This window comes from Streptomyces sp. NPDC058525 (assembly GCF_042719495.1).
Taxonomy (GTDB): Bacteria; Actinomycetota; Actinomycetes; order Streptomycetales; family Streptomycetaceae; genus Streptomyces.
The window spans coordinates 1-90,551 of the sequence record NZ_JBHXNP010000025.1; the positions used below are offsets into that span (position 1 = coordinate 1).

Genomic DNA, 90,551 nt, shown 5'->3' on the forward strand with positions numbered 1-90,551 from the left:
GGCGGCCCCGGGGCCCCCACCCCCCTCCCCCGTCCCGCCCGCCCCCGCCCCCCCGGGGGGGCCGGGGGGCGCCGCCGCCCGTGCCCGGCGCACGCCACGGGCGTTCACGCGCCGGGCGTCGGCTCGGCGGGGACCGCCTCGGTCAGCAGCCGGGCCATGGCCTCGGGGTTCTCCATCGGTGCCGAGTGCGCGCCCTCGATGGTGCGGGTCGCGAACGTGCCCCTGGTCAGGGCGGACCAGCCCTTCATCGTGCCCTCGGGCAGCACCGGGTCGGCCGTGGCCGACACCGCCGTGACCGGGATGTCCAGCGGGCCCCTGCGGTCGGTGTCCAGCATGCGCTGGTACCGGGTCCACATCGCGGAGTCGTTGCGCAGGTTCTCCAGGTAGCCGGCGAAGACCTCCTCGTGGGCGAGGATCTCGTCGGGCAGCACCCCCCGGAAGGCTTCGGCCAGGTTTCCCGGCTCCGCCGTGTCCCACAGCGCCGACACCTCTTGGAACCGCTGGAGCTCCTGCGGTGCCTCGGTGAAGGGGGGCAGCGCGCAGGCGGCGACGAGGGACAGTGCCGGTCCGCCCGCCCTGCTGCCCAGCCGGTGGGCGATCTCCCAGACTCCGCTCGCGCCCTGGCTGTGCCCGTACAGGACGACCGGCACGTCGAGACGGTCGGACATCTCCGCCACGACGCGGTCGACGAGGAGGTTCACATCGCCCACCGGGGCCTCCCCGCCGACGCCTTCACGGCCGGGAACGCGGATGCCGAGCAGTTCCACGTCCTCGGGGAGGTACGGGACGAGCGGGATGTGGGCTGTGGTCGTGCCGCCCATTCCCGCCATGCACAGGATCCGCGCCCTGGGGTTCCGCGCCGGCTTGAGCACCCGCACCAGCAGGTCGGCCGAGGCCGGGGCCGTCGGCGAGGCCGTGGTCGGGGCGCCGGTGCCGGGCGGGCGCCCGGTGAGTTCGTCGACGAGGTGTTCCGCGATGCCCGCACAGCTGCCGTGCCGGAACAGTACGTCGGTGCCGAGCGGCAGGCCGGTCCGCCGGGCGAGCCTGGCGCGCAGGCCGACCGCCATCAGCGAGTCCATCCCGAGCTGCTGGAGAGGCTGTTCGGCGGGGATGTCCGCCACCCCGAGGGCAGCGGCGGCCTCGACGCGGACCAGTTCGAGCACGGTGCGCAGCCCTGCGTCGCGTCCCAGGCCCGCCAGCCGCTCGCCGAGTCCGCTCTCCCGGCGCGTGCCGGTCATCTCGGCGCGCGCCTCCGGGATGCCCAGCAGCAGCGGACGCCGCCGGGCGACGCAGAAGGTGGGGGTGAAGCGGGACCAGTCGATGTCGGCGACGCCCAGCGCCACCCGGTCCGTTCCGAGTACCAGGTCCAGTGCGCCCAGTGCCCGGTCCGGGGCCATCATCCGCAGTCCCCGTTCCCAGAGCTGCTCCTCGGCCTCCGCCGTCACCATGCCTCCGTCGGCCCAGCCGCCCCAGTGGACGACGGTGGCCGTGAGTCCGCCCGCCACCCGGTGCCGGGCGAGGGCGTCCAGCGCGGCGTTGCCGGCCGCGTAGGTGGTGCCGCCGCCGGCGCCCCACAGGCTGGCGCCGCTGCCGTACAGCAGGAACGCGTCCAGGGGGCGGTCGCCTAGCAGTTCGTGCAGGTGCCAGGCGCCGGACACCTTCGCGGAGAGTTCCTCTACGGCCTGATCGCCGTCGAGTTCGGACAGCAGTGCCATCCCGGCGATGCCCGCGAGGTGGGCGACGACCGTCAGCGGCGGGCCGTCGGCGTCGATGCGACCGATCAGTTCGGCGACCTGCCTCCTGTCACCGACGTCGCAGGCCGCCGTCACGATCTCCGCGCCGGCCGCCTCGAGTTCCTCGCGGAACGGTGCGGGGACCTCGCCGGAGCGGGAGGCGAGTACGACGCGTCGCGTGCCGCGTTCCGCGAGCCAGCGGGCGAGGCGCCGGCCGAGGGCGCCGGTGCCGCCGGTGATCAGGGCGGTGCCGCTGGTCGTCCAGGGCGAGCGGGGTGCGGGCGTGGTGCGGCGCAGCCTGCGTACGTACAGGCCGTCGGCGCGGAGCGCGATCTGGTCCTCGTCGTCACCGGCGAGGACGGCGCGGACGAGCTGCCCGGCCCAGTGCGGGTGCGGCTGTTCGGGCAGGTCCGCGATGCCGCCCCAGCCTTCGGGGCGTTCCAGTGCCGCGACCCGGCCCAGTCCGTGGAGCAGGGCCTGCTCGGGACGGGTGACCGGATCGGCCGGGTCCACGCCGACGGCGCCCCTGGTGACCAGCCACACCGGGGCTGCGGGGTGGCTCGTTCCGAGTTCCTGGAGCAGTCGTACGGTCCGGAGGAAGGCGTGCCGGGTGCCGTCCTCGTCCGGCGGCGTCAGGACGATCACGCCCTGGAGCTCCGCCGGCAGGGAGGCGAGGCCGTCCGGGTCCGTGCCGGCCCGGTGCGTGCCGGCTCCTGCTTCGCGGAGTGCCGTGACCAGCTCGGCGGCGGGTGACGCGGGGTCCCCAAGGACGGCCCAGACCCCGTCTGCCGGCGCGGGGGCCGGGGCGGGTGCGGCGGGCTGCCAGGTCTCCTCGTACAGCCAGTCGGCGATCCCGGCGTGGTCGTCGAGGCTCTCGTGCCAGCGTCGGAGCAGCGGCAGCAGGTCCATGACGCTGTCCCGGTGCCGGCCGGACGCGCCGAGCAGCTCGGCGAGTGCGTCCGCCCCGCCCGCACCGACGGCGTCCCAGAACCGCTGGTCGGTCGTCTTGCGGCGGGCGGGTTCCTTCCAGTGGCGCTGCCGCTGGAAGGCGTAGCCGGGCAGGCCGACCATGCGGCCGTCGGGGACGGCCGCCGGCCAGTCGACGGCGACACCGTGCGCGTGCAGGGCGCCGAGGGTGCGCTGGAGCCGGTCCAGGCCGCCCTGGTCGCGTTCCATGGCCGCCAGGACCACGGCGTCCCGGTCCGCGCCGCCGTCGGCCAGTGGCATGGCCAGCACGGGGTGCGGGCTGACCTCGACGAACACCGTGTATCCGTCGGCGAGCAGCTGCTGCTGGGCGAGGTCGAGCCGTACGGGTTCGCGCAGGTTCCGGCACCAGTAGGCGGCGTCGAGCTCTTCGCCGGAGGCCTGCCGGCCCAGGACGGTGGAGTAGAGCGGGATGTCGGTCGGGCGGGGGCGCAGCGGGGCGAGGCGGTCCCGCAGGCCCGGCAGCAGTGCGTCCATGTGCGAACTGTGGGACGCGCAGGAGGTGTTCAGCTTGCCGCACCACACGTCCTGGTCGTCCCACGCGTAGAGCAGCTCTTCGACGACCGTCCGGTCTCCGGAGATGACCGTGGATCCCGGTGTGTTGACCACGGCGACCGAGACGGCGTCCCCGTAGGGGGCCAGCGCCGTCTCGACTTCGGACACGGGGAGTTCCACGGTCGCCATCTCGCCGTCCGAGTGCAGCGCGGCGAGGGCCGTGCTGCGTGCGGCGACGATCCTGGCGCCTTCGTCCAGGGTCAGGGCGCCGGAGACGACGGCCGCGGGGATCTCGCCCTGGCTGTGTCCGACGACGGCCTGGGCTTCCAGGCCCAGTTCCCGCATGGCCGCGGCCAGGCCGAGGTACATGGTGAACAGCACGGGCTGGGCGATGTCCAGGCGGTCCCAGGCGATGCGGTCCTCGTCCTGGAGCAGTTCGCGGACCGACCAGCCGGTCCAGGGGCGCAGTGCCTCGTCGCAGCGGTCGACCGTGTCGGCGAAGGCCGGGCTTTCGGTGAGCAGGCGCCGGGCCATGCCCGGCCACTGCGAACCCTGGCCGGGGAAGACGAGGACGACCTTGCCGGGCCGTGCGGTGGCGAGGGTGACCGAGGTGTCCGGCCGGTCCTGGGCGATGGCGGTCAGTCCTTCGATGACCGCGGGCAGGTCGGGTCCGGCAACCGATGCGCGTTCGGCGAAGTGTTCGCGGTGCCGGGTGGTGGTCCAGGCCAGGTCGGTGAGGGTGGTGTCGGGGTGTTCGGTGAGCCACCGGGCCCATCGGCGGGCCTGGTCCCGCAGTGCCTGCGGGGTCCGTCCGGAGACGACGACGGGCGCCGCGGCGGGTGCCGGGGCTGGCTGTGCGATGGGGCGGGGCTGTGGCGGCTGTTCGAGTACCAGGTGGGCGTTGGTGCCGCCGATGCCGAAGGAGGACACTCCGGCCCGACGGGTGCCCGCCCAGGCCCGGGTGTCGTCGCTGATCCGCAGGACGGCCGGGTCCAGGCCCAGTTCGGGGTTGACGCGCTGGAAGTTGACCGTGGGCACAAGCTCCCCGTGGTAGACGCACAGCGCGGCCTTGACCAGCCCGGCGAGGCCCGCGGCCACGTCGGTGTGGCCGATGTTGGACTTCACCGATCCGACGGCGCAGGGCTCGTCGCGGTCGGGGGTGAAGACCTCCTGAAGGGCCTGGATCTCGATGGGATCGCCCATGGCGGTGGCCGTGCCGTGTGCTTCGACGTAGCCGATGTCGGCGGACGAGAGTCCGGCGTCGGCGAGGGCGTCGGTGATGACGGTGGCCTGCCCGTTCACGCTGGGAGCGGTGAACCCGACCTTGTCGGAGCCGTCGTTGTTGATGGCGCTGCCGCGGACGACCGCGTAGATCCGGTCCCCCGCCTCGACCGCGTCCGCCAGCCGGCGCAGCACCACCGCCACCACACCGTTGGCGAGGACCGTGCCCGCGCCGTCGGCGTCGAAGGGCCGGCAGTGGCCGTCCGGCGAGGCCACGAAGCCTTCCTGGTACTGGTAGCCCTGTTCCAGGGGGAAGGTGAGTGCGGAGGCGCCGACGAGTGCCACGTCGGACTCTCCGCGCAGCAGGCTCTGCCGGGCCAGGTGGGTGGCGACCAGACCCGTGGAGCAGGCCGTCTGCACCGTCAGCGCGGGACCGCGCAGGTTCAGCTTGTGCGCCAGGCGGGTGGCGAGGAAGTCGTTCTTGTTGCCGATCGCCGAGCGGAAGACCTCCGAGGCGTCCTCGGAGTCGCCCTGGTCGTAGCCGCCGAAGCCGACTCCGCCGAAGACCCCGATGCGGCCGGGGTCGGCGCCGGGCAGGATGCCGGCGTCCTCCAGGCCCTGCCAGGCCGTCTCCAGGAAGAGCCGGTGCTGCGGATCCATGTTCTCCGCTTCGGCCGGGGAGCATCGGAAGAACTCGGCGTCGAAGAGGTCGGCGTCCTCCACGTAGCCCTTGGCCGGGACGAACCCGGGGTCCTCCAGCACGCTCCTGGCTATCCCGGCGTCGAGCAGCTCCTGCTCGGTGAAGCGGCGGATCGACTCGACCCCGCCGCGCAGGTTCGCCCAGAACTCCTCCGCGTCGCGCGCGCCCGGCAGCCGCAGGGCCACGCCGACGATCGCCACCGCGTCCTCGTCCGAACGCTCCCGGCGCGTCGCGGCCGCGGTCACCGTGCGCGTGGTGTCGCCGCGCAGGTACGCGGTGAGCTGCCGGACGGTGGAGTAGCGGAACAGCGTCGCGAGCGGGAACTCGCGGTCCAGGGCGGCGCAGAGCCGCTCGTGGACCCGCAGCGCCGCCATCGACGTTCCGCCCAGTTCGAAGAAGCCCCGGTCCGGGTCCACCTCGGCCAGGTCCAGTACCTGCGACCAGGCCGAGACCACCGCGTCCCACACCCGGTCGCCCTCGGCGGCCGGCTGCGCGGGCTCCTGCCGCGGCGCGGGCAGTGCGGCCAGTGCCAGCCGGTCGATCTTGCGGTTCGGTGTCAGCGGCAGGCTGTCCTGCCGGACCCAGCGCGCGGGCAGCATCGACACGGGCAGCCGCGCCGCGGCGTGCCCGGCCAGCTCCTGCGGGTCGGCGTCCCCGGAGTAGTACACCCACAGGGCCGCCGGGCCGGCGTCCTCGCGTACGACCGCTGCGGCTTCCCGCACACCGGCGCAGCCGGCGGCCACGGACTCGATCTCGCCGAGCTCGATGCGGTGTCCGGCCAGCTTCACCTGGCTGTCCACGCGGCCGCAGTACTCCAGTGAGCCGTCCTCGCGGTAGCGGACGACGTCCCCGGTGCGGTACATCCGCCCCGCGCCCTCGTACGGGTCCGCCACGAACCGCTCGTCGGTCAGCGCGGCCCGGTTCCAGTAGCCCCGCGCGACACCGCGCCCGCCGATCCACAGCTCACCGCGGCAGCCGCGCGGTACGGGCTGCCGGTGCCGGTCGAGCACGGCCAGCCGGGTGTCGAGGACGGGCGATCCCAGCGAGACCGGGCCGGGCCCGACCCGCCAGGTCGTCGACCAGACGGTGGTCTCCGTGGGCCCGTACATGTTGAGCACGTCGCCGCCGCAGGTCCGCAGCAACCGGTCGGCCAGGCCGCGGTCGAGCGCTTCGCCGCCGACCAGCAGCAGCCGCAGCCCGCCGAGCAGCTCGCGGCCTTCCGCGTCCGCCAGCAGCATCCTGGCCAGGGACGGCGTGCACTGCAGGTGCGTCGGCCCGTACTGCCGGTATCCGGCCCACGCGCCGAGTTCTCCGCCGGCGATGACCACGCGGTGGCCCCTGGTCAGGGTCCACAGCAGTTCGAGGCCGGAGATGTCGAAGGACACGCTGGTCACGGCGAGCCAGGTGGCGTCGGCGCCGGCGCCGACGCGGTCGTCCATGGCCAGGCAGAAGGCGGCGAACTGGGCGTGTTCGACCACCACGCCCTTCGGGGTGCCCGTCGAGCCCGAGGTGTAGATGACGTAGGCGGGATCGGACGGTTCCGGTCGGAGCGGCGGAGCCGCGTCCGGCTGTCCGTGGTGCCCGTCTTCGGCGAACTCCTCGGCGATCTCCTCGACGGACAGCACCCGCGGACCGTCCGGCAGGACGTCGGCGAGGGAGCCGGTCGAGATCACCACCCCGAGGCCGCTGTCGGACACCACATGGTCCAGCCGCGCCTTCGGGTACGCCGGGTCCAGCGGAACGTAGGCGGCCCCGGCCATCCAGGTGCCGAGCATCGCCACCGGCAGATCGGCCGTGCGGGGAAGGCAGAGGCCGACCAGGTCGCCACGGGTCACGCCCAGTGCGGCGAGCCGCCGGGCGATCGCGCGGGCCCGCACGGACACCTCCCGGTAGGTCAGCTCCCGTCCGTCCGAGACCACGGCCACCGCGTCGGGCGTCCGCGCCGCCTGTTCCAGGATCCGCTGGTACGCGGTCTCGCCGGCGGGCCGGGCCGCGACGTCGCCGCCGTGCTCGGCGAGCCACCGGCGCTCCGTGCCGCAGAGCAGTTCGCTCTCCCGGACCGGACGCCCGGGCCGCTCGGCCAGCGAGGCCAGCAGGGTCTCGAAGTTGGCGGCCATGCGGTCGGCCGCGTCCCGGTCCAGGACGTGCGACTGGAACTCCAGCTCCCCGCGCAGCACATCGCCGTCGGCGGTCAGGGTCAGGCCCAGCTCGAACTTCGACGCGCCCCGCACGTTGCCGGACACGCTGCCCGTGCTCGGAAGCCGCCAGGCCTCCTCGCCCGTGCCGATCGTGGGGAAGGCCGCGCCGCCGTAGTTGAACACCGCCCGGAACAGCGGGTTCTCCTCGCCGGTCCGGTCACCGCCGGCGACCCGCACGACCTCGGTCAGCGGGACGCTCTGGTGCTCGAACACCCCCCGCACACGCGTGTGCGTGCGGGCGAGGACGTCCTCGAAGGACACCGCCCCGGTGAGGTCGCAGCGCAGCGGCAGGGTGTTCGCCAGGAATCCGAAGGTCTCCGCGACCTGCGGCAGCTCCCTCGCCGACCAGATCGTGCCGATGCTGAAGTCGTACTGGTCGGTGTACCGGGCGAGCAGCACCGCGAAGGCGCTGACGTACACGGTGTACCCCGTGACGCCATGGCGCGCGGCCAGCTCCTCCAGAGCGGCCCGGAGCTCCGCGGGCACGGTGAAGTGCACGGCGTCGCCCTGCTCGCCCTCGGCGTGTTCGGCGTTCTCGGCCGTGTCCCGGGCGGGGAGTTCCAGGCGCTGGGCACCGTCCAGCTCGGACGCGAAGTACGCGAGCGAGCGCTCGAAGGCGCCCTGCTCCACGGCCTGCTTCTCCCATCGCGCGTAGTCGCCGAGGTGGTAGCGGACCTCCGGCAGCCCGGGGGTGTGCTGCCCGGCGAGGGCCCGGTACGTCTCGTACAGCTCGTTCAGCAGCAGGGACAGCGACCAGCCGTCGGTGATGGCGTGGTGCAGGGTGAGGCACAGGGTCCACATCTCGCCGGAGTCCACCAGCAGGCAGCGGAACAGGCTCTCGGCGTCCAGCTCGAACGGGGTCCGTTCCTCCGCGCGCAGCGTCCGGTCGAGCGCGTCGGCGCCGGCCACCCGCTCGTGCCGCAGCGGGACGGTGAACTCCCGGTGCACCACCTGGACCAGTTCGCCGTCGCGCAGCTCCAGTCCGGTGCGCAGCGCCTCGTGACGTTCCATCACCGTACGCAGTGCCCGGTCGAACGTCTCCGGGGACAGGGGGCTCTTCACCTCCAGCCGGAGGACGGCGTTGTACTGCGCGGAGTCCGGATGCATCCGCTCCAGGAACCACAGGCGGCGCTGGCCCTCGGTCGCCGGGTGGACGTCGCGCCGCTCGGCGCGTTCCATCACCGAACCGGCGGGCGGCAGCTCGGAGAAGGCGTGGGCCAGCAGGTGGTCCACGACGGCCCGGGGCGTGGGGTGCTCGAAGGCGAGCGTGGACGGCAGCGGTGTGCCGGTCACCTCGCTGAGCCGGTTGCGCAGTTGCAGGGCCATCATCGAGTCCAGCCCGCGCTCCTGGAACCGCTCGTCCACGGGCATGGGTTCGCCGAGTCCGAGGACGCCGCGCAGGACCTCTTGCACGGCCTCCAGTACGGCGGGAGCACGGGCCGGCTCCGGCAGTGCCGCCAGCCGGGCCGCCAGGTCCGCGGGGGGTGCCTGCCGTTCCTGCCGGGTGCGGGATCCGCCGTCGATCCAGTAGCTCTGCCGCTGGAAGGCGTAGCCGGGCAGGCCGACCAGCCGTCCGGGGCCGTCGACGATCCGGGTCCAGTCCACCGGGTGGCCGTGGACGTGCAGTGCGCCGAGGCCGCGCACGATCTGGTCGAGGCCGCCGTGGTCGCGGCGCAGGCTGCCCAGGACCACTCCGCCCCGGTCGGCGGTGAAGGCGGTCAGCGGGATGGCCAGCAGCGGGTGGGCGCTGATCTCGGTGAACACGCCGAAGCCGGCGGTGCTCAGGGCGTCGAGCGCCAGGTCCATGCGCACCGGTTCGCGCAGGTTGCGGCACCAGTAGCGGGCGTCCAGGACCTCTCCGCCGATCGGCGCGCCGGTCACCGTGGAGTACATCGGCACGGTCGTCGCGCGGGGGCGCACATCGCTCAGCGCCGCTTCGACCTCGGGCAGCATCGGGTCGACCAGGCCGCAGTGTCCGGCCCGGTCCGCCTTGATCCGGCGGGAGAACACGTCACGGTCCGCCAGCTTCGCGAGCAGGTCGCCCACCGCGTCCGCCGCGCCGGCCACCACCACCGAGCCCGGGGTGTTGACCACGGCCACCGACAGCGCCCCGCCGTATCCGGCGAGGAGTTCCTCCACCTCCGCCAGCGGCAGTCCCAGCACGGCCATGCCGCCCGAGCCGCTCTCGATGCGGTCGAAGGCCTGGCTGCGGACGGCGACCACCTTGGCGCCCTCCTCCAGGGTCAGCGCTCCGGCGACCACGGCGGCGGGCACCTCGCCCTGGCTGTGGCCGACCACGGCCTCCGGTTCCAGGCCGACGGACCGCCACACTTCCGCCAGGCCGAGTGCGACCGTGAACAGGGCGGGCTGGGTCACCTCGACGTCGTCCAGGCTCAGCCCGCTCGCCTCGGGGTCCTGGAGCAGTTCGCGGACCGACCAGCCGGTCCAGGGGCGCAGTGCCTCGTCGCAGCGGGCGACCGTGTCGGCGAAGGCCGGGCTTTCGGCGAGCAGCCGCTGCGCCATGCCAGGCCACTGCGATCCGTGGCCGGCGAAGACGAACACGACCTTGCCGCGTTCCTCGGCCACGCCGGTGCACACCGCGTCGTCGGCGTCCCCGTGCCCGAGCGCGGTCAGTCCGCGCACCGCCTCGTCCAGGTCATGGGCGACCACGGCGGCCCGGTGCTCGAAGTGCCGGCGGTTTCGGGTGGTGGTCCGGGCGAGGTCGGTGAAGGGGGTGTCGGGGTGCCGGGTGAGCCAGTCGGCCCATTGGCGGGCCTGGTCCCGCAGTGCCTGCGGGGTCCGTCCGGAGACGACCACGGGCGCCGCGGCGGGTGCCTCGGCGGTGGGCGTGGACGGCTGCGGCGGCTGTTCCAGTACCAGGTGGGCGTTGGTGCCGCCGATGCCGAAGGAGGACACTCCGGCCCGACGGGTGCCCGCCCAGGCCCGGGTGTCGTCGCTGATCCGCAGGACGGCCGGGTCCAGGCCCAGTTCGGGGTTGACGCGCTGGAAGTTGACCGTCGGCACCAGCTCCCCGTGGTAGACGCACAGCGCGGCCTTGACCAGTCCGGCCAGGCCCGCGGCCACGTCGACGTGGCCGATGTTCGACTTCACCGAGCCGAGCGAGCACGGCTCGTCGCGGTCGGCGGTGAAGACCTCCTGGAGGGCCTGGACCTCGATGAGGTCGCCCATGGCGGTGGCCGTGCCGTGTGCTTCGACGTAGCCGATGTCGGCGGGCGACAGTCCGGCGTCGGCGAGGGCGTCGGTGATGACGGCGGCCTGGCCGCTCACGCTGGGAGCGGTGAACCCGACCTTGTCGGAGCCGTCGTTGTTGATGGCGCTGCCCCGGATGACCGCGTAGATCCGGTCCCCCGCCTCCACGGCGTCCGTCAGCCGGCGCAGCACCACCGCCACCACGCCGTTGCCCACCACGGTGCCCTGGCGCTCGGCGTCGAACGCACGGCAGGAGCCGTCCGGGGAGAAGACGAAGCCCTCCTGGTGGTAGTAGCCGTACTCCAGGGGGAAGGTGAGCGCCGAAGCGCCGACGAGTGCCACGTCGGTCTCCCCGCGCAGCAGGCTCTGCCGGGCCAGGTGGGCGACGACCAGACCCGTGGAGCAGGCCGTCTGCACGGTCAGCGCGGGACCGCGCAGGTTCAGCTTGTGCGCCACCCTGGTGGACACGAAGTCGGACTTGTTGCCGAGGAGATTGCGGTAGAACTCGTGGAGTTCGGTGATCTCGTCGCCGCGGACGGTTCCGGTGTTGTAGCCGCCGAATCCGGCGCCGGCGAAGACTCCGATGCGGCCGTGGTCGGCGCCGGGCAGGATGCCGGCGTCCTCCAGGCCCTGCCAGGCCGTCTCCAGGAAGAGCCGGTGCTGCGGATCCATGTTCTCCGCTTCGGACCGCGAGTAGCCGAAGAACTCGGCGTCGAAGAGATCGGCGTCCGCCACGTAGCCCTTGGCCGGGACGAACGCGGGATCGTCCAGCACGCTCCTGGGCACCCCGGCGTCCAGCAGCTCCTGGTCCGTGAAGCGGCGGATCGACTCGACTCCGCCGCGCAGGTTCGCCCAGAACTCCTCCGCGTCGCACGCGCCCGGCAGCCGCAGGGCCACGCCGACGATCGCCACCGCGTCCTGGTCCGGGCCCGGGCCCGTGTCCCTGTCCGTACGCTGCTCGGACGTCGCCGCCGCCGTCGCCGTAGCCGGGGTCGCCGCGGACGTGGGGGTGTCGGCGCGCAGGAACGCGGTCAGCTGCCGCACCGTGGAATGGCGGAAGAGCGTCGCGAGCGGGAACTCGCGGCCCAGGCCGTCACGGACCAGCTCGTGGACCCGTACCGCCGTCAACGACGTGCCGCCCAGGTCGAAGAACCCGCTGTCCGGGTCCACCTCGTCCGGCTCCACCTCCAGCACCTGCGACCAGGCCGAGAGCACCGTCTCCCACACCCGGTCACCGCCGGCGGCCGACTCTCCGGCCTCCGGCTCGGGCTGCGGCTGCGGCTGCGGCACGGGCAGTGCGGCCGACTCCGGCGGCACGCCGTCGCCGTGCCGCCGGAACCGGCCCTCTTCCCCGGTGTGGAGCAGCGACAGCCGGCTGATCGGCAGGCCGCCGTCCCGGACGAAGGAGGTCAGCAGGGTCTCGAAGTTCGCGACCATGAGCCGTGCGGATTCCCGGTCCAGTACGTGGGTCCGGAACTCCAGCTCCCCGCGCAGTCCCTCCGCGGCGGGCGCGAGGCTCATCGTCAGCTCGAACTTGGCGGTTCCCACGACGTTGCCGGTGAAGAATCCGGCGAGCGGCCGCCACGTGTCGTCGTCCGGCTCCGCGCCCAGACCGTAGTTGAACACCGCCCTGAACAGCGGGTTCTCCTCGCCGTTGCGCTCGGCGTCGACGACCTTGACGACTTCGGACAGGGGCACGTTCTGGTGCTCCATCACACCGAGCACACGGGACCTCATCGCCGCCAGCAGCTCGGGCACGTCCGGATCGGCGGAGAGGTCGCAGCGCACTGGCAGGGTGTTGGCGAGGAAGCCGACGATCTCCGCCGACCCGGACAGCCCGCGCCCGGACCACACCGTGCCGATGCCGAAGTCCCGCTGGTCGCCGTACCGGGCGAGCAGTACCGCGAAGGCACTGGCCAGCACCGTGTACAGGGTGACCCCCGCCTCGGAGGCGAGGGCCTCCAGCTCGCCCCGGAGGGCGTCGGACACGGCGAATCCGACCTTGTCCGCGCCGGAGTCCGGGTCGCTCGGGGGCAGTTCCAGACGTGGGACCCCGGACAGTTCGGCCCGGAAGAAGCCGAGCCCGGTCTCGAAGGCTCCCCGCTCGATGGAGTCCCGCTCCCAGCCGGCGTAGTCGCCGAGGTGCACGAGCGACGCACTCCCGCTGTCGGGAACCCGGCCGGCGCGGAACTCACCGTACGCGGCGAACAGTTGATTGAGCGTCATGACCAGCGACCAGGCGTCGACGATCGCGTGGTGCAGGGTGAGGCAGACCACCTGTTCGTCGGCGCCGGTCAGCACCAGGCAGCGCAGCAGCACGGGGCCGGACAGGTCGAAGGGCGTCTCGGCCTCGACGCGGATCCGGTCGGCCAGCTCATCGGGGCCGGCGACCTCCTCGAAGCGCAGCGGGCTGCCGAACTCCTCGTACACCACCTGGACCAGTTCGCCGTCGCGGCTCTCCAGGCCCGTGCGCAGTGCCTCGTGCCGCCGCACCACGTGCTCGACGGCTGAGGCGAACGCCTCGCGGTCCAGCGGTCCGGGTCCGGCGACCCGGACCGGCATCGTCACGTTGTACTCGGCCGTGCCGGGGCGCATCTGCTCCAGGAACCACAGCCGGCGCTGCCCCTCGGTCGCCGGATGGACGTCGCGTCGCTCCACACGTTCCACGCGCGGACGGACCGCTTCCTGCCCGAGGTCTCCCAGGCAGCCGTTCAGGTACTCCGCCAGGCGGGCGGGCGTCGGGTGGTCGAAGACGGCCGTCGCGGGCAGGGACAGTCCGGTCTCGGCGGACAGCCTCCGGCGCAGTTCCACGGCCATCAGGGAGTCCAGCCCGAGTCCGGTGAACTCCGCGTCGGGGCGGATCTCGTCGGGTCGGCCCAGTGCCGCGGCCGCTTCGCGCCGCACCAGGTCGGCCAGCGCGCGGACGCGCTGCGGTTCCGGCAGGGCGGACCAGCCGGTGTCGGCGCTGTCCGTACGGGTGTCCGCGAGCCTGCGCATCCGGGTCCTGCCGCGCAGCAGCGGCGAGCGGTCGTCCTCGGCCCCGGACAGATCGACCCGCAGGGGTACGAGGTGCGCCCGCCGGCTGGTCAGCGCGGTGTCGAGAGCCCCCAGTGCCTGGGCGCCGGTCAGCGCGGCCACGCCCTGCCTGCGCATCCGGGCCAGTTCCGCCCGGCCCAGGTGCGCGGTCAGGCCCGTACCGGCCTGCTCCCACAGTCCCCAGGACAGGCTCAGCGCGGGAAGGCCCTGCCGGCGCCGCTCGAGCACGACCGCGTCCGCGAACGCGTTCGCCGCGGCGTAGCCGCTCTGCCCGGCGCTTCCGAGGACGCCCGCGGCGGACGAGAACACCACGAACCAGGCCGGCGGACGGTCCGCGGTCAGCTCGTGCAGCCACCGTGCCGCGCGCGCCTTCGGCGCCCAGACGCGTTCCAGACGCTCCGGGGTCTGGTCGGTGAGCAGCCCGTCGTCGAGTACGCCGGCCAGGTGCCACACGCCGACGAGGTCCGGGACGGACTCCACGAGTCCGGCCAGCTGCTCGCGGCTGGTGACGTCGCAGGCCACCACGCGTACGTCGGCGGCCCCGGCGGCGGTCAGTTCGGCGACCAGCTCGTCGGAACCGTCCGCGGCGCCGCCCCGGCGGGAGGCCAGTACCAGCTTGCGCACGCCCCATGCGCCCACCAGGTGCAGGGCGACCTGCCGGCCCAGTTCACCGGTGCCGCCGGTGATCAGCACCGTGCCCTCGGCCGCGGGCGCGGTGCCGCCGCCGTCGGGTGCCGTGTCGTGCGGGGAGAACCGGACCAGCCGGGGCACCCGTACCGTACGGCCGCGGACCACCAGCTCCGGCTCGGGCAGGGTCAGTGCCGCCCGCACCGTGTCCGCATCGGCGTCGGCGTCCACGTCGAGCAGCCGCACCGGGTGTCCCTCGGCGCGCGCCGCACGCAGCAGCCCCCACAGGGGCGCAGAGGTCAGGTCGACGCCCTCGCCCTCGTCCGCGGAGATCGCCCGACGGGTCACCCAGACCAGTTCGGTGCCGGCCGGCCGGGGATCGGCCAGCAGGTCACGCGCACGGGCCAGGGCCGCCGCGGTGAACTCCTCCGGGGTGCCGGAGGGCCGGGTGGCATCCACGACGATGCGGGACGGAACCGGTCCGGTTGCGTTGCCGTTTCCGGTTCCGGTTCCGGTTCCGGTTCCGGTTCCGGGGTCCAGTACGGGCAGTCCGAGCGCGGCCGCGAGGGGGCCGGCGGTGATCACGGTGTCCGCGAGCCCGGCGGCGGCGGGCGACGCCGGGCACTCCTGGAACTCCAGCCGGTACAGGTGCTGCTGCGCCGCCGTCCGCAGGCCCTCGGCGCGGGCCTCCCGGAGGCGGAGGCCCGCTGTGACGACCAGGTCCCCGTGCTCGTCCGTCACGCACAGCTCGGCCTGCTCGCGCGTGCTGTCGAGGCGTACGCGCACCCGTACGACCGAGGCCCCGGTCGCGTACAGCCGGGCGTCGCTCCACTCGAACGGCAGCAGGACCCGCTTGCCGTCGCGGTGCCGCGCGTTCTCGTCGCCGGCTTCCTCGGCTTCCTCGGCGGTGAGGATCGTGTGGAGCGCGGCGTCCAGGAGGGCGGGGTGGATCCCGAAGCCTTCGGGCCGCAGGTCCTCCGGGAGGCGGAGGAGGGCGTAGAGGTCGTCGCCCTGCCGCCACAGGGCGCCGAGGCCCTGGAAGGCGGGGCCGTAGTCGAGTCCGCGCTCGCGGAAGCGCTCGTAGAACCCGTCCAGGGACACGGGTGCCGCGGACCCGACCGCCGCCGCCCAGTCGAGGGGTTCGGGGGCGTGCGGGGGCGTGCCGTGGGCGAGTTGGGCGGTGGCGTGGGTGGTCCAGGGCGTGTCGGGGTGGGTGTCGGGGTCGGGGTGGGTGTGGACGGTGGCCTGGCGGCGCCCGTGGCCGTCGAGGTCGGTGACGGCGATCTGAAGGCGCAGCCGCCCGGTCTCGGGCAGGACCAGCGGGGTGGTGAGGGTCAGCGTCTCCACCGTGGCGGCGCCGACCCGTTCGGCGGCGGTGAGGACCATGTCGAGGATCCCGGTGCCGGGCAGCAGCGTCGTGCCGAACACGCGGTGGTCGCCCAGCCAGGCCTGCCCGCCGTCGGTGGGGTCGATCGTGCCGGTGAGGATCAGTCCGTCGCCGGAGGCCAGCGGTGTCGACAGGGTGAGCCACGGGTGGTCCACCCCGTCCACCCCGTCCACGCCCCGGCCGGAGGCGTTCGCGGGCGTGGTGCCGGGGGCGGCGAGCCAATGGCGCCGGCGGTCGAAGGCGTACGTGGGCAACTCGCTCGCCGGCGTGGTCCGGGGGACGAGTTGGTGCCAGGGCCATGCGTCGGCGTGGGCGAGGCCGGCGCGGACCCACGAGGTGAGGACGTCGGCGGTGTCGCCTTGGTCCCGGTGGGCGCTGGCCACGGCGACTCCGCCGTGCTGCCGGGTGATCTCGTCGAGGACCATCGCCATGACGGGGTGCGGGCTGATCTCGATCCAGGTGTGGTGGCCGTCGGCGGTGGCCGCCTGGGCGGCCTGGTCGAAGCGGACCGGCCGGCGCAGGTTGGCGCACCAGTAGTCGGCGTCCAGCTCGCCGTCCCGGACCGTGCGGCCGTGGACGGTGGAGTACATCGGGATCCGTCCGGCGGCCGGCTGGAGGCCGGCGAGCTCCTCGGCCAGGGCGGGCAGGAGGGGGTCCATGTGGGCGCTGTGGGAGGCGTAGTCGACCTGTACCCGGCGGGCGAACACGTCCTCGGTCTTCAGCTGCGCCAGCAGGGTGTCCAGGGCGTGGGCGTCCCCGGAGATCACCGTGGACGTGGGTGTGTTGACCGCGGCGATCGACAGGCCGGTGCCGGCCAGGCGTTCGGCGATCCACTCGTGGCCGCGTTCGACGACGGCCATGCCGCCCTGACCGCGGCACGTGGCCACGGCCCGGGAACGGGCCGCCACGATCTTCGCGCCCTGTTCGACGGTCAGGATGCCCGCGACGACCGCGGCGGCCACTTCGCCCTGCGAATGCCCGATCACGGCCTGCGGGGTGATGCCCATGGACTCCCACCACGCGGCCAGGCCCAGGCTCATCGTGAACAGCGCCGCCTGGACCTCCTCCACCCCGGACAACGGCCGCCGCCCGGTCACCACCTCGGTCACCGACCAGCCCGTCCACGGCAGCAGGGCGGCGTCGCAGGCGGCCACGGCACGGGCGAACGCGGGCGAACCCTCGTACAGCGCCCGGCCCATGCCCTCCCACTGCGAACCCTGACCCGGGAACACCCACACACCCCCGGCACCGGCCTCGCCCAGGGCCTCATCGCCCAGAGCGCCGACGGGGGCGATCACACCGGCCGTCTCGATCCCCTCGGCCAGTGCTTCCAGTCGGCTGATGGCCTCGTCGCGGTTGGCGGCCAGTACGGCTCCCCGCTGGTCGAACCAGCTGCGGTGCCACAGCGCGGTGGACGCCACCCGGTCCAGCGGGACCTCCGGGTGCGCGCGCCACCAGGCGGCCCAGCGCCGGGCCTGCGCCCGCACCACACCCGCGTCCCGGCCCGAGACCACCACCGGGAACACGCCCTCCGGCACGGCCTGTTCGGGGACGGCGGGTACGGCGGGCGCCTCCTCCAGGACGAGGTGGGCGTTGGTCCCGCTGAGCCCGAACGACGACACGCCCGCCCGCCGTACCCGGGAGTCCTCCCGCGGCCAGGAGCGCGCCTCGCCCAGCAGCCGCAGCCCGCTGCCCTCCCATGCGACATGGGGGCTCGGCTCGTCGGCGTGCAGGGTCGCGGGCAGCTGCTCGTGCTGGAGCGCCAGCACCATCTTGATCACGCCTGCGACGCCCGCGGCGGCCTGGGCGTGCCCGATGTTCGACTTCGACGAACCGAGGTACACCGGCCGCTGCGCGGATCGGCCCGGTCCGAAGACCTCGGCCAGGGCTCCCGCCTCGATCGGGTCGCCGAGGGGGGTGCCGGTGCCGTGCGCCTCGATCGCGTCCACGTCCGCCGGGGACAGCCCCGCACGCGACAGGGCCTGCTGGATCACCCGCCGCTGCGAGGGCCCGTTCGGGGCGGTCAGCCCCTGGGACCGGCCGTCCTGGTTGACGGCCGAACCTCGGATGACCGCCAGGACGCGGTCGCCGTCTGCGTGCGCGGCCGACAGCCGCTTGAGCACGAGCACACCGCAGCCCTCGGACCAGCCGGCCCCGTCCGCATCGGCGGAGAAGCTCTTGCACCGGCCGTCGGCGGCCATGCCCCGCAGCCGGGAGAACTCCACGAACAGCGAGGGTGTCGACATCACGGTCACGCCACCGGCCAGCGCGACATCGCACTCCCCCTGGCGCAGCGCCGTCACCGCCAGGTGCAGCGCCACCAGCGAGGACGAACACGCCGTGTCCACCGTCACCGCCGGGCCCTGCAACCCCAGTGAGTACGAGACCCGGCCCGACAGCACGCTGCCGGCGCTGCCCATCGAGCCGTACGCGTCGAGCGCACTCAGGTCGTGCCGGTGGAATCGGTCGTAGTCCGACCCCATCGCACCGAGGTACACGCCGGTGTTGCTGCCCTCGAGGCTTTCGGGGCGGAATCCGGCGCGCTCCAGGGCCTCCCACGAGGCTTCCAGCACCAGCCGCTGCTGCGGGTCCATCGCCTGCGCCTCGCGCGGCGGTATCCCGAAGAAACCGGCGTCGAACTCCTCGACGTCCCGCAGGAATCCACCCGTGCGCGCATAGCTCTTGCCCACGGCCTCCGGATCCGGGTCGTACACGTCCCAGCCGTCCCACCGCGACGGAAACCCCTCGATCGCGTCCCCGCCCGAGGACAGCAGCTCCCAGAACTCCTCCGGAGTCCCCACCCCGCCCGGCAGCCGGCACGCCATCGACACGATCGCGACCGGATCGTCATCCCGGTCCTCGTCCGCGGCCCGTACGACGGCCCCGGCGGGCGCCGCGGCCGGTGACAGGTCCATCCGTTCCAGGAGGAACTCGGCCATGGCGGCCGGGGTCGGGTGGTCGAAGGCCAGCGTCGCGGGCAGCGGCACCTCGGTCTCCTGCGAGATCCGGCGCCGCAGTTCCACGGCCATCAGCGAATCGAGGCCGAGGTCGCGGAGCACCTGCTGGGCCGGCACCGCGCCCTTGTCCGGGAGGCCGAGCACGCTCGCCGCCGCCGACCGCACGAGCAGCGCCACCGTCTCCCGCCGCTGCTCGGGGGAGAGCGCGGCGAGCCTGCCGCGCAGGCCCGAGGGGGTCTCCCCCGCGTTCGCCCGCCGCAGGCGCGTCCTGACCATGCCGCGGAGCAGCGCCGGCACCTCGCCCTGGCCGCGGTGCAGCGCGGCGAGCCCGAGCCGCACGGGAACCAGGTGTCCCCGCGTATCCACCGCCAGCGCCGCGTCCAGTGCGCGCAGCCCCTGGTCCACGGACAGCGGCTCGACGCCCATGCGCCGGATCCGGGTCAGCTCGGCCCGGCCGAGATGTGCGGTGAGCCCCGTGCCGGCCTGCTCCCACAGTCCCCAGGACAGGCTCCTGGCGGGCAGGCCCGCGTGCGTCCGCCAGACGGCGAAGGCGTCGAGGAAGGCGTTGCCCGCGGCGTACGTGCTCTGGCCGGGGCTTCCGAGCACTCCGGCGAGCGAGGAGAACATGACGAACTCGGACAGCGCGTGCCCGCGCGTGAGTTCGTGCAGGTGCAGCGCCGCGTCCAGCTTCGGAGCCAGTACGCGCTCCAGCCGTCCCGCGTCCTGGTCCGGCAGCAGTCCGTCGTCCAGTACGCCGGCCAGGTGCCACACCGAGTCCAGATCGTCGATGGAACCGATCAGAGCGGCGAGGGCCTCCCGGTCGGCGACGTCACAGGCCACGATCCGTACGCGGTCGGCCCCGGCCTCGGTGAGTTCGGCGGCGAGGCCCGCGGCCCCCGGGGCCCGGTCGCCCTGACGCGAGGTCAGCACGAGGCTCCGGACGCCGCGGGTGCGCACCAGGTGCCGGGCCAGCTCCCGGCCCAGCTCACCGGTTCCGCCGGTGATCAGTGCCGTTCCCTCCGGGGCCGGCGTTCCCCCGGTGGCGCCTTCCGGCTCCGGCTCGACGGCGACCAGCCGCGCGACCCGGATCTCCCCCGCCCGTACGGCGATCTCGGGCTCGTCCGCGACGGACACGGCCCGGGCGAGCGCGGCGGTGTCCTCGGCCGCGGAGCCGGTGTCCACCAGCCGCAGGGACCGCTGCGGGTACTCGGCGCGCGCGGCCCGGACCAGGCCCCAGACCGGGGCGTGCACCAGACCGTCGACGCCCTCCCCCGGCTCGGCCGGTACGGCCTGCCGGGTCACCCAGACCAGTTCGGTCCCCTCCAGCCGGGACTCGGCCAGCAGGACCTGCAGCAGGTGCAGTGCGGCGGCGGTGGCCGTGTGCACCGCGTCCGCCAGATCGCCCTCGTCCCGCGCGGTGCCGTCGACGACGAGGCGGGCCGGGGGTTCGGCGCCGGCGTCGAGCCGGGCGCGCAGCCCGTCCAGGTCGGTGACGGGCAGTCCGCCGGTCGCGTGCGCGAGACCGCCGGAGCCGCCGAGCACCCAGGTCTCGGCCGGTACCTCGCGGGTCGCGGGGGAAGGCCGGAAGTCGAGCCGGTAGAGGTGGTCGCCCGTACGCTGCCGCAGCTGCTGCTCGGTCGCCGGGCGCAGGACGAGCGCGTCCACGTAGGCCACCGGATCGCCGTGGGCGTCCGTCATCCACAGCCGGGCCTCGGACGACGCGGGGTCCCGCTCGATCCGGACGCGCAGTTCCGTGGCCCCGGTGGCGTACAGCTCCACCCCGGTCCACTCGAAGGGGAGCAGCACCCGTCCGGTGTCGGCGTCCAGTACGGAGACCGCGTGCAGCGCCGCGTCCAGCAGCGCCGGATGCACCGCGAAGCCGCCGGCCGCCGCGCTCTCGGCCTCGGCCTCGGCCTCGGTCGCCGGCTCGGGCAGGCGGACCACGGCGTGGGCGGTGTCGCCGCTGCGGGAGAGCTCCACCAGGCCCTGGAACGCGGGTCCGTAGTCGATCCCGCGCTCGCGCAGCCGGTCGTAGAACCCGTCCAGGTCCACGGGCGTGGTGCCCGCCACCGGCCCGCTCCGCAGTTCCCGGAAGCCGGCGCCGTGGGTGTCGCCGTGGGTGTCGCCGGCCGTCGGGCGGGTGAGCCGGGCGGTGGCGTGGGTGGTCCAGGGCGTGTCGGGGTGGGTGTCGGGGCCGGGGTGGGTGTGGACGGTGACCTGACGGTCGCCGTGGCCGTCGGCGCCGGTGACGGCGACCTGGACGCGCAGCGCGCCGGTGTCGGGGAGGACGAGGGGGGTGGTCAGGGTGAGGGTGTCGATCCCGGTGGCGCCCACGCGTTCGGCGGCGGCGAGGACCATGTCGAGGATCCCGGTGCCGGGCAGAAGCACGGTGTCGAACACCTTGTGGTCGTGCAGCCAGCGCTGTCCGGGTGCGGTGGCGTCGATCCTGCCGGTGAGGACGAGGCCGTCGTCGTCGGCCAGCGGGGTGGAGAGGGTGAGCCAGGGGTGGTCGAGCCCGTCCGCGCCCCAGGCCGAGGGGTCGGCCGGGGTGCTCCCGGAGGTGGGGAGCCAGTGGCGCCGGCGGTCGAAGGCGTAGGTGGGGAGGGCGGTTTCCACCGGGGTCCGCGGCACCGCGCGCTCCCACGGCCAGCCGTTCCCGCGGACCAGTCCCGTACGGACCCATGCGGACAGCACGTCGGTGGTGTCGGCCCGGTCCCGGTGGGCGGTGGCGACGGTGGTTCCGCCGTGGTGCTGGGCGATCTCGTCGAGGGCCATCGCCATGACGGGGTGGGGGCTGACTTCGATCCAGGTGTGGTGGCCTTCGGCGGTGGCCGCCTGGGTGGCCTGGTCGAAGCGGACCGGCCGGCGCAGGTTGGCGCACCAGTAGTCGGCGTCCAGCTCGGTGCCGTGGACCAGACGGCCGTGGACGGTGGAGTAGAGCGGGATCCGTCCGGCCGTCGGCTGAAGTCCGGCGAGTTCCTCGGCCAGGGCGGGCAGGAGGGGGTCCATGTGGGCGCTGTGGGAGGCGTAGTCGACCTGCACCCGGCGGGCGAACACGTCCTCGGCCTTGAGGCCGGCGAGGAAGGTGTCGAGGGCGTCGCTGTCTCCGGAGATCACGGTGGATCCGGGGGTGTTGACCGCGGCCACGGACAGTCCGGTGCCGGTGATGCGTTCGGTGATCCAGTCCAGGCCGCGTTCGACGACGGCCATGCCGCCCTGACCACGGCACGCGGCCACGGCCCGGGAACGGGCCGCCACGATCTTCGCGCCCTGTTCGACGGTCAGGATGCCCGCGACCACCGCGGCGGCCACTTCGCCCTGCGAATGCCCGATCACGGCCTGCGGGGTGACGCCCATCGACTCCCACCAGGCGGCCAGGCCCAGACCCATCGCGAACAGCGCCGCCTGGACCTCCTCCACCCCGGACAACGGCCGCCGCCCGGTCACCACCTCGGTCACCGACCAGCCCGTCCACGGCATCAGAGCCGCATCACAAGCGGCCACGGCACGGGCGAACGCGGGCGAACCCTCGTACAGCGCCCGGCCCATCCCCTCCCACTGCGAACCCTGACCCGGGAACACCCACACACCCCCGCCACCGGCCTCGCCCAGGGCCTCATCGCCCAGGGCCTCGACGGGGGCGATCACGCCCACGGCGTCCGTACCGTCGGCGAGCGCTTCCAGCCGGTCGATGGCCTCGTCCCGGGTGGTGGCGAGGACGGCTCCGCGGTGGTCGAACCAGCTGCGGTGCCACAGCGCAGTGGAGGCGACCCGGTCCAGCGGGACCTCCGGGTGCGCGCGCCACCAGGCGGCCCAGCGCCGGGCCTGCGCCCGCACCACGCCCGCGTCCCGGCCCGAGACCACCACCGGGAACACGCCGTCGGTGGCGGCTCCGGCGAGGTCGGGCCCGGCGGCAGCTGCGGGCTCCTCCGGGGAGGCGGTGGCCGCCGGTGCCTCTTCGAGGACGAGGTGGGCGTTGGTGCCGGACAGGCCGAACGACGACACGCCCGCGCGCCGCGGCCGGGACTCCGCCCGGGACCAGGCGCGTGCCTCGCCCAGCAGCCGCAGTCCGCTGCCCGCCCATTCGATGTGCTCGCTGGGCCGCTCGGCGTGCAGGCTCGGGGCCAGCTGCTCGTGCTGGAGCGCCAGCACCATCTTGATCACACCTGCGACGCCAGCGGCGGCCTGGGCATGGCCGATGTTCGACTTCGACGAGCCCAGCCACACCGGCTGCTCGGCGGACCGTCCCGGCCCGAAGACCTCGGCCAGCGCGCCGGCTTCGACCGGGTCGCCCAGCGGAGTCCCGGTGCCGTGCGCCTCGATCGCGTCCACGTCCGCCGGGGAGAGCCCCGCACGCGACAGGGCTTCCCTGATCACGCGCTGCTGCGAGGGCCCGTTCGGGGCGGTCAGCCCCTGGGACCGGCCGTCCTGGTTGACGGCCGAACCGCGGATCACGGCCAGGACGCGGTCACCGTCGGCCTGCGCGGCCGACAGCCGCTTGAGCACGAGCACACCGCAGCCCTCGGACCAGCCGGCCCCGTCCGCATCGGCGGAGAAGCTCTTGCACCGGCCGTCGGCAGCGGTGCCGCGCAGCCTGGAGAACTCCACGAACACCGACGGCGTCGACATCACGGTCACACCGCCGGCCAGCGCGACGTCGCACTCGCGCTGCCGCAGCGCCGTCACCGCCAGGTGCAGGGCCACCAGCGAGGACGAACAAGCCGTGTCCACGGTGACGGCCGGGCCCCGCAGCCCCAGTGAGTACGACACCCGGCCCGACAGCACGCTGCTCGCCCTGCCGGTGTTGACGTAGCCGTCCTGGTCCCCGAGGTCGTGCCCCAGGCTGCCGTAGTCGCCGTTCATCGTGCCCAGGTACACACCGGTGTTGCTGTTCTCGACGGCTTCCGAGGGGTACCCGGCCCGTTCGAGGGCTTCCCAGGCGGTCTCCAGGACGACCCGCTGCTGGGGGTCCATCGCCCGTGCCTCGCGCGGCGGTATGCCGAAGAAGCCCGCGTCGAACTCCTCGACGTCCCGCAGGAATCCACCCGTGCGCGCATAGCTCTTGCCCACGGCCTCCGGATCCGGGTCGTACACGTCCCAGCCGTCCCACCGCGACGGGAACCCCTCGATCGCGTCCCCGCCCGAGGACAGCAGCTCCCAGAACTCCTCCGGAGTCCCCACCCCGCCCGGCAGCCGGCACGCCATCGACACGATCGCGACCGGTTCGGTCAGTTGTGCCTCCAGATCGGTCGCCCGCCGCTTGAGCTCCCGGATCGCGGGCAGGGCGAGTTCGAGCCGACTCTGTTCAGACATCAGGAGTTCCTTCCGGGAAGTGCGGGGTGTGGAAGCTTCTAGAGTTCGAGGAGGGCGTCGAGCTCGGCGCCGATCTCGGCGACCGACCGGGCCGGCGCCGGCGCGGCCGGGTCCGGTGCCGCCTCCGGTTCGGGCTCCGTCCCGGATTCCGCTCGAGCGATCCCCATGCGCCTCATCAGCAGCTCCGCGATGTCCGCCGGGGTCGGGTGGTCGAAGGCGAGGCTCGCGGGCAGCGGCACCTCGGCCGCGTTCGCGAGCCTGCGCCGCAGCTCCATGGCCATCAGCGAATCGAGGCCGAGGTCCTTCAGTACGGCCTTGCTCCTGAGCCCTCCGGGGCCGGGCAGCCCGAGGACCACGGCGGCCTCCTCCAGCACCAGCCTGGTGACCGAGGCAGCCTGCTCATCGGGCGTCCGGCTCTCCAGGCGCTTGCGCAGCCCGCCGCCCGCCGGGTCTTCGCCGGCGCGGCGCAGCGCCGGCCGGACCAGTGCCCGCAGCAGCGCCGGGGGTTCGCCGTCCAGCGCCGCGAGGTCGAGCCTGACGGGGACGAGGTTGCCGTCCGGCGAGCGCAGCGCGCGGTCCAGCAGCCGCAGGGCCTTGGCGACGGGCAGCGGTGCGATGCCCTGCCTGCGCAGGCGCCCCAGCTCGGCCTCCGTGAGGTGTGCGGTCATTCCGGAGCCCGCCTGCTCCCACAGCCCCCAGGCCAGACTGGTCCCGCCGCTGCGGGCGGCGAGGGCGTCCAGGTAGGCGTTGGCCGCGGCGTACGCGCCCTGCCCGGCGGAGCCGAGGGTTCCGGAGATGGAGGAGAACAGCACGAACGCCGACAGGCCCAGGTCCGCGGTGAGTTCCGCCAGGTGCGCGGCCCCGTCGAGCTTGGGGGCCAGCACCCTGCGCAGGCGCCGTTCGTCGTAGTCGAGCAGCAGTCCGTCGTCGAGTACGCCGGCGAGGTGCAGTACCGCCGACCAGTCGTCGGCCGAGGACAGTACGCCGGCCACCTGGGCCCGGTCGGAGACGTCGCAGGCCCGCACCCGGACGGATCGCGCACCGGCTCCGGTCAGTTCCGCGACCAGGGCCCCGGCTTCCGGGTTCGCGGGGCCGCTCCGCGAGGTCAGCACCAGGTCACGGACCCCGTGCTCGGTCACCAGGTGCCGGGCGACGGCCCTGCCGAGTTCGCCGGTGCCGCCGGTGATCAGCACCGTCCCGTCGGCCACGGAGCCGGCGCCTGCGGGTCCGGTCGCACCGGCGGCGCCCGCCGCGGTCAGCCGGGGTGCGAGCAACTCCCCGCCCCTGACGGCGAGTTCCGGTTCGCCGGACACGGACAGCGCCGACAGCAGGGTCGGGGCGTCGATCCGGTCGCAGTCGACGATCCGGACGGCCGCCTCCGGGTGCTCGCGCCGAGCCGCCCGCAGCAGCCCCCACAGGGGGGCCTGGGCGAGGCCGCGGACCCGGTCGCCGGGGCGTGCGGCGATGCTGTCCCGGGTGATCCACACGAGCTCGACGTCCCTGCGGGGCACCAGTCGGCGCAGCAGGTCCAGCGCACGTGCGGCCGAATCGTGGGCGGCGGCGACGCCCTCGGCGGGCCCGGTGGCGTCGATGAGGATCCGGCGCGGGCCGTCTCCCGTGACCGTCTCGGACGGCGTCACCCCGAGGGCCTCGGACACCGGGCCGCGGCCCAGCACCCGGACCGGCTCCGCCACCGCGGGCACCTGCGGTACGGGCCGGAAGGCCACGCGGTAGAGGTCGGGGACGGTGAGGGCGGCACGCAGCAGGCCGGCGCTGACCGGACGCAGCCGCAGGGCGCCGACGTACGCCACCGGCGCCCCGGCGGGGTCGGTGATCGCGGCCCGGATCCCGTCGTCGCGGACGTCGACCCGGACGCGGAGCTCGGTGGCTCCCGTGGCGTACAGGCGGACGTCGGTGAACTGGAAGGGGAGCTGGGCCTCCGCGGAGGCCGGGACGACCGCGCGCATCACCTGGAGGGCCGCGTCCAGCAGGGCCGGGTGCACACCGAATCCGCCCGGCTCGCCGGACGGCAGCCGGACTGTGCCGCAGGCGGTCCCGTCCTGCCCGCGCAGTTCGGCCACGCCGTGGAAGGCGGCGCCGTAGTCGACGCCCTGGGCGGCGAAGCCCTCGTAGAAGCCGGCGAGGTCCACGGCGGGCAGCGCGGGCGGCTCGGGCGGCGACCAGTCGGTGGGCTCCGGGCCGCACGCGTCCACCAGCACGCCCTCGGCGTGGGTGGTCCAGGTGCCCGTGCCCTCCGCCTTGCCGTGCAGGGTCACCGGTCGCCGTCCGCCGTCGGCGGGCCCGATCCGGACCTGCACCTGTACCGCATCCTCCAGCACCATGGGCCGCGCCAGGGTCAGCTCGCCGACACCGGCCGCTCCGGCCCGGCCGGCGCCCGCGAGGACCATGTCCAGCAGCGCGGTGCCGGGTACGACGACGGTGCCGAAGACCACGTGGTCGGCCAGCCAGGGCTGGGCCGACGCCGACACCCGGCCGGACAGCACCCAGCCGCCGTCGGCGAGTTCGGTGGCCTCGGTCAGCCACGGGTGCCCGCCACCGGAGCCGTCCGGCCAGAAGCGCCTGCGCTGGAAGGCGTAGGTGGGCAGGTCGACGCGGCGGCGGCCCTCGCCCAGGAGCGGGGCCCAGTCCGGCCCGGCACCCGCCGTGTGCGCCCGGGCGACGGCGAGGGTCAGTGCCTCGGGGCCGGACCGGTCGGCGCGCTGGGCCGGGACCACGACGGCTTCGTCGCCGTCGAGGCAGTCCTCGATCATGGCGGCGGTCGTTCCGTCGGGGCCGATGTCGAGGAACCTGGTGACGCCTTCGCCGAGCGCGGTACGGATCCCGTCGGCGAACCGGACCGGCTGCCTCACCTGGCGCACCCAGTGGTCGGCGCCGCAGGCGGTGACGGTCCGCCCGGTCAGGTTCGTCACCAGCGCGAGGCGCGGCGGGTGGAAGGTGAGCCCCTCGGCCACGCCGCGGAACGCGTCGAGCATGCCGTCCATGTGCGCGGAGTGGAAGGCGTGGGACACGTTGAGCCGCTTGGTGCGGCGTCCGGTGAACCGCCCGGCCACCTCGGCCACGGCGTCGGCGTCACCGGCGATCACCACGGACCGCGGGCCGTTGACCGCGGCGAGGTCCACCCGCGCGGACAGCAGCGGGGTCACCTCGTGCTCGCCGGCCTGGAGGGCGAGCATCACGCCCGTGTCCGGACGGGCCTGCATCAGCCGGCCGCGGGCGGCGACCAGCGCGCAGGCGTCCTCGAGGGAGAGCACGCCCGCCACGTGTGCGGCGGAGATCTCCCCGACGGAGTGTCCGAGCACCAGGTCCGGCGTGAGCCCCCAGCTCTCCAGGAGCCGGAACACCGCCACCTCGAAGGCGAACAGTGCGGGCTGGGTGAACTCGGTGCGGCGCAGCGCGTCCGGGTCGTCGATGACCTCGGCGAGCGGACGGCGCAGGTGCGGGTCGAGTCCGGCGCGGATCTCCCGCCACGCGGCGTCGAACACCGGGTACGCCGCGCGCAGATCGGCTCCCATGCCCGCGCGCTGGGTTCCCTGTCCGGCGAAGACGAAGGCCGTCCGGCCGTCGTCCGCCGTCCCTTCCACCACGGAGGCCGAGGACGTCCCGTCGGTGATCGCACGCAGCCCGGCGAGCAGGTCGCCGGTGTCGCGGCCGATGACGACGGCGCGTTCCCGGAAGGAGGTGCGCGAGGTGGCCAGGGAGAACGCCAGGTCGGCCGGGTCCGTGCCGGGGTCCGTTCCGACCCGGACGGCCAGCCGGGACGCCTGCTCGCGCAGGGCTTCCGGGGTCCGCGCGGACAGGGTCCAGGGCAGCAGGTCGGGGCGGGGGCCGGCCGGCGCATCCCCGGCCGCTGCCGGCGCATCCCCGGCCTCTGCGGGTGCTTCCCCGGCCGCTGCCGGTGCTTCCCCGGCCGCTGCGGCCGGTTCGCCGGACCCGGCAGGCGGTTCGCCGGTGCCTGCCGCCGGTTCCTCGGCTCCGGCGGCCTGTTCGAGGATCAGGTGGGCGTTGGTGCCGCTGATGCCGAACGAGGAGACGCCCGCCCGGCGCGGGCCGTCCGCGTCCCAGGCGACGGGGTCGGTGACGAGCCGGAGGGAACCCCCCGACCAGTCGACGTGGCGGGAGGGGGTGTCGGCGTGCAGGGTACGGGGCACCGTGCCGTGGTTCATGGCCAGCACCATCTTGATCACGCCGGCCACGCCCGCCGCCGCCTGCGTGTGCCCGATGTTGGACTTCACCGAGCCCAGCCACACCGGCCGGCCGGAGGCCCCGTAGGTGGCCTGCAGTGCGCGTGCCTCGATGGGGTCGCCCAGCGTCGTGCCGGTGCCGTGGGCCTCCACGACGTCCACGTCGGAGGCTTCGAGCCCCGCCGCGGCGAGAGCCTTGCGGATGACCTGCTGCTGGGCCCGGCCGTTGGGCGCGGTGAGCCCGTTGGAGGTGCCGTCCTGGTTGACGGCCGAACCGCGGATCACGGCCAGCACCGGATGCCCGTTGCGCCGTGCGTCGGACAGCTTCTCCAGCAGCAGCAGTCCGCTGCCCTCGGACAGTGCCGTGCCGGAGGCGCCGTCCGAGAAGGCGCGGCACCGTCCCAGGGGGTCGAGGCCGTGCTGCCGGCTGAACCCGACGAACAGTCTCGGGGTGGCCATCACGGTGGCGCCGCCCGCGACGGCCATCGCGCACTCGCCCCTCGACAGGGCCTGCGCGGCGAGGTGGACGGCGACCAGCGAGGCCGAGCACGCGGTGTCCACCGTGACCGACGGCCCCTCCAGGCCCAGTGCGTAGGAGACGCGGCCGGAGACCACGCTGGCGGCGCTTCCGGTGAGCCCGAACCCCTCGGAGCCGTGCGGGGTGCCGAGCGAGGCGTAGTCCTGCCCGTTCGTGCCCAGGTAGATCCCGGTGTCGCTGCCCTTCAGCGCGGCCGGTGCGATCCCGGCCCGCTCCAGCAGCTCCCAGGACCCCTCCAGGAGGATCCGCTGCTGCGGATCCATGGTCAGTGCCTCGCGGGGGCTGATTCCGAAGAACTCCGGGTCGAAGTCGGCGGCGGCCACGAAGCCGCCTTCGCGGACGTAGCTCGTACCGGGGTGGTCGGGATCCGGGTGGTACAGCGCGGACAGGTCCCAGCCGCGGTCCTCGGGGAACGGCGTGATGGCGTCCCCGCCGTCGGCGAGCAGCCGCCAGAAGCCCTCCGGGTCGCGGACTCCGCCGGGGAACCGGCAGCTCATGGCGACGATCGCGATGGGCTCGGCGGCGCCGTCGGGGGCGGCCTCCGTGACGGCCTCCGTGACGGCCGCCGGGGTGGTGGTGGTACGGGCGGCCGGGGCGGGCTCGGCGGCGGACGCGTCGGGTTCCTGGTCCAGGTACGCGTCGAGGATGTGCGCGGCGACCTGCGCGGGCGTGGGGTGGTCGAAGATCAGCGTGGTGGGCAGCCGCAGGCCGGTCACCGCGCCCAGCCTGTTGCGCAGTTCGACGCCGAGGACCGAGTCGAAGGCGAGTTCCCGGAAGGTGCGCTCGACGTCCACCGCCTCCGGCGCCGCGTGGCCGAGTACGAGCGCGGTCTGCGCCCTGACCTCCTCCCGTGCGGCGCGCATCCGGCCGTCTGCGGGGAGTGCGGCCAGGCGCCGCCGGAACGCGGGCTCCTGCCCGGCCGAGGCGTCCCGGCCGTCGGGCAGGTCGGCGAGCAGGGCGCTGGGGCGGGTGGCCGTGAACACCGTACGGAACCGGTCCCAGCGCACGTCCGCCACGGTGACGCAGGGCTCCGCGGAGGCCACGGCCCGGTCCAGGGCCAGCAGGGCCAGGTCCGGTGCCATCGCGGGCACGCCGTGGCGGTCGAGGACCTCCTTCACCGGCCCCCGCGCCATCCCGTCCCCGGCCCACGGGCCCCAGGCCACCGAGGTCGCGGGCAGCCCCTGGGCGTGGCGGAGCGCCGCCAGGCCGTCCAGGTAGGCGTTGCCGGGCGCGTAGTTGCCCTGGCCGGGCACGCCGACGGTCGCGCCCCACGAGGAGAAGAGCACGAACGCGTCCAGTCCGGGGGCGAGTTCGTGCAGGTTCCACGCCCCCTGTGCCTTGACCCGCAGCGCCGCGTCGACCCGGTCCGGGGTGAGGTCCTGGACGAGCGCGTCGTGCAGGGCTCCGGCGGCGTGCACCACCGCGTCGGGCCGGGTCCGCTCGACGAGCGCGCGGACCGCTTCCCGGTCGGCGACGTCGCAGGCGACGATCTCGACGCCGGCCCCGAGCCGTTGGAGGTCGGCGGTGAGGGCCTGCGCCCCGGGGGCGTCCGGCCCGCTCCGGCTGACCAGCACCAGGTGTTCGGCGCCCTGACCGGCCAGCCGGCGCGCGACCTCGGCGCCGAGCGCGCCCGTTCCGCCGGTGATCAGCACCGTCCCCGCGGGGCTCCAGCCGCGGGCCGGTCCCGCGGCGGCGGCGCGGACCAGCCGGCGGCCGTACGGCACAGAGCCCCGGATCGCGATCTGGTCCTCGCCGTGGTCGCCGGTGAGCACCCCGGCCAGTACGCCCGGGTCGTACGCGGCGGACAGGTCGACCAGACCGCCCCAGCGCTCGGAGTGCTCCAGGGCGACGACCCGTCCCAGCCCCCACACCAGGGACCCGTCCGGGTCGACCGTCCCGTCCGCATCGGCGTCGGCGTCGGCGTCGGCGTCCGGGACGGCGACCGCGTCCCGCGTCACGCACCACAGCGGGGCGCTCACGCCCGCGTCCCCCAGCGCCTGCACGGCCGTCAGGGTCGCCGCGTAGCCCGCGGGAACCCCCGTGTACCCGGCGTACGGCCCGTCCTGACCCGCCGACAGGCAGAGCACGCCGTCGCACGCCGTGCCGCGCAGCCGGGCGGCGAGCGCGCCCCGGTCGAGGCCGGGTTCGAGCTCCATGAGGGTGACGCGCAGGCCCTGTCCGGTCAGCGCCCCGGCCACCGAGCGCGCCCAGACGTCGCCGGCGGGCGCGAGGGCCAGCCAGTCGCCCGGGCGCACCGCCGGTCCGGGAACCTCCGTCCAGTCGGCCTTGTACTCCCAGCCGTCCACGACGGACTCCGAGGTGCTCCGCCTGCGCCAGGAGGCCAGGGCGGGCAGGACGGGGGCGAGGGCGTCGGGGTCGAGGCCCAGGGTGCGGGCCACCCCGTCGAGGTCCTCGCGGCCCACCGCGTCCCAGAACGGCGCGTCCTCGGTCGGCCCGCCGCCGCTCGCCGCGCCGTCGATCCAGTACCGCTGGTGCCGGAAGGGGTAGGTGGGCAGGTCCACGACGTTCGCCCGCTCGAAGGCGCGGCTCCAGTCGACGTCGACCCCGGCGGCGTACGCCTCGGCCAGGGCCGTCAGGAAGCGGTCGCCCTCCTGCCTGCGCAGCGTTCCGACGGTGCGCACCTCGGCGCTCTCCTCCACGCCCATGGTGAGCACGGGGTGCGGGGTGCACTCGATGAACACGCTGCGGCCCTCGGCGGCCAGCGCGCGCACGCACGCGTCGAGTTCGACCGTGGAGCGCAGGTTCCGGTACCAGTAGCCCGCGTCCAGGGTCGCGGTGTCGGTGCGGCCGACGTCGACGGTGGAGAAGAAGCCGGCCGCTCCGGGGCGCGGCCGGATCCCGGCCAGGTCCGTCAGGATGTCCTCGCGGATCGCCTCCACCTGCGCCGAGTGCGAGGCGTAGTCGACCGGGACCCGCTTGGCGCGGATCCCGGCGGATCCGCAGTGCGCGAGCAGTTCGTCGAGCGCTTCCGGATCGCCGGAGACCACCGTGCTCCGGGGCCCGTTGACGGCCGCCACCGACAGCCGGTCCGGCCACCGCCCGGTCAGCCGCAGCGCGTCGGCCCGCGAGCACACCAGCGAGACCATGCCGCCCCGGCCCGCCAGACCGCGGCGGATGGCCCGGGCCCGCAGCGCCACCACGGCCGCCGCGTCCTCGAGCGACAGCGCGCCGGACACGCAGGCGGCGGCGATCTCGCCCTGCGAGTGCCCGAGCAGTACCTCCGGGTCGACGCCGAAGTGCTTCCACAGCCGGGCCAGGGACACCATCACCGCCCACAGGGCGGGCTGTACGACGTCCACGCGTTCCAGGGCGTCCGCGTCCCCGATGACCTCGGTGAGCTTCCAGTCCACGAACGGTCCCAGCGCCGCCTCGCACTGCGCGAACCGTTCGGCGAACACCGGTGAGGAGTCGAGCAGTTCCGCGGCCATGCCGGCCCACTGCGCACCCTGTCCGGCGAACATCAGCACCGGGCCGCGCCCGCGGCCGGATCCGACGACCAGGTCCGGCACCTGGGCTCCCGAGGCGAGCGCCTCCAGCGCGCGGCTCAGGTCCGCGGTCTCCCGTCCGAGCAGGACGGCCCGGTACTCGTGGTCGGCGCGGGTGGCGGCCAGGGAGAAGCCGATGTCGGCGGCCGAGAGGCCGGGGTGCGCGGCGAGGTGGGCGCGCAGCCGGCGGGCCCGCTCCCGCAGGGCCTCCTCGGAGCGCGCGGACAGCACCCAGGGGATCCGCGTAGGCGCGGCGGGCTCTCGGACGTCGGCGGGCTGTGCGGGCGGCCCGGCCAGTGCGAGGTGGGCGTTGGTGCCGCCGTAGCCGAAGCTGCTGACTCCGGCCAGCCGCGCTCCCTCGGGCCACGGCTGCCGGTCGGTGACCACGGCCAGGTTCGCCGCGTCGAAGTCGATGTCCGGGTTGGGCCGGCGGAAGTGCAGGCTGGGGGGCAGTTCGCCGTGGAAGAGGGCCAGGGAGGTCTTGAGTACGCCGAGTACCCCGGCGGCCGGTTCAAGGTGGCCGAAGTTGGTCTTGGCCGACCCGATCCGCAGCGGCCGGCCGGCCTTCCTGCCGTCGCCGAACACGCTGCCCAGGGCCGCGGCCTCGATCGGGTCGCCCCGGCGGGTCCCCGTGCCGTGGGCCTCCACGTACGACACCAGGCCGGGGGCCGTGCCGGCCTCCCGCCAGGCCGAGCGCAGCACTTCGGCCTGTGTGTCGGCGCTCGGGGTGGCCAGGCCGTCGGTGGTGCCGTCGTTGTTCACGGCGCTGCCGCGGATGACCGCGTAGATCCGGTCGCCGCTGCGCCGGGCGTCGTCGAGCCGGCGCAGGACGACGACGCCGCAGCCTTCGCCCCGTACGTATCCGTTGGCGTCGGCGTCGAAGGCGCGGCACTGCCCGTCGGGGTTCTGCGTGCCGAACTTGGACATCGCGACGGTGGTGTGCGGGTGGAGGATGAGGCTGACTCCGCCCGCCAGCGCGAGGTCCGATTCGCCCGAGCGCAGGCTCCGGACCGCCTGGTGGACGGCGACGAGGGACGAGCTGCATCCGGTGCCGATGGACATCACGGGGCCGCGCAGGTCGAGGGCGTAGGCGATGCGGGCCGGGATGATCGAGGTGTCCGTGCCGATGGCGGTGTGCGTGCGGATCTCACCGGCGGACGCTCCGGTGGCCAGGTGGTACTCCTGCCACATGGTGCCGAAGAACACGCCGGTGGCCGTTTCGGCGAGCCGGTCGGTCCGGATCCTGGCGTCCTCGACCGCGGCCCAGGCGACCTCCAGGGCCACCCGCTGCTGCGGATCCATCTGGGCGGCCTCGGTGGGCGAGATGCCGAAGAACGCGGCGTCGAACCCCGCGACGTCGTCGAGGAACCCGCCCCAGCGCGTCGTCATCCTGCCGGGGGCCGCGGGGTCGGCGTCATACCAGTCATCGGCTCTCCACCGCTGCGGGGGGACCTCCCCGATGGCGTCGATCCCGTCCAACAGGCCCTGCCAGAGCGCCTCGGGGGAATCGATCCCGCCGGGGAGGCGGCAGCCGAGTCCGATGATGGCAATGTCGTCGGCGTTCATCACGCATCCTCACTTCGGGCAGGTGAAAGGCACGGTGGTCCGCGCCGGCGGTGCCGGGGTACGGGGCGGCCGCGGCCGGCCGGCCGGTCCCTACGCGGTCTCGTCGAGGCTGATCGCCTGGGCGGGGCACACCCGCACGCACTCCTCGACGCTGTCCCACAGTTCCTCGGGCGGATGCGGGCTGAGCAGCACGACGGTCCCGTCCGCCGGGCTCTGGTCGAACACCAGCGGCTCGGTGAGGGCGCACATGCCCGCGCCGCAGCACTTGTCCGTGTCGACTTCGACCCTCACGGCCGTCACCAGCCGACGGGCAGGCGCCGCACGCCGTACATCGACGACAGGTGGGTCGTCTCGATCTCGTCGGGCGCGGCGGCGAGGTGCAGGCCGGGGAACTCGCGGATCAACTGGCCGAAGGCCACCCGCATTTCGACCCGGGCGAGCTGCTGTCCCACGCACTGGTGCACGCCGTAGCCGAAGCCGAGGGGCCGGCCGGCGCTGCGGGTCAGGTCGAGTGCGTCCGGGTCCTGGAAGGCGTCGCCGTCGCGGTTGGCCGCGGACAGGGCCACGGTCACGACCTCGCCCGCCCGGATCAGCCGGCCCTCCAGCTCGACGTCCTGCACGGCTCCTCGGATGATGCCGAACTGGACGATGCTCAGGTAGCGCAGCAACTCCTCGACCGCGCCGTCGATCAGGGACGGGTCCCGGCGCAGCAGCGCCAGTTGCTCCGGCCGGGAGAGCAGCAGGTACGTGCCGAGTCCCAGCATCTTCGCGGTGGTTTCATGGCCCGCGGTGAGGAGGAGCATCGCCGAACCCGCGGCCTCCTCGTCCGTGAGGTCGGAGGCGGCGACCCGGCTCAGCAGGTCGTCCTGCGGGCGCTCGCGCCTGAGGCGGATCAGCCGGGTCAGGAATTCCGCCATCAATTGGAATGCCTCCACGACCTCGTCCATCGAGCGGTCGTAGTCGAGCATGGTTTCCGAATGCCGCTGGAAGAATGCGTGGTCCTCGTACGGAACGCCCAGCAGCTCGCATATCACCAGGGAGGGAATCGGCAGGGCGAATTCGCGTACGAGATCCGCCGGGGGGCCGATCTCCCGCATCGCGGCTATCCGGTCCGCGGTGATCCGCTCCACCTTCGGTTCCAGGTTCCTGGTCCGCCGTACGGTGAATTCACCGGTGAACAGCTTCCGGAACCGGCTGTGCTCCGGCGGGTCCATGAAGATGAAGACGCCCGGCCTGGTCGGCCCCGGGGCGCCCTCCCCCACCGCCATCCGGCGGTGCTCTCCGCGGGAGCTGAACCGGGGGTCGTTCAGGACGGCACGCGCGGCGGCGTACCCGGTGACCAGCCAGCCTTCGGTGCCGTCGGGGTAGGCCAGTCTGCTCACCGGGTGCTCGTCCCGCAGCTCGGTCAGCTTCGGGGGCGGGCTGAAGGGGCAGGTGCGCTCGGTGGGGAACGCCACCGGCTGCAGATCGGTCCTGGTCAAGTCGACTCCGTGGTTGTAAGGGCCTGTTCGGCCGGCCCAGGCGGAACCCCTGCTCGGAGGACATCCGGTCACGCCGTGCCGCGGATACACAATTCCCTCGACTTCGGGAAAAACCCCGCGGATCGGCGTGACTCGATGATGCCAGACAACCCGGATCTCGATCCGTCCATTCGTGCCGTGTGCAGCTTTCTCGCGATTGCGGCACAACTGTTCCTCAAGCGCTCCCCGAGAATTCCCCGAGGGTTGCCGCGACGGCTCAGCGGTCTCCGAGACCGGGATTGTTCGTCGCACCGACCAGTACGGCCGAATTCCCCGGAGCCTGCACGCCCTCCAGCAGGTCCTGATGGGCCCGGCCGATCTCCTCGAAGGCGTACGTGTGCCCCAGGTGCGGGTCGAGCAGGCCCATGTCGACGAGGCGGGTCACGGCGAGGCACTCGCGCGGGTTGGCGAAGTGGGATCCCTGGAGCCGCTTCTGCCTCATCCACAGGTACCTGAGGTCGACGTCCACGTTGAAGCCGGACGTGGCCCCGCAGATCACGATCATTCCGCCCGTGCCGCACACGTAGACCGACGTGGGGATGGTGTCGCTGCCCGGGTGCTCGAAAACGATCTTCGGGGACGCCTTCTCGCCGAGGATGTCCCAGATCTCCCGTCCGAAGGCCCGCAGGTCGGCGGTCCACCGCTTATGCGCTTCGGTGCCGGCCTCGGGCACGCGTCCCCAGTGGCTGAACTTGGTCCGGTCGATGACGCCCGCGGCCCCCAGGTCGAGGCAGTACTTGGCCTTCTCCGGCGAGGACACGACGGCGATGGGCCTGCCGCCCATCTGCCGGGTCAGGGAGATGGCCATGGAGCCGAGGCCGCCGGAGCCGCCCCAGATGAGGACTCCGTCCCCGGGTTGCACCGTGTTGGGTGCCCAGCCGTTGAGCTGCCGGTACGCCGTCGCTCCGGTCAGCAGGAACCCGGCGGATTCCGCCCAGCTCAGCCGGGTGGGCCTGGGCAGACACTGGAAGTCGGCCACCAGGGCGAACTGGGCGAAGGAGCCCCAGTTCGATTCGTAGCCCCACGCCTTCAGCGAGGCCGCGAGCATGGGATCGACGCCGAGCCGGACATCGGGATCGCGCTCGTCCCACAGGCCGGCCGAGACGATGACCTCCTCGCCGACCTTGACCTGCCGTACGCCCTCTCCGACCTTCCACACGATTCCGGAGGCATCCGATCCGCCGACGTGGAAGGGCTCCGGGCTGCCCTGCCGCTGACGTGCCGCCACGACGTCGACGGGATGTCCCTTGGCCGCCCAGACGTTGTTGTAGTTGATGCCGGCGGCCATGACCGCGACGAGGACGAACCCGGGCGGCACCTCGGGCGTCTCCACCACCTCCGTACGGAAGGCCGTGGCCGGGGCCCCGTACCGTTCCGGGCGGATGACCGATGCGTACATGGAGCGGGGTACGGTCCCGAGCGGGGGCAGGTCGCCCACCTCGTAGAGGGTGCTGGTCGTCGAGGAGTCCACGGTAATCTCCGGTGTCGAATGGTCGGTTGGTCCCTGCGCTCTGCCGGGTGCGGCACGGTCAGACACCGGAGGCGTTCGTCACCTGGACGGCCTCGGCGGACACCGCGTTCTCCAGCATGTAGCCCCGTCCCCACACGGTCCGGATGGACAGTTCGATGGGCAGGAGCCTGCGGCGGAGCCGCATGATGTGCAGGTCGAGCGCGTTCCTGTTCAGCGTCAGCGTCTGCAGGGCGAAGCGCTGCACGAACTCGGAGCGGTGCACGACGTCGCCGAAGCGGTCGACGAGCAGTCGCATCAACTCCGTCTGCGTGGTGGAGACGGTGATGGAGTGGTGACCGAAGCTCAGGGTGCCGGTCGAGTCGAGCGTCGGTACCCGGTTGCTGTCGAAGCGGCTCTGCAGGACGGTGACCCGGGCTTCGAGATCGTCCCGGGACACCGGGGGGCGCACCCAGTCCTCGACCGGATCGTTGCTGATCGGCGGCTGCGCGCCCGCCTCCACGACGAGCAGGCGCGGCATTCCCTCTTGCCGGCAGCGGGTTCTCAGATCCGCCTGCGCCGGCCAACGGACGAAGACGACGTCGGAATTTCGAACGCCCACGGGCACGTCCTCCCTGCACAACCCACGTACATCCGGTCCGAACCACCGAAACCCATGGACCTCTCGGCACGGACGAGCCCCGGTCGAGCCCGTGGTCACAGGCCCGCCTCAGGCCCGCCTCAGGTCCGCGCCGCCGCCTCGCGCAGGCTCCGGGGCCGCAGGTCGGTCCAGTTCTCCTCGACGTACGCCATGCTCCGCGCCCGCCCGGCCGGCCCGGCCACCACGCGCCAGCCGTCGGGCACGGCGGCGAACGTGGGCCACAGCGCGTGCTGCTCCTCGTCGTTGACCACCACGTAGAACTCGCCGTCCTCGTCGTCGAACGGGTTCACTGCCATGTCTCCTCCACTGCTGCCACTGCCTTCACTGCCTTCACTGCCTTCACGTCGGTTCGGGGAGCGCGGCGCGGTCGACCGTGCCGTCGGGGGCCAGCGGCAGGTGTGCGACGACCACGATGTCGTCCGGCACCAGGTGGCCGGGCAGTTCGGCCGCCAGGTCGCGGCGCAGCACCGCCGGCAGCCTCGACGCCCGGCGGGACGCGCCGGGCACGTTGGCGAGCGGTCTGGCCCGGGTGTCCAGGGGCCGGTACACCCCGCCGTAGCAGTGCGTGCCGTCCGCGGGCACGATGACCGCCTCGAACCAGCCGGGCGCCTCGGCCGACCAGGTGCACAGGACGGCGCGGCCGTGCTCCTCGCCCCAGGCCTCCAGCGCGTGCGGGTCGAGGGGAGTGCCCTGCGCCGTGGCGGGGACCCCGCACTCGGCCGCCTCGCTCACCAGCCTGGCGTTCGGTATCCGGGTCAGCCGCAGGCGGCCGCCGTGCCGCGCCAGCTCGGCCTCCAGGCCGGACAGCCGGTGCACGTCCGCGCCCCAGGTGACGGCGGGGAGGTCCGCGAGGTGCGTCGGCCGGCCCGGCCCCTTGTGCAGGACGACTTCGTAGCGGTGGCGGGTGAGTTCGTTCCCGTCCGGTCCGGGCTTGAGCCGGACGTCCACGGCCACGACCTCGTCGCGCGCGTCGGCCCAGTCGGTGAAGAAGCCCGGATCGAGGTGGAGTTCCGTCTCGCGGAGCACGGCGCGGTCGACCGCCGCCCGCACGGCGGACGGCTCGTCACCGGGGCGCTGGGCGTGGTGGACGGCCGTCAGGAACTCCCGCAGGGTGCCGAGGTTGCGGACGTCGCCGACGAGGATCCGGCCGCCCGGGGCGAGCCGCCGGAGCGCGACGTCCAGGACGGCCGAGAGGTAGGCGGCGTCGGGGAAGTACTGCGCGACCGAGTTGAGGAGGACCGTGTCGAAGTGCTCCGCCGGCAGTCCGTCGGCGGCGTCGGCGGGCCGGCATCGCAGCGTCACCTTGTCCCTGAGCCGCGGGTCCGCGGCGACCTGGGCGCCGAGGCGTTCGATGACCGCGTCGGAGAAGTCGGTGGCCCAGTACGCCTCGGTCCGCGGGGCCAGCGGCCCGAGCAGGAGCCCGGAGCCCACCCCGATCTCCAGCACCCGGCGCGCCCCCAGGGCGCGCACCCGGTCCACGGCGGCCGCCCGCCACTGGCGCATCTGCGGCAGGGGGATGGGCTCGCGGGTGTAGGCGCTGTTCCATCCGGTGAAGTCGTCGCCGATCCCGGTGGTCTCCGGCACGGTGTCGCCGTACATCTCGTCGTAGACCGCACGCCACTTCTCGACGTGCCGGGTCACGTCCGCGTCCGGCACCCCGGGTACGACGTACGCCACCAGGCGCCGCTCCCCGAGCCCGTTCTCGCGGGAGACCACGACCGCCTGCGCCACGCCGTCCTGCCCGCGGAGCGCGGCCTCGGCCTCGGCCTCGGCCTCCTCGAACGGGCTGGTGGGGCGCTGTCGCGCGGTGATGAGGGGCGCCATGCTCCTGTTCCCTTCCGGGTCGTCGTGCGCGGGGTCGGTCGGTCGGTCGGGAGCCCACCCTAGGAAGCGGGGCACCGGGTCATCCGGCCGCCTGACAGATGTGTGCCAGACCCGGCCGGGCGCCGGGCGCCGGGCATCGGGCGCCGGGCCCCTGCTCAGGCGAGGGCCGCCACGGCCTCGCCGATGGCCGCCGCCAGGTCCGCCGGCCGGCTGGTCGGCAGGTCGTTGCCGCCCGGCAGCGACACGACCCGGAACGGCCCGGTGGTGAGCGCCGACCAGGCCTCCAGCTGGGCGCGTTCGACGGTGTGGTCGTCGCTGCCGTACACGGCCACGGTCGGGACCGCGACGGGGTCGGCGCCGCCGCGCTCGTACAGCTCCAGCTCGTGGGTCTCGACGAGTTCGTAGTCGGCGCGCAGGGCGGGCTCGACGATGTCGAGCAGCTCCTCGTTGCCGAGGAGCTGCGCCGGGAGGTACCCGTCCGCCACGACCTGCCCGAGGAACTCCGGCCGCGGCAGCGCGAAGGTGGGCTCGCGGCGGACGCTGCCGGGGGCCGGGTTGGAGGAGACGACCAGTGCCCGCACCCGGGCGGGGCCCAGGCGCCGCGCCACCTCGTAGGCGATCGTCGAGCCGGCGCAGTGCCCGTACAGCACCACGGGCCGTCCGTCGGCGTGGTGGAGCAGTTCGCCGGCGAGCTTGTCGGCGAGGTCGGCCATGACGGTCTCCGCCGGCTCCTCGAGCCGGGACTCCCGGCCCGGGAGGCGAACCGCGAAGGCGTCGAAGGCGCCGGACAGCTCGACGCACAGCGGGCGCACCGTGGTCACGCCGGCGCCCGCGTGCGGAAAGGCGTACAGCGCGCACTCCTTGGGGCCGTCGTGAGGGACGCCGACGAACCAGGGGCTTTTCGTGTGAGTTCCCATGCACGTGAGGATGACCAGTCACCGCGGCCCACGGGCGCCAACCCTGACTGACCTCTGAAAGATCCTCGGACAACGCCGGGCCGTCGCGGCGAGACTGGCAGCCGGTCGGAGCCCTCGGCCGGGTGAGCGCGGACCCCAGAGCACCGAGAGAGAACGCGGGAGAGATCGGTGAACGACTTCGGATCGGTCGGGGTGGCGAGCCCGGACCTCATCGGCCACCACGGCCCGGACCTCGAACTGCTGCGCGCCCAGGTGCGGGCCCAGTGGGCCGACGCGCTGGAGCACGAGGACTTCGGCGACGACGAGGACTTCTTCGAGGCCGGCGGGAACTCCCTGCTGGTCGCCGAGATCATGGCCACGCTCGGGGCGGAGCTGGGCGTGCGCCTGGCCCTGCGGCTCTTCTTCAACCACCCGACGGTGAACGAACTGACCGGCGCGCTGGCGGCCCACGAGGGCCTTCGGGCGCCGGCCGCGCCGGCCGCACCGGCCGCACCGGCCCGGTGAGCGCCCGGCCGGTGTCCGTCGCGGACGCCCCCTGGAGCAGGTGGAACGAGACCGCGCGGCCCTTCCGCGACGACGCCACGATCCCCGTCCTGATCGCCGAGGCCGCCCGCCGCCACCCGGACCGCCCGGCGATCGTGACCTCCGACAAGCAGGTCGTCACCCACGGCGAACTGGACCGCCACACCAACCGGCTGGCGCGGCTGCTGCGCGAGCTGGGCGTGGGCCGGGGCTCGGCCGTCGGCGTGTACGGCGAGCGCGACGCCTCGGCCCTCGTCGGCATGCTCGCGGTGCTCAAGGCCGGCGCCTCCTACGTGCCGCTCGACCCGGCGTGGCCGGACTCCCGGGTGGTCGGCCTGCTCGACCAGCTCGGCGTGGCTGCCGTGCTGACCGACCGCGCGTCCCTGCCCGCCGTGCAGGAGTTCCGGTGGGAGGTGCCCTCGCTGCGCCACGTGCTGTGCCCGGGCATCCCGGAGGAGTTCTCCTGGTCGGCCACCTTCCGGCGCGAGGCGGTCGCGGACCTCTTCGACTACCTGTCCGGCTCCCCCGACCCGCTCGAGGCCGCGGGCTTCAACACCCGCCGCTCGCAGCGGCCCTTCACCGCCGACGACCTCCGGGGCTACCAGGAGCACGTGGCGCGGTTCGTACGGTCCGCGACCTCCGCCGAACGGCCCGCGGTCCTGGAGATCGGGTGCGGATCCGGCCTGATCGTCGAGGCCCTGGCGCCCGGGGCGTCCCGCTACGTCGCCGTCGACCCCTCGCCGGTGTCGGTGGCCCGCAGCCGGGAGGCCGGGGCCCGCGCCGGGGGCGAGGTCGAGGGTGTGGTGTGCTTCGCGCACGAGGCCGCCGAGCGGGTGAGCGGCCGGTTCGACGTCGTCGTGCTGGCCAGTACGGTGCAGTTCCTGCCCGACCTCGACCACCTGACGGGCGTCCTCGACTCGCTGCTCGGGCTGCTCGCCGACGACGGCGTCATCGTCCTCGCCGACCTCGTCGACCCCGGGCTCGGCACGCATTCCGGCCTGCGGGTGCCGCCGCGCTTCGTCGAGCGGCTGCCCGAACTGCTGCCCGGGGTGGCGCGCGCGGAGGTCCACCGCCGCCGGTCCGGGGAGTTCAGCGGCGAACTGGCCGAGCGTTACGACGCCGTCATCCGCGTCGAGCCGTCGCGCGAGCGTGCCGCGGCCTCCCACGGCCGTGCGGCGCCGTCGCGCGAGCCGCTGTGGACGGGCCATCACATCGGCCTCCGGCCGGCCGGCCCCCTCACCACCGGTCCGACGGCCGACGACGTCTGCTACACCATCTTCACGTCCGGCTCGACCGGTACGCCCAAGGGCGTCTCCGTCGCCCACAGGTCGGCGGTGAACCTCATCGACTGGGTGAACCGCACCTACGGGGTCGGGCCCGACGACAAGCTCCTGTTCGTCACGTCCTTCTGCTTCGACCTCTCGGTCTACGACATGTTCGGCGTGCTCGCCGCCGGCGCGACCGTACGGCTGGCGTCGGGGGCCGAACTCGCCGAGCCGGACACCCTGGTGGACCTGCTCGAACGGGAGGCCATCACCATCTGGGACTCGGCTCCCGCCTCCCTGGCCATGGTCATGCCCTTCGTCCAGGCCCGCGAGCCCGCCGGGCGCGACACGCTCCGCCTGGCCCTGCTCAGCGGCGACTGGATCCCGGTGCCGCTCCCGGACCAGATCCGTGCCGCGTTCCCGAACGCCGAGGTGGTGTCGTTCGGCGGCGCCACGGAGTGCACCGTCTGGTCCAACGACTACCGGGTGCGGGACGTCGACCCCGCGTGGCCGAGCATCCCGTACGGCAAGCCGATGCAGAACTCCCGCTACTACGTGCTCGACAGCGAGCTGCGGCCCTGCCCCCTCGGCAAGGAGGGCGATCTGTACATCGCCGGGACCTGCCTCGCCCTGGGCTACGCCGCGGCCGCCCCCCTCACCGCCGCGAAGTTCCTGCCCGACCCGGGAGCGGTGCGCCCCGGCGAGCGCATGTACCGCACCGGTGACCGCGCCCGCTGGCTGGCCGGCGGCGACCTGGAGTTCCTGGGCCGCCTCGACGACCAGGTCAAGGTGCGCGGCTACCGGATCGAACTGGGCGAGGTGCAGAGCGCCCTTCTTCAGTGCCCGGGCGTCCGGGCCGCTTCGGTGGTGGCGCCCACGGGGCGGGGCGGGCGGTCGCTGGCCGCCTTCTACGTGCCGACGGCCGAGCCCCTGCCGAAGGCCGAGGTCGTACGGGCCCTGCGGACCGTGCTGCCGTCGTACATGGTCCCCGCGCGCATCATCGCGCTGGACGAGCTGCCCCTGACCCGGCAGGGCAAGGTCGACCGGGCGGCGCTCCTGCGCCGGCTGTAGGCCGGGCCGGGCCCGTTCTCGGGCCCGGCCGCGGCCGCGGTCGCAGGAGGCGCATCAGATGCTGCGGGCGGTGATGTCGCCGTGGGCGGTGGTCGCGTGGATGTTCAGCTCCGCGGCGCCGTCGGTGTTCTTGAGCGCGTTGCTGATCCGGCCGAGGCCGGTGCCCGCGTCCAGGGAGGCGGAGACGCCGCGGGCGGCGCCGACCGACACGTCGCCGGCCTGGGTGCTCAGCACGACCGTGCCGCGCACGGCCTCGGCGATCCGGATGTCGCCCTGCGCGGTGCTGATCTCGGCGGGGCCGCCCAGGCGGCCGACCGAGACGTCCCCGGCGAGGAGGGTGATGCGGGCGCCCGCGGTCTCGTCGAGCTTGACCGAGCCCTGCGCGCTCTCGAAGGCCACGTCTCCGAGCCGCCCGACGCCCCGGAGTTCGGCGCCGGACGCCTTCGCCTCGACGCGGGAGCCGGCGGGCAGCTGGACGGTCACCTCGATGGCTCCGGAGGCGCCGAGGATCTGGTTCTTCGCCGGGGTGCCGATGCGCAGGACGCCGTCGGCGTAGGAGACCTCGGTCTGCTCCGCCGCCTTCACGTCGCGGCCCTTCGAGGCGTCCGCGGGCAGGATCTCGACGGTGGTGTCGGCGCGGTCGGCGGCGATGAACAGGACGCGGCCCGCGGGGACGTCGACGACGGCGGAGACGGGGGCGGGGGTGTCGAAGTTCTGCATGATGCTCTCCTGGCTGCTCGTGTTTGTTTCCGACGACAGAAACGCTACGTAGCCTTTAGTTATTCGGCAACGAGTTCGTTGCGCATGGATGACATCACCGCAGGTAAAAGCATGGATATCGTTGCAACGAGGCATGCTTTCAATGCAACGTCAGCCCGCCGTTCGTTGCATTGGACTGGCTGTGAACGCTACGAGGCCCAGGCGCCCGGCGCGCGGAACGGCTGACAGGACAGGGACGGCAGCCTGCGGCTGCGCGCGGGGGCGGGTGCGGGCTGCCGGGCCTCGTGCCGCTTGCCCAGACGGGCCGTCAGGAGGACGGCGAGCGCGGCGATCTCCTCGGCGGTGGGGTTGCCCCGGGAGATGCGGATCGAGGCCATGGCGAGGGCCAGCGAGGTGTCCTGGGCGGGGGCCGCGGCATCGGCCGCGCCGCCGGCCGTGACGGCCGCCGCGCCGACCGTCCGCTCCGTGCGCTCCGTCCGGTCCGCCGCCGTCCGGTCCGCCGCGCGGTGTGCGTCCGCGGGCGGGGTGGCCGGGCGGTCCCCCGCGGGGGTGGCACGCACCGCAGGGGCGGTCAGCAGCGGACGTTCCTTGACGATGATCATGGGGAGCCCCTTTCGACACGGTCGCACCGGGACGTGCCCTGGTGCCGGACACTCCAGGATCGGCCCGGGCACTAAAGCCGGGCTCGGGTCCCGCACGGGAATGCGTACGGAATGACTCGCAAGCTGCTGTCGATCATGGCTGGAACACGTCGTTCCAGGTTCGTTTCTCCACTGAAATTCAAGCCCGACCCGAGCCTGACCCGAGCCGCATTCAAGTGGAATTCAAGTGGATATCGCGGGCAAACCAAAAGGGCCGCCGCGGTCCATTCCAGTGGAATGGCCGCGGCGGCCCCTGGGGGGGGTGAGCCGGGCTGGATCAGCCGGTCTTCCTGCGGAAGTACCGCTTCTGGCCGGACGAACCGCTCATGTTCTTCACCTTCATACGGCCCTCTTCGTGAGCCGTGCGGGCGCGCGATGCGTTGGACTTGCGCTCCAGTGCAGCGCGGAACTTCTCCTTGGCATCTTCTGCAACGCCACCGTCGAACGACTTGTCAGTCATACATACCTCCTGCAATCAGTCGACAGAAAAAGTCTGGCACAGAATTGCGGGAATGACGACCCCGCATTCCGTTCCCATGCAATGGAATTCGCCATTTCCGGGGTCAGGCGGAGTCAAGGAGCAGCCGGTCCTTCGCGGCGGGCGGCGCGGACTGCCCGGCGGGCTCCGCGGCCGGCGCCTCCGGTGCGGCCTGAGGGGTCTTCGAGGCGGGCAGGAGCGGGCTGAGGAGGGCGACGAGCGCGAAGACGCCGCTGCCGCGCGGCGTCCGGTTCCTGGAGATCGGGGCAAGACCGACATCCGCGAGCCGGGCGAGGTCGCCCGGCGCCGCCGCTCGAGGTCGGCTCGAGCGCGTGTCCAGGGCTCGTCGCGAGGCTGGAGGGGCCTCCGCGATGCCAGAGAGATGGAGTAGGACGTGCGCAACACCCTGTGCCAGCCGGTCAAGCTGCCCACGGAGCGACCCTCGCCTCTCGACCCGCCCCTCGAACTGGGGGTGTTCCGGGACCGGAACCCCGTCACCCCGATGCTGTTCCCGGACGGGCACAGGGGCTGGCTGGTCACCAGCCACTCCCTGGTGCGGTCCGTCCTCGCCGACCAGCGGTTCAGCGCACGGCAGGAACTGCACCACCACGCCGCCTTCGACCACCCGTTCGGCACGGAGAGCATCACACCCGCGGAGCCCGGCCAGTTCATCGGTATGGACCCACCGGAGCACACCCGCTACCGCAAGCTCCTCACCAAGCACTTCACGGCGCGACGGATCAGGGAACTGGCGCCCCGGATCGAGGAGATCGTCGAGCAGCGGCTGGACGCGCTGGAAGCCGCGGGGCACGGAGCCGACCTCGTCGCCGAGTTCGCCGTCCCGATCCCGACGCTGCTGATCTGCGAGATCCTCGGCGTGCCGTACGCCGAGCAGGACATGTTCCGTCACGACGTGGCCACCTTCTTCCGGCTGGACTCCACGCAGGAGGAGACGCACGGCGCGTACGCCGGCATGCTCGCCTACCTCGGCGGGCTCGTGCCGCGCAGACGCGCGGCGCCCGGGGCGGACCTGATCAGCGGCCTGATCGAAGGGAACGTGCTCTCCGACCAGGAGATCGCGACCGTGGCGCTGGTGGTGCTGATCGCCGGCCACGAGACCACGGCGAGCATGCTCGGACTCGGGGTCTACACCCTGCTGAGCCATCCGGACCAGTGGGCCCGGCTGAGGGCCGAGCCGGACCTCCTCGACAGCGCCGTCGAGGAACTGCTGCGCTACCTCCCGCTCTTCCGGGCGGGGCTGATGCGGACCGCTCTGACCGACGTCGACCTGGGCGGCGTCCGGATCTCGGCCGGTGAGTGCCTCGTGCTCTCCCTGTCGGCCGCGAACCGCGATCCGCGGCGCTTCGACGGCGACCCGGAGCGGTTCGACTCCGGGCGGAGGCCGGGCGGCCAGCTGTCGTTCGGGCACGGCGTGCACCAGTGCCTCGGACACCATCTCGCACGGGTCGAGCTGCGGATCGCGTACGCCGGCCTGCTGCGCCGGTTCCCGCACCTGCAGATGGCTGTTCCGGCGGAGGAGATACCCCTGTGCACCGACATGGCCATCTACGGCGTGCACCGGCTGCCGGTCACCTGGTAGCGACACGGCCCGGAGGGGCCCCAGACAAGGAGATCACATGAGTTTCGGCCTGATGGCACTCGGCTACGAACTCGGCGACGAGGTACCGGTGCTGGACGTCGCCGCCGAGTACACCGAGGACATCGAGCGGGTCCGCACCTACGCGAGCCGCTACATGCACCGGTGTCCCGAAGGCGTGGGCCTGACGGACCTGTCGTACCGGGCCGTACGGAAGGCGCTGGACGCCGCCGGCACGGACGTCGGCGACATCGACCTGCTCGTCCTCGCGGTCACCGACATCACCGAGTACCTGTACTGGGACGCGGCGGCGAGCCTCCTGCACCGGCTCGGCGCCGACGGCGCGGAGGCGGTCCTGTTGACCCAGGCGTGCTCGTCGGGCGTAGCCGCGTTCGACCTGGTCGCCGGGAAATTCGCCACCCATCCCGAGTACCGGACGGCCGTGGTGGTCGCGGCCAGCCGCGTCGCCGAGCCCTACTGGAACCGGCTGGAGACCGGGGCGGGGTGCTTCTCGGACGGTGCGGTCGCGGCGGTCGCCCGCCGCGGTCACGACCGGCTGCGCTGGCGCGCGAGCGACATCACCACGGACGGCACCTACGTCGACTTCTTCCGCCTCGACGCGGGAGGCGCGGCGGCCCCCTTCGGCACGCCCGGCGCGGCGAACGGCGCGCCCAGAGTACGCGGCATCGCCGACGTGAAGGAGTACTTCGGCGACGACCACGAGAAGATCTCCGCGTTCGGCGCCCACGCCCGCGCCCAGTACCGGCTCGTAGTGGAACGCGCCTGCAAGCGGGCCGGTGTCGACTACACCGACCTGGCCCGGCTCAACCTGCCCTTCGACAACCAGCCGGCGATGGCGGGACTCGTCGAGGCCCTGGAATTCCCACCTGAGCGCACCAACCTGCCGCTCGCCGAGGACTACGGGCACCTCGGCGCCGCCGACCCGCTGTTCGCCCTGGCCCGGGACGTCGAGCACAACGCCCTCCGGCAGGGCGACCACGTCGCCCTGGCCGCCGTAGGACGCGGCATGAGCTGGGCGAGCGCCGTCTTCGAGGTGTGAACCCTGCGTGCCGCCCCCGGGCGGCGGCACGCAGGCAGCACCGCGCGGCAGGTCCGGCGGGGCCGCACCACCCCCCACCCCTCTCCCAGGAGCTGATCACGTGACAGACACAGCACAGTCCGGACGCGCGCGATGGGTCGCCCTGGGCGTACTCGGCACCGCCTCCTTCCTCGACGGCCTCGACGCCAACATCGTCACCGTTGCCCTGCCCAGCATCCAGCGGGACATGGAGATCGGCTTCGCTTCCGCACAGTGGACGATGGCCGGCTACGCCCTCGCCTTCTCCATGTTCCTGATCACCGGGGGGCGACTCGGTGACATCTTCGGGGCCAAGCGGGTCTTCATGACCGGTGTCGCCCTGTTCACCGTGGCGTCCGCCCTGTGCGGTCTGGCCGTCTCCCCGGGCATGCTGGTCGCCGGCCGCTTCGCGCAGGGGTTCATGGCCGCCCTGATGCTTCCCCAAGTCATGGCCGTCATCGTCCGGACCTTCGACCGCAAGGAGTGGGCCCTGGCCGCCGGTCTGGTGGGCGGTCTGCTCAGCCTCGGCAGCATCGGGGGACCGCTGCTGGGCGGTCTGCTCACCGACCTCGACCTGATGGGCCTCGGCTGGCGGACGATCTTCTTCGTCAACATTCCGATCGGGATTCTCGCGCTGATCATCGGAGCCCGGACGCTGCCCTCCTTCCGCGCCGACGAGCGACCGCAGCTCGACATGCCCGGCGTGGTCCTGCTGACCGCGGCCTCTCTGGCCCTGATGTTTCCGCTGGTCCAGGGCCGCGAACAGGGCTGGCCCGCCTGGATGTTCGTGGTGTTGGCCGCCTCGGTGCCGCTGATCCTCGCGTTCGTGGTCCACGAGCGCAGGAGGCAGGCGAAGAGCGGCTCCGCTCTCGTGCCCCCCACCCTGTTCCGCCACCGGTCCTTTTCCGCCGGCCTGGTCGTGACCCTGCTCGCGTTCACCGGCATCAGTTCGTTCTCCTTCGTGCTCACCTACCACCTCCAGTTCGGTCTGGGCTGGTCGGTGGGCGACACGGCACTCGCCATCGCGGCGTGGCCGCTGGGCATCGTCGCCACGTTCCAGCTCGGCTGGCGCTTCGGGGCCACCCGGGGCCGCCTGTTCGTGGCGGCGGGCGCCCTCGTGATGGCGCTGAGCTCCCTGGCCGTGATCGGCGTCGTGCACACCCAGGGCGCTGGACTGACATGGCCGTACGTGGCCGGCTCGGCCTTCCTCATGGGCCTGGGCATGGGGTTGAGCACGCCCATCCTCGCCACGGCCGTGCTCGGTGACCTGGCTCCCAAGGATGCGGGTGCCGGGTCCGGCGTGGTCAACGCCGCCACGCAGTTCGGTGCCGCGATCGGTATCGCGGTCGTCGGGGCCCTCCTCTTCGGGCTCGTGGGCCCGGACAGCGCGGGGACGGCCGCGGCGCGAGCCGCCGACTTCAGCTCCGCCGTCTCCGTCACTCTCTGGTACAACGTCGCCGCCTTCCTGCTGACCGCCGCCCTCGCCCCGCTGCTGCCGCGCAGCAAGCCGGCGGACGCGGAGGCCGGGCCCGCCGGGAAGGGCGAGCGGACGGACCTCACCGCCGGCGGTCTCGTGCCCGACCCGGCATAGGCCGCATTCCCTTCCCCCAACAAAGAACGGCTCGCCGGTGCCGGACGTCCCCGTCAGGCCGGCCGTGCTGCACATCGCGTCCAGGAGGTACGTATGACCGATACGCCGCAGAACAATGTCGAGGAGAACGACGCCCGCCGGAAGTTCCGTGAGGCCCTCGAACGCAAGGGCAACGCCAGCCGGGCGCGGCAGGCGCACGAGGACGGCCGTCTGAAGGTCAAGGGCATGAGCGGTTCGGCCGGGCAGAAGCGGTACTTCCGGCGCAAGACCGGGTGACACGCGGCTTTCCCGCCGCGTCGCCGAGGCTGCCGCGGACCTCCCGCCAGGAGGTCCGCGGCAGCCGTTTTCCGTCTGCGCGCGGCACCGGTGCGCTGGATCATCCGTTGGCGTTGGCGGGCGACCCGCCGCGAGCTCGGCTTGCGAACGACGACCCAGGTGGGGCGTGACTTCGTACGAGGTTCCGTTGACCTCCGCACCACGCGCCGGAGCGGACTTCGCGCGTGGGACGGCGCTCCGTCGAAGCGGATGGTGGAAGCCGCGGCGGCGTATGCCCGTCCATGGAAGTGGTCCCGCACAGTCGCTGCGCGGGACCACATCGGGAAGGCGTGCTGGGGGGAGGGGCCCGGGGGCCGGCCCGGGGGGAGGGCGGCCCCCGGGGGTCAGATGCCGCCGAGTACGGCGTCCAGGGCCGCGTCCATCTCGTCGTCGGTCAGTTCCTGGGCGGTCTGCAGGGCGTCGGCGGGGGCCTCGGCCGTGGCGGTGGCGGGTGCGGCGAGCTCCAGCAGCCGGTCCAGCAGGCCGCTCTGGCGCAGCCGTTCGGCGCCGATCCGGGCCACCGCCCACTGGGCGGCCTGGGCCGGGTCCTGCGGCGGGGTGTCGGCGACGGCCGCGGTCTGTGCGGCCGCGCCGTCGAAGGAGAGCTTGCCGAGGAGGTATCCGGCGATGGCGCGCGGCGTGGGGTAGTCGAAGGCGAGCGTGTTGGGCACGGCCACCTGCGTGTGCCGGGCGAGGCGGTTCTTGAGCTCGACGGCCATCAGGGAGTCCCAGCCGAACTCCCGCATCGGCTTGTCGAGCGGGACGCTGCCGGACAGGCCGAGGACCGCGGTCACCTCCTGCTGGACGAACTTGCGCAGCTCCGTCTCGCGTTCCTCGCCGGGCAGGCCGGCCAGCCGGTCCCGGAAGGCCGAGCCGCGCTCGGCGGCCTCCTTGGCCTTGCGGGGCTGCGTACGGACCAGGGCCCGCAGCAGGGCCGGCGGCCGCGCCCCGGAGTCGCCGGAGGCGAGGCGGGCGGTGTCGAGCTTGAGGGGCACCAGGTGCGGTTCGGGGCGGGCCAGGGCGGCGTCGAAGAGGGCGAGGCCCTCGGCGGCGCTCAGGGGCTGGGCGCCCTGGCGGCGCATCCGGGCGAGTTCCGCCTCGCCGAGCTGCGCGGTCATTCCGGCGCCGCCCTGCGCCCACAGGCCCCAGGCGAGGCTGGTGGCGGGCAGGCCGAGCTTGTGCCGGTGGGCGGCGAGCGCGTCCAGGAAGGCGTTCGCGGCGCCGTAGTTGGACTGGCCGGGCGAGCCGAGGGTGCCGGCGACCGAGGAGAACAGCACGAAGGCGGCCAGGTCCAGGTCGCGGGTGAGCTCGTGCAGGTGCCGGGCGCCGGCCAGCTTGGGGGCGAGGACGCGGGTGAACCGCTCGGGCGTCTGGTTGTGCACGACGCCGTCGTCGATGACGGCCGCGAGGTGCACCACGCCGGTCAGCGGGCGCTCCTCCCCCGCTTCGGCGAGCAGCCGGGCCACGGCGTCGCGGTCCGAGACGTCGCAGGCCAGGATGCGCACGCCGGCCGCGCCGGCCGCTTCGAGGCCGTCGACCAGTTCCCGCGCGCCCGGGGCGGCCATGCCCTGGCGCGAGGTCAGGACGAGGTGGCGGACGCCGTGTTCGGCGACCAGGTGCGCGGCCAGGTCGCGGCCGAGTTCGCCGGTTCCGCCGGTGAGCAGGACCACGCCCTCCGGGTCGAGGGTCCGGCCGGTGGTGAGGACCAGCTTGCCGGTGTGGCGGCCCTGCGCCATGTGACGGAAGGCCGCGGGGGCCTCCCGTACGTCGTACGCGAGGTACGGCAGCGGGGCGATGACCCGGTCGGTCAGCAGCCCGGACAGGTCGGTGAGCATCCGGTGGAGGTGCTCGGGCTCCAGCGACATCAGGTCGAAGGCGCTGTAGGCGACGCCCGGGTGGGCGGCGGCGACGGCGCCGGCGTCGCGGATGTCGGTCTTGCCCATCTCCAGGAAGCGTCCGCCGTGCGGTAGCAGCCGCAGGGAGGCGTCGGTGAACTCCCCGGCGAGGGAGTTCAGCACGGCGTCGAAGCCGGCGCCGCCGGTGGCGGTGAGCCACCGCTGTTCGAAGGCGGTGTCGCGGGAGGAGGCGATGCGCTCGTCGGGCAGGCCGAGGGCGCGCAGCGCGTCCCACTTGGGGTGGCTGGCCGTTCCGTAGACCTCGGCGCCCAGGTGGTGGGCGAGCTGGACGGCGGCCATGCCGACGCCGCCGGCGGCCGCGTGGACGAGGAGCTTCTCGCCGGGGCGCAGCGCTCCGAGGTCGGTGAGGGCGTAGTAGGCGGTGAGGAAGGCGAGCGGGATCGTCGCGCCCTCTTCGAAGGTGAGGGTGTCGGGCAGCCTGGCCATCAGGTGGCCGTCGCCGCGGACCTCGGTGCCGAAGGCGCCGAGCGCGAGGCCCATGGCCCGGTCGCCCGGGCGCAGGTGGGTGACGGCGGAGCCGGTCTCCAGGACGGTGCCGGCGAACTCCAGGCCGAGCTTGGGCGTGGCGACCATGCCGAGCGCGTTGAGGACGTCGCGGAAGTTCATGCCCGCGGCGCGGACGGCGACGCGCACCTCGTCGGGGCCGAGCGGTCCGCCGGCCGGGACGGGGACGAGTTCGAGGCTGTCGATGCTGCCCTTCTCGCGGATGTCCAGGTGCCAGGGGCCGTCGCCGGCGGGCGGGGTGAGGGCCTCGCCGCCGTGGGCCGCCGCGGCGCGGGTGGTGCGCACGAGGCGGGGGGCGAACAGGGCGCCGCCGCGCAGGGCCAGTTCGGGCTCGTCGGCGGTCGCGAGGGCCGCGTCGAGGACCGCCCGGTCGGGGGTGGCGGTGTCGAGGTCGACCAGGCGCAGGGTGCGGTCGGGGACCTCGCCGCGGACGGCCCGTACCAGGCCCCACAGCGGGGCGTGGGCGAGGTCGGACACGGTGTCCTCGGGGCGGGCCGCGACGGCGTCGCGGGTGATCCAGACCAGTTCGGATTCCGCGGTCTTCTCGGTCAGCAGGTGCTGTACGAGGTCCAGCGCGGCGAGCGTGTCCGGCTCGGCGGCTTCGGCCGGCCCGGTGGCGGTGGCGTCGATGACGATGCGCGCGGGGGCGGGCCCGTCGGCGAGCAGCGGCTCGGGGCCGGCCGACCAGGTGGCGCCGAGGGCCTCGGCGAGGGCTCCGCTGCCGCCGATCACCAGGGTGGTCGCGGGCTGCGGGGCGGCCTGGGCGGGCTCGGCCACCGGCTGGAAGTCGACGCGGTAGAGGTGGTCGCCCTCGGAGCGGGTGACCTTCAGCTGCTCGGCGGAAGCCTGCCGGATCTGGAGCGCGCCCGACAGGACGGGCTCGCCGGTGGCGTCGGTGACCAGGACGCGCGCGCCGAGCCCGGCGGCCGCGGATGCCGTATCGTCCGCGGGCTCCCGCGGGTCCAGGGCGATGCGGACGCGCAGTTCGGTGCTGTCCGTCGCGTACAGGGTGACGTCGGTCCAGGCGAAGGGCAGCAGTACGGTGCCCTCGGGCTGCCCGGATTCCGGGGTGACGCCGGCCAGGACGTGCAGGGCCGCGTCCAGGAGCGCGGGGTGCACTCCGTGGCCGTCGGTGCTCTGGCGCAGCGGCTCGGGCAGGGCGACGTGGCCGTAGGCGATGTCGCCCCGGCGGGCGAGGGCGGTCAGGCCGCGGAAGGCGGGGCCGTAGGCGAGGCCTTCGCCGCCGAGCCGCTCGTAGAAACCGTCGAGTGCGAGGGGCTCGGCTCCCGGGACCGGCCAGTGGGCCAGTTCGGCGAGGCCCTCGGGGGTTTCGGCGGCGGGGTCGTCGGCGAGTTCGCCGGAGGCGTGCAGGGTCCAGGCGGCCGGGTCGGCGGATGCCTCGGGCTGGCTGTGGACGGCGATCTTCCGCCGGCCTTCCGTGTCGGGGGAGCCGACCTTGACCTGGAGCCGCAGGGGTTCGCCGGCGGCGAGGACGAGCGGCTGGGCGAGGGTGAGTTCGGCGACCCGCTCGGAGCCGACGGCCCGGGCGGCGGCCAGCGCGAGGTCGAGCAGGCCGGTGCCGGGCACGAGGACGCTGCCGAAGACGGCGTGGTCGGCGAGCCAGGGGTGGTCGCCGAGCGAGAGCCGGCCGGAGAGCAGCTGGCCCTCGCCGTCGGCGAGCGTCAGGACGGCGGCGAGCCAGGGGTGCCCGGCCGGCACGAGACCGGTGTCCCGGGCGCCGCGGGCGCCGCCTCGGGCCGGCTCCAGCCAGAAGCGCTCCCGCTGGAAGGCGTACGTGGGCAGGTCGGCGGCCAGTTCGGCCGCGCGGGCCCGGGCGGCGGCGGGCCCTTCGGTGAACACCTGATCCCAGTCCGGCTCCTGCCCGCTGACGTGGAGCGCGCCGAGGGCCTCGACGAGGGCGCGGACCTCGTCCGGGGCCTGGTCGGGGTCCTTGGGCGCGCGCTGCGAGGCGACGAACACGGCGGGGTCGGTGACGCAGTTGGCGCCCATGGCGGCCAGGACGGCGGCCGGGCCGCATTCGAGGTGGCGGCCGATGCCGTCGGCTTCGAGGGTCCGTACGGCGTCCAGGAAGCGCACGGCGTCGCGGACCTGCCGTACCCAGTATTCGGCGGCGCGCAGGCCTTCGCCCGGCGCCAGGTCCGGGCCCATCCGGGTGCCGGTGACCGTGGAGACGACCGGGATCCGCGGGGCGGCGAAGGTGATGTCCTCGGCCACCTGCCGGTAGGCGTCGAGCATGGCGTCCATGTGCGGGGAGTGGAAGGCGTGCGAGACCGTCAGGCGGCGGGTGCGCCGGCCGAGTTCGGTGAACCAGCCGATGGCGGCGGCCACGGCGGCCTCGTCACCGCTGACGACGGTCTGCGCGGGCCCGTTGATCCCGGCGATCGAGATGCGCTGGGCGGCGCCCGCACGCACCTCCAGGGTGTCGAGGGCTTCGATGACCTCGGCCTCCGAGGCTTCCACGGACGCCATGGCCCCGCCGCGCTCGCAGGCCTGCATCAGGCGGCCGCGGGCGGCCACCAGGCGGGCCGCGTCGTCCAGGGTGAGGACCCCGGCGACGTGCGCGGCGGCGAGTTCGCCGATGGAGTGGCCGGCGACCGCGGCGGGGTGCACGCCCCAGGCCTCCCACTGGCGGAAGAGCGCGGTCTCGACCGCGAACAGGGCGGGCTGGGCGTACTCGGTCTCGTGGACGAGCTCGGATCCGCCGAGGACGAGCTCGGCCAGCGGCCGGTTCAGGTGCGGGTCGAGGGCGGCGCAGACCGCGTCGAAGGCCTGCCGGAAGACGGGAAGGGCGGCGTGCAGGGCACGGCCCATGCCGGGGCGCTGGCTGCCCTGTCCGGTGAACAGTACGGCGAGGGGGCCGTCGGCCGCGGTGCCTTCGGCGGCGCCCGCGGGGGTGCGGCCGTCGGCGAGGGCGCGCAGCGCGGTGACCGCTTCGCCGGTGGTGGCCACGGTGAGGGCGGCGCGGTGCTCGAAGTGCGTGCGGTGCCGGGCGGCCGTGAGGGCGAGGTCGGCCACCGGCACCTCGGGCCGACCCTCGAGCCAGTCCGCCCAGCGGGCGGCCTGCGTGCGCAGGGCGGGCTCGTCACGGCCGGAGAGGACCAGGGGCTGGGGGGCCGGGGCGGCCGGGGCGGCCTGGGTGGCCTGGGTGGCCTGGGTGGCCTGGGTGGCTGCTTCGGTCGCCTGGGCCGCGCCGGGCGCCTGGGCCCCGTCGGTCGCCTGGGCCCCGTCCGTCGCCTGGGCCGCGTCGGTCGCTTGGGTCGCTCCGGTCGCTGCGGTCGGTTCGGCCGCTCGGGTCGCTTGGGTCGCTTGGGTCGCTATGGACCGTTCCGTCGCTTCGGTCGCTTCGGTCGCTCCGGTCGCTGTGGCCGGGTCGGTCGCTGCGGTCGCCGGGTCGGACGGGGCCGAGGCGGCGGCGGCCGGGGTGGACGGGGCCGGGGCGGCGGCGGCCGGGGTGGCCGGGGCGGCGGCGGCCGGGGTGGACGGGGCCGGGGGCTCTTCGAGGACGACGTGGGCGTTCGTACCGCTCAGGCCGAAGGAGGAGACGCCGGCGCGGCGGGTGCGCGCGGCCTGGCGGGCCCAGGGGCGGGCGTCCCGGAGGAGTTCCAGGCCGCTGCCGTCCCAGGCGATGTGCGGGCTGGGCTCGTCGACGTACAGGGTCTTGGGCAGGGTCTCGTGCTGGAGGGCGAGGATCATCTTCATGACGCCCGCGACACCGGCGGCGGCCTGCGCGTGCCCGATGTTGGACTTGGAAGAGCCCAGGTAGACGGGCCGGTCGCCGTCCCGGTCGCGGCCGAAGACCTCGGCCAGCGCCCCGGCCTCGATCGGGTCGCCGAGCGGGGTGCCCGTTCCGTGCGCCTCGACGGCGTCGATGTCGGCGGGGGCCAGCCGGGCCGCTTCCAGGGCGTCGAGGATGACGCGCTGCTGGGCCGGCCCGTTGGGGGCGGTGAGGCCCTGGCTGCGGCCGTCCTGGTTGACGGCGGAGCCGCGGATCACGGCCAGGACGTTGTCCCCGTCGCGTTCGGCGGCGGACAGCCGCTTCAGGACGAGGATGCCGACGCCGTCGGACCAGCCCGCGCCGTCCGCGAGGGCGGAGAAGGACTTGCAGCGGCCGTCGGGGGCCATGCCCTTGAGGCGGGAGAACTCCACGAACAGCCGGGGCGTGCTCATGACGGTGACGCCGCCGACCAGGGCGAGTTCGCACTCGCCCTGGCGCAGCGCGCTCGCGGCGAGGTGGAGGGAGACGAGGGAGGAGGAGCAGGCGGTGTCGACGGTGACGGCCGGGCCCTGGAGGCCCAGCGCGTACGAGACGCGGCCGGAGACGACGCTGGACGCGTTGCCGGTGCTCACGTACCCGTCGAAGGCGTCGAGTTCGCGGCCCTGCTCGCCGTAGTCGGAGCTCATGGCGCCGAGGTAGACGCCCGTACGGCTCTCGCTGAGCGAGCCGGGACGGATCCCGGCGCGTTCGAGGGCCTCCCAGGCGGTCTCCAGGACGAGACGCTGCTGCGGGTCCATGGACAGGGCCTCGCGCTGGGAGATCCCGAAGAACGCGGCGTCGAAGTCGGCGGCGGCCTCGATGAAGCCGCCCTCGCGGGCGTAGCTCTTGCCGACGGCCTCCGGGTCCGGGTCGTAGACGCCGAGGTTCTCCCAGCGCGACGGCAGTTCGCCGATCGCGTCGCTGCCCGAGGCGAGCAGGTTCCAGTACGCCTCGGGGGTGTCGATGCCGCCGGGGAGTCGGCAGGCCATGGACACGACGGCGATCGGGTCGTCGGCGGCCGGGGCCGGCGCGGTGTGGCGGAGGGTGTTCGGCTTCGCCTTGGGCTTGCCGGTGGTCAGGTCCAGCTTGTCGAGGAGCAGGCCGGCGATGGCGGCGGGGGTCGGGTAGTCGAAGGCGAGGGTCGAGGGGAGCGTGACGCCCGTTTCGGAGGACAGGCGGCGGCGCAGCTCCACGGCCATCAGGGAGTCGATGCCGAGCTCCTTCAGGACCTGCTGCGCGCCGATCCCGTCGGCTGCCGCGATGCCGAGGACCACGGCCGCCTCGCGCTGCACGAGCCGGATCAGGAACGGCAGCCGCTCGGCCGCCGGCTGGGCGGCCAACTGGTCGCGCAGGCCTGCGGGAGCGGTGCCCGCACTGCCGACGCGCTTCTTCGGGGCCCGGACGAGGGCCCGCAGCAGGGCGGGCAGCTCGTCGGGGCGTCGTTGCAGGGTGACCAGGTCGAGCTTGACCGGGACCAGGTGCGGGTGCGCGGAGCCGAGGGCGTTGTCGAGGGCCGCGAGGCCCTGCTGCTCGGTGAGCGCACCGATGCCCATGCGGCGCATGCGGGCGAGTTCGGCCTGGCCGAGGGTGGCGGTCAGGCCTTGACCGGCCTGCTGCCACAGGCCCCACGACAGGCTCGTCGCGGGAAGACCGGTGGCCCGGCGGTGGGCGGCCAGGGCGTCGAGGAAGGTGTTCGCGGCCGCGTAGTTGCTCTGGCCCGCGCCGCCGAGTACACCGGCGGCGGAGGAGAAGAGCACGAACGCGGCAAGATCGAGGCCCTGCGTCAACTCATGGAGGTGGAGCGCGGCTTCTGCCTTCGGCTGCCAGACACGCGCCAGACGCTCCGCGTCCTGCGAGACCAGCAGGCCGTCGTCGAGCACGGCCGCCAGGTGGAACACACCCGTCCAGGGGCGGTCCGTGTCCGCGAGCAGGCTGGTGACCTGCGCACGATCGGCGACATCGGCAGCCACGATCCGTACGGTCTCGGCGCCGGCCGCCTCCAACTCGGCCACCAGGTCAGCGGCTCCCGGAACCTCCGGGCCGCGCCGGGACGTCAGTACGAGATGACGTACGCCATGCACGGTCACCAGGTGACGGGACACCGCCCGACCCAGCTCACCCGTACCACCCGTGACGAGAACGGATCCGTCGGGGTCCAGGCGCGGGGCCTCGGAGGGCTTGGCCGTGCGGACGAGGCGGGCGGTACGGATCTCCCCGTCGCGGAGGGCGATTTCGGGCTCGTCGGTGAGGGTGAGGGCCGGGGCGAGTGCGAGGTCGTCGCGGGCGCCGTCGGGGCCGAGGTCGATGAGGCGGATCACACGGTCGGCGTGCTCGGCGCGCGCCGCGCGGAGCAGACCCCACAGGGCGGCGTGGGCCAGGTCGGTCAGGCCGTCGCCCGCCTCGGCGGCGTTAACGGCGTTAACGCCGTTAACAGCGGAGCGGGTTAGCCAGACCAGCTCGGTCTGGTCCAGGCGCGGTTCGGCCAGCAGGAGCTGAAGGATGCCGAGCCCGGCGGCGGTCAGCTCGCGGGCGTCGGCGGCAGGAGCGTTGCCGGTGGCGTCGACGAGGACGCGGGCCGGGGCGTCGGCTCCTTCGGCGAGGTGCGCGAGGAGCGCGTCGGCGTCCGCGAACACCTGCGCACCGAAGGCGGCCCCGATCCCGGCGTCACCTTCGAGCGCCCAGGTCTCTCCGGCCGGCTCCGCGTCGCCCGGGGTCGGGGTGGGGCGGAACTCGACGTGGTACAGGTGCTCGGCGCGCTCGCCGGCGCGGATCTGCTCGGCGCTCGCCTCGCGGATCGCGAGGCCGCGGGTGCGGACGACGGGGTGGCCCGTGCCGTCGGCGACAGTGAGGGTGAGGCGCTCGTCGTCGCCGGACGGGACCTCGACGCGTACGCGCAGCTCGGTGGCACCGGCGGCGAGGAGCTCCACGCCGGTCCACTCGAACGGCATGAACACGCGCTGCCGGGCTTCTTCGTCGCGTACGCCCATGAGGGTGTGCAGCGCGGCGTCGAGGAGGGCGGGGTGAACACCGAAGTCGTCGGCCGTCAGGCCTTCGGGGAGCCGGATGAGTCCGTATGCCGTGTCGCCCTTGCGCCACAGCTCGGTCAGGCCCTGGAACGCGGGACCGTAGTCCAAACCGCGCTCGCGGAAGCCCTCGTAGAAGCCGTCGAGATCGACGGACTCGGCGCCCGCGACCGGCCACTGGGCCAGCTCGGCGAACGCGTCAGCATCGGCGGAGGCGGGTGCAGGTGCCTCTGTGGTTTCAGCGAGTTCACCGGTGGCGTGACGGCGCCATTCCTCGTCGCTGCCCTCGGGGCGGCTGTAGATGGTGACGGGGCGTCGGCCGGTGCTCTCGGGTGCGCCGACGGCGACCTGGAGGCGTACGGAACCCTCCGAGCCGAGCAACAGCGGCTCGGTGAGCACGAGTTCGGCCACGCCGGGGGCGCCGACGTGGTGGGCGGCGGTGAGGGCCAGTTCGAGCAGGCCGGTGCCGGGGACGAGGACCGAGCCGAAGGCCGCGTGACCGGCCAGCCAGGGCTGCTCGGCGAGGGAGACCCGGCCGGTGAAGAGGTGCCCTTCGCCGTCGGCGAGGGAGATGACGGCACCGAGCCACGGGTGCTCGGAGACGTCGAGACCGACCTTGCGCACATCGCCCGAGGTCTTGGGGGCGTCGATCCAGTAGTGCGCGCGCTGGAAGGCGTAGGAGGGGAGCTGTACGAGGTTCCCGGAGTCCGGGACGAAGTCCCAGCCGAGGTCGTGGCCCTGGACGTGGAGCAGGCCGAGGTTGCGGAGCAGCTGGGCGGGCTCGCCGTGTTGACGGGCGAGGGAGCCGACGACGATGCCGCCGCGCTCCGCACTGCCGTCGGTCAGCGGCATCGACAGGACCGGGTGGGCCGAGATCTCGACGAACACGCCGTGGCCGTCGTCGAGAAGCTGGTTGAGCGCGCGGTCGAAACGGACCGGCTCGCGGAGGTTGCGGCACCAGTACGTGCCGTTCAGGTCCGTGCCGTTGGCGATCTGGCCGGTCACCGTCGAGTAGAAGGCGATGTCCGTACCGGTCGGAGCGATCCCCGCGAAGCCCTCCGCGAGGGCCGGGAGCAGGGGGTCCATCTGGGCGTTGTGGGACGCGTAGTCCACATTGATCTTGCGGGCGTACACGCCCTGGTCCGAGAGCTCGGCGACGATCTTCACGATCGCGTCCGCCTGACCCGAGATCACCGTCGAACCCGCCGTGTTCACGGCAGCGACGGAGAGCGCCTCCCCGTACGGGGCCACGAACTCCTCGACCTCGGCCACCGGACGCTCGATCAGCGCCATACCGCCCTGACCCGCGCACGCGAGAACCGCCTGCGAACGCTGGGCGACGATCTGCGAGCCCTGCTCCAAACTGAGAGCACCGCTCACCACAGCAGCGACGACCTCGCCCTGCGAGTGGCCCACCACGGCCGACGGCTCCACCCCCAGCGAACGCCAGACCGCCGACAGGCCAACCCCCATCGCGAACAGGGCAGGCTGGACCACGTCCACGCGGTCGAACGGCGGGTGATCACCCTCCTCACCGGCCAGCACCTCACGCACCGACCAACCCGTGAACGGCCGCAGAGCCGCATCACACGCATCAACGGCTTCAGCGAACACCGCGTTGGAGGCCAGGAGTTCACGGCCCATGGCCACCCACTGCGAACCCTGACCCGGGTACACGAAGACGACCTTGCCGCGCTCGCGCGCAATCCCGGTCACCACCGCGTCATGCGAGTCGCCCTCGGCCAGCGACCGCAGCGCCTCCACCAGACCGGCGGAGTCCGCAGCCACCACGCTCGCCCGCGACTCGAAGTGCGAACGGTGCCGGGCAGCCGTCGCCGCCACATCGGCCAGCGGGACCTCGGTACCGCGCCCGGACAACCAGTCCGCCCAACGGCCCGCCTGCTCCCGCAGCGCGGCCTCGTCACGACCCGACACGACCACCGGAAGCGGACCGGCCGGCGCCTCGGCGGCCGGGTCCGCGGGCTTCTGGGCCGGGGCCGGGGGCTCCTCCAGTACCACGTGCGCGTTCGTACCGCTCAGGCCGAAGGACGAGACGCCCGCACGACGGATGCGCTCCGCGCCCCGCTCCCACGCGCGCGCCTCGTTCAGCAGCTCGATCCCGCTGCTCTTCCACTCGATGTGCGGGCTGGGCTCCTCGGCGTGCAGGGTCTTCGGCAGCACGCCGTGCTCCAGCGCCAGCACCATCTTGATCACGCCGATGACACCGGCAGCCGCCTGCGCGTGCCCGATGTTCGACTTCGAAGAGCCCAGGTAGACGGGCCGGTTCGCGGCCCGGTCGGGGCCGAAGACCTCGGCCAGCGCGCCGGCCTCGATCGGGTCGCCGAGCGGGGTTCCGGTGCCGTGGGCCTCGATCGCGTCGATGTCGGCGGGAGTCAGCCGGGCCGCTTCCAGGGCGTCGTGGATGACGCGCTGCTGCGAGGGGCCGTTGGGCGCGGTGAGGCCCTGGCTGCGGCCGTCCTGGTTGACGGCCGAGCCGCGGATCACCGCGAGCACCGGGTCGCCGTCGCGCTGCGCGGCCGAGAGCTTCTTCAGGACGAGCACGCCCGCGCCCTCGGCCCAGCCCGCGCCGTCGGCGCCGGCCGAGAAGGACTTGCAGCGGCCGTCGGCCGCCATGCCCTTCAGGCGGGAGAACTCCACGAACAGCGCCGGGGTGCTCATCACGGTCACGCCGCCGGCCAGCGCGAGCTCGCACTCGCCCTGGCGCAGGGCCTGGACGGCCAGGTGGATGGATACGAGGGACGAGGAGCAGGCGGTGTCGACGGTGACGGCCGGGCCCTGGAGGCCCAGCGTGTAGGAGACGCGGCCGGAGACGACGCTGCTCGCGTTGCCGGTGCTGTACCCGTCGAGGGCGTTGAGGTCGTGGCCCTGCTGGTTGCCGTAGTCGGAGCTCATCGTGCCGAGGTAGACGCCCGTACGGCTCTCGCTGAGCGTGTCGGGGCGCACTCCGGCCCGCTCCAGGGCCTCCCACGAGGTCTCCAGGACCAGGCGCTGCTGCGGGTCCATCGACAGCGCCTCGCGCGGCGAGATGCCGAAGAACGGGGCGTCGAAGCCCTCGGCTCCGTCGATGAAGCCGCCCTCGCGGGCGTAGCTCTTGCCGATGGCCTCCGGGTCGGGGTCGTAGACGCCGAGGCTGTCCCAGCGCGAGGGCAGGCCGCCGACGGCGTCACCGCCGGAGGCGAGCAGCTCCCAGAAGCCCTCGGGGGTGTCGATGCCGCCGGGGAGACGGCAGGCCATCGACACGACCGCGATCGGTTCCGTACGCGAGGCCCGCTCGGCGTTGAGTTCCTTCTCGGTCTCGACGAGCGCGTTCGCCGTGCGCCGCAGGTACGCCTCGAGCTTTTCCAGCTTCTCGACTTCGGACGCGCTCATTCACTCACTCCAAGCTTGCGATCCAGGAACTGAAGGAGGTCATCGGTGCTGTCGCCGCCGAGTCCGGCTTCGGTCTCGGCGGCTTCTGCCGCGGCGGCCGTACCGGACGCGGAGGACGCGGCGGACGCGGCCGACGCGGCGGAGGCCTTGGCCAGGCCGTCCCGCAGGGCCAGCAGGCCGGCGGCCAGGCCCGGCTCCTCGAGTTGTTTCGGTGTCGCGGAACGCAGGAGTTCCACGAGGTTGTCTATCTGGTTCTTCGTCACGCGCTGTGCGGCCCGTGCCGCTCCCCCGGTTCCCACGGCCAGCTTGTCGAGGAGCAGGCCGGCGATGGCGGTGGGCGTCGGGTAGTCGAAGGCGAGGGTGGACGGCAGCGGGGTGCCGGTCTCGGCGGAGAGGCGACGCCGCAGCTCTACGGCCATCAGGGAGTCCATGCCGAGCTCCTTGAGGACCTGCTGGGCGCCGACGCCCGCGCTGCCGGAGGCGCCGAGGACCACGGCGGCCTCGCGCTGCACGAGCTGCGTGAGCCGCGGCAGGCGCTCGGCGTCCGGCAGGGCGGTCAGCTGCTCGCGCAGCCCGTTCCCGCCGGCCGCCGTCTCGCCGCCCGCGCGCTTGCGCGGGGCGCGCAGGAGGGCGCGGAGCAGGGCGGGGGCGTCGCCGCCGTTGTCCAGTTCGCGTTGCAGCGGCGTGAGTTCGAGGCGTACGGGGACCAGGTGCGCCTGGCCGGAAGCCAGGGCCGCGTCCATGGCCGCCAGGGCCTGCGGTTCGCTCAGTGCGGCGATGCCCCGCCTGCGCATGCGGGCGAGTTCGGCCTGGCCGAGGGTGGCGGTCAGGCCTTGACCGGCCTGCTGCCACAGACCCCACGACAGGCTCGTCGCGGGAAGACCGGTGGCCCGGCGGTGAGCGGCCAGGGCGTCCAGGAAGGTGTTCGCGGCCGCGTAGTTGCTCTGGCCCGCACCGCCGAGCACACCGGCGGCGGACGAGAACAGCACGAACGCGGCAAGATCGAGGCCCTGCGTCAGCTCGTGCAGGTGGAGCGCGGCCTCAGCCTTCGGCTGCCAGACACGGGCCAGACGCTCCGCGTCCTGCGACACCAGCAGGCCGTCGTCGAGCACGGCGGCCAGGTGGAACACGGCCGTCCAGGGGTGCTCGGGCTGCGCCAGGAGCGCCTCGGCCTGACCGCGGTCGGACACATCGGCAGCGACGATCCGTACGGTCTCGGCGCCGGCCGCCTCCAGCTCGGCCACCAGCTCGGCAGCCCCCGGAGCCTCCGGGCCGCGCCGGGACGTCAGTACGAGATGACGTACGCCGTGCACGGTCACCAGGTGACGGGACACGGCCCGACCCAGCTCACCCGTACCACCCGTCACCAGGACGGAACCGTCCGACGCGAACTCCGGCAGGTCACCGTTGCCGGACTCCGCACGCACCAGACGCGCCACGCGGATCTCACCCCCGCGCACCGCCAGCTCCGGCTCACCGGTGACGGACAGGGCCTGGGGCAGCAGGGCGTCGTCGGCTCCACCGGCCGGGCTGAGGTCGACGAGGCGGATCACGCGGTCGGGGTGCTCGGCGCGGGCCGCCCGGACCAGGCCCCACAGCGGGGCGTGGGCCAGGTCGGCTACACCGTCACCCGTGTCCACGGCCGAGCGCGTCACCCAGACGAACTCGGTCCCGGCCAGCCGGGGTTCCGCGAGCAGACGCTGAAGCGTTCCGAGGGCGGACGCGGTCTGCTGCTGCGCGCCGTGACCTATCGCTCGCGTCGCATCCAGAACGAGTCGAACGGGTAGCTCGGACCGCTCATCGATCTGGGCAAGGAGTACATCCACATCAGCCACATAGTCGGCCTCCAATGTTGCGAACATCCCGGCGTTCTCGCCGAGAATCCATGTGCCGCCCGCCGGGGCCTCCTCGTGCGCCAGCGTGCCGCGGGCGGCGAAGTCGACGCGGTACAGGTGCTCGGCGCGCTCGCCGGCGCGGATCTGCTCGGCGCTGGCCTCGCGGATCGCGAGCCCGCGGGCGTGGACGACGGGCTGCCCGGCCGGGTCGGCGACCCAGATGCGGGTGTTGGTGCGGGTGTCGTCGAGGTCGATGCGCACGCGGAGCTCGGTGGCTCCGGCGGCGAGCAGCTCGACGCCCGTCCACTCGAACGGGAGCAGCACCTGCCGGTCGTCCGGGTCCTGGCCGCGTACGCCCATGAGGGTGTGCAGCGCGGCGTCGAGGAGGGCGGGGTGAACACCGAAGTCGTCGGCGGCCAGGCCTTCGGGCAGTCGGATGAGTCCGTACGCCGTGTCGCCCTTGCGCCACAGCTCGGTCAGGCCCTGGAACGCGGGACCGTAGTCCAGGCCGCGCTCGCGGAAGCCCTCGTAGAAGCCGTCGAGATCGACGGACTCGGCGCCCGCGACCGGCCACTGGGCCAGCTCGGCGAACGCGTCAGCGTCGGCGGAGTCGGGGGCGGGTGCCTCTGCCGTTTCCGCGAGTTCACCGGTGGCGTGACGGTGCCAGCCGGAGTCGGAGACCTCGTCCGGGCGGCTGTAGACGGTGACGGGGCGGCGGCCGGTGGAGTCGGACGGGCCGACCACCACCTGAAGCCGCAGCACCGAGTCCTCGGTCAGGGTCAGCGGCTCCAGCAGGGTGAGTTCCCCGACCGACTCCGCGCCGACGTGGTGGGCGGCGGTGAGGGCCAGTTCGAGCAGGCCGGTGCCGGGGACGAGCACGGTGCCGAAGGCCGCGTGCTGTGCCAGCCAGGGGTGCTCGGCGAGGGAGATCCGGCCGGTGAACACGTGCCCCTCGCCGTCGGCGAGCGCGGTGACCGCGCCGAGCCAGGGGTGTTCGGGGACGTCGAGACCGACGGACCGGACGTTGCCGGTGGGCTTGGCGGCCTCGAGCCAGTAGTGCTCGCGCTGGAAGGCGTACGTGGGCAGCGGTACGAGGCCTCCGGTGCCGGTGCCGGTGCCGGTGCCGGCTCCGGTTCCGGTTCCGAGGACGCGGTCCCAGTCCAGGGTGTGGCCCTGGACGTGGAGCAGGCCGAGGTTGCGGAGCAGCTGGGCGGGCTCGCCGTGCCGGCGGGCGAGGGAGCCGACGACGATGCCGCCGCGCTCCGCGCTGCCGTCGGTCAGCGGCATCGACAGGACCGGGTGGGCGGAGATCTCGACGAACACGCCGTGGCCGTCGTCCAGGAGCTGGTTGAGGGCGCGGTCGAAACGGACCGGCTCGCGGAGGTTGCGGCACCAGTACGTGCCGTCGAGCTCGGTGCCGTCGGCGACCTGGCCGGTCACCGTCGAGTACAGGGCGATGTCGGTCCGGGACGGGACCAGGCCCTCGAAGCCGGCGGCGAGACCGGGGAGGAGGGGGTCCATCTGGGCGTTGTGGGAGGCGTAGTCCACGTTGATCTTGCGGGCGTAGACGTTCTGCTCGGAGAGCTCCTCGACAATCCTGGTGATCGCGTCGGCCTCGCCGGAGATGATCGTCGAACCGGTGGTGTTGACCGCGGCGACGGAAAGGGCCTCGCCGTAGGGGGCGATGAATCCCTCGACCTCGGCGAGCGGCCGCTCGATCAGCGCCATACCGCCCTGGCCGGCGCAGGCGAGGACCGCCTGCGAACGCTGCGCGACGATCTGCGAGCCCTGCTCCAAACTGAGAGCACCGCTCACCACAGCAGCGACGACCTCGCCCTGCGAGTGGCCCACCACGGCTGACGGCTCCACACCCAGCGAACGCCAGACCGCCGACAGGCCGACACCCATCGCGAACAGGGCCGGCTGGACCACGTCCACGCGGTCGAACGGCGGGTGGTCGCCCTCCTCACCGGCCAGCACCTCACGCACCGACCAGCCCGTGTGCGGCCGCAGAGCCGCATCACACGCGTCAACCGCTTCAGCGAACACCGGGTTGGAGGTGAGGAGTTCACGGCCCATGCCCACCCACTGCGAACCCTGACCCGGGTACACGAAGACGACCTTGCCGCGCTCGCGCGCAATCCCGGTCACCACCGCGTCATGCGAGTCGCCCTCGGCCAGCGCGCGCAGCGCCTCCACCAATCCGGCGGAGTCCGCAGCCACCACGCTCGCCCGCGACTCGAAGTGCGAGCGGTGCCGGGCGGCGGTGATCGCCACGTCGGCCGGCGGGACCTCGGCACCGCGCGCGGACAACCAGTCCGCCCAACGGCCCGCCTGCTCCCGCAGCGCGGCCTCGTCCCGACCCGACACGACCACCGGAAGCGGTGCGTCGGCAGCGGTCGCGGTGCCCGGCGCCGGAGTCGCCGCGGGCGGCTCCTCCACGATCACGTGGGCGTTCGTACCGCTCAGGCCGAAGGAGGAGACGCCGGCGCGGCGGGTGCGCCGCGCGGCCCGCTCCCACGGACGGGCCTCGTTCAGCAGCTCGAGGCCGCTGCCGTCCCAGGCGATGTGCGGGCTGGGCTCGTCGACGTAGAGGGTCTTGGGCAGGGTCTCGTGCTGGAGAGCGAGGATCATCTTCATCACGCCGACCACGCCCGCGGCGGCCTGCGCGTGCCCGATGTTGGACTTGGAAGAGCCCAGGTAGACGGGCCGGTCCTCGTCCCGGTCGGGGCCGAAGACCTCGGCGAGCGCGCCCGCCTCGATCGGGTCGCCGAGCGAGGTGCCGGTGCCGTGGGCCTCGATCGCGTCGATGTCGGCGGGGGCCAGGCGCGCCGCTTCCAGGGCTTCCTGGACCACCCGCTGCTGCGAGGGACCGTTCGGGGCGGTGAGGCCCTGGCTGCGGCCGTCCTGGTTGACGGCCGAGCCGCGGATCACGGCCAGGACGTTGTCCCCGTCGCGTTCGGCGGCGGACAGCCGCTTCAGGACGAGGATGCCGACGCCCTCGGCCCAGCCGGCCCCGTCGGCCTGCGCCGAGAAGGACTTGCAGCGGCCGTCGGGGGCCATGCCCTTCAGGCGGGAGAACTCCACGAACAGCGCGGGGCTGTTCATGACGGTGACGCCGCCGACGAGGGCGAGTTCGCACTCGCCCTGCCGCAGGGCGCCCGCCGCCAGGTGCAGGGCCACCAGCGAGGACGAGCAGGCGGTGTCGACGGTGACGGCCGGGCCCTGGAGGCCCAGCGCGTACGAGACGCGGCCGGAGACGACGCTGGAGGCGTAGCCCGTGCTGGTGTAGCCGTCGAGGGCGTCCAGGTCGTGGCCCATGTGCCCGTAGTCGGAGGTCATGGCGCCGAGGTAGACGCCCGTACGGCTCTCGCTGAGCGAGTCGGGCCGGATGCCGGCCCGCTCGAGGGCCTCCCACGAGGTCTCCAGGACCAGGCGCTGCTGCGGGTCCATCGAGACGGCCTCGCGTCGCGAGATGCCGAAGAACGAGGCGTCGAAGCGCTCGATGTCCTCGATGAAGCCGCCTTCGCGCGAGTAGCTCTTGCCGACGGCTTCCGGGTCCGGGTCGTAGACGCCCAGGCCGTCCCAGCGCGACGGCAGGCCGCCGACGGCGTCACCGCCGGAAGCGAGCAGCTCCCAGAAGCCCTCCGGGGTGTCGATGCCGCCGGGGAGTCGGCAGGCCATGGACACGACGGCGATCGGGTCGTCGGCGGCCGGGGCGGGCGCGGTGTGGCGGAGGGTGTTCGGCTTTGCCTTGGGCTTGCCGGTGGTCAAGTCGAGTTTGTCGAGGAGCAGGCCGGCGATGGCGGCGGGGGTCGGGTAGTCGAAGGCCAGGGTGGACGGCAGCGTGACGCCGGTCTCGGAGGACAGGCGGCGGCGCAGCTCCACGGCCATCAGGGAGTCGATGCCGAGCTCCTTCAGCACCTGCTGCGCGCCGATCCCGTCGGCGTTCGCCACCCCCAGCACCACGGCCGCCTCGCGCTGCACCAGCCGGATCAGCGACGGAAGCCGCTCGGCCGCGGGCTGCGCCGCCAGCTGGTCGCGCAGGCCGGTCGGCGTGCCGCCGGACTGTCCGGCCCGCTGGCGCCGGGCGCGCAGCAGGCCTCGGAACAGGGCCGGGACGGTTCCGTCGCCGTCCAGCTCGCGCTGGAGCGAGGTGAGTTCGAGGCGTACGGGAACCAGGTGCGGCAGGCCGGAAGCCAGAGCCGCGTCCATCGCCGCCAGCCCCTGCGCCTCGCTGAGCGCGGCGACGCCCTGGCGACGGAGCCGGGCGAGTTCGGCCTGGCCGAGGGTGGCGGTCAGGCCTTGACCGGCCTGCTGCCACAGACCCCACGACAGGCTCGTCGCGGGAAGACCGTCGGCCCGGCGGTGAGCGGCCAGGGCGTCGAGGAAGGTGTTCGCGGCCGCGTAGTTGCTCTGGCCCGCACCGCCGAGCACACCGGCGGCGGAGGAGAACAGCACGAACGCGGCAAGATCGAGGCCCTGCGTCAGCTCGTGCAGGTGGAGCGCGGCTTCTGCCTTCGGCTGCCAGACACGGGCCAGACGCTCCGCGTCCTGCGAGACCAGCAGACCGTCGTCGAGCACGGCCGCCAGGTGGAACACACCCGTCCACGGGCGGTCCGTGTCCGCGAGCAGGCTGGTGACCTGCGCACGATCGGCGACATCGGCAGCCACGATCCGTACGGTCTCAGCTCCGGCCGCCTCCAACTCGGCCACCAGATCGGCAGCCCCCGGAGCCTCCGGGCCGCGCCGGGACGTCAGTACGAGATGACGTACGCCGTGCACGCTCACCAAGTGACGGGACACGGCCCGACCCAGCTCACCCGTACCACCCGTGACCAGGACGGAACCGTCGGCCGCGAACTCCGCCAGGTCACCGCCGGACTCCGCACGCACCAGACGCGCCACGCGGATCTCACCCCCGCGCACCGCCAGCTCCGGCTCACCGGTGATGGACAGGGCGAGCGCCACGTCCGCCGCCACGGCGGTCGGGTCGGCGTCGATGTCGACGAGGCGGATCACGCGGTCGGCGTGCTCGCTGCGGGCCGTGCGCAGCAGTCCCCACAGGCCCGCGCGGACGAGATCGCGTACGGGGCCGTCGGCGTGCACCGCGCCCCGGGTCAGCCAGATCAGCTCGGTCTGTTCGAGGCGGGGCTCGGCGAGCAGGCGTTGCAGCAGCTCCAGCCCGGCGGTGGCCTCGTCGAGGGCCGTCGCGCCGACCAGGCTGGTGGCGTCGACGAGGAGGCGGTCCGGGGTGTCCGCGTCGGCGCCGAGGGCGGAGACGGCGGCGAACAGCGCGTCCGCGTCCGGGTAGGCGGCGTCGAAGCCGAGCGCGTCGTCGCCCAGGACCCAGGTCAGACCGTCGTGCGCGGCCTGTTCCAGCACGGGCGGGGCCTGGAAGGCGACCTGGTAGAGGTGTTCGACGGTCTCGGTGACCTTGAGCTGCTCGGCGCCGGCGGCGCGCAGCTGGAGGCCGTCGGCGTGGGCGACGGGCCGGCCGGCCGGGTCGGTGGCGGTGACGCGCACGCTGTTCTGCCGGGGGTCGAGTTCGACGCGTACGCGCAGCTCGGTGGCTCCGGCGGCGAGCAGCTCGACGCCCGTCCACTCGAACGGGAGCAGCACCTGCGAGCCGTGGGTGCCGGTTTCGGTGCCGGTTTCGGTGTCCGTGTCCTGGACGCCGACCAGGGCGTGCAGGGCCGCGTCGAGGAGTGCGGGGTGGATGCCGAACTCGTCGGCCTTCAGGCCCTCCGGCAGCTGGACCCGCGCGTACGCGGTGTCGCCGGCGCGGTGGAGTTCGGTCAGGCCCTGGAAGGCGGGGCCGTAGTCGAGGCCGCGGGCGCGGAGGCGGTCGTAGAAGCCGTCGAGGTCGACGGGCCGGGTGCCGGGGACCGGCCACTGGGCCAGATCGGCGAAGGTGTCGCCGTCGGCGGTCGGGGCGTGGGAGAGGGAACCGGCCGCGTGCCGGCGCCACGGGGCGTCGTCGGCCGCGTTCTCCGGGAGGCTGTAGACCGCGACGGGTCGGCGGCCGGTGCCGTCGGGTGCGCCGACCGCGACCTGGAGGCGGATCGCGCCGTCCGTGCCGAGCAACAGCGGCTCGGTGAGCACGAGTTCGGCCACGCCGGGCGCGCCGACGTGGTGGGCGGCGGTGAGCACGAGCTCCAGCAGGCCGGTGCCGGGGACGAGCGCCGTACCGAAGGCCGCGTGCTCCTGGAGCCAGGGGTGCTGCGCGGAGGAGAGCCGGCCGGTGAAGAGGTACCCCTCACCGTCGGCCAGCGCGGTGACCGCACCGAGCCAGGGGTGCGCCGAGGCCGTGAGACCGAGCGAACGGACGTCGCCTGCGCGCTCGTCCGACTCGAGCCAGTAGCGCTCGCGCTGGAAGGCGTACGTGGGCAGCGGTACGAGGCTTCGGGTGGGGGTGGCAGTGCCGGTGCCGGTGCCGAGGATGCGGTCCCAGTTCAGGTTGTGGCCCTGGACGTGGAGCAGGCCGAGGTTGCGCAGCAGCTGGGCGGGCTCGCCGTGCTGACGGGCGAGGGAGCCGACGACGATGCCGCCGCGCTCCGCACTGCCGTCGGTCAGCGGCATCGACAGGACCGGGTGCGCGGAGATCTCGACGAACACGCCGTGGCCGTCGTCCAGGAGCTGGTTGAGGGCGCGGTCGAAACGGACCGGCTCGCGGAGGTTGCGGCACCAGTACGTGCCGTTCAGGTCCGTGCCGTTGGCGATCTGGCCGGTCACCGTCGAGTAGAAGGCGATGTCCGTGCCGGTCGGAGCGATCCCCGCGAAGCCCTCCGCGAGGGCCGGGAGCAGGGGGTCCATCTGGGCGTTGTGGGACGCGTAGTCCACATTGATCTTGCGGGCATAGACACCCTGGTCCGACAGCTCGGCGACGATCTTCACGATCGCGTCCGCCTGACCCGAGATCACCGTCGAACCCGCCGTGTTCACGGCGGCGACGGAGAGCGCATCCCCGTACGGGGCCACGAACTCCTCGACCTCGGCCACCGGACGCTCGATCAGCGCCATACCGCCCTGACCCGCGCAGGCCAGTACCGCCTGCGAACGCTGCGCGACGATCTGCGAGCCCTGCTCCAAAGTGAGAGCACCGCTCACCACAGCAGCGACGACCTCGCCCTGCGAGTGGCCCACCACGGCCGACGGCTCCACGCCCAGCGAGCGCCAGACCGCCGACAGGCCGACACCCATCGCGAACAGAGCCGGCTGGACCACGTCCACGCGGTCGAACGGCGGGTGATCACCCTCCTCACCGGCCAACACCTCACGCACCGACCAACCCGTGAACGGCCGCAGAGCCGCATCACACGCGTCGATCGTCTCCGCGAACACCGGGTTGGAGGCCAGGAGTTCACGGCCCATGCCCACCCACTGCGAGCCCTGACCCGGATACACGAACACGACCTTGCCGCGCCGCGCCGCCGAGCCCGTCACCACCGCGTCGTGCGCGGTGCCCTCGGCCAGCGACCGCAGCGCCTCCACGAGGCCCTCGGTGTCGGCCGCGACCACGCTCGCCCGCGACTCGAACTGCGAGCGGTGCCGGGCGGCGGTGACCGCGACATCGGCCACGGGGACTTCGTCGCGGTGCGCGGACAGCCAGTCCGCCCAGCGGCCCGCCTGCTCCCGCAGCGCGGCCTCGTCACGACCCGACACGACCACCGGAAGCGGACCGGCCGGCGCCTCGGCAGCCGGGTCCGCGGCCGGGTCGGCGGCCGGCGCGGCAGGCTCCTGGGCCGGCGCCGGGGGCTCCTCCAGCACCACGTGCGCGTTCGTACCGCTCAGGCCGAAGGACGAGACGCCCGCGCGGCGGGTGCGCTCCGCGCCCCGCTCCCAGGCGCGCGCCTCGTTCAGCAGTTCCAGGCCGCTGGTGTCCCACTCGATCAGCGGGGTCGGGTCTTCGGCGTGCAGGGTCTTGGGGAGCAGCCCGTGCTCCAGCGCCAGCACCATCTTGATCACGCCGATGACACCGGCGGCCGCCTGCGCGTGCCCGATGTTCGACTTCGACGAACCGAGCCAGACCGGCCGGTCCGCCTCGCGTCCCGGGCCGAAGACCTCGGCGAGCGCGCCCGCCTCGATTGGGTCGCCGAGCGAGGTGCCCGTGCCGTGCGCCTCGACCGCGTCGATGTCGGCCGGCGTCAGCCGGGCGGCGGCCAGCGCGTCCTGGATGACGCGCTGCTGCGAGGGGCCGTTGGGGGCCGTGAGGCCCTGGCTGCGGCCGTCCTGGTTGACGGCGGAGCCGCGGATGACGGCCAGGACGCGGTCGCCGTCGCGCTGGGCGGCCGACAGGCGCTTGAGGGCGATCACGCCGACGCCCTCGGCCCAGCCCGCGCCGTCGGCGCCGGCCGAGAAGGACTTGCAGCGGCCGTCGGCCGCCATGCCCTTCAGGCGGGAGAACTCCACGAAGAGGGAGGGGGCGCTCATGATGGTGACGCCGCCCGCGAGGGCGAGTTCGCACTCGCCCTGCCGCAGGGCCTGCACCGCCAGGTGCAGGGCGACCAGGGACGAGGAGCAGGCGGTGTCGACGGTGACGGCCGGGCCCTGGAGGCCCAGCGTGTAGGAGACGCGGCCGGAGACGACGCTGGAGGCCTTGCCCGTGCTGACGTAGCCGTCGAGGGCGTCCAGATCGCGGCCCAGGTGGCCGTAGTCGGAGCTCATGGTGCCGAGGTAGACGCCGGTACGGCTCTCCATCAGCGAGTCCGGGCGGATGCCGGCCCGCTCCAGGGCCTCCCACGAGGTCTCCAGCACCAGGCGCTGCTGCGGGTCCATCGAGACGGCCTCGCGCGGCGAGATGCCGAAGAAGGAGGCGTCGAAGTGCTCGGCGCCGTCGAGGAATCCGCCGTCCTGGGAGTACGTCTTGCCGACGGCCTCGGGATCCGGGTCGTACAGGTCCAGCCCGGTCCAGCGCGAGGGCAGGCCGCCGACGGCGTCACCGCCGGAAGCGAGCAGCTCCCAGAAGCCCTCCGGGGTGTCGATCCCGCCAGGGAGCCGACAGGCCATCGACACGACCGCGATCGGCTCGGACTGCTTCGCCTCGAGGTCCGCCGCGCGCTTCTGCAACGCGCGGATCGCGGGCAGTGCAGCCTGCATCCGGTCCTGGTTTGTATTCGACACCATCGAGCGCCTCTCTGCGCGGCCACCGCAAGCTGATCCGGTCCCCGCGGACACAACACGGAGACCGGATCAGCCAATCGGCAAACACTTGAGCCCGGGTCAACGTGACCTGGTGTGGCCGGTGGCGCGGGCTCGGAGGCCTTGGTGCGGGGGCCTAGTCGAGGCCGAATCCCTCGGCGGCGAACAGGGCGTCGAGCTCGGCGTTGAGGTCCTCGACGGACCGTTCGCCGTCGTCCGCCGCGCCGTCGGGCCCCGCGTCCGCCGTGGGGCCGGACCCGCCGTCCGGGACCGCCAGGTCCGCGATCGCCGCGATCGCCGCCGCGGCGCCCGTCGCCGCGGCCAGCACCGAGGCCGGGACCGCTGCCGGTACCGAGGCCGGAGCCGGGGCCGGGAGCTCCAGCCGGCCGAGGATGAGCCGGGTGATGTGCTCGGGCGTCGGGTGGTCGAAGGCGAGGGTCGCGGGCAGCGGTACCCCGCTCTCCGTCGCCAGGCGCCGGCGCAGCTCCACCGCCATCAGCGAGTCGAGGCCCAGCCCCTTGAGCACTTCCTGCGGGGAGAGGGTCCCGGTCGAGTTCAGGCCCAGTACGGCGGCCACCTCGCGCAGCACCAGCTCCGTCACCAGGTCGGCCCGCTGGTCCTCGGGTACCGCCAGCAGCCGCTCCCGCAGCCCGGCCGGACCGCCGGATGCGGCGGCGGGGGCCTCGGCCCGGCGCGGCCGCGACCGTACGAGGGACCGGAACAGGGCGGGCGCGGGCCTGCCCTGGTCCACCTCGCCCTGTGCGGCGCGCAGATCGAGCTGCAAGGGTACGAAGTTGCCGGCCGGTTGGGCGAGGGCCGCGTCCAGCAGGTCCAGGCCGTGCTCGAAGCTGAGCGGGGCGATGCCCTGGCGGCGCATCCGGTCCAGTTCGGCCGTGCCGAGGTGCGAGGTCATGCCCACCCCGGCCTGGTGCCACAGGCCCCAGGCGAGGCTGGTGACCGGGCGTCCCTCGGAGCGGCGGCGGGCCGCGTACGCGTCGAGGCAGGCGTTGGCCGCGCCGTAGATGCCCTGTCCCGCCGTGCCGACGGTGCCGGCGGCGGAGGAGAAGAACACGAAGGCGGCGAGGTCCAGGCCCAGGCCGGCGGTCACCTCGTCGAGGTGGACGGCGCCGGTGATCTTGGGCTCCATCACATGAGCGAGCCGCTGTGCGTCCTGGCCGAGGAGTACACCGTCGTCCAGGATGCCCGCGAGGTGCAGGACGGCCGTCCAGGGCCGACCCTCCTCAGCCAGACCGAGCACCTTCTCCACGTCATCGCGCCGACCGACATCACAGGCCTCTACCCGCACGCATTCCGCGCCTTCTTCCGTGAGCTGTTGTATGAGTTCCGCGGCTCCGGGCGCCTCGGCGCCGCGCCGTGAGGTGAGTACGAGGTGCCGGACGCCGTGCCGGCGGACCAGATGGCGGGCGACCTCGCGGCCGAGCTCGCCGACGCCGCCCGTGATGAGGACGGTGCCCTGCGGATCCAGGGTGCGCACCTCGCCCGAGCCCGAGCCGGAGCCGGAGCCGGTGGCGGTTGCGGCCGCCGCGTCGGCCGGCCGGTCGGCCGTGACGAGGCGGGCGGCCAGCAGCCGGCCGTCGCGCAGGGCGAGTTCCGGCTCGTCGGCGCGGGCCAGCGCGGCCGCGACGGAGTCCTTGGTGCTGTCGTGGCCGAGGTCCAGCAGGCGCAGGTTCTGGCCGGGGTGTTCGGCGCGGGCGGACCTGACCAGGCCCCACAGGGGTGCGTAGGCCAGTCCGTCGAGCGGGTCGCCTTCCACGGCGCCGATGCTGCCGCGGGTGACGAAGACGAGTTCGGTGCCGGCCAGCCGCTCGTCGGCCAGCAGGGCCTGGAGCAGGGCGAGGGTGTACTCGCCGCCGCGGAACACGGCCTCGGACGGGGTCATGGCGGGCGCCCGTCCCGTCGTGTCCACGATGACACGCTCGGGTGCCGGGCCGCCCGCGGCCAGCCGGGCGGACAGGGCCTCGACGCCGGACACCGCCTCGATGCCGAGCAGCGTGGCGAGTTCCCCGGTGCCGCCGACCACGAGGTCGGCCGTGCGGCGGCCGGAGGCCGTGGCGGCCGCCGGTACGGGCTGGAAGGCCAGCCGGTGCAGGTCCCGGGCGCCGGTGGAGCGGGCGGCGCGCAGCTGGTCCGCGGTGGCCCGGCGCAGGTGGAGCGCGCCGACGCGGACGACGGGTGAGCCCGCCGCGTCGGCCGCCCACACCTGGACGGACTGGCCGGCGGCGGACTGCTCGACGTCGATGCGGACGCGGAGTTCGCCGCTGCCCGCCGCGAACAGTTCGACGTCCGTCCACTCGAACGGCAGCAGCGCGCCCTCGGGTTCGTCCTGTCCTTCCGTCGCGCCCTTCATGACGTGCAGGGCGGTGTCGAGCAGCGCCGGGTGCACGTTGTACTCGGTGCCCGCGGCCGGGTCGGGGAGGCGTACGAGGCCGTAGGCCGTGCTGCCCTTGCGCCACAGTTCGGTCAGGCCCCGGAAGGCCGGGCCGTAGTCGATGCCCTGGGCGGCGAAGCGGTCGTAGAAGCCGTCGAGCGCGACCCGCTCGGCGCCGGCCACCGGCCATGCGCGGAGGTCGGCGAACCCGTCCGGGGTACCGGGGGCGGCCGGGGTGCCGGGGGCGTCCGGGCCGGCCGGGTCGAGCAGCAGTTCGCCGCTCGCGTGGCGGGTCCAGGCGCGGCCGGGGCCGTCAGGGCGGCTGTGCAGGGTGATGGGGCGGCGGCCGTGGTGCGGGGCGCCCACGGTGATCTGGAGGCGTACCGCGTCCTCGATCACCAGCGGTTCGGCGAGGGTCAGTTCGGCGACGGCGACGGCCCCGGCCTCGTGGGCGGCGGCCGTGGCCAGTTCGAGCAGGCCGGTGCCGGGGACGATGACCGAGCCGAAGACGGTGTGGTCGCGCAGCCACGGCTGGTCGGTGAGCGAGAGGCGGCCGGTGAACACGTGGCCGTCGGCGTCGGCGAGTTCGAGGGCCGCGCCGAGCCAGGGGTGCCGGGAGGCCTCCAGGCCCAGGGAGCCGGCGTCGCCGGAGGCCTGGGCGACCGGGAGCCAGAAGTGCTCGCGCTGGAAGGCGTACGAGGGGAGCGGTACGAGGCTTCCGGCGCCCAGGACGCGGTCCCAGTCGAGGTCGTGGCCCTGGACGTGGAGCAGGCCGAGGTTGCGCAGCAGCTGGGCCGGGGTGCCGTCACGGCGGCTGAGCGAGCCGACGACGATGCCGCCGCGCTCCGCGCTGCCGTCGGTCAGCGGCATGGACAGGACGGGGTGGGCGCTGATCTCGACGAAGACGCCGTGGCCGTCGTCGAGGAGCTGGTTGAGGGCGCGGTCGAAGCGGACCGGCTCGCGCAGGTTGCGGCACCAGTACGCGCCGTCGAGTCCGGCGCCGTCGGCTGCGCATCCGGTGACGGTGGAGTAGAAGGCGATGTCCGCGGGCTGCGGGAGGATCCCGGTGAATCCCTCGGACAGGGCCGGGAGGAGGGGGTCCATCTGGGCGTTGTGGGAGGCGTAGTCCACGTTGATCTTGCGGGCGTAGACCTCCTGGTCCGACAGCTCGGCGACGATCTTGACGATCGCGTCCGCCTGACCCGAGATCACCGTCGAACCGGCGGTGTTGACGGCGGCCACCGACAGGGCGTCGCCGTAGGGGGCGATGAATCCCTCGACCTCGGCGACCGGGCGCTCGATCAGCGCCATACCGCCCTGGCCGGCGCAGGCGAGGACCGCCTGCGAGCGCTGGGCGACGATCTGCGAGCCCTGCTCCAAAGTGAGAGCACCGCTCACCACAGCGGCGACGACCTCACCCTGCGAGTGGCCGACAACCGCCGAAGGCTCGACCCCGAGCGAGCGCCAGACCGCCGACAGGCCGACACCCATCGCGAACAGGGCCGGCTGGACCACGTCCACGCGGTCGAACGGCGGGTGATCACCATCCTCCCCCGCCAGCACCTCACGCACCGACCAGCCCGTGTGAGGCCGCAGAGCCGCATCGCACGCGTCGATCGTCTGCCGGAAGGTCTCGTTCTCCGCGAGCAGCGCCCGGCCCATGCCCACCCACTGCGAGCCCTGACCCGGATACACGAACACGACCTTGCCGCGCCGCGCAGCCGAACCCGTCACCACCGCATCGTGCGAAGCGCCCTCGGCCAGCGACCGCAGCGCCTCCACCAAACCGGCGGAATCGGCCGCGACCACGCTCGCCCGCGACTCGAACTGCGAACGGTGCCGGGCGGCGGTGACCGCCACATCGGCCACCGGGACCTCGGGGTGCGCCCCGGCCCAGTCCGCCAGCCGGCCCGCCTGCTCGCGCAGCGCGGCCTCGTCACGGCCCGACACGACCACCGGGTACGAGGAGGAGCCGGCGCTCGCCCCGGCGTCCGGGGCAGCGGCGGCCGACGGCACGGCGGCCGCCGGGGGCTCCTCCAGCACCACGTGGGCGTTCGTACCGCTCAGGCCGAAGGACGAGACGCCCGCGCGGCGCGGACGCGACCGGTCCCGCTCCCACGGGGTGAGCGAGTCGACGACCCGGACGGGCAGTTCCTCCCAGGCGATGTTCGGGTTGCGCGGGGAGCTGTTGAGGGTCGCCGGGAGGGCGTCCTGCCGGAAGGAGGCGAGCATCTTGCAGACGCCCGCGACACCGGCCGCCGACTCCAGGTGCCCGATGACGCTCTTGGCCGTGCCGAGCCCCAACTCGCGCCCCGGCGTGCGGCCTTCGCCGTAGACCGCGGCCAGCGCCTGCACCTCGATCGGGTCGCCCAGCGAGGTGCCCGTGCCGTGGCATTCGACGTAGTCGACGTCGGCGGGCGCGAGGCCGGCCGAGGCGAGGGCGGCGCGGATCACCTTCTGCTGTGAGGTGCCGTTGGGCGCGGTGATGCCGCTGCTGGCTCCGTCGTGGTTGATGGCGGTCGCCCGGATGACACCGAGGACCGGACGGTTCTGCGCCTGCGCGTCCGAGAGCCGCATGAGGGCGAGCACGCCGACGCCCTCACCGCGGCCGTAGCCGTCCGCCTCGGCGGAGAAGGTCTTGCTGCGGCCGTCCGGGGACAGCGCGTGCGAGCGGCTGAGCGCGATGAACGCGCCCGGGTCGGCGAGCACCTGCACACCGCCGGCCAGGGCGAGTTCGCACTCGTCGCTGCGCAGCGCCTCGCAGGCCAGGTGCAGGGCGACCAGGGAGGAGGAGCAGGCGGTGTCCACGGACAGCGCCGGGCCCTGGAGGCCGAGGTGGTAGGAGAGGCGGCCCGCGTTGAAGCTGGGCAGGGTGCCGGTCAGCGTGTAGGTGTCGGGGGCGCCGCCCTGCCGGTACTTGCCGTACTCGCCGACGCCCGCGCCGACGAACACGCCCGTACGGGAGTCCCGTAGCTCGCGGGGCCGGATCCCGGCGTCTTCGAGGGAGGTCCAGGCCGCTTCGAGGAGCAGGCGGTGCTGGGGGTCCATCGGCTCGGCCTCGCGCGGGCTGATGCCGAAGAAGGCGGCGTCGAAGTGGGCGACGTCGTCGAGGAAGGAGGCGTGGCGGGCGTACGTACGGCCCTCCGCGTCCGGGTCGGCGTCGTAGAAGGCGTCGATGTCGAAGCGGTCCGCGGGCACGGTGGTGACGGTGTCGCGGCCTTCGGCGAGGACGGTCCAGAGGCTGTCGAGGTCGTGGGCGCCGCCGGGCATGCGCAGGCCGACGCCGACGATGGCGAGCGGCTCGTCGCCGCGGCCGGGGCGGGGGCCGGCCGGGTCCGCGGCGGGGGCCGCGGGGGCGAGTTTGGCGAGCAGCCAGTCGGTGGCGGTGCTGAGGTTGGGGCAGTCGAAGGCGAGCGTCTTGGGGGTGGTGACGCCGGTGCGCTTCTGGACTCCGGCGGCGAAGTCGATGGACATCATCGATCCGAAGCCGAGGTCCTTGAACCCGCGTTCCGGGTCCAGGGACCCGGGGTCCTTGATGCCGAGCACGGCGGCGGCCTCGGCGGCGAGGACGGCCGTGACGTGGGCCGCGCGGTCCGCCTCGGGCAGGGCCAGGACCCCGCTCAGGAACGGGTTCGTCTCGCTCCGGGCCGCGGCGGTGCCCGTACCTGCGGCGGTGTCGGTGGCCGGTGCGGTACGGGCCTCCGCGATCTCGTCGAGGAAGCGGCGCGGGCGGGCTTCGCCGTAGCCTGCGGCGGCCTTCTGCCAGTCGATGTCGGCGACGACGAGGGAGCGGCCCGAGGCGAGGGCGGTGTCCAGGGCCGTCAGGGCGCGGGCCACGGCCATCGGGGCGAGTCCCGCGGCCCGCAGCTGGGCTTCGGCTGCGCCGTGGGTCATGCCGCCGTCGGCCCAGGGGCCCCAGGCGAGGCTGAGGGCGGGGACGCCTTCGGCGCGCAGGGTGTCGGCGAGGGCGTCGAGGGCGGTGTTGGCCATGGCGTAGTTGGCCTGGCCGAGGTTGCCGAGGACTCCGACGACGGAGGAGTAGAGGACGAACGCGTCGAGCGCGTGGTCGCGGGTGAGCTCGGCCAGCAGGCGGGCCGCGCCGAGCTTGGGCGCGGCGGCGGCCGCCAGGGCCTCGGTGTCGAGACGGTCCAGGAGGCGGTCGTCGAGAATGCCCGCGGTGTGGAACACGGCGCGCAGGGGCGGCTGTTCGCCGTCGAGGCCGTCCAGCAGCCGCTGGGTCTGGCCGCGGTCGGTGAGGTCGCAGGCGGCGAAGGTGACGCGGGCGCCGGCGGCTTCGAGGCGGGCGGTGAGCTCGGCGGCCCCCTCGGCCGCGGGGCCCCGGCGGGAGACGAGCACGAGATGCTCGGCGCCGCGTTCGGCGAGCCGCTGCGCGAGGTGGCCGGCGAGGGCGCCGCTGCCGCCGGTGATGAGGACGGTGCCGCGAGGGGTCCAGGGGGCGGCGGCGCCGGGCGGGGTGGCGGCGCGGCGCAGCCTGCGGGCGTACGTGCCGGTGGGGCGCAGGGCCAGGTGCTCTTCGCCTCCGGCGGGGCCGGCGTCGCTCGCGGCGTTAACGGCGTTAACGCCGTTAACAGTTGCGGCGAGCCGCGGGACCTCGGTCAGGGCCTGGGCCGGGTCGGCCGGGAGGTCGACGAGGCCGCCCCAGCGGGTGCCGTGTTCCAGGGCGATGACGTGGCCCAGGCCCCAGGCGAGGGCCTGGTCGGGGCGCGGGGCCGGGTCGGCGGGGGCGGCGTGGACGGCGCCCTGGGTGACGAGCCACAGCGGGGCGCGGACGGCGGCGTCGCCGAGGGCCTGGACGAGGGCCAGGGTCTGGGCGGCGCCCGTGGTGGTGGCCGGGTGGGCGGGGTGGGCGGTGGTGTCGGTGGCGGTGAGCGCAAGCACCCCGGACAGCGGCCGGCCGCCGAGTTCGGCGGTGAGCGCGGCCAGCGGGGCCCCGTACGCGGCACGGTCGTCGTGGCCGGGCAGGACGTGGACGGTCGCGCCGGCGGCGGTGAGCGCCGCGGCGACGGCCCCGACGAGGCCCGCGGCCTGGGCCCCTGCCGGGGCTTGGACGCCGGCGAGAGCCTCCGCCTCATCGGCAAGGGCATCGGCGCGAGCCGTGCGCTCGGCGGAAGCCCCGGGCGCGCCGGGCACCCCAGGTTCGGCGGCGACCGACTGCCGGGCCTCGGCGGGCGCAGCCTGGGCGTCCGCGGCGACGGCCCCGACGAGGCCCGCGGCCTGGGCCCCTGCCGGGGCCCAGGCGTCGGCCGGGGCCTCCGCCTCATCGGCAGGGGCATCGGCGCGAGCCGTGCGCTCGGCGGAAGCCCCGGGCGCTCCGGGCACCCCGGGCGCGGCGGCGGCCGACTGCCGGGCCTCGGCGGGCGCAGCCTGAGCGTCCAGGGCGGCCGGAGCCTGGGCCTCCGCGGCGGCCGGAGGCTGGGCGGCCTGGGCGGCAGCCTTGGCCGTGGTCGGGGGCGTGGGGGTCGTCGGGGCGATCAGTAGCCAGTGGCCCGGGGCGGCGGGGGCCGCCGGGGCGGGTCGGACGGGCTCCCAGGTCTGCTCGTACAGCCAGGCCGCGACGGTGTCGGCGTGGTCCTGGCGTTCGCGCCAGGCGGCCAGGTGGGGCAGCAGGGCGGCGACGGCGGTGCTGTCGGTGATGCTGTCCTCGACGCCGAGGAGTTCGGCGACGCGCTCGGCCGCACCGCTCCCGACGGCCTGCCACAGCACGTCGTCGGCGGCGGGGCGGCCGCCGCGGACCGGCTCGGGGGCGTCGATCCAGTGGCGTTCGCGCTGGAAGGCGTAGGTGGGCAGGTCGGTGACGGTGGCGGCGGTGCCGGTGAACACCTTGCACCAGTCGACGTCCTGGCCGCTGACGTGGAGCGCGCCGAGGGCCTGGACGAGGATGCGGGCCTCGTCGCTCTCGTCGGCGCGCTGGGAGGCGATGAAGGGGACCTCGCGCTCGACGCAGCCGGCGCCCGTCGCGGACAGCACGGCGGCGGGACCGCATTCGAGGTAGCGGGCGATGCCGGCCCGCTCCAGGGTGGCCATGGCGTCGAGGAAGCGGACGGGTTCGCGGACCTGGCGGACCCAGTACTCGGCGGAGCGCATGCCCTCGCCCGGTGCGATGCCGGAGTCCGTCCAGGCGCCGGTGACGGTGGAGACCAGCGGGATCCCCGGTGCGTCGAACGCGCACTCCTGGGCCACGGCCCGGTAGGCGTCGAGCATCGCGTCCATGTGCGGGCTGTGGAAGGCGTGGGAGACCTCCAGCCTGCGCGTGCGGCGGCCCTGCGCGGCGAAGTGGCCGAGGACGGCGGTGACGGCGGCGGTGTCGCCGCTGACGACGGTCTGCGCGGGCCCGTTGAGCCCGGCGACCGCGATCCGGCCGTCCACGTCCGCGAGGACGTCCAGCACCTCGGCCTCGGACGCCTCGACGGAGGCCATGGCCCCGCCCGGCTCGCAGGCCTGCATCAGGCGGCCGCGGGCGGCCACCAGACGGGCCGCGTCGGTCAGGCCGAGCACGCCGGCCGCGTGCGCGGCGGCGAGCTCGCCGACCGAGTGGCCGGCCAGGACGCGCGGTTCCACACCCCAGGCCTGCCACTGCCGGAACAGGGCGACCTCGACGGCGAACAGGGCGGGCTGGGTGAACTCGGTCTCGTGGACGAGCGCGCCGTCGGCGCCGTCGGGGTCGGCGAACAGCACGGCGACGAGCGGGATCCGCAGGTGGCGGTCGAGTTCCGCGCAGACCTCGTCGAAGGCCTGCCGGAAGGCGGGCAGGGCCCCGTACAGGGCGCGTCCCATGGCCAGGCGCTGGCTGCCCTGCCCGGTGAACAGCACGGCCAGGTCGCCCTTGCGGGCGGTGCCCTCGGTCAGGGCCCGGTGCGGGGCCCCCTGGGCCAGGGCGCGCAGGGCCTCCGCGGCCTCGTCGGCGGTGGCGGCGACGGCGACGGCCCGGTGCTCCAGGTGGGAGCGGCGGCCGGCGGCGGTGTACGCGGTGTCGAGCAGGGTGGCCGTGGAGGCGCCGGCCAGGTGGTCGGCGAGGGCGGCGGCGTTCGCGGCGAGCGCGGCGGCGCTCTTGCCGGAGACGGTGACGGCGACGGGCGCGGTGGGCGCGGGGCGCTGGGGCCGGCCGGTGACGGCGCCCCAGTCGACGTCGTAGCCCTCGCACCACAGGCGGACGGCGACGTCCTCCAGGGAGCGGCGGGCCGGGCGGTCGCGGCGGCCGGTGACCAGGACCGAGGAGGGGCCCGGGGCGGGGGTGGTGTCCCCGGCGGCGGCCGCTTCGGCGAGGGCGGTCAGGGTGCGCTTGAGGGAGTGCCGGGCGACGGGGTGCGGGGCGATCTCGACGATCGCGAGGCCCCGTTCGTCGGCGAGGGCGGTGACGGCCTCGGTGATCAGCATGGGGGCGCACATGTTGCGGGCCCAGTAGGCGGCGTCGAGGGCGGTGCCGTCGGTGAAGCCGTTGGTGACGGTCGACCAGAAGGGGATGGCGGCCGGGGCGGTGCGCAGGGTGCCGAGCCGGCGTTCGAGTTCGGGGGCGAGCGCGGCGAGCTGCTCGCTGTGGGAGGCGTAGTCGATGTGGACGCGCTGGCAGCGCACCCCGGCGTCGGCGAGCTCGCGTTCCACGGCGGCGACGGCGTCCAGCGCTCCGGACACGGCGGTCTGGCCGGGGGCGAGGTGGCCTGCGAGGGAGATCCGGCCGGGGTGGCGGGCGGCGAGCTCGCGGGCGGCCTCCAGCGGGAGTTCGCACAGCAGCAGGGCGCCCTGTCCGGCGGCGCGTTCGGCGATGAGCTGGGACCAGGTGCCGATGAGGCGGGCGCCTTCGGTCAGCGGCAGGGCGCCGGCCACGACGGCGGCGGCGACCTCGCCGATGCTCTGGCCGAAGACGGTGCACGGCTCGAGGCCCCAGGCTTCGAGGGTGCGGGCGAGGGAGACCTGGACGGCGAACAGGACGGGCTGGACGACGTCGGTGCGGTCCAGTCTGGAGGTGTCGGGTCCGGCGAGCAACTCCTCGACGACGGACCAGCCGGTGGCCTCGGAGATCGCCGTGTCGCAGGCGTCGAGTGCGGTCCGGAAGGCGGGTTCGGCGAGCAGGTCGCGGCCCATGCCGAGCCACTGGGAGCCGTGGCCGGAGAAGAAGAAGGCCAGCGAGGGCCGGGCGCCGGGGGTGCGCGGGGTGCGGGTGGCGAGGAGTTCGCGCAGGGTGCCGTCGAGTTCGTCGGGGTGGCTCACGGCGGCGACGGTGCGCTGGGCGCCGGTGGCGCGGGCGAGGAGTTCGGGCGCGTACCAGCCGTGGCCGGCGCGGGCGCGGGCGGTGACGGCCTCGGCGGCCTCGCGCAGCTCCTGGTCGGTGTCGGCGGCCAGCGGGACGAGGTGGCGGCGGCGGTAGGGGGCCTCTTCGAGGGCGATGTGGGCGTTGGTGCCGCCGAAGCCGAAGCTGCTGACGCCCGCGTACCGGCGGCTGCCGTGCGGCCAGGGGCGGCGCTCGGCTACGACTTCGAGGCGGCCGGCCTCGAAGTCGATGTGCGGGTTGGGGGTCTCGAAGTGGAGGCTGGCGGGGAGTTCGCCGTGGTGCAGGGCCAGGGCGGTCTTCATCAGGCCGACGACGCCGGCGGCGGGTTCCAGGTGGCCGAAGTTGGTCTTCGCGGAGCCGATGCGCAGGGGTTCCTCGCGGCCGTCCGCGAAGACGGTGGCCAGGGCCTCGGCCTCGATGGGGTCGCCGAGGAGGGTGCCGGTGCCGTGGGCTTCGACGTAGGAGACGTGCCGGGGGGCGACGGCGGCGTCCTGCCAGGCGGCGCGCAGGACCTCGGCCTGGGCGCGCGGGTTGGGCGCGGTGAGGCCGTTGGAGGCCCCGTCGTTGTTGACGGCGCTGCCGCGGATGACGGCGTAGATCCGGTCGCCTTCGGCGAGGGCGTCGGACAGGCGGCGCAGGACGACGACGCCGCAGCCCTCGCCGCGTACGTAGCCGCCCGCGCCGGCGTCGAAGGCGCGGCACTGGCCGTCGGGGTTCATGCCGCCGAACTTGGTCATGGCGACGGTGGTGTGGGGGCTGAGCATGATGTTGACGCCGCCCGCGAGGGCGAGGTCGGACTCGCCGGAGCGCAGGCTCTGCACGGCGAGGTGGGTGGCGGTCAGCGAGGAGCTGCACGCGGTGGCGACGGCGAGGGCGGGGCCGTGCAGGCCGAGGGTGTAGGCGATGCGGGCGGGGATGATCGAGTTGTCCCAGCCGGTGGCGGAGTGGGTCTCGATGTTGTTCGGGTCGGCGCCGGTGGCCAGGTGGTACTCCTGCGCCATCGTGCCCATGAACACGCCGGTGCGGGTGCCTTCGAGGTCGCCGTGCACGATCCGGGCGTCCTCGATGGCGGCCCAGGCGCTCTCGAGGGCCATGCGCTGCTGGGGGTCCATCTGGCGGGCTTCGGCGGGCGAGATGCGGAACAGTTCGGCGTCGAAGCCGGCGACGTCGTCGAGGAAGCCGCCCCAGCGGGTGGTCATCCGGCCGGGGGCGCGGGGGTCGGGGTCGAGCCACTCGTCGGCGTTCCAGCGGTCGCGGGGGACCTCGCGCACGGCGTCGACGCCGTCGAGGAGGCTCTGCCACAGCGCGTCGGGCGTCTCGATGCCGCCGGGCAGCCGGCAGCCGAGGCCGACGACGGCGATGGGTTCCTGCGCGTGGGCGCGGCCGCGGGCGGCGCGGGCGGTCCCGGCGCCGGGGGCGGCGGGCCGCTCCTCGCCGGCGAGGTGGCCGGCGAGGGCGGCGACGGTGGGGTACTGCCAGGCGGCCCAGGCGGGGACGGGGCGTCCCAGCCAGGCGGACACGCTGTCCAGCATGGCCACGATCGAGAGGGAGGTCATGCCCAGGTCCCGCAGGGAACGGTGCTCGTCGACCGAGCCGGGGCCGATCTCCAGGAGTCCGGCGATCGTCTCCCGCAGCCGGGCGGCTATGTCCGCGGCGACGGGCACGGGGGCGGCAGCGGCGCCGCTGTTCACCTGGGCGTTGCTCATCTGGGCATCCTTGGAGATCGTTGAACCGAGGCCTCGGCAGAAGACGGGGGCCGGGCGCGGTGCGCGCCCGGCCGTGGGGGTCAGTCCCGGCGGCCGGTGACGGCCGGGCCGGCGGTGGTGGCCGGGGGTGAGGCGGGCGCCTGGCCCGGCTCCGGGGTGAGCGGGCCGCTGCCGCCGTACTGGGCGCGCACAGCCGGGCTCAGCTTCCGGGACCCGGCGATCTGGGCGTAGACGCCGACCGCTTCGGTGGGGGTGCGCTGCATGGTGGTGCGGTCGACGGCGTAGAGGCCGAAGCGCGGCTTGTAGCCGCCGAGCCACTCGAAGTTGTCCATCAGGCTCCAGTGGTAGTAGCCGCGGACGTCGACGCCTTCGGCGCGGGCCCGCTGGATCTGCTCCAGGGCGCGGACGATGAACTCGGCGCGGCGCTTGCCCGAGGCGGTGGCCATGCCGGACTCGGAGACCAGCAGGGGCAGGCCCTTGTAGCGGCGGCTGAAGTCCTTCAGGACGGGGTAGAGGCCCTGCGGGTCCGACTCGTAGCCCATGTCGGGGATGAAGTAGGTCGGGTCCTTGAGCGGGAAGCAGGGCGGCGCGCCGCACACGTCGACGTTGATGACGGGCAGGGTCGTCGGCCCGGGGGTGGTCGGGTCGGTGACGCCGGTGCGGTCGTACAGCTGGATGCCGAGCCAGTCGAGGGTGTTCTTCCACTCGGGGTGCTGCTCGTCGGGCGTGCCGTCGTAGTTCGCGTCGAAGGTGCCGTAGCGCAGCGAGTCGAGGAAGTTCAGCTCGAAGAAGCGGCGGAAGCGGTCCCGGGCGGCGATGTCGCGGGGCTCGGTGCTGATCTTGCCGTCGCGGACGGCCTCGTACTGCTTGACGCTGGCGGTCAGGCCGACGCTGGCGCCCGGGTCCACCTTCTTGATCGCCTTGTACATGGCGGCGTGGGCGTCGATGTACGTGCGCACGGCGGGCGCGAACTTCGTGTCGAAGTTGGTCGGCAGGTTGGCCTTGCCGGGCGGGCCCGCGCCGAAGGCGTGCGAGAACATCATGTAGACGCCGGGCTCGTTGAGCGTCACCCAGTCGCGGACGCGGTCGCCGAACCGCTGGGCGAGCAGCCGGGAGTGGTCGGCCATGGCCTTGACGACGAGCGGACCGCCCTGGGGGTGGTCGAGGCCGCAGAGGTTGGTGTCCGAGGGCCCGTTGGCGCAGGTGACGTCCTCGGGGTTGTCCACCCACACCGGGTTGGCGAAGTGGTGGATGGTGACGACCGGGCGGATGCCGCGGGCGACGAGGGCGTTGATCACCTTGTTGTAGTGGGCGATGGCCTGCTCGTCGATCTGGCCGCGGCGGGGCTCGATGCGCGCCCACTCGATGCCGAAGCGGTACGAGTCCACGTTCAGGGCGGCGATGAGGTCGATGTCCTCGATGGCCAGCGTGTACCCGTCGACGCCCTCACCGACGGCGGGGCTCTTGCCCATGCCGCCTTCGGCGACGGGCTGGGTCCACTTGTACCAGTCGGTGTTGGTGTTCTGGTCCTCGATCTGGGTGGCGGAGCTCGAGACACCGAACCGGAAGCTGCCCTTGCCGAACGGCGAGGAGAGGGAGCCCGGCTGGGCGAACCGCGCCGCCGGTCGCTGGGTCAGGGAGGAGGCTTCCTCGGCGGCCGCCGTGGGAACCAAGAGTCCTGCGGTGAGGATCACCGCCGCCGCGGTCTGCAACAGTCGTTTCACGATGCCTTCCAGAGGGGGCCGAGGGCTGAGTCGTCCGCCCCCACCCTCGTGAGAGGGTCTCGAAGCCCACTGGAGGCTCCGTACAGCCCGGCCCCGGGCCACCTCCCCCGCACCCCGAGGACGGTCACCCTTCGACGCCAGAGCGAGATCCGTCCGGCCTGGGCACCGTGGCACCGTGCATAGTGGGCTCATGGATCGAGCCGCGGGTCAGGCCCGCCTTGAGTGGTGGGCCAATCGCGCGACGTGCCTCGAGAAGTACGACATCGACATCACCGTCACTGCCGACGCGGCCGGCTCCTGGCAGGCAACCGGTCGGCATGCCGATGCCCTCGGCACGACTCTGCGCGAGGGCTGGGACTTCCTCATGGAGATGGACCCCCACTTCTCGCTCGTGTTTCCCGGCGAGGACAACGGCGGGACCTTGGTGAGGGTCTCCGAGGCACAGGATGGAACCCTCACACTCACGGAGGCGCCGGACGGAGAGGTTGGGTGAACATCACCTTCGACCTGCCCTGAGTTCATCCCCTGGCGGCACCATCGGCACTGCACGGCACGACGTGTGGGCGGCCCGGGGAGATTCGGCACCCCGGCCCCTGGCATCGCGGCTCGCCCGGCTCAAGGGCCCGCCGCCTCGATGTTGCCGACGGCGGTCGTGAACTCGCGGCCGTTCGCCCTGCGGATGTAGGCCAGCTCGACCCAGTGCTCGATGCCGGTTGCCGAGACGTTCTCGTTGATGACGGCCATCAGCACGCCCTCCGCGCCGGAGGCGATGTCGCGGACGCGCGTGCGGAGCAGGGGGTGCGGCAGGTACTCGTACACCTCAGCCATCGCACGGCCCCTGGGAACCAAGGAACCGCTCCCAGCCGACGAGTGCCCGGTCGAGGAGCTCGGAGCTGGGCTCGGCGACGGGCAGCAGGACCGGGTGCGTGCCGTCAGGGGTGTCAATGCCGAGCACGTGACGCGTGCAACGGGGCACGGTGACATCGGTCATCCCCGCTCCCCCTCCGCACCGGTGGGGGCGACCGCCCTCGCGAAGGCCTTCGCGAGGGTGCGGACGTCGCGGCGGCTGAGGACCAGTTCGGTGTCGCCTTTGCGGACATCGACGTCGTAGAGCTCCAGCGGCACTCGGATCTCGCCGGTGTCGTGGTCCACGGCCGGCTCGGCGTCGCGGGACAAGGACGCGTGCCATCCTCGCACCATGGTGTACCTCCCATTCGATGACGTACCGTCACCGTATGGGCGCACAGGGCGAGGTAGAGGGACAGACCGTCCCCCTACCCCGAGGTGTCCCCCTATGCGGTCGCCACTCCCACGGCTTCAGCGAGGCGGCCTGCCTCCGGCCTGAGCGCCCGGGGCGCTTCCCTCCACAGGTCCAGCACCGCTGTGCGGGCCGAGGGGGTGTAGGCGACTGTCTCGGCGCTGATGCCGTGCGCGATCTGCATGACGTGCAGGGCGGCCGTACGGTCCCCACGCTGAAGGTGTCCGCGTGCCACCTCGACCCACAGCCGTGAACGCCGCTCCAGGGACGGCATCGCGTCGGGGTCGACCTCGTTGGCCAGTGCGAGTGCCTGGCGGGACGCGGACAGGTCGGTGGCGACGCTGATCTGGTGGAAGTCGACATTGGCCCGGCCGAACATCGTGCTCGCGTGGACGTACGACGCGGGGAGCGACTTGGAGACCTGATCGCCCGCGTCCCAGTGCCGCCACGCGTCCCCGGCTCGGCCGGCGCGGGCGGCAGTCACCGCGGCGTGCAGCTGGAGCGCCCCGTACACGCCTCTCCAGTCGTCCGGCGCGCCGTCGAGGTGCGGACGCAGAAGCGCCGCCGCGTCCTTGACGAACTCCAGCGCTTCGTCCGGATGCGCCGTCGACCTGAGGATGTTGCCGAGGCTCCAGGCCGCCGCGGCAATGGCTGCCGGACTGTCGGAAGCCTGGGCTGCCGCGAGCGCCCGGTCCGCGACCACCCAGGCCATCTCGGGCGGTGCGATGTAGGCGGTCGCCTGCCCAGTGAGCCGGTACACCTCGGACAGCACGGCGTACGCGGCCCGCCGGCCCACGCCTTCGAGGGCGCGGGTGGCGATCTCCGCGTCCCGGATCAGGTCCGGCAGAAGGGCTCCGACCTGGCTGCGGTTGTGATCCGAGGTGTGCCACAGACGCCACGCGCCGTCCACGCGGGTCTGTAGTGCGGCCGGGTCCGGCGGGGCCTCCGGCAGAGCCAGAAGCAGCGGCCGGGTCATCACGGCCTCCCAAATCGCCGGCATGGAGGGGTGCGTCAGGCTCCCCAGCAAGACCGGCTGTACGACCCCTGTCCCGGTGCCGGTGATGACGGAGACATCGGTGACCTGGAGCGCCCCCGCGAGACGCAGCAGCAGGGTGTGCGAGCGGATGTCCCGCTCACCTGATTCGATCTTCTTGAGCCAGTCCGGTCCGCGGCCGCAGAGGCCCGCGAGCACGGGACGCGACATCCCGCGTGACTCGCGCAGCAGTCGAATCCGCTCGCCGGTGGTGAGGTTGTTGGGGATGTCCACAGTGGTGCCCCTTCTCATCTTGCGCCTGGCGTCAGCCTACGGCTGCGCACACGTGCGAGGGAATGAGAGGAAGAACCGCTGCGGGCTTCGGAAGCCGGACAGCGGACAGCGGCCAACCCGGCGTGGGCGTCCTCAGGGGCGTGGCGGTCCACCCGGCATAGAACATCTGCGCCATATATCATCAGAGCTATGACCGGTGAGCGGTACACGATTGAGATCGAGCCCGAGGTCCGCCTCTGGCTGGAGGACCTACCTGCCCACCACTACGTGATAGCCGAGCAGAAGGTAGACCGCCTCGCCGAGAACCCGACCACCCTCGGCGAGCCGTACACCCGCCACCTCGGCGGCAAGCTCCGTGAGCTGCGCTTCGACCTCGGTGGCGAGGCGCAACGCATCACCTATTGGCTCGCCTCCGGCCGTCGTGTCGTACTGCTGACCGTCTTCCGCAAGACGAAGATGCGCGAGGCAGCGGAGGTCGAGCGCGCCCGTGCCCTCCAGGCCGCTTGCGAAGCGAGTCACGCAGCGGCCGCCGAGTACGACGTCTACAGCCGCCCGATCAAGGAGGAACTGCCATGAACCACGCCGAGTGGAGGACCCGCCGCCACCGCAAACTTCTCGGCGAAACCGCCGAGGAGAACACCGAATACGACCGACTGTACGAGGAGGCGGAACTGGCGCACGAACTTGGCCAGTTGGTCTACGATCGGCGGACTGCTCTCGGCCTGTCCCAGACCGAACTGGCCGAACGCTGCGGAATGAAGCAGCCCCAGATCTCCCGGATCGAAGGCGGCGGCACCGTACCCACCATCCCGCTCCTGCGACGCCTCGCGCGAGCCCTCGATGCCGACCTGACCATCGAGCTCACCCCACACAAGGCAGCCTGAGAGGCTGACGCAGCCAACAGCCCCCGGCCGTAAGGACGATGCTGTTGGTTTATTCGGGGGCTCGCGTGACGTCGGCCTTCAAGACCCGGTTGTGGTCTTGAAGGCCGACGTTGTCGTTTGGGGTGGGTGTCG

The 90,551-nt window shown here is 73.9% G+C and carries 29 protein-coding genes; 9 read left to right on the plus strand and 20 right to left on the minus strand.

The genetic code is table 11. The features are described from left to right. Window positions 1-104 precede the first annotated feature (104 nt). From ACFWP3_RS14715 to ACFWP3_RS14755, 9 genes are all read right to left on the minus strand, one after another. Entirely contained in the window at window positions 105-23,861 is a 23,757-nt protein-coding gene (locus ACFWP3_RS14715) for an amino acid adenylation domain-containing protein (RefSeq protein WP_384220401.1), read from the minus strand. Between the two features lie 38 nt (window positions 23,862-23,899). Continuing rightward, window positions 23,900-33,673, minus strand: a complete 9,774-nt coding sequence (locus ACFWP3_RS14720) for a type I polyketide synthase (RefSeq protein WP_384220404.1) — start codon at window positions 33,671-33,673, stop codon at window positions 23,900-23,902. A 90-nt stretch (window positions 33,674-33,763) separates the two neighbouring features. After that, window positions 33,764-33,964: a ferredoxin gene (locus tag ACFWP3_RS14725; RefSeq protein WP_384220406.1), complete on the minus strand. Its 201-nt coding sequence runs from the start codon at window positions 33,962-33,964 to the stop codon at window positions 33,764-33,766. A 5-nt stretch (window positions 33,965-33,969) separates the two neighbouring features. Beyond that, a complete protein-coding gene (locus ACFWP3_RS14730) occupies window positions 33,970-35,154 on the minus strand; it encodes a cytochrome P450 (RefSeq protein ID WP_384220409.1) in 1,185 nt (394 codons plus the stop codon). A 256-nt stretch (window positions 35,155-35,410) separates the two neighbouring features. After that, entirely contained in the window at window positions 35,411-36,664 is a 1,254-nt protein-coding gene (gene ccrA, locus ACFWP3_RS14735) for a crotonyl-CoA carboxylase/reductase (protein ID WP_384220411.1), read from the minus strand. Window positions 36,665-36,722: 58 nt separating this feature from the next. Then, window positions 36,723-37,181, minus strand: coding sequence for a helix-turn-helix domain-containing protein (locus ACFWP3_RS14740; RefSeq protein WP_384220414.1), 459 nt, complete (start codon window positions 37,179-37,181; stop codon window positions 36,723-36,725). 200 nt (window positions 37,182-37,381) lie between these two features. Continuing rightward, window positions 37,382-37,597, minus strand: coding sequence for an MbtH family protein (locus tag ACFWP3_RS14745; RefSeq protein WP_384220416.1), 216 nt, complete (start codon window positions 37,595-37,597; stop codon window positions 37,382-37,384). Between the two features lie 43 nt (window positions 37,598-37,640). Then, entirely contained in the window at window positions 37,641-39,125 is a 1,485-nt protein-coding gene (locus ACFWP3_RS14750; protein ID WP_384220419.1) for a methyltransferase, read from the minus strand. Between the two features lie 155 nt (window positions 39,126-39,280). Continuing rightward, window positions 39,281-40,060, minus strand: a complete 780-nt coding sequence (locus ACFWP3_RS14755) for a thioesterase II family protein (RefSeq protein WP_384220465.1) — start codon at window positions 40,058-40,060, stop codon at window positions 39,281-39,283. Window positions 40,061-40,210: 150 nt separating this feature from the next. On the opposite strand from ACFWP3_RS14755, the gene ACFWP3_RS14760 reads away from it, so the two are divergent. Both ACFWP3_RS14760 and ACFWP3_RS14765 read left to right on the plus strand, forming a co-directional pair. Then, complete coding sequence (locus ACFWP3_RS14760) at window positions 40,211-40,546, plus strand: acyl carrier protein (RefSeq protein ID WP_384220421.1); 336 nt, start codon at window positions 40,211-40,213, stop codon at window positions 40,544-40,546. A gap of 11 nt (window positions 40,547-40,557) precedes the next feature. Continuing rightward, the gene (locus ACFWP3_RS14765) at window positions 40,558-42,900 is read left to right on the plus strand and encodes an amino acid adenylation domain-containing protein (RefSeq protein WP_384220424.1); all 2,343 of its coding nucleotides are present in this window, start codon (window positions 40,558-40,560) and stop codon (window positions 42,898-42,900) included. A 54-nt stretch (window positions 42,901-42,954) separates the two neighbouring features. On the opposite strand, the gene ACFWP3_RS14770 is transcribed toward ACFWP3_RS14765, so the two are convergent. The 3 genes from ACFWP3_RS14770 to ACFWP3_RS14780 form a co-directional block, all read right to left on the minus strand. Continuing rightward, complete coding sequence (locus tag ACFWP3_RS14770; protein WP_384220426.1) at window positions 42,955-43,620, minus strand: DUF4097 family beta strand repeat-containing protein; 666 nt, start codon at window positions 43,618-43,620, stop codon at window positions 42,955-42,957. Window positions 43,621-43,808: 188 nt separating this feature from the next. Further along, a complete protein-coding gene (locus ACFWP3_RS14775) occupies window positions 43,809-44,222 on the minus strand; it encodes an acyl-CoA carboxylase subunit epsilon (RefSeq protein WP_384220429.1) in 414 nt (137 codons plus the stop codon). 316 nt (window positions 44,223-44,538) lie between these two features. Further along, on the minus strand, window positions 44,539-44,721 hold the full coding sequence (locus ACFWP3_RS14780) for a DUF5302 domain-containing protein (RefSeq protein ID WP_107489046.1): 183 nt from the start codon (window positions 44,719-44,721) through the stop codon (window positions 44,539-44,541). Between the two features lie 412 nt (window positions 44,722-45,133). On the opposite strand from ACFWP3_RS14780, the gene ACFWP3_RS14785 reads away from it, so the two are divergent. The 4 genes from ACFWP3_RS14785 (at window position 45,134) to ACFWP3_RS14800 (ending at window position 49,281) form a co-directional block, all read left to right on the plus strand. Then, window positions 45,134-46,339 carry a cytochrome P450 gene (locus ACFWP3_RS14785; protein WP_384220432.1) on the plus strand — a complete coding sequence of 402 codons (1,206 nt, stop codon included), beginning with the start codon at window positions 45,134-45,136 and terminating at the stop codon, window positions 46,337-46,339. 37 nt (window positions 46,340-46,376) lie between these two features. Beyond that, window positions 46,377-47,396: a 3-oxoacyl-ACP synthase III family protein gene (locus ACFWP3_RS14790; protein WP_384220434.1), complete on the plus strand. Its 1,020-nt coding sequence runs from the start codon at window positions 46,377-46,379 to the stop codon at window positions 47,394-47,396. Between the two features lie 100 nt (window positions 47,397-47,496). Next, the gene (locus tag ACFWP3_RS14795) at window positions 47,497-49,005 is read left to right on the plus strand and encodes an MFS transporter (protein ID WP_384220436.1); all 1,509 of its coding nucleotides are present in this window, start codon (window positions 47,497-47,499) and stop codon (window positions 49,003-49,005) included. A 93-nt stretch (window positions 49,006-49,098) separates the two neighbouring features. Next, window positions 49,099-49,281 carry a DUF5302 domain-containing protein gene (locus tag ACFWP3_RS14800; protein WP_384220438.1) on the plus strand — a complete coding sequence of 61 codons (183 nt, stop codon included), beginning with the start codon at window positions 49,099-49,101 and terminating at the stop codon, window positions 49,279-49,281. A 383-nt stretch (window positions 49,282-49,664) separates the two neighbouring features. Here ACFWP3_RS14800 and ACFWP3_RS14805 read toward each other — a convergent pair whose 3' ends face one another. From ACFWP3_RS14805 to ACFWP3_RS14820, 4 genes are all read right to left on the minus strand, one after another. Beyond that, window positions 49,665-61,928 (minus strand): SDR family NAD(P)-dependent oxidoreductase, encoded by a 12,264-nt coding sequence (locus tag ACFWP3_RS14805; RefSeq protein WP_384220440.1) that lies wholly within the window; start codon window positions 61,926-61,928, stop codon window positions 49,665-49,667. Continuing rightward, complete coding sequence (locus ACFWP3_RS14810) at window positions 61,925-72,889, minus strand: type I polyketide synthase (RefSeq protein ID WP_384220442.1); 10,965 nt, start codon at window positions 72,887-72,889, stop codon at window positions 61,925-61,927. The genes ACFWP3_RS14805 and ACFWP3_RS14810 overlap by 4 nt, the downstream gene beginning before the upstream one ends. Window positions 72,890-73,040: 151 nt before the next feature. Then, a complete protein-coding gene (locus tag ACFWP3_RS14815) occupies window positions 73,041-85,286 on the minus strand; it encodes an SDR family NAD(P)-dependent oxidoreductase (protein ID WP_384220444.1) in 12,246 nt (4,081 codons plus the stop codon). An 80-nt stretch (window positions 85,287-85,366) separates the two neighbouring features. Next, window positions 85,367-87,010 (minus strand): glycoside hydrolase family 1 protein, encoded by a 1,644-nt coding sequence (locus ACFWP3_RS14820; RefSeq protein ID WP_384220446.1) that lies wholly within the window; start codon window positions 87,008-87,010, stop codon window positions 85,367-85,369. 190 nt (window positions 87,011-87,200) lie between these two features. Between ACFWP3_RS14820 and ACFWP3_RS14825 the strand changes: the two genes are divergently transcribed. After that, entirely contained in the window at window positions 87,201-87,503 is a 303-nt protein-coding gene (locus ACFWP3_RS14825; RefSeq protein ID WP_384220448.1) for a hypothetical protein, read from the plus strand. 122 nt (window positions 87,504-87,625) lie between these two features. Here ACFWP3_RS14825 and ACFWP3_RS14830 read toward each other — a convergent pair whose 3' ends face one another. The 4 genes from ACFWP3_RS14830 to ACFWP3_RS14845 form a co-directional block, all read right to left on the minus strand. Then, complete coding sequence (locus ACFWP3_RS14830; RefSeq protein WP_384220451.1) at window positions 87,626-87,838, minus strand: hypothetical protein; 213 nt, start codon at window positions 87,836-87,838, stop codon at window positions 87,626-87,628. Next, window positions 87,831-88,001 carry a hypothetical protein gene (locus ACFWP3_RS14835; RefSeq protein ID WP_384220453.1) on the minus strand — a complete coding sequence of 57 codons (171 nt, stop codon included), beginning with the start codon at window positions 87,999-88,001 and terminating at the stop codon, window positions 87,831-87,833. Before ACFWP3_RS14835 ends, ACFWP3_RS14830 begins: the two co-directional genes overlap by 8 nt. Then, entirely contained in the window at window positions 87,998-88,186 is a 189-nt protein-coding gene (locus ACFWP3_RS14840) for a hypothetical protein (RefSeq protein WP_384220455.1), read from the minus strand. Before ACFWP3_RS14840 ends, ACFWP3_RS14835 begins: the two co-directional genes overlap by 4 nt. 116 nt (window positions 88,187-88,302) lie before the next feature. Next, entirely contained in the window at window positions 88,303-89,535 is a 1,233-nt protein-coding gene (locus ACFWP3_RS14845) for a helix-turn-helix domain-containing protein (protein ID WP_384220458.1), read from the minus strand. A 189-nt stretch (window positions 89,536-89,724) separates the two neighbouring features. Here ACFWP3_RS14845 and ACFWP3_RS14850 point away from each other — a divergent pair, with 189 nt between their 5' ends. Beyond that, complete coding sequence (locus ACFWP3_RS14850) at window positions 89,725-90,111, plus strand: type II toxin-antitoxin system RelE/ParE family toxin (RefSeq protein WP_384220460.1); 387 nt, start codon at window positions 89,725-89,727, stop codon at window positions 90,109-90,111. Further along, window positions 90,108-90,419: a helix-turn-helix domain-containing protein gene (locus ACFWP3_RS14855; protein WP_384220462.1), complete on the plus strand. Its 312-nt coding sequence runs from the start codon at window positions 90,108-90,110 to the stop codon at window positions 90,417-90,419. The genes ACFWP3_RS14850 and ACFWP3_RS14855 overlap by 4 nt, the downstream gene beginning before the upstream one ends. The last annotated feature ends 132 nt before the right edge of the window (window positions 90,420-90,551 follow it).

Excerpts from the sequence above, each read along its gene's own strand:
- ACFWP3_RS14715 (WP_384220401.1), bottom strand. The coding sequence starts at position 23,861 with ATGTCTGAACAGAGTCGGCTCGAACTCGCCCTGCCCGCGATCCGGGAG.
- ACFWP3_RS14720 (WP_384220404.1), bottom strand. The coding sequence starts at position 33,673 with ATGAACGCCGACGACATTGCCATCATCGGACTCGGCTGCCGCCTCCCC.
- ACFWP3_RS14740 (WP_384220414.1), bottom strand. The coding sequence starts at position 37,181 with ATGCCGCGCCTGCTCGTCGTGGAGGCGGGCGCGCAGCCGCCGATCAGC.
- ACFWP3_RS14745 (WP_384220416.1), bottom strand. The coding sequence starts at position 37,597 with ATGGCAGTGAACCCGTTCGACGACGAGGACGGCGAGTTCTACGTGGTG.
- ACFWP3_RS14750 (WP_384220419.1), bottom strand. The coding sequence starts at position 39,125 with ATGGCGCCCCTCATCACCGCGCGACAGCGCCCCACCAGCCCGTTCGAG.
- ACFWP3_RS14770 (WP_384220426.1), bottom strand. The coding sequence starts at position 43,620 with ATGCAGAACTTCGACACCCCCGCCCCCGTCTCCGCCGTCGTCGACGTC.
- ACFWP3_RS14775 (WP_384220429.1), bottom strand. The coding sequence starts at position 44,222 with ATGATCATCGTCAAGGAACGTCCGCTGCTGACCGCCCCTGCGGTGCGT.
- ACFWP3_RS14780 (WP_107489046.1), bottom strand. The coding sequence starts at position 44,721 with ATGACTGACAAGTCGTTCGACGGTGGCGTTGCAGAAGATGCCAAGGAG.
- ACFWP3_RS14790 (WP_384220434.1), top strand. The coding sequence starts at position 46,377 with ATGAGTTTCGGCCTGATGGCACTCGGCTACGAACTCGGCGACGAGGTA.
- ACFWP3_RS14800 (WP_384220438.1), top strand. The coding sequence starts at position 49,099 with ATGACCGATACGCCGCAGAACAATGTCGAGGAGAACGACGCCCGCCGG.
- ACFWP3_RS14805 (WP_384220440.1), bottom strand. The coding sequence starts at position 61,928 with ATGAGCGCGTCCGAAGTCGAGAAGCTGGAAAAGCTCGAGGCGTACCTG.
- ACFWP3_RS14810 (WP_384220442.1), bottom strand. The coding sequence starts at position 72,889 with ATGGTGTCGAATACAAACCAGGACCGGATGCAGGCTGCACTGCCCGCG.
- ACFWP3_RS14815 (WP_384220444.1), bottom strand. The coding sequence starts at position 85,286 with ATGAGCAACGCCCAGGTGAACAGCGGCGCCGCTGCCGCCCCCGTGCCC.
- ACFWP3_RS14825 (WP_384220448.1), top strand. The coding sequence starts at position 87,201 with ATGGATCGAGCCGCGGGTCAGGCCCGCCTTGAGTGGTGGGCCAATCGC.
- ACFWP3_RS14830 (WP_384220451.1), bottom strand. The coding sequence starts at position 87,838 with ATGGCTGAGGTGTACGAGTACCTGCCGCACCCCCTGCTCCGCACGCGC.
- ACFWP3_RS14835 (WP_384220453.1), bottom strand. The coding sequence starts at position 88,001 with ATGACCGATGTCACCGTGCCCCGTTGCACGCGTCACGTGCTCGGCATT.
- ACFWP3_RS14850 (WP_384220460.1), top strand. The coding sequence starts at position 89,725 with ATGACCGGTGAGCGGTACACGATTGAGATCGAGCCCGAGGTCCGCCTC.
- ACFWP3_RS14855 (WP_384220462.1), top strand. The coding sequence starts at position 90,108 with ATGAACCACGCCGAGTGGAGGACCCGCCGCCACCGCAAACTTCTCGGC.